Source organism: Paraburkholderia hiiakae (assembly GCF_904848665.1).
Classification (GTDB): domain Bacteria; phylum Pseudomonadota; class Gammaproteobacteria; order Burkholderiales; family Burkholderiaceae; genus Paraburkholderia; species Paraburkholderia hiiakae.
In genome coordinates, this window is record NZ_CAJHCQ010000014.1 from 57,672 (window position 1) to 172,571 (window position 114,900).

Sequence of the window (114,900 nt, forward strand, 5' to 3'; positions counted from 1 at the left end):
CGAACACCTCTCCATCAAGCGGCAGGAGGGTGTCCAGGCTGAAGTCTTTTTTGGTCATACCGGATGTTATCATCGAATCATAACTAAGTACAGACGCCAACGCCTCCTGTCTGCCCCACACGCCCGCTCTTGCACGCCTGTACCGATGGCGCAGGGATGCGGATACCGCCGCGAGGCGCGGCCTGGAGAGAGGATGCGCAGACCGTTAGTCGCGTTTTTATCGCGTGACCGAAGAAGCTGTGGCCCGATCATCGAGGGACGGCCAACAAAAATGGGGACGACCGGCGCTACAACGACAAGTTTTGACGGATGCTCTTGCCCCCGGGCCAAGCGCCCCAATATTCAGACCCGAAATCCATTCGTCCATTCGTCAGCTGTCGAACATGTCAAGCAAAAACTATCGATCCTCGCGTCGGCCGTCTGCGGGTGCACATGCAAGGTCGCTCTTTCTCCCCATGCCCCGCAGGGAAGCCTCGGATCTCGCGTTGCGTGCACGGATCGCACTTGAGCGCCTACGCACCGGTGAAGCAGACCGACCACTGATCAATCTCGTCTCGCAGGTCGTCATCGTCGCGAGCTTCATCACCCGGGCGGGACACGGGAAGCTCGATATCGGAGAGATTGAGTGTGTCGAGCGTGGACTCGGAGAAGTGCTCGCCGAGGCAGACCGCACCGGAGTGTGGAATGTGCCCGAATCGTTGATCGAGGGCCTCACCGCCGTAATAAATGAGTACGATCGCCAGCTCTGCGTGACGAGGATGGAGATCGTCGTCCGCGCGAGTGATCACCTTGGGAAACTCGTTGATCTGGCCGCGCGTGATACCCGCGCCGACGACAGCCACCTTCAGGTCGCACGGTAGCTCATCAAGTTTTCCATGCCGGCATCACTCATCAGTCAACGCGGCTTGCATTAAAGCTTGCAGGCAGTGGAAGACACGCGGCATGAGAAAACCGCAAGCAAACGTCATACGGTTAGTTCTCGCCAACCCGACGGTAACCAGTTCCCATAGATGGCGACCAAACCACAGTGCGTACGCCGCGAAGAAAGAGGCATCGAGAGTGGCGCGCCCTGTTATTGCTCGCGAACGCGCGCAAGCGCTCACAACAGGCAATTCAGCAACGCCCAGCGGAACGAAGTCAAAGGTATCCCGCGCTACACTGCGTCCACAACCCACGCTCGGACAATGCGCTGCTGGCAACCACGTCCCCGAACGGTAGGGTCGAGAACTGGCGCGCGCACGTTAGGCTCCGGTGGCAATTCCACTGCTTTCGCAGTGCGCCTCAGTCCGGCTGCCATAGCCACGTTTCCAGCTCCCGCCTCGTCGAACGCAGCGGGCCGTTTTCCGGCACTACGCTCTCCTGTTTGCTTCATGCCAACGCTTATGGGACCTGTCGTGCTGAGGACGCTTTCGGCGCTGTCTGGTAGCGAACCTTGTAGCCGTTGAACAGCTTCAGTTCGTCGTACATCCAGCGTCTATAGGACCTACCTTGCTCCGACGATTTCGCGCCGGGGCGAGGAGGGCTTCTCCAGTTGCTTAGCGTGTCCTTGTCATCGTGCCATCGCTTCCACCCCGCCGAAGTGAAGTTTCCGTACCAGTCAGATTTCGGCTACTCATGCTGCCTTCGCCCTTATGTTGGGGGCTCGGCCTTCGGTGTTATCATTTTCGAGGCCACATCGCGTTCACTTTTGTTACGGCCCGATGACTCGCACTCCCCCAAGAGGGAGCTAGTTGATAGGCTTCAGAGTCTTGGTTTCCCGCCACCCTGCTATCCAAGCTACGGGGCGCCTGACTGTTACCCCGGCAGGACTGACTCCTGCTGAACACGCCAGCCTTAGCTGGACGCACAACAGAACATGGAAATTCGCGTCGCTTACGAACACAGTCTCGCCACTGCGCCTGAGGAATTCATCGTTCAGGTGCCTTCGCAGCTCGTGATCGATATTCCAGCGAACGTGCCGCGCGCCCTGTTGCCGGAGTTCATCGCAAACCTGATCGTCGAACGCTCACCAACAATCGGAAAGATTCGCAATCTCAGGATTCTCTAGCAGGCTTCTTTTGATCGTTGATATCTGGGTTATTGCCCAGCCTCAGCAAAACTCAGAAGAGGCTCTGTTGCCTGATATCGCGTGCTGGAGGCAATGACGGTTTCTGGCGTCGCGCGCCCGTGCGTCGGCGAATGACACGACGTACATGAGCGATCAGCTCGAAGCTCCCGTTCGCAAAACTGAGCGTGAGCCTGAACTGCGTCAGTCCATCCGGTCCGATACCGGGCTGCACCCGCAGCGACGCACGCATGTCGAGCCGACGGGCACGGTCCACGAGCTGCGCGCGGCTCATCCCATTCCATGCGACCGAGATCAGCCGACCAACCGCCGGAGGAACCGCTTCAGGTGGACAGTCAACTGGCAATGCGAGAGATACAAGTTCAAAACGGTAAGCCATTGGCTTGACGGCGCGCGGCCCTAAGTCCGCACTTCCTCACCTACAAACATGGCGCCGCTCTCATGTGAGGTGACGCGCGAAGGGACCTGAGTAATCAGTCGTAGCGGGCCGCGAATGCGGCGTGGCCAGCATGTCACCCCGCCAGCTACGACTGGATCGCCCGTTACCGGTTACGCTGCTGCGACTTCAGGCGTGGCAGCAGCTGCGGCCGGTGCCTTTTTAGCTGCAACCTTGCGCGGCGCCGAAGCCTTTTTCGCGGGTGCTGCGGCCTTGCGTCCACGCGCGCCCTTTGCCGGAGCCGCCGCTGCACGGCCAGCCTTTTTCGTGGCCACTGCCGTCGTCGCCGCCTTTTTGGCCGCGACACGCTTTACGCTTGCCTTCTTCGCAGCAGCCTTTTTCGCGGCAGCCTTCTTTGCAGGCGCTGCCTTTGCGTCGGCAGTCTTCGCCGTTGCCCCAGCTTCAATCAGGAATTTCGAACGATCCTTGACATCGCGAATCCAGAGCGGTGCGAGGCCACGGCCCGACCACGTCGCACCCGTTTTCGGATCCGCGTATTTCGGCGCAACGTGATGCACGACCGCGCCCGGGGCTTTTGCTGCTGCCTTCGCCAGCGTGGTCCCAGGTTTACGACCGCGTCGTTTTGCAACAAAGCCTTCGATGTCAGCGACAGTCAGTCCGTGCTTGTGCATCAGGTCACGGATTTTCGTCAGACCCACCGACGACTGCTTTTCGGCAATCGCCACTGCCTGCTTCTGGAGTTTGGCAATTTTCGAGTTGATTGCGTCCAGGGTAACCATTTCTATTCCTCGCTGTAGGGTTTACCGTTCATGCGATCCTGGAACTTCCCTGGCTAATTTCCCAGGCACTTCGAAGTTCGGTCTGCCCGTCAGAATTGACGCCATCGTCGCGGTCGTGATTATGACTTTATCAGTACGCTCGTGCAAATTGAAAGCACAGCGCGCAACGGTTTGAATGTCTCTGGAGTTCAGGAATAGATGCACGCCCGATGTTGCCTGTGCGTCCCGCAACGCTGCCTTTTCTTTATTTGAATGCTAATGCGCCGCAAAATGGCTTTCTCTCTATAACCAGACATGTACCCGGTATCGTTGGTCGGGGAAGTATGGGTCTTGAGTCAGCGATGGGCCTGTTCATCCCGCACGATGAATCGCGAACGCAACAAAAGAAGACTCAACGTGCGCAAGCAAACCTGGTGTCGCGCATAGGTTGTTTTATACTGCTTTCATGACGGTCGCCAGCCGCGGCGCCTCCCGCGCGCCGCTCCCAGCAAAACATGATTTAACCATGCTCCACCCTCTTCGCTGCCTCGGCATGGGCAGCGTTGGGTCGCGTGGTGTCCTGGCGGCACGCGATTTGCAATCACCTGCCAAACGACAGATTGTTGCGCGGAGAATACACCAGATGGATGAGAGAAAACGCGAAAGCATCGTGGCCTGGCTGCGACGACGGATGGCCGAATTTGGAATCGAACCGGAAGACATTGCTACTTCAATTGCAGCCGATCAGGAGCGTTTGCAGGCAGTGCGTTTCCGCGACGCTTCGGGCAACGCATGGGACGGCAAAGGCGTTCCGCCACAATGGGTGGTTCAGGCAATCAGTGCCGGCCAATCTCTTGAGCATTTCGCAATTGACGGCGCGTCGAATCGCGACCCGGGCAAACGCACCGGCGCCGACTGGCGCAATGACCCGTTTGCCGGCACCAGACTGGCAACTGTCAGTGCGGAGAGCGTTGGGACGGCCTGAGAGCGCAATGAAAGCAGCACCCCCCGCCGTCGAACGCAGGCTTTCAGGTTCAGGTCGTGAAGCGACGCCTGGCATCCAGTCGACGCAACAGACCCTGACGGCCGCCGCGCCACTCAGGCAGGATCTCCAGATTGTAGTGAGCGCGCGATCGGCCTCGCACCACGCAACGTTCGTCGCTTTGTTCAGCGTCGTTAATCCGGCCAGATCTCCACGGGCACCGGCCTGCCCCCAAGGTTTGAAGTCATCCGCGGAAATCCGGCAGGTCACGATTATGCCGACTGCTAGAATGGCTGCCTTTTTCAGGGGAGTTAAATGTCCTGGTTCATCTACGAAGTGCCCGAATACAACGAAGACGGGGCGCGCATCGAACCCTTCACCGACCTGCGTAGCCGTGTCCTGAAAGTAAGTGGGCAGGCTATGGCTGACGAACTGGAAAGCGTCCGCGAGAACGCCGCATCGACGGCGGACACGCCCTCGCGCCCGCTACGCGCCGCAGAGAATCCCCACGTATTCCCGATTCCTTATACCGACTCAATGATCCTGGTCGGGTTTATCTTCGAACTGAAGCGCGAGTCCCGGCAACTGGTGGTGTCACCCGTGGAAATGCCCTGGCTCAAAGACGCGTAGAAAGCGGGACGACCGAATCCACTCCAAAGCTGCGAGGCAGACTACCCTCCAGGCGGCGACCTCGTGCTTAAGCGCGCCTTCGATGAAGACCGCCATCTGCAGATGTGTCCGGTTCAATTCTCTGCGCAGTGCGGAGACATTTTCTTCATCCCTGGAAACCTCGACCGCATGCACGCAGTCACGCAACTGCCGGACGAAGAAGCCACACTGGGCATTTGCGCCGTCCGTCCGGTTGCGATGCGTCCTGCGCCGGGATAGCCGGGACGAGGGTCACTCGCGTCAGACGATCGAGATTACCTGTCGCCCAGGATAGCCCGGATCCTCGGATCGTATGGCACTCTCAGTGCCTCCGCGATAGTCGCTGAGGCAGCGCCGGGATGAAGAGAATTGAAAAGATAGTTGTACGAACGAGGAAGTATTGCACTCGGAACCTTGAGGAGCAGCTCCTGCCCTCCCGCCAGCCATTCGCTGCCGGCGGCCTGTGTCCAGTCCGCGTTCTCGCGCCAGTCGTCGGGGATGACGTTCGCCGTGAGTTCTGCCATCGCAACGTCCCCGGTAATCTCCACGCGCAGCAGTTGATAGTTATCTGGCAACGCCTGCGGAGACCCGAATTCGTGGTGCACCATCGTCTCAAGCAGCGCGAGCGCGGGGTTTTCCGCCAGATAGACGACCGGCTGCCCCCGATGATGCCACCGGCCGGGCGCCCTCAATCCGCCGATTCCCCGAAGGTCCGCGTAGTTGCTTATCCTCCAGAACTCCATCAGGCGAAGTATCCCTCGTCGATCTGAACCAGGGTGTCCTCAACAAGCCGTGCACCGTGCTCAGTCGATGCCATCTCGAGCGGCGTTTTCCCGGCGAATCGCTCCTTCTTTCCTCGAAGCCAGTTCATGGCCTTTTCCGGGTTTCCAAACACCGTCTCCGCCTGTGCAACGATCCTGGCGAGGCGGATGGCCTTGTCCGACTCGTCGGTCGAGAGCCGCTCGCCATTCTGACGACGATGCGAGAGCGTCCGGCGAGGAATGATGAAGAGCAGCTCGTCGGCCTTGAGTCCATGCTCGCCGAGACGGTCGATCACGTCCACGCCGACGCGCTCGGTCGCCAGCGCGGCAAGATCGCTCCCGGACCGGATGTGGGCCTGGAGCAGATCGCCCAGCAGCGAGAATTCGGTATGGCGCGGGTTGACGCGCCCAGTGGGTCGGTATTCAACAGTGGCCATGGTCTCTCCGAGCAAAATGCCCAAACAATGAAGGCATTTTGCCACAGATTGGGATATCCCGCTGAGCCGCGGCTACAAGCGGGTCTCGCAGACTCTGCCGGGGGCCGATCGGGCGCCACCGAACAGCCCCGGACGCCATCAACGCCAGGATAGGCGCAAGACACGGTAGTGCGCAAAGTACACCAATGGCCATCAGGCTATGCGACGGTGGTGAGCCCCTGGCGCGCGGTTGCCCGGGGTGGAGTGGTCATGGTCGCTCGCGGCGACCACGATCAGCCCCGTGCTTCAGATGCGCAGCGCAGAGACAATTCAGCATGATTTGAATAAAAAGCAGTCACACACCGACTGACCGCGTGACTTTTGCGAGCAGACCCGATACGATCACTGTATATATATACAGGTATTTATTGGGGGCACCATGGCGCTGCCGCTACTGAACGTCGAGGCGATACACCCGGATTTGTGGCGAGCCTCGCAGTTGGGCTCCGCCCACGGCCGCACGGTGACGAGCGGACATGAGGCGCTCGACGCGGAGTTGCCGGGCCACGGCTGGCCGACGGGGGCCCTGACCGAGGTGATCGTCCCGCAGCCGGGTTGCGGCGAACTGCGCCTGCTTAAAGCTGCGCTTGAAGCCGTCGCGACCCGGCCTGTCTTCGTTCTCCAGCCTCCGCACAGACTTCAGCCGGCAGCGTTCACCTGGTGGGGTGTGGGCGCCGAAAACATCCACGTGCTCAAGGCAGCCACGACCGCAGACAGCCTTTGGGCAGCGGAACAGATCCTTCGTGCCGGAACCGCAGGGGCGCTGCTTTTCTGGCAGCAGCAGGTACGCCCGGAGGCGCTACGTCGCCTGCACCTCGCCGCGCAGCACGCGGATACGTTGCTGTTCCTCTTTCGTCCTACGGCTGCGGCGAACTCGACGTCCCCCGCTCCGTTGCGTATCTCGATCGACGCGGCGCCCGACGGCGTGAATGTCTCATTCATCAAACGCCGTGGGCCGCATCGCGACAAGCCCGTATTCGTTGCGCTCTCCCCTTCGCCTGTTCTCCTGAATCGTCATGCACCACTGGATCGGCGTTCATCTGCCACGCCTGCCCATCGAGAGCTTCTGCCCAACCTGGTACATGCCGGTGTCTGACAACGGTTTCGTTGTTCTGGAAAAAGGCCGCGTGCTCGATGCCGACGCAGCCGCGCGGACGCAGGGGGTTGTCGATGGCATGCGTCGGGGCGGCGTGCTCACGCTCGCGCCGGACGCCGATCTCAGGGAGCGTGAGCTCACGCGTGAAGAGCAGACGGTACGGGGTGTCGCGTTCGCCCTGCTCCAGTTCACGCCAAACGTCGTGATCGCCGACGAGAACGTCGTTCTCGCAGATGTGACCGCCAGCCTGCGGCTTTTCGGTGGACTGCGCGCGCTTCGCCGACGCGTGCGTCGCACGGTTGCAGACTTCGGCGTGACGTGCACAGCTTCGATCGCACCGACCGCCGAGGCAACCTGGCTCATTGCGCGCGCCGGCGGTGGCGTCGCGCTCACACAGCGGTCCCTTTCGCGCGCACTCAGGCGCATCCCACTGGGCGTGCTGCCGGCTGCGAGACGTTTCGCCGACTGGTTTGATGGTCTTGGATGCACAACGATCGATGACGTGACACGCCTGCCGCGCGCCGGACTGAAAAAGCGCTGTGGCACCGCGCTGCTCGATGCGCTTGACCGCGCGAAGGGCGAGGCCCCCGAAGTCCACGAATGGCTCACGATGCCGCCCGCGTTCGATGCCCGTCTCGAGTTGCCGGACCGCATCGAGCATGTAGAAGCAGCGCTCTTCGCAGCGCGCCGGCTCACGCTGCAGATGACGGGCTGGCTTGCCGCCCGCCAGCTGGCCGTTGCGCGTTTCGTTGTCTCGCTCGAGCACGAGCGCGGCCGCGATGCGATTCCCCCAACGGACGTGGAAGTCGCGCTTGGCGAGCCGACGTGGCACGAGGAGCACCTCGTGCGGCTGCTGAAAGAGCGACTCTCGCGGATCGAACTCGCGGCCCCGGTCATTGCATTGAGGCTCGAAGCAAAGGATGTACGGGAAGCTGAGACACCGAGTGAGTCGCTGTTTCCCGAACCGGGAGGATCGCCGCAGGATCACGCGCGCCTTATGGAGCTGCTTACGGCAAGGCTTGGCACAGCCAATGTGATGAAAGCAGCGCCGGTCGCCGACTTCCGCCCGGAAGTCGCCGCGCAATGGGTGCCAGTCAGCAGCGAGACCAGACCCTCACGCACGAATCTGCCGCGCGACCTCCCGCGCCCGTCGTGGCTTCTTGAGGTGCCCATCCAGCTCATCGTGCGCGGCCATCGTCCTTTCTACGGTACGCCGCTGCGGATGGTGTCGCCCGGAGAGCGGATCGAGTGTGGCTGGCAGGACGGTCACATCGTGACGCGCGACTACTTCGTTGCCGAAGCCGAAAACCATCTGCACTACTGGGTATTTCGTGAGCGCGTCGGCAGTCGTGATGAGCGCGAACCACGCTGGTTTCTTCACGGCCTGTTTGGCTGAGATGCGGGCGTTGCTGCAGGGGCGCTATTGTTGTGATCCGTTGACCCGTCGGGCGTGCGCTTTTGCGCAGAACCGCCCTCAGGCATCCTGTGGCCGGATCGTCATGCCGCCGCCCGGCGAACGCTCCGGATACCGTCTGCCCGACTCAGGTGAGCGGGTTGTGAGGAACGGATGACGGCTTCGAGTGGAGCGACATGCAACTGCTCCTCGTGTAACGTCAGCAGTTCTGCGAACAGTTCGAAGGTTGCCGGATCGATACCCCAGATGCCAGACGCCAGCGCCGCGCGCAGGCTGCGCTCGAGCGCGTCGTGCGCTTCGGTCAAGCCCTCAATGCGCGCCCGGCCATACCCCGCATCGAAGAGGTGTGACGTACTGACGATGATCTGTGCCATCGTCACGAAATGAGCAAGATCGCCGCGCTGCAGCCGGAGGCTGGAAAGTGTGAGGTGATACGCGATCATCCGCTGACGGACGGCGCTCTCCGGCAGGGGAAGCAAACGAACAGCCAATGGAATGCCGCAGCGGCGCTTCGAAGCGCCTTGCCTGGTTCGGGCCATGACAGGAAAGGATCAAGGATGCTTTCCTTCGATAACGGCAAGATTGTTGTCGCGCTTCAATCCGGTCGCTGACCCACAAAGGCAATCCACGACAGAAGCTGCCTCAGGACGTCGATCTCCCGGTCACAATGGCAGCCGCCTGCTCCTGTACCGCAGGCGTCCCGGAACCAGAGCGCTTCCATGTCGTCAGCAACGCTTTCCTGCTATTCGTTATCCGGAAATCCGCCATCGGAAATCTGGTGCCTGCGGGACTGCGTCGACAGAAGCCGGGGCGGCTCAAGAACGATGCCCCACGCGGTCAGCAAACCATCAAAAGACAGTTGACCCGACTGCGCCCGGGGCGCGGGCAACGCGACTCCGGTCGCCCGATAGTGAACGCGATCCTTCGCGCTTGCACCTGAACGCACGATGCGCTCAAGCGCCCCATTGCGCAGCGCGTACTGCACAGCATCGGAAGCCGTGCGGGACTTCATCAGTCCGGACGCCACAATCTCGCTCACCGTCGCGCTTGCGCGTTCGCGAAACCACGCGAGGAGTACCTCAGCGTTTTCGTGCATGCTCATGTTCGGCCCTCCCTGCGCGCGGGGCTTTGCCGCGCCATATGTGTAGTGGTTGTCAATCCCGTGTCTGGCCCGTCAGCCCGGACCATGCAATGCCATGCTCATGCGCCTGCAAACCGTCATGCGTCTTTTTGTTCATCGAAGGGTACGTGTTCGCCCGTCGACGATTGCTTGCCAAGCTTGCTTTCATTTTCCATGGCGTCCTGCCACGCGAGCATGGCGTTCGCGACAGCGTCCTTCTCGCCGCTGAAGGACAGCACCGTCTCTCCGCACGACGGACAGATCCCGCCGAATGCAGCCTGGATACCCGCCATGTTTCGCGTGTCGAGCGCGTCGAAATCGCTGAATGCGGTCTTGCATGCACCACACACCAGCTTTTCCGGGCGCAACGCATCTATCTTCGCCTTTGCCTGCGCGATGCGTTGTTCCTGCGTCCCGCGCTGTTTTGCCTGTCCCATCGTTTGTGCTCCATTTGCTGTGAACCGGTTGTGGCCGGATTTTCCGCGATGTTAGCCCGCCGGAGTCCGGTTCATTCCGGAGAAAAGCCGATATTTTGGCCTTCCAGCCGGGTTGCGCTAGAATAATACTGTATAAATATACAGTATTGAGGGCGGAAAGACGGAATCAGGGCGTCCGGGTCCAATGGATCGGGTGCCGGCTGGGCCGCGCGCGCAATCTATGCCTGCACCTGGCTTTGGCGGACTGCCGGCGTATGCCGAACTCCAGTGCGCGTCGAATTTCTCCTTCCTCCGCGGTGCCTCGCACGCCGACGACATCGCCGCGCGTGCGGCGCAACTGGGCTATGCAGCAATCGCCGTCACGGACGAGTGCTCGCTGGCCGGGGTCGTGAGAGCGCACGTCGAAGCGAAAACCACAGGTATCCCGTTCATCGTGGGGTCCGAATTTGCGCTGACGAATGCCGACGGCTCGCACGCCCTGCGCTTTACCGCCCTTGCCATGACGCGGGAGGGCTACGGCAATCTCAGCGAACTGATCACGCTTGCGCGCATGCGCGCGGACAAAGGCAGCTACCGGCTCGCCACACGCGACCTGGATCACCCGGAGGCTTCGCACGGACACCTGAAGGGACTGCCGGACTGCATGGCGATCCTCATCCCGGAGTACCCCGCGAATGAGACGCGCCTTGATGCGCAACTCGAATGGTTCGCAGCGACGTTCGGTGAGCGCGCGCGGATCGCACTGACGCTTCATGCCCGCGCGATGGACGACCTTCACCGCGGAGCGATCGAGCGGGCTGCTGCACGCCATGCGGTGCCCGTGGTGGCCACCGGCGCGCCGGTCATGCATGTCCGCTCGCGCAAACCCCTTCAGGACGTGCTGACTGCAATCCGCCTCGGGCGGCCGGTTGCCGGGTGCGGCTATGACCTCGCGCCCAACGCCGAACAGCATCTGCGTTCGAGATTACGTCTGGCCAATCTCTATCCGGCAGGCGCCCTCGCCGAGACCGTCGAGATCGCACGTCGCTGCACGTTCTCTCTCGATGAGCTGCGCTACGAATATCCTGACGACCTTGTGCCCGAAGGCTTCACGCCCGAGGCTTACCTGCGCCAGGAAACCTACACCGGCGCGCACCGGCGCTGGCCATCGGGCATTCCGCACAAGGTCCAGGAACAGATCGAGCACGAACTCGCGTTGATTGCCGACCTGCGATACGAGCCATACTTCCTCACCGTGTATGACATCGTGCGCTTTGCACGCAACGAGGGGATTCTCTGTCAGGGACGCGGCTCGGCTGCCAACTCCGCTGTCTGCTACTGCCTGGGCGTGACAGAGGTCGACCCCGCACGCTCGTCAATGCTGTTCGAGCGCTTCATCAGCAAGGAACGTGGCGAGCCGCCGGACATCGATGTCGACTTCGAGCATCAGCGTCGCGAGGAAGTCGTCCAGTACATCTATCGCAAGTACGGGCGCGATCGCGCGGCGTTGACGGCTGCCGTGACGACCTATCGTCCTCGCAGCGCGCTGCGGGAGTCGGGTAAGGCGCTCGGCGTGGACCCGGCCATCGTCGACCGTGTCGCCAAGGCGCATCACTGGTTCGACTCGAAGGAAGACCTGCTCAGCCGCTTTGCTGAAGCGGGCCTTGACCCACAGGCGCCACTCATTGTGCAGTGGGCGAATTTCGCCGCCCTGCTGCCTGGCTTTCCGCGTCATCTGTCGCAACACAGCGGCGGGTTCGTCATCAGCCGCAGCAAGCTCTCGCGACTCGTGCCCATCGAGAATGCCGCGATGGTTGATCGATCAATCATCCAGTGGGACAAGGACGACATCGAGGCACTAGGACTCCTGAAGATTGACGTGCTCGCGCTCGGCATGCTGTCGGCCGTGCGCCGTGCACTTGACCTGATCTCGGAAAAGCGCGGTGAGGTGTTCGAGTTGCAGGACATCCCGGCCGAGGATTCCACAACGTACGAAATGATCTGCCGTGCGGATACGGTCGGCGTGTTCCAGATCGAGTCCCGTGCGCAGATGAGCATGCTGCCGCGCCTGCAGCCACGGCAGTTCTATGACCTCGTGATTGAAGTCGCAATCGTGCGCCCCGGCCCGGTCCAGGGCGGGATGGTCCATCCGTACCTGCGCAGGCGGCAAGGCATCGAGCCGGTAACCTTCCCGAGTCCACAGATGGAGCAGGCGCTCGCCCGTACGTTGGGCGTGCCGATCTTCCATGAGCAGGTCATGCAGGTTGCGATGCTTGCGGCGGGCTTTTCTGCAGGCGAAGCCGACCAGTTGCGCCGTGCGATGGCGGCGTGGCGTCGCAAGGGCGGACTTGGCGTCTACTACGACCGCATCGTCAACGGCATGCTTGAGCGTGGTTACGAGCGCGAGTTCGCTGAACAGATCTTTGCCCAGATCCAGGGCTTCGGCGAGTACGGCTTTCCGGAAAGCCACGCGGCGAGCTTCGCCCTGATGGTCTATGCAAGCGCGTGGCTGAAGTGCCACGAGCCAACGGTGTTCGCGTGCGCGCTGCTCAACTCCCAGCCGATGGGATTCTATTCGCCGTCGCAGCTTGTCCAGGATGCGAAGCGCCACGGCGTACGAGTACTGCCTGTCGACGTGACCGTGAGCAACTGGGATTGCGCGATCGAAGGCCCAACGACGCGCGATCCGTTGCGGCTCGGTATGTCACTGGTCCGCGGCATGAAAGCAGAGGCCGCAGCGCGCATTGAAATGGCACGCGCGGTGCGACCGTTCCGCGACGTGTCGGATCTCGCACGCCGAGCGCAGCTCGACCGGCGCGATCTTGAGGTACTCGCTTCTGCGAACGCACTGCGCGCCCTTGCGGGAGAACGACGGGAAGCACTCTGGCAGGCGGTCGCGGCTGTGCCCGACCGCGACTTGCTGCGCGGCGCCACCGATGACGACGAGACGCCGGAACTTGCGCCGATGACCGAAGGTCAGGAGATCGTGGGTGACTACCGTGCGACGGGCCTCACCCTCGGTCGCCATCCGCTCGCCCTGCTCCGCCCACAGCTTGCAAAAATGCGGCTCGTGCCTTCGGATGCGCTCATGCGCTATCGTAACGGACAACTTGCGCGCGCCTGCGGCATAGTCACGGTCCGGCAACGGCCGGGCACGGCGAACGGTGTGATGTTCATGACGCTCGAAGACGAGGCCGGCAGCGTGAACGTGATTGTCTGGCAGTCAGTGCTGGAGAAGTTCCGTCGTGAGGCACTCGGCTCGTCGCTGCTCGCAGTCTACGGCGTTTGGCAGCGCGAAGGCGAGGTGCGGCATCTCGTTGCAAACCGGCTCGTTGATGTGACTTCCATGCTTGGCGAGCTTCCAACCGTGAGTCGTGACTTCTGCTAGCGGAGAACCCGATGAACATCCGTGTTGGCACAGCGTCGTGGACCGATCCGACACTCATCAAGAGCAAACGGTTCTATCCGCCCGGGTGTAGCAGCGCGGAAGCTCGTCTGCGCTTCTATGCGACTCGGTTTCCGCTCGTTGAGGTGGACTCCAGCTACTATTCGATGCCCAACGGGAGCAACTCCGTTCTGTGGGTCGAGCGCACACCGTCGGACTTCGTTTTCAACATCAAGGCGTTCCGGCTTTTCACGGGCCACCAGACGCCGCGCGATATGTTTCCGAAGGACATGCAGCCCGCATTGCCGCAGAACGGGAAGAAGAACCTCTACTACAAAGACATGCCAGACGACATTCGTGCCGAGCTTTGGAGACGCTACTTCGAGGCAATAGCACCCTTGAAGGATGCAGGAAAACTTGGGGCAGTGCATTTCCAGTTCGCACCATGGATTACGTCGGCACCTGACGGGCGCGTGCACGTCGAACATTGTGCGGAATGGATGGCCGGTCGTCATCTAATGGCCGTCGAGTTTCGCAACCGCAGCTGGTTCGATACAAAGCATTCTGAAGCGACGCTCGCATTCGCACGTGAACATGGACTCATCAACGTGGTGGCCGATGAGCCTCAAGGATCAGCCAACTCGATTCCTTCCGTGTGGGAAGTCACGAACCCTGCGCTTGCGCTGGTACGCCTGCACGGGCGCAACCACGAGACCTGGAACATCAAGGGCGCAACCGTTGCGAGTGATCGCTTTAACTACGACTACAACGACGATTAGTTATCCGAACTGTCAGAAAAAATAAGGAGCATTGCTGCGTCCGTGGCACAGACGCATGTCGTGTTTAACAACAATCACGAAGATCAGGGGCAGCGTAACGCGCGCGTGCTGATGAGCCTTCTCGGCGACGGCGCGGTGTCGGCCGTGACATGAGCGATACCAGAGTGCGGCCAGTCTCAGCCGTTCGTGAACGCAGCAGTGCGGACATCCGGACATCCAAATGTCTCTTCGAGCCACGAAGCTGTCAGTCAATTCAAGCGAGAAGACTTAGAAGCTGTTGCGAAATTAATTAGACAGCTTTAGTCGACTCCAGCAAATCATGGAACAGGCAAGCGAAAGGAAGGCCTCGTGAATATAGGCATGTCGTTCATAGCGAATCTTCAAGCGTCTGAAGGAATGCAGCCAGGCAATCGACCGCTCGACGACCCAACGCGTTTTGCCCAGACCGCTACCGTGCGGTGCGCGCAGCCTGGCAAGCAAAGGAGTGATGCCACGCTCGCGCAAGCGTCGGCGGTGCGCGTCGGAACTATAGCCTCGGTCGCCTTGCACGATTTTGGGCTTGCGCAACGGGCGTCCGCGCTTGCCGCGCAAGCAGGGAATCGCGTCTACCAGCGCATCCAGCTGGGTGACGTCGTGAACATTCGCACCAGTCAGGATGACCGCGAGCGGGATACCTTGCGCGTCGACGATGATGTGGTGCTTGCTGCCGAGTTTGCGCCGGTCCGTCGGATTGGGGCCTGTTTTTTTCCCGCTGCCATCGCACGAATTGAAGAGCTGTCGACGATGGCGCGCGCCATATCGAGCTGTCCGCGACGACGCAACTCCGCCAACAGCGTCTCGTGGATACGTTTCCAGACACCCGCTTTCTGCCATGCGACCAGTCGTCGCCAGCAAGCGGTGCCCGAACCGCAGCCCATCTCCTGGGGAAGCAGATTCCACGCAATCCCTGAGCGCAGCACAAACACGATGCCGGTCAGTATGGCGCGGTCCGGCGTCGGTTTGCGGCCCGCGTATCGGCGATTGCGCGGCGCTCGCGCAGGCAGCAGTGGTTCGATGAGTGACCACAGTTCGTCGTCTATGAGTTCTTTGGCCATTGCTTCCTGTCGAGCAAAACAAGACAGAAAGTTAACAGCAGTCGGGAAAAGTTAACAGCCCCTATGGGTAATTTCGCAACAGCTTCTTAGCAGTGCAAGCGCGGGCACAGGCGACACGCAATCCAGGAGCGGGGCAACAGACTTCTCTTACGACAGGGAATCATGCCGCTGGTTGCGGTCAGCCTGCTCACAATGTCGGAACCGGGTAGCGAGCTCACCGCCGGTATGCCTCTCTTAGTGGCACTGGTCGTTCCAGGTGTCCATCGCCGAATCCTGGGTAAGACCGTAGTCCTCGACCCAAACACGTCCTTCCACCCCTTGCTGAGGATAGGCAACATCCTTCATCCCGTAGCTGCCGATATTACCCGCGACGACATCCCCCTGATCCGGATCGTGGCCGCCATACCACTCGAGAACATAAAACCCACGCTGTCCGCTGGCGATGAAATAGTCGCACCCCGACTGCGTGTAAACGACGACGGCGGTGTCGGCACGGGCGTAGGCACCGATAAGCGCGAAGGAACAGGCAATCGCCAAACCAAGCTTCTTGAACGTCTTCATATCAGAGTTTGAAAGCACAACCATACGCAATCTAAATACCGACCACTGACCAGTGAGCTGTGAAGCGGAAGCCTTTTAGCGATCTGCCGCTCGAGGATAACTACCCACCCTTCTCTTTCACGGGTCCGATGAACTGCTTGCATCCGTCAGCCGGCCTGTTCATGAGTGAAACGCGCCGTCCTGATGGACGCGTAGCCATGTCGAGGTGAGTAGGGAGTTCTCGGAAAGGCTAGTCACGCGCCTCGAAAACTTCGCGAGATTCGGATCGACGCGGGGCAACAGGACGCCTGAATACTTCACTGAACGCTCGGTCGCAGTGCTTTTCACCACAATCTGTCGCATTCCGCCTGTCGCCTCGGCTAGTCAATGGACATCCGTCTGCGAGCGAGACAGCGGAGTCGCTAACGAGTGTTAGCGAGATAGCCGCGCCTTTCGATGCACCGGCTCTCGCGCGGAAGGTCTCACTGTCGACAAAGCTCCGCTAGTTCAGGAGCATGCTGCCGTCCGATTCGAGGCTCGTTAGCATCTCCACCGGCACACCACGACCGGTTGCACGTAGACCGGCTGCATAACATATACCGGTCGTGACGCTTCCGCTGCTGCGGCTCCTGCTGCCACCGCAGCCGCACCGGCCAGAAGCCCGGCGCCGATAGCGTTCATCGTCTGTGCCCGCCTCGCCGAATCGGTTTCCGCTGCTAACGATGTCGTCTGGTACATCTGCAGCTCACCGTTGCATTTGTCGCCCCAGGTCGTGGGGTTCGCCGCTTTGCATGCCAGAAACGTCTGCCGGTCTTGCTGGGCTGCACTTTCCATTTCGGTTGTGCATCCACCAAGGAGCGAAACGGTCACCGTACCTAAAACTATTTTTTTCATGACTTAGACCCCGCTTATGTAGTTGATTTATCTCCTATATGATTCATTATACGGTGCTGCATAGTCGATAGCAGCCATGGGCCTGCTACCTGATGACGCTCGCGCCCCGATTGCGTCATGCCAGGACAATAGTCAGCAACCGCTAGCGCCACAACACGAAGCGTTTGGAGAGGCTGATACCAGAATCGGGGTTGCAGCGATTAACTTCTCAGATGGCAGTCGGCCAGCAGCGGGCGACCGTCTCGCTGAGTCAAGGGGCCTAAGACTCGCCAAAAGGAGACGCTACAGGCGACGCGCTTTAAACGAGCATTGGCGACATGGTGACGCATACAGATTTCTTACACCACCCTATATAGTTGATTAATCAACCTACTTTTCACGAAGGAAATCTGATGAAGGCCGCCATTCGAATCTTTGCAATCATTTGGCTATGTCTCGCTGGCGTCGCACACGCGCAAATCGGCTATATGCAAATGGGCAACCAGCGAAGCTATACCAATGGTGTTACGGCAACAGAAATCGGAAACACGACGATGTACAGCAACGGGATGTCGGCGACCCGGATTGGAAATCAGACGATGTACTCGAATGGAGCGACTGCTACGCAAATCGGCAACCAAACCATGTATTCCGACGGCGTAACTGGTACACAGATTGGAAACCAGACAATGTATACCAACGGTCGCACATGTACTCGACTCGGGAATCAGGTGATGTGCAACTAGTGCCACATCACACATCAATAGGTCCCGGGACATTGCGGCTCCAGGGAATCCTTATACTGATCTTTGCTCAGTGCTCGCCCAAAGCGAGTGTCGAAAATCATCTCCTACCGGAAAAACAAACTAGATATCTGTGCGGTCGCGGTCAGGGCCGCCCGCACGCATAACCTTGTGAGAGACCGTGGCTTTAACTCTAGTAATTCTCGTCATCCTCGTCGCGGCCCTGCTGTGGCGTTATTCAATCGCCACCAACGCACTATCTGCAAGCAAGAAGGAGTCGGCCGACCTAAGCGTGCGCTTCGAAGCGTTGCGAGCAGCAAAGGAAGAGAACGACGCTGCGAACGCGGCTGCGGCTGCAACTTTGAGGGAGCAACTGGTAGCAACGACAGCGGACAGGGATTCTCTCGCCCAGTTTTCGAGCATACGCGACACGTCGGTCGAGGCCGACCGAATAAGGGCCGAAGCTGCTCAGGTCCTGATCTTTGCTGAGAGCAAATCGGCTGCGTCGCTCGCGGCCGCCGAGAAAGAAGCAGCCCGCCTGGTCGCGGAGGCAACCGCAGAAGGCAAGAAGAAGCGCGGAGAGGCGGAACTGGAGATTTCGCGTGCCAGCGCGCACGCAGCGAAGGTTATCGAGGACGCTCAAACACGAGCAGAGGAAATTGGCGGTGATGCTCTGCGCGCGCTCCATGAAGCCGACCGACTGACGGCCACCGTTGCCGCGCTGAAGAACGTCATCGATGGCTATGGGGATTCGTATGTGATTCCCAGCCACAGTTTGCTGGACGACCTGGCACAGACCTACTCACATACAGAAGCCGGCAGGCAGCTCAAGGTTGCGCGCGATTATTCGAGGTTGATGGCAACGCAGAGGCGGGCGGCTGAATGCGACTATGTCGAGAAAGTCCGTCGAGATACTGCCATCAGATTTGTGGTTGATGCGTTTAACGGAAAGATAGACTCCATCCTTTCGCGAGCCAAGGTGGACAACTTCGGCACGTTGCAACAGGAAATCAGGGATGCCGCTGCTCTCGTGAACAACAATGGCGCCGCATTCCGCAACGCGCGAATTCGGAAGGAGTACATTGACGCGCGCGTTGAGGAACTGGTCTGGGCGGTGCGCGCGCACGAACTTCGCGAACGTGAGAAAGAGGAGCAGCGGCAGATTCGCGAGCAGATGCGTGAGGAGGAGAAGGCTCGCCGCGAGTACGAGCGCGCAATCCGTGATGCTGCAAAGGAAGAGGATCTAATTCGACGCGCCATGGAGAAGGCGCAAGGTCAGATTGCACGCGCCTCGGAAGAGCAGAAGGCTCAGTTCGAGGCCCAGCTCGCCGAGCTTGAGGAAAAGTTGCGTCAGGCGGAAGAAAAGAACCAGCGCGCACTTTCAATGGCGCAACAGACAAAGGCCGGCCATGTTTACATTATTTCCAACATTGGATCGTTCGGCGAACACGTCTACAAGGTTGGCCTGACGCGGCGCCTTGAGCCGTTGGACCGCGTCCGGGAACTCGGTGACGCGAGCGTGCCGTTCTCGTTCGACGTGCATGCAATGATCTGGTCGGAGAACGCCCCTGAGCTCGAGCGTACATTGCATCGCAAGTTTTTCGAGACGCAGGTCAACAAGGTGAACCCGCGCAAGGAATTCTTCCACGTAGGGTTGGCGGATCTGCGCGCTTCCGTTGAGCAGATGGGGCTCAACGTCTCGTGGACGATGACCGCCACCGCTGCGGAGTATCGCGAGAGCCTTGCGATTGCGCGACAGATTGAGGCTGACCCGGAGCGCCGCGACAAATGGTTCAGGCAGCAAGTCGCCTACGAGGCGGCCCTGGACAACGACGAGGAGAGTGCCATGGATGCTGCGGCCGTATAAGCAACTGAACGGGCCAACCTAACGTTGCGGCGATTCTGGCCCACTCATTCATCCATCCAAGGCGCGAAGCTATCCGCGTCGAGCGAGGACGGCGGGCACCACCGATCGTCGCCGTGAGCCTAGTACGGGGCACGCGCGAGCCGCACGCGCCGCGTCTCTAACGACAGGCCTACGACTTCACACATATCTTGGGATCCCTTTGATTTTCACGCGGTTTTCCGATTAGACCGCGCGAGGACTGTAGCGGCATTGCCTTTCGGCCCTCGCTGCGTCTTGCGCGCGTTCGGCCTTTCGGTTCCGCCGCTTCTGCCGCATGCACGCAGCGCGCATGTGCTTGTCCTCGAGCACGGCGACGTCCCCGAAATCATCGATCGTCTCTAAGCGCCCGATTCGCGCATCACATAACCCGCTTAACCAGCATCGCACGCTCTGCGCGGCGCTTGGGCAAACGGGCTGTGGCCGTTCGAGCATCAGGGGGTCGGCTTACTGTCGTCGGAGGGCTTTGGCCAATCCTGTGCCGGTCGATGGGTTTGGGGCTTTGGCGGTGGATCCGTAGGCGAAGAGGCACCAGGCGTGCCGAGCGCGTCCTGCACCTGCTGGTCGACGCGCGCGTGGCGATACTGGTCCATCGCCCGGTTCAGTCGCCCGTCGCTGAACTGCACGCGCAACCCGGCGTCCACGGCCACCCTCGCGGCCGCCAACTGGTACGCGTCGTCGCCAGTCAGTTCGAGCGTATGGCCGAACTTGCCCTGCGCGAGCCGCAGCCCGGTTTCGATGGCGGACCGCTCCGCCTGCAGCACCTGAACACTGGTGCCACGATCACGAACAATGTCGCGGCCGTCATACCGATAGGTGACGTGGCCACGCTCGTTCACCGACCAGGACAGACCAGGCGAGCGGAAAATGATCGCATTGTATTCGTCCTGCGCGTGCTGCCGTGGAGTGTTCGGCCGGATCACATTGAAGGCTTCGCCGCTGATCTCGGCATCGACTTTGACCGCCCCCGATACACGCTCCGGGCCGGCAGTGCGTCGCAACTCCTCGAGCGCGCGCTCATCGCCCTGCTCCGCGCGCGTGCGCAGCCAGCCGGAAAAGCTCGGGCCGCCTGCCGCTCCGAATTTTTCCTTGAGTGCGGCCCGCTCGCGTGCGATCGACTCCCGCAGCGCGTCGTCGCGGCCCAGTTGCCCGGCGCGTGCGAGTGACGTCGCCGCGCGTCGGCCAGCCGGTGTGAGTCGCACATCCCGCCGGATTTCCGCGCGCCTGGTGTCGAACGCGGCGCGGATCTCAGCGCGGCGCCACTGTTCATTTGCGCGCTGTGTGAGCCACGCGTCACTACGGGCCACGACATGCGCTTCGCGCGCGACCGAGTATTCGCGCCAAAGTGCCGCGCGTGGCAGCTCGCGCGGAGCCGGAACCGGCTCACCGGCCTGCTGTCGCTCATACACTGCGCGTAGCAATGGTGCGGCTTCACTCCACGACAGATTCAGTTCCTTAGTAAGGAAGTCCGACACGTTGAGGTTGCGCGAGCCCGCGCGGATGCGATCGGCGCCGTCGCGGCCCGTCGTGACCGCATATTTCGCGGGCCGCACGCCGTGTGTGTACGACAGTTCGGCAAGCAGGCGACTGGCATCGAGACCCTGGCGAATCTCACGAAACTCGGCGTGCTGACTACCTGACTCATCACGCTGCCGAAGCTCGCGCGCGAGTTGCGAGACTACACTGTCCGAGACGCGGCCAGTGTGTCGCGGTGTGGCATACGTGGCGTCGTCGGTGCGAGAGCGGCGCAACCGGTACGGTGGAACATCAACCGCGAATGCGTGCTGTGTCCGCAGGATTGGCCGGCTTGCCTCGAACTCGAACAACGCGTCGATCGAGTCGAACCGGTCTGGAAACGCGTCTCGCCGGTTGCCGGAAAACCAGCCTGGCGGCGACATGCCGGATGGTGTCCGTGCCGGATGCGGCTGCATCATTGGCAGGCTGTCGAACGGATCGCCGAACGCATAGTGCCTCTCAAGCGCACGGTTGTACGCGTCCAGCCCGCTGACTGAGGGGGCTGCGTGCCCTACTCGTTGCGCTGCAGGCTCTCCATCGCGATCTGCAGCCCGTCGCAGGCCGTGCGCGGATACGGCGCCGTCTGGCTCCAGCTGGTGAAACGCATGATGCGGCAATAGCACTGCAGATCGATGTCCGATGCCGTCCACAGGGCGGCCGGGCACGTTTCGCACAGCGTCGAAGGGTTCGGGCGCCGCGTGCGCCCCACCTGGGATAAGGTCAAACTCGGCATCGAGGCCGCCGTATCCATCATCGATGGGTTCGGGCGCGTCGAGTTCTGATTCGCGCGCGCCTGTCCCGTAGACTGCGTCGGGCGACTGGGCGCCGAATTCAAATGCGCGTCCGCTTCTGTGAAGGTGTCCGTCGAGGCCTGGGAGGGAGTCGTCTGCTCGTTCATGATGTGCCTTCAGATGTTGTGCGTAAAAGCCGCGTTCAAGATCCACAAGCATCAGCTCGCGGTCGTGGGGAGAGGATTCCTGATAACGCTGGTACTGACGGCTACCGCTGTTGAGATACTTCACTTCGCGCGCGCGGGTCGCGTACCACTCATCCAGCACGGCCGCTATGTGCGCTGGTGTGCGTCTGGGCGCAACACCCGCCTCATAACGGTCGGCCGCATCTGCCGACAGCGCCTGCAGCTTCTCTGCGGTCGGCAGTGCGATGAATTCAGGCGTGAATACGTATTCCTTGAGGTTCACGCCCTTGTCGGCGCCAGCCGGCTTCACATTCAGGTAGGCGTTGTCGAGACCGGTATTGCGCATGCGCACGGCACCGTGCTCGTGCAGCAGCGCCATGAAATCCGCATGGGTCTCGATCTGGCGATCCAGCACCGCGTCGAGAATCTGTTCCTTCAGCTCACGACCGTTCGCACGGAACAGGTCGCCACGGTAGCGGCTGATCATTTCCGATGCGTCGGTCAGCAACGTGCGCCGGTTGTCCTTCGGACTCGCAAGGCCATACTGCGCGTTGACATGCTCCTGGAACGCGTCGATGAAACTCAGGTTGGCGCGCACGTAGCCGAGCGGTTCCAGGTGCCTTTCAGCCAGCAGGTTCCAGCGCGGAATGACGATGTGGATGTGCGGCTTGCGCTCAACCAGTTCGCCAGTCCGCTGGTCCACATAGCTCTTGATCCGGGGCAGGTGTGCCTCGGCATAGAAGCTGTATTCGTCCGGGCGGTAGGCGTGCAGCGCGAACGCCTCGAACTCCCGGACGATCTGAAACAGCGTTTCCCGGGCGACGTGATCCTCCTTGAAGGAGAGCGTGATGGACAGGTAACGTTCGACACCGGGTGCGGCGTTGATCGACTGGATCACTGCGTCGGTCAGGTCGAGATCACCGGCGAGCACCACGCGCTCATCAAGGTCATCACGATCCAGGTCGCGGCCAACCTTGCGGCCTTCCTCGAGGTACTGCTTCACGCCGTCGTGACGGCCGTCCACTCTAATCAACACGATGAAGATGGGCCTTCAGCAGTTGCGTGATCAACTCCAGTTCGTCGACCAGGGCGACGAACGTGGATTCGGATAGCTGGCCAGCCACGCGCGCCGTATTCGCCACGTGGACCAGCTGGTTGAGGTTGTTGCCGGTCTTGTTGATCACGTACATGATCCGTTGTCGCTCAACGGACGCGGGTGGGCGCGCGACGATCTGCGTGCGGTTCGTCAGGATGCATTCGCGCAAAAAAACAGACGGACTCATGCCGGAACGTTCGACCTTTTCATTGAAGATCTGCCACTGGTCGTCGGTGAGCCGCGTGCTGACCGGCCTGCCAAGGGCCTTCTGCGCTTTTTTTCGTCCACGGCGCTTGGCTTCCGCCACAACATTGAGATCGTCTGCGCTCATCGCATGTTTTCCGTTACCAGAGAGACATCGGGCGGCGAACTGCCGCCACCGGCGTGCAAGAGTCAGGGACCGTACTGGGTTCGCCCGTATTGCGAATTGACAGGCCCCTTCACGTCACTCCCGGCCGACTGGCACTGGTTCAGGAAATCGCCTCGCGCGTTGGCCGTGCCGCCCTCATCGAAGTGACCGTGGTGAAAGCGGACGATGGAAAAGTAGCCCGTCTCGTATTCGGCGCACGTCTTGCCGCCATTGCCACCCATGATCAAGCCGGCAAGACAGAGCACCGCGCCACACGCATCCTGGTTATCAGCGGCGTGCGACGACGGCGTGGCGAGCGCGCAGGCCAGTGCCGCGCTGCACAGCGCGGCCGCAATCGCCCGTCGTTTCATTGCGTTCATGATCTAACGTTCCCCTCGAGGAGATGCGGTGGTTTTCGGCTAGGTGAGCGTGTGTGCCAGACGGGCAACGACCCAGATGAGCGCGGCGCCCGCGCAGAACGCAATGCCCATGAAGGCGACGAGCGAACCGGTTGCTGCAACTGCCGGATTCGTGGGTACGACGCGACCACGCGATTCAACGGCAGCCCGCAGCCGCGCCAGTTCGTCCACGACATCCGCTGTTGCCGCCCGTCGCGCCTGGTCAGCCGCCTTCGCGGCCACCTCGCCGATGAACGCCTGGCGCGATTGCGTGAGCAGCTTCGTCAGTTGCGTGTTCTCCTCGCGCAGCGCCTGCACCGTCGCGGTCAGTTTCTGGTCGGTGGACTCCATCAGCGCGACAACATGGTGTTGTGCATCCACGACCTTCATCTGCTCGATCAGGATCTCCGCGAGCACGGCCAGCTCGTTCGACGCCGGCATCGTGGCGATCACCTGGCCCAGGCGCTCAGACGCTCGCCCGGCGTGATCCGGCTGCGGCGTCGGCTCGTTCATGCATCTACCCCTGCCATCAGTGCGGTAAACGCCCGATCCAGCAACGGCTCGATCGACAGCGCCTTGCGTTTGAGGCCAACCAGCCTCACAAGACGGTCCTTCTCCGAGGCACTCGCAGCGTCGATCAGCTGCACCTTGTAGTCCACCCCGTCTGTCGCAATATCGTGGATCGTACGACCGGCGGCCGCCGCAAGCGTAAACACGTCGTTCTTTGGGATCAGCGCATCCTGATTAAGTTCGAAAGTCCGCTCCCTCTCATGCAGTTCGAACAGTTCCCAGAAGTGCCGGCGCAGCGTTATCTCGCGGTCCTCGCTCCTGACCAGATCGACCTTGTTCAGCAGCACACGGATGCGCGCAGGCTCGACGTCGAGATCCGCGAGCATGTTGATCGTCTTCATGGAGTCCTTCATCTGCTTGCTCTCCGGTTCGACCGGCACAACGAAGCACGCGTAATCCTCCTGTGCCCCTTTGGCACCATTGAGGCGGTTGAGATACTCCTCGACGTTCGACGCACCGATATCGACCAGCAGATCACGGCCGCGCATCAGCTCGTCATGCAGTTCGTCAAAGCGCGCGGCAATCATCACCTCGACCTTCGGGCCGGCCGAGTCATCCGTATTGGTTGACTCAATCTGGCGCACCAACATGGACGGCAGCCTTGGCGCGAGCAGTTCGCGGGTCACGGTAGTCTTGCCGACGTTGCCCGAGCAGTTCACGATAGCCATACTCATTTTGCAATCCTCATCAATAGTTGGAGTGCCGCCACTTACATCACCTTCGGTGCCAGGCCGCCTGTCTGCGCTTGCGCGGATAGCGGGATGTTCGACGGGCCCTGGGCAGGCGCGGCCTTCGGTGCCGTCCACGCCGCATGCAGCTCGGCCGCGCGCCTGTCGATCTCGGCCGGGCCGGCGTCACGACCCAGTTCGCCGCGTGCAATCCGGGCCTCGATCTCCGTGCCCGCCTGCATGCGGGCATCGAACCGGCGAATCACCTCGGCACGCATGCGCGTGGGGGCCCGCTCAAGCGACTTTTCAAGGACTTCGCGCAACTGCGCGACGGTTTTGGGTGCTTCAGGCGTGGGCGGTGCCGCCATGTCCTCTGCAGGCGAGAAACGCGCTGCGCTGGCCGCCGCTTCCGGTTTTGGGTTTGACGGCGCGCCCGCTGGATTCTCCTTCGCCGGGTTCGTCTTCTGCGCGACATCCGGCGCGGGCGACGTTCCGGCCTTGATCGTTAGCGCCGCACGTTCACGCTTCGCGGCCTCGAGCAATGCCTCATCGCTTTCGGCCGGCTTGAAGCCCTTTACATCCACACCCGCGAGGGACGCTTCGATCCACGCGTTGCGGCGGAACGTTTCGCTGCCGCGCACGACGATCGAATCCCAGTTCTTGGCCTTCGCCACCGCCACCATGTCGGCAATCGTTGCGCGATCGTTCTGCCGGGAGTTCAGGCGTGCCCCCACGTCCTCGAAGTGCGGCTGCGTGGTCGCGGTCGGATCCGACTGCACGCCCGGCTTATCTTCCATGCCTTCGAGCTTCCAGAACCGCCCATCCTTCACCATGTATCGCGAGGCGACGTGAGCGGGCACGTCGTAGCCGTATTTCGTCACGACCGGCTTGCGTGAGGCAGGGTCGACGCCGATCTGGTTGTCGCGGCTGTCGGCGATACGCGCAACGCCAGCCTCGTGCGCGTCTGCCGCTGCACGGGCGTCGCCCGCGTGCTGCCCTGGCATCGGCTTGCCCTGTTCGCGCAGCAACCGCTCGGCGGCCGCCCGCTCGCCGTCGCGCACGGTGCGCACGCGCTCCAGATCCTGCGTCGACACGGAATCGAACACCGGACGCTCCGGTTCGTTCGCCGGATTTCTTGCGTCCGCTTCATTCTGCGCAGACGTCTGCGTGCGCTGGATCTGCGTGTCGATCATGCCCGACACGGCTGGTGTGTTCATCGACGTATCGTTCGCTGCGCGGCCGGGCTGAACGACGGGTTCGTTAGCCGCCGCCGCGTTGACAGTCGGGCGAGCGACGTCCTCGTTGCCGGGTACGGCATTTCCCGTGATGCCACGCAGGCGCATTGCGTCGTCGATTGCCGCTGCATCGCCGACGTCGGCAAAGGTCACCGCATCGCCGTCCATCTTGACCTTCGGTTGCGCCTGCGGCGCCGGGGATTGCACCGGAGATGCATCGACCGGCCTCTCGAGTGCTTCACGCACGTGGGTCACGAACGGCTCGCGGGCGGCCGTCGACAGAAACTCAAGCTCCTGATCGAGCGCGGCGGCAACTTCAGGCGCGGTCCTGCCTTTCGCGAACTCCTCGCTGATACGCCCCGTCAGCTCGCGAAAGTCGGCCAGGTCTTTCGCCACCATCGGCCAGTCAGTTCTGTCCTCGTGCTCACGACCGGTCGCAGGCATGGCCTCCACGGGGTCAAACGCTTCCGCCATGTCCGCGAAGGTGGCAATGCCGTCATCGCGCTCTGGCTCGCGATGGCGATGCCGCTGTTGCGGCGCGACGCTTGCCCCGTCAACCTGAGGCGCGTCGTCCACCGGGTCGGAATCCGTCACGTCGCGCGCAGGCGTGCGCTCGTCGATTTCCATCGGACTCAAGCCCGCTTCATCGCGAAGTTTGGCCAGCGCTGCGGCTGCCCGTAGTGGCAGGGTCTCGGCCGCAAAACCCGTGCGGTTGCGGATCTGCTCGCCAATCGCGCGCTCGCCATCAACAGCGTTGCCGGACATGCGCCACGCTTCACGATGGATCGACTCCAGCCGCTGCTCAAGCGCCAGCGTATGGTTGACCTCGTTGCCACGCAGCGTGACCGCCGTCGTAATCGACTGGATCATTTCGCGAAAGCGCCGGCCGAGCGCCGCGTCGTCGAGCTTCGGCAGTGCAGCCTGCTGGCCAACACGTACGCCCTGTAAATACAGATGCTGCCGGTCGGCGAAATACTGGTGCCGCGCGTGGACACCGGCTTCCCGCACTCCGTCAATCATCTCGAACGCAGAGGCACCCTGCGCGCGCAACCGGTCCCGTGCCTCCAGCCCCGCCTTTTCCGCGGCGGCCTGAAGGGAGTCCCGCACGAAGGCGCGGGACTCATCGAGCGGTTGACCCATCAGTTCGCTCAGCCGTACGGCTTCCCGCTCGATGTCGGCTTCACTGCCGAACAGCGTCTGCGGCTGCCCGCGCACTGGTTGGCGTGCCTGCCGGGCGTCCTGCGCTGTCTGCGGCTCATGCGCAGGAATCCACCGCGCAAACGGCCCAACGTCAGTGCCACCCGGCACGTACCATTTTTTCGATCGCCGGTCGAACCTGGCGCCCAGATCGTGCGCCGCGTCCTTCTCCCTGAACGGGACGTCCAGATACGTCCGTTTGCCTTTTGGCCTTTTCGGGTCAGCCATTTGATACCTCCTGTGCTTCGTTGTCCGCCGGCGCGACAGACGCGAGCGCCGGTTCAATGCGGTCCTGGACGGCGTCATCCCCGCCTGCCACGTTGAAATCGATGCGGAGGCCCGCGAGCATTTCGTGCACGTCCTCACGCATCACGACACCGAGCTCGCCCAGGTCAGCCTCGAAGCCTGCGAGCGCCATGCCGGTCGCGAGCGGCCCGGGTGTGCGCTGGTCGAGCACGAGAAGCTCGGCCGCGGTCAACGGCTTTGCACCGGCCTGACGTGCAAGACGGATCTCGCCAGCTGCCCTCGCGGACAGCGCCGCGTGATACGTCTCCGGGTTGTGCGTCGGGATGCCGGTCGCGCGCAGCTCACCGGCACGCCAGGCCGCCTTGATTTCGTCTTCGTTGGGCAGGCGCTTGTTGATTGCACCGAGCATCGGACTGACCGAGCGCATGCGGTCGATAAACAGGTCATCCTCGTAATAGGTCGCCTTCTCGCACAGGATCGGACGCTGGAAGCCAAGCACGATTTCCTGGTCCTGCTCCATGCGCTTCAGTTCCTGATCGAGCATCAACGCGCGGCCCTGATCCGACGTGTTCGTGCCGGTCGAGGTATTACGGCCGTGATTACGGCTTTTCGAGGTTGCCTTTTCGGTGAACGTGCCCAGCGTCTCGGACAGTTCCTTTGCATCCTGCTGGTTGCCAGGCGCATACGCCACCAGCACTGCGTGGTTGGTGATCAGCGTGCGCGCCCCGGCCGGCCCGTACAGATCGTTCGGCTCCAGCTGCGCCTTCGACTGCAGGATCGTAAGCAGGCGAATCCAGTAGCCCGCGATGAACGCGTTGCCCTTGTCGAGGACCGCGATGCGACCGAGCGCGGTAAATTCGTCCCCCACGCCAAGACACTGATATTTGATGGTCGGATCGTCGCCCGGCAGCACGTCGAGGTTGTCCTCGATCCACTGCGTGTAGAACACGTTGCCGAGCAGGCTCGCGACGGCAAGCTCACGCACCGGCAGCACAATGTAGATCGACATCAGCTCGCGCCGCACGCGGTCGAGCTCGAAGTCGCATGCGCTCGTCGCCTGGTCGACGATCGGGTTGCTGAACAGGCGCAGACCGGCGTTAAACGTCGCAACAATGTTCAGCATCGTCTCGTCGGGCGAGGCCAGCACGCGCGAGAGCGCGCCCAGGCAGTCGCCCGACAGCGGCACCCCCTTCTGCGGTTCGTGCTGCATCAGGTCCGACAGGTGCTCACGCACTTTCCTGTCGGGCGTGGTCGCGAGCCGCAACACCTGTCCGAACGTACAGTCACCCGTCATCTCCATCAGGTAGAGCGCGAGGCCCATGAACAGGTCACTCGCCTGCTCATAGAAGAACTTGTTGCGACCGTCGGTCGTGTGATACAGGCGCGCTGCGATCGCCTGCAGCCGACCGACCCGCACGAAGGATGGACTCTTCGCAATCCTGAAAAGCGGATTCCAGCGGTGCGTGTAGCCAGTCTGATCAAATGGCGCCCAGCGAAACACCTGCTGGCCGCAGGCCTGCCGGTAACGCGACGTCAGGTCGTAGTTCTCTCCCTTCACATCGAGTACGACCACCGAATCCGGAAAGGTGAGCAGATTCGGGATCACAATGGCTGCACCTTTGCGTGAACGCGTTCGCGCAGCAACCATCACGAACTCCGTTCCGCGGAAAGTCAGGTACTTGCCCTTGTACCGCCCGACGATGATCGACGGGTCGCGGTGATCGCCCTTGCGGCCGCCCCTGTTTCGCCCGCGCCCGTTGGCCTCATCGAGCAGGCCGTACCGCCGAACCTCGTAGCTGTAGGCGAAGCGGGCATCGCCGTGCAGTTCGCGCTTCGGCTTCATGACCAGCGCCGCGACGATCGCCACTACCGGTACAAGTGGCACGATGACCGATGCCGCTGTCGCCATCTGCAGCGAGCGTTTCACCGCCTTCACATCGCCAAAGGCGCGCCAGTAGTCGTGCAGCGTCCACAGCCCGATTGCGGAGTCCGGCAGCTTTTCCAGCTTCGCAAACAGCATCGCGCCAACGTACTGGCCGGTGGCAGCGAGACCGATCAGAACCACCAGCGCAAGCAGACCGGCCGCGATGATCCGGTCGGCAAGCGTCGCGGTTTTTATCAGCACGGCGCTCGCACACACGCCCCACAACGCGCACGTCACGACGACGAGAGCAATCACGGCCCCCATTTCGACAGGATCGCTGATCGCGTCGAGATGAAGCAGACGGCCGGCGGCGAACACGACTGCGCCGGACACAATGCCAGGCAAGCCGCCAACAAGGAGACGGGCTTTCATGCTGACGCTCCCACTGCCGCCTGCGTCTGCCGCTCCTGGGGTTCCGGGCCGGTTTGCCCGCCACTGTCACCAATGGCGGAATCGTTCGGTCGCGCTCTCATGCATCACCTCGCAGCAGCCTGTTTTTCGTCGCCGGATCGAACCAGATTTCCGTCAGATCGCGGTTCTCCATGAACAGCACCACGTCGACCGTCGTGCGGATCTCGCGCATCAGGTAATCAAACGGGAGCGTCTGGCCGACCGGGCTTTGCTTGACCAGCGTGGCGATGCGCGTGAGCGTCGCGACCGAGTCGTTTGCGTGCACCGTCGTCAACCCGCCCTGGTGCCCGGTGTTGAGCAGCGTCAGGTAGTCCCAGGTTTCGTCGCCGCGCAACTCCGCAAGCAGCACGCGATCGAACTTCATGCGCAACGTCGCCTTCACCAGACGTCGCGCCGGAATCGCCTCGCTGTAGAAGAGGTGAACGTGATTTCGATGCAGTGGCAACGGCAGCTCGTGGGTATCCTCGATCGTCGCCAGACGCGCCTCGCGCGGAATGATCGGGATCAGGTCGGCCAGCGCCTTCATCAGCGTGGTCTTGCCGGAGCCCGTGCCGCCCACGAGCACGATGTTCATCCGGTTCAGTATGGCCAGCTTCAGAAACCGCACGACATCGCGCTGCGCGAGCGCGTCGAGCATCTCATGCTGAAAGCGCGCCAGGCCATAGGCACCCAGCGCCCGGGACGGATTGAATACCGCAGTGGCACGACTGACGTCCATACCCTCTGAGCCTGCCCGTGCCGCCGCAGCGTCGATCTCGCCGTTCGTCATTGCGCCACTACCGCCGGGTTCATCCCGGACCACATCACGGAACGTGGCGAACCGCCCGGCGTCCGACCACTGCTGTACCGAAAGGCGCGTTGAATTCGGTACGCGAATCGTCAGCGACACAGTGCCCGGCTCGCACGCCGGTGGAATCACAATCTGGCCGCGCTCCCCGTCGGGCAGGCGCACCGGCTTTTCCGGTTCGGCCGCCGAAAGCGGCGGCTTCGCCTTGTTGTAGATGGCCAGCGCCGGTGCGAACTGGTTCAGCATTTCCAGCGACGCATTCGGAAGATCATGGCGCTGCCAGCCGTCGCGCGTTTCGGTCCAGCCTTCATAAGGACGGTTAATCGCAAACTCGGTGACGCCGGGCATCGCCAGCATTGCGGCGATGCCGAGTGTCTTGAGGTGACTGCGTACCGTAAGACTGTCGTCGTATTGCATATTCATAAGCATCCCGAATTAACTGAGTCAACGCGTCACCAGTTCGTACACGTCGGAGAAGTCCACATCGCGCGCAACGAAGATTGTCGTCATCGACCCGTACTGCGAATACGCGGTCGGCGGCACGTTGATGGTGTTGCGCAGCGCTTCGGCCGCTACCTCACCACCGGCATTCGTGGTGTTGTTAAACTGGATCCCGCTACTGCCCGAGTTCGCGGCCAGTGTCGACAGCGCCTGACCGGCATCGCTGATCAGGCTGACCATCATGGCGCCGCCAAACCGCGTCCAGAAGTGGTTGTCGACGTAGGCCGGCAGGCCACTGCCGCCGAGCGCATCGGCCGCAGGCGAATCGAGTTGCACCTTTACGCCGTCAGGCGTCGTCAGCCGCGTCCAGATCACGAAGATCCGCGCCTGACCCTGCATCAGCGCCTGCCGCTGCTCGCCCACGACCTCGGAGCCACGCTCGACCAGCAGCACCTTGCCGTTCGCCGAGTACACGTCTTTCGCCACGTGGCAGGTGGTCATGCCCGGGTAGTCGGTCACGATCTCCGCACCCTGCACGCACGGGATCGTGGTGCCCGCGATCAGCAGGTAGTCACGCGACGGCATCAGTTCCGCCTTCACCGTTTCCAGCTTCGATGGCTGCAACTTGCTGTCCAGTCCATCCTTCGCAAATCCGGCATGCGAATTGGTCAACCCGGGCGTGCCATCAGGGGCTGCCGCGTCGGGCGTCTTCTCATCCTTGACGGTGAGCAGCACGTCGCCATCGAGCTTGCGTTGTGCCGGCGTCTCCACCGCGCTGGCCGCCGTCGCTGCAGCAGCGCCGTTTCCATTCGCCGCACTGGCTGCGTTCGCATGCGCAGGTGTAGCAAGCGCCGCGCTAGCCGCGGCCGCTTCCGACGCCATCGCCGCTTCCTCTGCCCGCTGCTTCTCGATCTTTGCCTTGTCGCGCGCAAAGTCGTGCCGGTCATCTGACGGCTTGTCCTTTGCCGCTTCCGCCCTTGCCGCCTCGGACTCGGCGTGATGCTGCGCCGACCACCGCTTGATCGCGACACCCACTGCGATCGCGCCGAACAGCAGGATCAGCACCATCCCAATGACGATCGGTAGCATCCGGAACGGGCTCTGGCGCTTCGTGCGGCCAACACCCGGCACCCCGCGCTCGCCTATGCCGGCGGGCTCGACCGGTGTCGGGTTCGCCAGGTTCGGACCGTTCAGATTGATATCGTCACTCACCGCCCGCCTCCCTTTGCTTCACGAGACGCACCGTGCCCGGAATCGTCGTGCCTGTCGGGTTCAGCTGGCCGTCTGGCCGGTATGCATTGTTGCGAATGCCGAGTACGGCGTCCCCCAGGCGCAGGTTGAAGCGCTGCGCCGTGTCGTGCACCACGAGCACGGGGCCGCGCACGTCATCAGGATTGACGAGCGCTTCCTTGCCGTCCCCGTACACGCGATAGATCTGCGGCAGGTCGCGGCTCGTACTGAACTCGAAGTAGGTAAAGCGGCCGTCATCCCACAACGCCGTTGGCGCGAGTGTCGTGTCACCATGCATCTCGTAATTGAAGTTACCCACGCCAGGCGTGCTGACGGTCTGCGCCAGCAGTGCCCGCGCTTCGGCCGAGCGCACCGCGGCGGCCGCCGACGCCTTTGCACGCGTGTCCGGATAATCGAAGGTCAGCGACCAGACTGCTTCCTCGTGCCTCCTGACCGGGACCAGCTTGAGCACATAGCGACGTCTGTTCGTGAGCAGAATCAGGTTGGTGGCCGCCTGCGGTGCCTTCGGCTTGAAGAAGAAGCCGTTGCCGGCCGGGCCAGCCGTCCATGCCTTACCGTCGCCCATGCCGCCGCCGTCGATTTTTTCGCCTTTCTCGAAGACGAGGACAGTCGCCTCGCCCGGGCGATAGGCGATCCGGTACGTCTCATTCGGGTCATACACGGCGCACGCAATGTGCCGGTCACTGCCGCACGCACCGGGCACGACTTCGGCGACAGCCCGTAGCGACATGCCGAATAGCGCGGCAGCGATCGACGCTGCAGTAAGCGCTTTCGGGAACCGGATGGTCATGGGTTGGCCCCTCCGGCCGGTGCGCTCAAGGACATACTTGACGGTGCCGACTGGGACGATGTGGCCGCGGACGGCATCGGTGTCGCGCCGTCTGCGGTGCTGCGCGTCCAGTCGCGGTCGACCGAGTAGCTGGTGACACGAAAGCCCGTTGGATTGAGCTCCTGTTCGTCGCTGCGGGTCGGCAGATCGCCTATCTCGTAGGTGATCGTCGCGACCCAGTATTCGGTTTTAGGCGGCGGTGGCGTCGAGCCGCCCAGCGACGGCAGCGAAAGCATCGTCTTCGAGAAGAACACCTGTGCGGTGGATCCAACGAACGTAATCGCACCTGGGCGCACGATCACACGATATTTGTCTGTGAGCACGTTTTGCGGCGAGTTCTTGCGGTTGTAGAGCGCCGCGTACAACGCCTGCTCGCGTGGCGAGTTCATCAGCGTCACGGTGTCGTACGCATCCTGGATCGTGTACCAGTCGTACTTCTCGCGCAGCTTGACATACGTGCGCAGTGCTGCCCGCACCTCGAGTTCACCGAACGTCACGGATCCGCTGTGCGCGACATCAATCACCTGCACGTCGCCGGTCGCGGTGTTGTCCTTAATAATCACGGGTGGTGACGGTCTCTTTAGTTCTACTAAAGCCGATGAGCCAAGAATTGAGATAAGTGCGACGAACATGGCCCCGCCCGCAACACGCCATGCAATCTTCGTCATGTTTTCCTGCAGCTGCTGCCGGGACTTCTCGAACGAGAGGGCTTCCCTGAAATACATCCGCGCCATCTCGCGCGGATCGGCGTCGGCGAGTTTCGCCGCAATGTGCTGCAGCGCGGCCGCGCAATTGCCGTCGACGGCAACGGCGACTGGCTCAGGCTGCGCCCGCGCCGGCTTGCATGGCATCCATTTCATGGCCCACTCCCCTGTGTCGCATGGTTGACGGGCATCCACGGCCCCTCCGGTTGCGTCGGCTTTGGTGTCGACGAGCACGCAGCAAGGAGCGCGGCGCTGCAAAGCACGACGATAAATTTCACGTCAATCTCCGATCGGGGTGCATTGTCCGCCGTCGCTGGCTGCTCCGACGGACGGCCCATCATTTACTTCGAGCGTTCAAACTCGGCTCCGGGAACAACAAGATGTCCAGTTGCCTTGTCGATCGTGATGACGTACGGAACCCCACCACTTACAACCATCTTTCCGTCCTGCGCTACGGCTGGCTCTCGCACGATTTTCCATTTATCCGCTTCGCCGTCGGCACCGAGATTGGGAACCTTGTGTGAAACGTAGAAGTCGTCTCCATCACCATTCCGGGCAATGTTCACTTCGAACCAGCCGTTCTGGCTGACGCGTTTCCATGTGCCCACGAATTCGTTGCCGTCATGCTTACCGCAACCGAATTGTGTCAATGACACAATGACCACAACTGCCGCAGTCATAAACCGGATGGCCCTCATCGATTCCTCCTGGTAGTAGTCAAGATCAAGCACGGCCGATCGAGTTAGTGGACGCTGACGATGCGCCACCTCCGGAACCACCCATCAGCTTCATCGCCCTCATGGCTCCACTGGCCGCGTTGCCGATCTTACCGACCATCGATGAGATACCTACGCCACCTGCCAATTGCGATGCAAGTGACGGCATGCTCAGCGACACGACGATGAACACCAGCCCTGCAGCGATAATCTTTCCTTCAATGGTGTAGGTCAGCATGACGTCGCTGACACTGAAGCTCTTCGGCAGCACCGAGGTCATAAAGCTCACCTCGATTGCACCCACCGCACCGAACAACGCAACGAGCAGACCATAGTTCAGGCATTGCCCAACCCAGTTTTGGAAAAATTGCCGTGTCGGGGGAAACAGCGCCGCAACGATGAACGCGGGCCCGAGCGCAAGCAGCAATCCAAGTGCGAACTTCGCAAGGATGATGTAGGCCGCCGCAATAGCAAGAAATGGCACGCCGACTAGGAGGATGCAGAGTGCGAGCACTGAAACCTCGACGAACAGACCAACATCAGTAACGCCTAATCCGTTGTACATGCTCTTGATAGCGGATATGTAGAGATTCAACAACGTATCGAGCCCACTACTCAGACTGTTGCCACCCATCAAGGCACTACTCAGATCGTCCCCGAGGCCATTGAAGAATGGCACCACGTACTCGCTGTAGTAGCTGATATTCATCCCGAGCGTGAGCACAGCCGCCCACCCTGCCATCTTCAGCAGGAAGTCGGATATCGGGCTGTCGTTGTGGCCACGCCAGTACGACACGAGTACGAGCAGGACGTAGAGACTAAAGCAGGCAGCGACCAGCGGACTGATCAGTGAGATCATCCGGGCCGAGCCGGTATTAATCGTGTTCAGCACGTTCTGGTCGAACGAGTTGAACATTTCGGTAAAGATCTGCAGTTGCATGGTCGCACTCCGCGTTATTGGTCGGCGTTGTCGTCGCCGTTCAGCCGTTGCTGCATGTCGCTATGGGCGGCCTGTTGCGCGAAATCCTTCTCCGCATCCTGAAGTCGCGCCGCGAGATCGAGGCGCATCTTTTCCGCGTTGATCGACGAGTTCTCTGCCGCCCACCGGTTTTGCAAATCGGCCTTCGCCGCCGGATCCTGCGTGAGGTTCGACTGCTGCATCAGCTGCTGGATGTTCGTCAGCCGGTCGATCGACGCCTGATACGAGCGCATCGCCATTGCCTTGTTGGCGGCCAGAGTATCGTTCAGACGTTGCTGCCCGGGCGTGTACGCAGTCATCCCCTCCTGGCTCTCGATACTGCTGGCGAGGCCGCTGATTCCGTTCAACTGCCCGCTCTTCACTTCGTCGTAGACCGACTGCCACTGATCCGGCAGGTAGTTGCGCAGCGACGGGTCATTGAAGATGTTTCCGAGACCGCGATTGCCGATTGTCGACTGGTACTGGTCCGAGAGCAGGCTGTATTGCTGCTCCAACTGCTTGACGGTCGAGATCGCCTGCGCGATCGCCTGCAGGTCGATCACCGGGACACCCTGCGCGTGCGCCGCCTGCATCGAGAACGTGGCCGCGATCAATGCGGTGCCCGTCAAATTGCGAATGATTTTCATCGTCATGCTCCCAAGCTGGACTGCTGTTGTCGGCAAACCATCGCAATACAATGCGGCGGCGGCCAGTCCAGCGCAGCCAGTCGAGCAAACCACAAGCAAAACGCGCTCGGCGCCCACTCTCCGGTGCCAGCGCCCGTCGTGCTCGTCCGCCCGCTCCTTGAGCTGTTCGCGCGTCGCTGGCTCGATCGCCGACGAAAGGTGAAGATCGTGTGTCGTCGTCATTCGGTTTCCTCAACAAGTTCGGCCTCGTGCTTGCGATCGCGTTTGCCCTTGCGGCGTGCCTGGAACAGCTGCATTCGCAGGTCCGTGTCGCCATGTGCGTCGCGCGTGCATTCTTCCCAGATCGCAACGTTGTCCAGACTGCTGGAAAGCACCGCGATCTCGTCGTTCATGCCGCCCAGGTCCAGTGTTGCAAACGCCGACTGGTTGCTCTGCTTGATCAGGAACGTACGAGACTCCTTCGACAGCCTCTTGAGCGTGTCGAATTCGCGGTCGGTCAGGTTCAGGAGCTTGTAACCGTCGTGCGTCGCGTCCGGATTCGGCAGATAGATCTTTGTCGCCGTCAGGTCGCGGATCTCAGCGAAAACCGGACACTGGATTGCGTCCTCCGGCGACTGCGAATCTAGGATCAGGAATTCGTCTGCCTTGCGGCCCGTCTTGAGTGACTTGCGGATCAGCTCCTGCGTGGTGGGGTAGCTGGCCGGCAGCCAGAATTCGGCAATCACCGTCGCGAGCAGGCCGCCCCTCTTCTGCATCTGGTCCTTGAGGTACAGCAGGTGTGCAAGCACCGGCTCCGTGGCCGCATAGTCTTTCTTCAGGAAGTCAGTGACGTCGTAACCGATCCGGCGCACGTCGGTAATGTTCGTCAGCGCATCCGGTACGTTGTCCAGCGCCCATGCGAATCGACCGTTGGTTGCGCCACACCACTGGCTCAGACGTACCCACAGGCCGTTCTCGTCGCTCGTATCCGGAATCGACTCCAGCAGGCGGCTGAACGTCCTGTGCTCGATGTTCTCCAGCTTCATGACGGTGTCGACCGCGTGCTTGATCTGCCGCTGGTCATCAGCACTGAGCTTGCCGTTCTCGTCGCGGCAGCAGGCACCCACCAGGTCGTAAAGGTGCGCGAGGTTGCGCTTCGTCTCGGGCAGGCCAAACGGCGCAAGACCGGTCGGCTCGCCTTCGCGCAGCGTGTAGTAAACAGCGCCCATCTCCTCGAGGAAGATCCGCAGACCCTGATCGAGGTCGAGCGCGAAGATCTTCGGGTCGAACCGCTCGAGGAAGGCGAGCAGCATCGTCTCGAGGGTGGTCTTGCCCGTGCCAGTCGAGCCGAGAATGAGCGTGTGGCCGGCAACCTTCTCACCCACGCTATCCTCATCCAGGCGCGAAGCGTGACAGTTCAGGCTGAACAGGCTCTTCGCGACGGTCTGCACCGGCATGAGGGCCGAGCCGTCGCCGAGCGGATTGCCGCGTGCCTTGCCGGCCGAATAGGTATGCATCGAAAACGACGACGCGAGACTGCGGGTGGATTTCGGCATCGGCCGCGGCTTCGTCCTGAATCCCGGCACCTGACTCATGTACGTGAACGGTGCCGATGCCGTCGCCTTCACGAACTTGAAACCGCAATCGTTCAGCGCCCGACTTGTTACGTACGCGCCGTTGCTGATGGCCTTCTCTGGCGTGTCGCCGTACACGACGAGCGCACCGTGATAGTCGCCGAATGCGAGATCCCGACCGGCGATCAGCGCCACCGCATCTCCCAGTTCGTTGATCTGGTGCTTCGCCTTGTCTTCGACCGACCGCAGGTGATTGATCTGGTCTTCGATCGCCTTCATCGCTTCGGCTGTGCTCAGACAGCCCAGGCTCTGCGTGAGGGTGAATTCGACGGGCAGAGACAGCAGCGGATTCGTCTGCCCCCAGCCGGCCTTCGGGAAATCCTTCAGGTCGTAACAGACCGCGAACCGGGTTGAGCGATCGGTGCGAATTTCAACCGTGTCGTAGTGGAAGTGCAGGTGCGACGTCTGGATCAGGTCGCGTCCGGTTGCGTGCGTGACCGGCACACGCTCATCGACGCCATTCACGAGCTCGCCGATGAACTGATACGCCTCCGAGAACAGGATGCCGTTGTGCCCGTATGTTTCGAGCAGTTGAGGATCGTAGGCAACGAGGGCTTTCATCAGCCCCTCGCCCAGCTCCTCGAGCTCGCGCACCGTCTCGTCCAGATCGTCGCCCTGCAGGATCGCGGTGATGTAGAAGCTGTTCTCGAAGTGATCGTGCCTGCGGAAGCGCTGCAGGTATTTGTCGACGGCCTGCTGGATGAACGGATTGTAGAAACGATACTCGTCGCCAAACGAGATGTTGCGCCGGCGAAACGTGGTCCACAGCGACAGGCGGCTGCCTTTCTCGAGCGTCATCGCGGCCAGCTGACGGTTCCAGCTGTCGTAGCGTGCTTCGATCTCTCCACGGCTCACCGATTCGAACGGTACACCGTTCACGCGCATCACCAAGAAGGCGCCGCCGTTGTCGACGCTCGTCGCCGTTTCCGACACCGGACGGCCGATGCGCGGCAGCTTGTCCTCCGCGGACGAAACGAGCCGGTTCAGTTCGTTGGTCACGCGCATGCTTCGTCTCCCGCGTACGGCGTGTCGTCCGCGCCGCGAATGCGGCGGCGCTCCTCCGCGAGCCGGCGAAACACGGCATACATTGTCTTGCCCGAACCGGGAGCAAGAGCCGTCATGGCGAAGCCCACAATAGGCGGGCACGCACTGTCAGCGCCATCTGATGACAACGCAGGATCGTGCGCAGGCTTGCGGTCATTCATCTTCGTCCTCCTCTGCCTGCGTAAGCAGGCGATGACGCAGCGCCTCAAAGCGCTCAAAGTCCCGGCCACGCGCGAACGCGCGGGTGTACACGTCCTGGTCGCGGCCGTAGTGCATCGGTGCGAGCGTGTACGTCTTGCCGAATACCGACACGCGGCGGCGATCCAGCCAGCAGCGAAATTCCAGCCACGTCAGGCGCAGTGCCTGGTCATCTGTCTCGCAGACATGCCGGAAAAACAGGAAGACGGGCACGCCAGCCGAGCCGATCAACAGGCCGCCAGGCCCAAGCACGAAGCCGCCGACCATACTTGTGATCAGCGATGTGCAGCCGATGATCAGCGCCGGAAACATCGGGACACCGCCGATCATCGCGGTACGGTTCAGACCCGCGTAGGAGGGGTACAGCGTGCGTTCGTCTTCCATGGTGATTCAGGCGAAGAGTCCGAACGCCCAGCCGGCGAGCACGAGTGCCGAACCCACGCCGGCCACCTTCGCGATGCCGCCACCGAAGTCATGAATCCAGTCGGCCTTATTGGACCAGCACTGGACCCCAACCCACAGCAGATACGAACCAGCCATCACGCCACAGAATCCGTAAAACCATAGCGTGAAGGTGTTGGCCGCTGACGTGCCCGCTGCTAGGCCACCGCCCGCCCGGGCTCCGCGGGCGGCCATGGACATGACCACGGCGCCGATGCGCCCGGCACTCCTGCCACGCAAACGCACCAAAGCCGCGGCACGGCCGGTCAAGGGTTCGAGAAGAATCGTCTTCATCTGCCTGCTCCGTCAAAAATCGCCCAGGGCGTCCCAGGCTGGATGGTGATTGACCGGTTGGGCGTGGTCGGCCCCGGTGTCGGTGCTCACTGAATCATCGGCCCGCCGCACGCGGGCCGGCTGCACTGCCGCGCGCGATGCCGTGTGCACAACGGGTGTCTTGCCCTCCGGTACGACGGCGATCGGCGGCACGACCGCAGCGCTGGCTTCGCTATCGGGCACGTTCGCAGCCACGCGCTGGACATAACTCGTGCCACCCACATCCGGTTTGAAGCCGCGCGTGAAATTGCCGCTGTAGTAGCAGCTAAGCGCCGCACGCACGGCATCCTGCGGCACGCGTCCGCCGGCGGCCGCGCGGGTGTAGCAGTCGGTGAGGATGGCGCCGCCCGCGCGCAGGTTCGCGCACGGATCGAACGCGGTTTCAGGGGTAAGGCCATAGACCCGCAGGTTCGCGCGATTGACCTGGGCCAAGCCCATGCTGTAGTTCCAGCCAGCCGCCTCAAGCGCACGCACGGTCGCCACCGCCTCGTCGCGGTTGCGCGGTTGGCGCACCAGGTGGCCGCCGACCACGCCGATGGCGAAGGGATTGAAGCCGGATTCGGCCTTGACGAGCGCCTGCAGGGTGGTCGGATAGACGGCCGGGGCGCATTGCTGTGCGAGCATCGCGAAGTCGACTGGCATCATGACCGCTCCGTTGCGGGCCCAAACGCGAGGTGGGTTTTCATGCGGCGTCTCGGTCGCGCCTGAGCCGATGCGCTACGCCTTCGGCGATGGCAACCGCGACCGCAGGCAACTGGGGCGTCACTCGCATTGCGGCCGTACCGCCCACGCCCAGGTCGAGAGCGTCCGGCACAATGGCCGATAGTGACGGCCCCTGCATCCGCTGGACGACCCAGCGTACGTAGTGTTCGAGAAGCCAGCCCAGACCGCCGCAGCCCCAATCGGCGAGCACGCCCAGCTGCAACAGGCCAATTGCGGCCCGTTTTGCAAGACGAAATCCAAAGAGGTCTTGCATGGCTCACCCTCCCCGCTTCTCGCGCGGCCAACCGCGCCTATAGGCCACGCAGCCGATCGCGGCCCAACCCAAACCCACGATCGCCACCGCAAACAGCTCGCGCGACGATGAATGCCGCTCAACCAACCAGTACGCGAAGCCAAGGAACGACGTCACCACCACGAACAGCAGCAGTGCGCACACGCCCTTTTGAACCAACCAAAAAACTGTGCCCATTTCCGTGCCCTCCGATGTGGTCAGTTCCCACTGGCACGCCATCGGCCCGGGGAGCCCTTCCTGCTATCTCTCCTGCCCAGCGTCACACGCACGAACGAAGCCGCGACAGGCCAACTCGTGCATTGGCTGGTCGAAGAAGCGGCGAGTTGCGATTTCGACGTGTGATACGCATACGGATGGGCTGCGCACAGCATCGCGATTGGCGCATCGGACTCACTCAGGTGTCCATATCATACAATTAGGAATGCTTTATATATAAAGCGACTGAAGATTTGCACTGCACGCTCCTTCGATAGAGATCACTCAATGGCAACAGCTAAGGTCGTGCGCGTTTGCCGCGATGCGCAGACCGTAGCTTGTGCCGTCAACTTCAGCAACGAAGCCCGCTTGAAGTCGCCGCTTTAGTCGCTCACCGTCGCCTACCCCTCCCTTTCCGGTGGTACTGCGTCAGATACGGGCGGCCGCACAATGAGCATGTCCTCATTTGCCTTTGAGCGTTCCTGCAACACTCCGCTTACGATAGATTGGGCGGCGTCTGCGTTGATTCCCTCAGCTTGATACCGGGACGCCGCATCGATCGAATTCATCCCGAACCTCTTCCAGGATTTTGAGTGCCATTCAAGCGCCTCTATACTGAGCAAGTTTGATCACATCTGCAGAATATAGGCACGTTTGTGCCACTTGTCAATTTTAAGAACATTTATGCCAGAAACCTTTGGCTCGCGACTTCTTGCGGAACGCGAACGGCTCGGACTCTCCCAAGGCGAGATGCATGCAATTTCCGGTGCCAGTCGTCGTGCGCAATTCAACTACGAACAGGGCGTGCGTCTGCCCGATGTCGGGTATCTGGCGGCTCTCGCTCAGCGCGGCTTTGACGTCCTCTACCTGGTGACGGGGACCCGTGTGATGCGCCGCGGTGCTGTCGATGAACATATGCTGTGCCGCGTCCTCGTCTCGGTCGATACCGCACTTGAAAAGCGTCCAATCGACGCAGAGAAAAAATCCAAACTGGTCGCCCTCATTTACCAAAGTGCGGCCGACTCCGGTCAGGTCGATCAGTTGCTCGTCAAGAAAGCAATCGATCTCGCCTTTTAGACGGCCTCGATTCTCAAGCGTGCTCCGAAACCTGCGGCGTAGTCTGCGGCGCCCTGACAGCGATGCCGGCGTCGCGTAAGGCATCGCCGATCTGGTTCGCAAACGCCACAGCATGGGCACCGTCGCCGTGAAGGCACAGTGTCCCTGGCTGAATTTTGATGCAGCGGCCATCAATTGCCTTGATCCGGCCATCACGCACCATGCCCAGCGCCTGCTGACACGCCGCTACATCGCTTTCCAACACGGCATTCGCCTGCGATCGCGGTACAAGCTTGCCTTCCGGGGTGTATGCGCGATCAGCAAAGCCTTCGTCAACTGCAAGCAATCCCTCTTCACGGGCCAGGCGGACGAGCAGACCACCAGCGAGTCCGTAGATAAGCAGCCCCGGGTCGTAGTCTTTTATCGCCTGCACGATCGCGAAGGCGAGCTCGTCATTTACTTCAGCCATGTTGTAGAGTGCCCCATGGGGCTTCACATGCACCAGGCGGCCGTTGAGGCCCGCCACGACAGCCGCCAACGCACCCACTTGATACTGCACGCCGGCATAAACTTCGTCAGCCGGTAGGTACATCGGTGCACGGCCGAAGTTCTCGCGATCAGGAAAACTCGGGTGCGCTCCAATTGCGACGCCTTGTCGAATCGCCTCTGTCGTGACCCGTCGCATCGTCAGCGGGTCGCCAGCATGCCAGCCGCAGGCGATGTTGACCGAACTCGCGATCTTAATCAGCTCGAAGTCATGCACAAACCCTTCGCCGAGATCGACGTTCAGATCGATTGACTTTTCATTCATTTGCACCTCCACATCAACAGGCACAGTAAGTTCGAAGTGCGTATCAATTGAAGTCGCATCATCACCAAGCACCCCATTCCTCGAGGGGCACACTTCGTTTCCCTTCATATAACGCCCTCGTAGATGTAGGAGCCCCACTGATCCTTGAAAACGTCGAATGCGCTCCGGCGTCGCGGACCGTTCCGATTACGACGGCCAGTGCATATGTCTCCGCTGCGGCGACAACGAAAGCAATCCTGGATCGTTTAATCATCCCAGGCCGCCGCGTCGAGGGATTCCACCAATCCCGATCGGCACCTAGTGTCGGCCGGAGCAGTCTGATGATTAATGTAGGCATCAAGAATGGCCTGACCAGCTGGCCCCACCCTACCTAGCCACTCGCGCGCCCTAGCCCGACCTTCGTTCTGCAGCGTCGCGCGCAGATCTGCCGAAATCGGATCCTCGATGACCACGCCGTTATTCTTCATGTGCGCATAGTCGGTCACCATCCGTTCAGGAAGTGCCTGCCATTCCGCACTCTGCACACCACGAGCAGCAGCTGTGATTTGCCGCTGCCGCTGAGCCGACAGCACTTTGAAGCGACTCTCGCTCATCACAAGAAACGAAACCGGGAAGGCGTATCGAACTGCAGCGAAATTCGGAAGTATGCCGGCGAGGGTGTCACCGACCGATCCATCCCCGGAAGACAGCACTGCATTGATACCACCCTCGCCGACTAACGACTTGACCTGCTCCATAGGCAAACTGGCCGCCTGTGCACCCACGTTGCCCAGCACGGTCGCCGACGTCTCGTCATAGGTACGAACTTTCAGATGCGTGATATCGCTCGCGCTCTTGAGAGGCGTGAGCGACCAGAGACCCGTGGGCGGCCAGGGCGACACCACCAGCAAATGCAAACCGGCTTTCGCAAGCGCGCGACGATAGGCTGGCTCCGCAATGCACGTCAATGTTTTCGCGTCCGCTTCGCTACGCGCCAGAAATGGCAACGTTGACAGTTCGAACAGCGGATCGAGCGTGGCCAGATTGCCACCGAAGATGTCCGCTGCGTCGACACCGCCCGCTCGTACGTCGTCGACCAGCTGTGCCGCGCGCCTGCTCGTCCGATACTGGATCTGCGGCGCTATGTAACCTTGCGTTTCCTTTGCGACGTGTTCGGCGAACGAGCGAAGACCGTGGCCTGATACGGTGTCCTCAGGGTATGACGTGACCATCGACCAGTACACGTGCTTATCTCCGAGAGCTGCGCGTGACTCACCAGCGACCAGCAGGCACGCTACCGTGAAGCAAACGGATCGAGCGAGAATCGTAGCTTTCATCGTCAGGAATAGAAGGAGCGGCTCGCAAACTTGAAGTCAATTTAGCCGACAAGCCTGCGTAAATTCCACTTTCTATTTTCTATTCCCAACGTCTGAAAAATATGATAGCCCTATATGCGCGACCAATTGTTTAGTTAATCAATCCGCATTTAAAGGCAAGTGCTACGGCTTCCTTGATGTGAGAGACACCCATTTTTCGAGTAATTCTTGGGTATACGACCTGCCTGACGTGGCGCGCACGCATATCCAGTGCGGTAGCGATCGTCTCTGCAGAGCTGTCCTTCCAATGCAATAGGGCACGCAAAACGGTCAACTCCTCACCAACGAGCTGAAACTGTGCTGCAAACTCGCGCAGCTGATTCAGCCGCCAGTCCGACAGGGCACCAGCGGCGCTACGCCACCTGTTCTGATTACGCGAAAGGATCCCATCGCCATCCGCGCTGTTCGCCCCGACAGCTGCCTGCAGAATTGTTAATGTCGATCTCGCGGGCTCGTGCACTGGACACGTGAGCATGCTGTACAAACCATGGCCCTGCGCTTCCTGAAGTAACCAGTGTTCTGTCACTCCGTTTTGAAGATCAGATGTCGTTACCGGAGATGCGTTTCGCTTCGCATATTCGAGCAGTGGGTCATTCATGTAGCCCGATCGATAGATGTACTTCTGCATCCAGGCAGGATCGCATCCGACGAGATACCGATGCTCCGCCCTGTCGCCACGACTATCGAAATCGATCCAGGTGATGCAGTATTGTTCGGCACCAAGCGAACTGGAAAGGTCATCCAGCAGCGCTGCCAGATCGTATTCATTGGTGCAGGCAGAAATGCTTTCCAGCACATCGTCGACGCTCACGGATCGAATGCGCCGTGTCGGGCGCTTCCTCCCATTGAGCGTCTGTAGGCACGCACTCTTGATCGCATCGTAGGCCGGCGCGAGAATGTCGCCCCACGGGTCAGCGCCCGAAAATTCCTGTAGCGCCCGCTCGCCGCGCAGCGGTAGAAGTAGCGTAAGACTCACATCATCCGGACGGGAGATCACCCGCTCGAGGATCAAGCGTCCCTCGCCATAATCCCGCAGTCGCAAAATGACGCTATCCGACCCGCCCCTCTCACGTCGTTGATACACGACGTTCGCGCGAGCATTGGGCAACTTTTCGACCACCGAGCCGAACATTACTGACCTACCTTAAGTTCAGTGATCGGCGCCGGACGACCACAAAGGTATCCCTGAAGTGACACGTCCTTGAAGCGCGATAACCATGCCGCCTGCTCCCGGGTCTCGACACCTTCAACCACCAGTGATAGCCCGACGTCCCGTGCAAGCCGAACAAGATTTTCAACCAGGGCTGTGGCCATCTTCTGATCCGGCGCTGCCTCGGTGAATTGCCGGTCGACCTTGATACCGTCGACAGTTTGCGAGGTCAAATGCGAAAGCGATGATTGACCGGTGCCAAAATCATCCAGCACAACCTTCACGCCCAGTCGGCGAATATCTTGAAGCCGTGATCGCAGTTCGCGGCTTCCGGAAAGCACCGCCGTTTCGGTTATCTCGAGCTGCAGTAGATCGGGATCCATCAGATTTTCGTTAAGGCATTCCTTGATGGTATGCGCCAACCCTCCCCTGGCGAGTTGCACTGGCGACACATTGACTGACAGAAAGAGCCGGTTGACGCTCGCTTCCTGCCAGGCCTGGAACTCGCGGCACGCCTGCCGCAAGACGTATTCACCAAGCTGCACTATCAGACTGGAGGACTCCGCGAGCGGGATGAACTGGTCAGGCTTCAATACGCCCTTCTGCGGATGCCTCCATCGGACAAGCGCCTCGACGCCGCGTAGCGTACCTTCGACGCTAACAATCGGTTGATAGAGCACAAAAAATTCACGATTGATGATTGCGTATTGCAACGCTTGCTGTCGCTCGATCAGCGATAGCGCGCGATCAGAAAGGTCACGGGTATAGATATGAAACCGACTTTCCTCGCCCGGGCGACCACGTTCTTTGGCCGCATACATCGCCAAGTCTGCTTTCGACAGTAGTCCAAACTCGCTGTCATCCGGATCGGTATGCAAGGCAATGCCGATGCTGACGTTGACGGTGTAGTCCTGCCCACGCATGACGAATACACGTTTGAACGCTTGAATGATATCGACAGCTGTCCGTTCGGCGTGCACGAGTGCGTGCTCACCTCGCAGGACGTACGCGAACTCGTCGCCACCTATCCGCGCCAGCAAATCTTCTGAAGCCGCACACTCTTGAAGACGAAAGGCAACGTTACGCAACAGGTCGTCCCCACCCTTATGTCCCAACGTATCGTTGATGGCCTTGAAGTTATCCAGGTCGACGTACAGGAGCCCTACCATGCCTGGTTCTTCATTGCGCATCCATCGGCGCGCCGTTTGCAGCATGAGGTGCCGATTCGGCAGCCCAGTTAGTGAGTCCGTCTCGGCCAGTTTCCGAAATCGACGGGTCACTACCACCTGCCAAGCAGCAGCAGCCAAAAGCGACAGGCTCAAAAAGGAGGCGATCACACAGTAGAGCACCTTGGCTCGGCGATACGGAGCCAGTGCGTCTTCGGCCGAAACGCCCGCGACTACTGAGACGGGATACCCAGACAGATGGCGATATGAAACTACACGCTGAACGCCATCCACGGGATCCTTAACAACCTTTCCCTTCGCTCCGGTCATTGCCGAATAGACCGAGGCGGGCGGCCCATTGGGCGACGCGGGCTCCCCACCGGCCAGTCGCGATAGCAAATAGCCGTTGTCGGACAGCACAGCCAGCATCCCGTGGAGGCCAAGGCCATCAAGGTTGTAGAACCCGTCAGTCAGAAAATTTGGATCTTCTGAGACAACGACCACCCCTGCGAATGAACCGTCAAGATGATTGAGTCGGCGGGTGAACTGAAGGGTCCAGTGTGACGAAACGCGTCCGAGCACTGGCTGGCTGATGTACAGCCCGATGTTCCCTTTCTCATGAACCCGGAAGTGCAGCCGATCTGATAGGTTCACGGCGCGCGCGTCCGGCGTCGTTGTTTGCACAACCTGTCCGGCCGCGTCGACGATCGTTACCTGTAACGCCGTATCGGCAGAGACAAGCCCTCGCTGCTTGTAGTCGGAGAGCGAAAATGTCGCCGGCGAGCGCTCGTACTCATACTTGACCCACTGCACGACTACGTCGGCGTCGTGAACAGTTTTTGCAATGTGCGCCGCGAAGGCGCTGGCCAGCTGTGAACTCGCGACGGCCGCGGCAATACGGGCCTGCTCACCTTCGTCGTGAATACGTTGAACCGTAACTGCCCAGATCGTCGCAATTAACACCAGCGCGACAAGTGGGAACGTGAGAGTGCGGTCCGCGTAGGCGCTCAACACTTCGGCCATACGACCAGGAGCCAAGGCAGCTCTCTGCGATTTCGACAAGGCCATCGCTGGTTCCCCCAAGACTTCAACGACACGAATAGTCTGAGGAAGAACCTGTTCAAATCGTGGAACGGTTACAAACTGTTTCTCATTATGTGAAATGGATATCAAGTGCTCCCGCGGTCTTCCACTCCGCCGGCAAGCCGGCTGGACCGTTGACGACGGAGCGCGCTGGCCAATGTTCCGCTGCCGAAGTGGGTCATGTGATGGCCGCGGCAAGTTCGGCCGTCCCGTCGGCAGTTCCCGCAGACCGACAGCCAGTGATCATGCACCACACACATGGTCTCGCGGAAACGCTACAAATTACGTTCTTTTTGCTACAACGCGCAGGTGAATGGGGACAAAAGCGCTGTCACTCACCAGGCAGGGGGCGAAATGGCGATCGGGCCACACGCCGACACCCTGTTTTCGTGAAACATTCCGCGAGGATCACTGCGCAAGCCTTGCCAGGCAACGAGTTTCGCCGACACAGCATGCGCCATGAAATGTTTCACGGCGACGACAGATTGGGCCTATTATCGCCTGAAGGTTCCCTAGTTTTCTTGAGCCCTCATCGCGATCGGGTTTCGCAAGGTGCCGCCTAGCGCGGAGCTCAACAACCGCTTTTTGCGGTTCATCGCGGATTACCGGCGAACGCAGCCCAAGTTGGAAGGAGTCCTGAATGATGCTTGATGCGAACAGGACGATCCTGACGGTGCGAAACAACCGGATATCAATCGAGGGCCCCTCTATACGAACCACCCTAGATATAGATGACGACTTGCTCGCCCTCGCGCGCGTCAACCGCGAGCACGTGTCGATCGGCCGCGTCATCTCGCAGCTCGCCCGAACGGCGCTGCAGCGCCCCTCAGTCGCAACCACCACGTGCAACGGCCTGCCGGTAGTGCGAAATGCGCACACCACCGGTACCGTCCCCGAACTCAGCAACCAGATGCGCGACAAGGCGCCCGGGTGACGTATCTGCTTGATATCAACGTACTGATCGCGCCGCTCGACGCCGGTCACGTACAGCACGAGGCTGCCCACGAATGGTTCGGTCGGGTCGGCCACTCGGCGTGGGCAACCTGCCCGTTGACCGAAAACGGCGTGGTGCGCGTCATCAGGCAACCCGCACTACCCGAACACAATGGAGACGCCGGCCCCGGTCGCCCCACCCGTCGGAAAGCTGCGCGCATCCTGGCCACATCTTTTTGTCCGACGACCTAAGCCTGCTCGATCGGGGACACGTCGACGCGAGCCGCCTCGCGACCGACCAGGTGACCGACACGTATCTGCTCGCGCTCGCGCGCCTGAATGGGGTGCCCTGGCCAGCTTCGGTCGCCGGCTGATGGTCGATACGTGCCGGACGGTGCGCGCCACCTCGAAGTCATTAGCTGATGCCGGCGCGGAGGCTTGATGAAACGATATGTCCTGCTTCACGCCAAACAATCACTTCCCGGCCGACACAACGATTCGCACCCGCACCCGCACGCCGCGGGCACGACAGTACTGCGGCATCTCGGCCGCACGGACCGCTGGCTGCGCGCAGCCGTCCCCGCGCAAAACAGGTTGCTAACGACTTGCAGATCGCCCCCACGGCTCACGGTAAATGCCGGCACCTCCTTCTCCGGTCAGTTTCAACGACATCATGCAAAGTTGCCGGTGCGCTGACCCGGCAGGTCTCTGATATGCAAGCCAGACGCTCGACGGGCCCGCATGGCGTCGCGGACGACGTGCCGGCGAGGGCAGCAGCGGCGCTTTGTATTAGCTTTTGGCGGACGGCGATGTACTAGGCGGGCGCCTACCGACCGACCTCAAGTGCGGCATCAAGTCAGGATGACGGGATTAACTGGAGGCCATGGATATTGGCGTTTCGAGTTACTTGGCGGGTTCTTCCGCCACACGGTCCATTCGACGGAATATCTCCCAGACCGTCAGGCCTGGTTTCAGCCTGTTCTCACTCAGGCAACACCTAACCTGCAGGCGCCGTATGCACAGGTCGCCATAGTGTCGGTACTACTGACACATCACGACGTCGCCCGAGCCGTGGCGCTATTCGGAGGTTCAGCGCGTCAGTAATACTGACACCTCGGCGTCCACTCGAGGCATAACGTGCAATGCGGGGCAAGCCGCAACGAAGGGTCGAAGTGTCGGTACTACTGACACAGCACGACGTCGCCCAAGTCGTGGCGCTATATGGGGGGTGCAGCGCATCGAAGCCTCGCGGCGCGGGCACGCGCTCTCCGAGCGCTGCCTGCAACTTCCCGTATTGCGGACACTTTAGTTCTAGTGTTACGGGCGCCCCGCTTTGGGGACGAAAAATCTATGGTCAGCCTGATTTTTGCAAGCAAGGTGGTGTGGGCATAAATTGGACGTGCGCAAATCTATCCGGGGTCGTTGTCGGAACAGATTCCCGCCCCATGATGAGAGCCGCGCCGGGCAACCCTCAAAAAAACCTCAGCGTCTAACGCTCTTTTACGTCTCAGGATGTTTGCCCGGCCGTTGAGTCGTTTATGTCTTCACGTATCTCGCGTCGCAAAACCAGGAGGTGACTGGGTAAAACCGGAACTAGGCGGCGCAGAGCGTCAGGCTGCGGCAACAGCCTGTTCGCCTTGGTAGCGCGTCCCTCTGGCGAGGATGGCCCAGGCGATCCTCGCCAATTTATTGGCCAGTGCGCAGGCCACGACGTTGCCATGCCGCCGGCTCAACAGGCTGCGGACCCACACCCCCAACCGGTCGCTGCGCCGCTCGACGTGTTGCATGATGGTACGCGCGCACTGCACCAGCAAACGTCTCAGATTCTTGTCTCCCCGCTTGCTGATTCCCAGTAACGTTGGCTTGCCGCCGGTACTGTATTGGCGTGGAACCAACCCGATCGACGCCGCAAACTGGCGCGCTGACGCGAACTGCCGGGTATCGCCCAATTCAGTTGTGAGTACGCTGGCCGTGATTGGGCCGATGCCCGGAATCTCCAGCAGTCGCTGGCTGCGCTCGTCCTCCCGGAGTTGCAGCTGCAACTCGCGTTCCAGCTGATCAATCTGTTCATCCAGGTACTTGAAGTGGGCATGCAGCCGCTCGAGCAGCGCGACCAGCCGTGGCGGCAACTCGTGTTTGGCGAGCACCGCCGGCAGCCGGCGGATGACGGCAGCCCCTTTGGGAAGGCTCACGCCGAACTCCAGCAGAAACGCATGGATCTGGTTGACCGTGCCGGTGCGGTCGCGCACCAACCCCTCGCGCACGCGGTGCAGCGCCGAGAGGGTCTGCTGTGTCTCGTTGTGCGCACTGACGAAACGCATGCTCGGACGCGATGCCGCCTCGCAGATCGCCTGGGCATCGGCGAAGTCGTTCTTGTTGCCGGTCAGGAAGGGTTTGACGAACTGGGGAGAAATCAGCTTGGCTTCATGCCCGAAAGACTGAATCCGTCGTGCAACCCAGTGTGCTCCGGCGCACGCCTCCATCACGACCGTGCAGCGGGGGCTGTTACCCAGCAACGTCAGCATCTGGCCGCGCGTGAGCTTCTTGCGGAACACCAATCGGCCCGACGCATCCTGCGCGTGCAGATGGAAGCAATGCTTGCCAAGATCGATTCCGATCAATGACACAGTGTCCATGACGATCTCCCAAAAAGGAAACAGCCCGATCAGCGTAAGCTGATCGGGCTGTTTCGGTCAGGCTGACCATCCCATTAAAACCCGCAAAATTGCGGGCTTCTGTCCAATAAGTTCGATTACTGCTGCGCGCTTGGTTCTTCCCTGTACAGCTCGCTGATAAGTTGCCGGATTCGAGCCTCTTGAGCTTCGCTAAGCGACCCGGTCTTGATTTTGACGGTGAACGAGTTCACGTCCTTCGTAATGCTCCCGGCCTGCTCCTTTCCCGAAAAGAACTTCGCGATGCTCCGCTCGCGGGCCGCCGCTCTCGAACCCTGACGGGTGGCCTGCGCTACGATCGCGGCAGCATATCGTCCCTGGAGAATTTCTCCTTTGACAACGTCCGACCACAAATCCTTTGCCGCAGCCAAACCGGCAGCGCCATGCTTCTTGATAGCCGACACAATTTCTTCTGCAGCGTTGCACCCAAGCAGCGCGGGCTGCAAGTCCAATTGCTCCTTAATGAAATCAGGCAGCTTGTCGAACGCCAAAAACTGATAAAGCCCAGTGCGAGACATACCGAGGGACTCAGCGAGCCGCTTTCGATTCGGAAACTCTGCTTCCGCACGACGCAGCGAAATCGCAATTTCATAGTCGGCTAGGTTGGATCGCCCGATGTTCTCTACCAACGCGAGAACAACCATATCCTCATCGGAGCACTCGACTATGACGGCCTTGATTTGCTCCATGCCCAAGATTTTGTGCGCACGCAATCGCCGCTCACCAGCAACCAGCTGATAGCCGGACTCAACGCGCCGCACCGCCACCGGCTGAACCAACCCCTTTTCGCGAATAGACTCGGCAAGATCCGAAAGCTCGGCCTCGACGAAAATCCGCCGCGGTTGCCATGGATTCGGCACAACCTCCGCAACGGGAATCGTTGCCTGCCCACCACTCGCTTCCAACTCTTGAATTTTGAGTTGTGCGGCTGCCAAGGCCCCTGCCATCCCTGGTCCTGTCTTCGGCTTCTCAACCACGGGCTTAGTCGCGTCCATCTCATCATCAGAGATTGAGGACGTCTTCCGTAGGTTGGCGGTTTGTAGCGCCATACGGTCACGAATACTGCTCATTGCGCGAGACTCCATTCGTCGACGTACATGTTGTCAATCCACCTGCAGTATTCAACCAGCGGTTGGCGCACACGCTGCACCGTCTTTGAGACCCCGTCGGATTTGCTGAGGTCAAACACTGTCGAAAGCGCAAGCGCGCCGTTGCTCATCACCGAACTCGCCGGAATCTCGGTCGTGGTCAGCCAGTCTTCATAGGCGCGTTGTGTCCACGAGCGAACGATGGGTGCTGACGACGTCGGGCTTGTATCGACCTTCGACAAAATGACGGAGATGAAATCGTAGACCTTGTCTGACTCCTTCTCCATGAAGTTCGCGGCAATATCTGAAAACAGCCCCCAGAACGATACCGAGCTGATGAAGTCCAGGCTCTCCGGCACCAAAGGCATCACCATCGAATCAGCCGCCATCAACGCGTTCAATGTGAGGTAGGAGAGGGAGGGCGCTGTGTCCAGAATGATGTAGTCGTACTTCTTCCGCAGCGGCTCTAGGCCTTTCCGCAGGATTGCCCAAAACTGATAGCTCGGCCGAGTCTTAAGCATCGAGGGGATGAAGAACTCAGCACTGAACAGCGATGGATGCGCGGGAATTACATCCAAGCCGTCCCAATAAGTTTCCTTGATGGCAGATTCCAGTCCGCCTTCCATCTCCTCGTTATAGATAAAAGGCAGAACGGTCGAGTCCTCGTCGACCTCGTTCTCGGCATAGAGTCCACAGAGTTCGGACAGGGAGGCCTGCGGGTCCAAGTCAACCACGAGCACTTTCCGTCCGCGCAACGACAACCCTTGCGAGATGCACATCGTCGTCGTGGTCTTCGTCGACCCACCCTTGAAGTTGGCAACCAGAAGAATCTTGCCGTCGGCATCGCGACCAGTCACGAGCGGCGACTGATAGATTTCCGACAACTGTTGTACGTAGGTACGCGCCTCGGCCAAGGTGAACAGGCGGCTACGGCCCGTGCCGTGCGCAACGCCCGGCGGCAACGCGCTTCCTTCCCGTGTCGCTTGGTAGTGAAGCTTAGTTCGGTCCAGGCCGCACAGGTCTGCCACTTCGGCAGTCGTAAAGTTTGGCGGCGCCTTTCGCGGCCTCGGCGTGAGAATCTGCTCGCGCAGCTCAGCCGTCAGCCCGTCCAGTTTTTTCGCAAATTTGGCGATCCTCGCGAGGGGAACCTTGCGTGTGATAGCGGGAAATTCGGCTTTAGACATAGTTTTTACACTTTCACCGGAAATCGGGACGAAGCGTAGAATACTCGAAAACTTTAAAAAAATCGCTCTCAAATAAGCCAGTTTCTTAAATTTTCCTCCTAACCCCTTGGAAAACAACACAAAACGATCGAACGACACAGGGAAAGGGCCAGAGCTAGAGGCTCGTCCGAAAGCATTTCGCAATTTCATGGTGAGAGAAATTGTTGAAATGCGCTGAAGGAGGCGGTGGCGGAGGCGGTGAACGAAGGTGAGAAGAATTGTTGAAATCTGCCTATTGATGTGCCTTTCCTCGTACTTTCAACAATTTCTCTCACCGTCCAATCGCAGGCACATCGCCTTGGCGCACAACGCGAAGCACCTTTGCCCCGGAGAGTTCCTGCGCAGCCTGGTCGCAAGTCTCCCGGCAGCCGATAACACAAGCGTTGCACCGGCTTTGACCGCGGGGACGACTGCAACTTGCCTACAAAAATGCTCACCATCATCAACCGACTATCGACTTATGCACAGATGCCCTGACCGCAACCTGCCGCGCGGCGAGCCTTGGTACTGTTCATGCCGGTAAACCGAGCAGCCCAACTGCGCCGCGCCACAAAAGCACTCACCATGCTTCAACAAAACGACTCACCCATTTAGAGCGATTTCCCGCGCAGGACCCCGCCTGGTAAGGCTTTCTGCAATCGTGTGCAACATTCAACAAAAATGCTCACCGTCAATCCGAGGCCACAGAATCGCTCACCTGGCGCTGGTAAACTTCTCACGCACGCAATGGATTTCTCCTCACTTTCGGCCCACAAAAGTTCTCACCTCAAGCACAAAATTGCTCACCTACATGGGAATAACCCATTGTTTTTACGAATCTTTGTTTTTCCCTGTTGTTAGTCCGTTGGTTTTTGCTTTTTAAAAGATTTTGAAAAACATACAACCGTCTCCCCGCACCCTCCGCCTCTCGAAAGCACAAAGGTGAGCAAATTTGTTGAACGGACATATGCCTACAGGAAGGTGATCGAAATTGTTGAAATGAACCCCGTCATGGTGAGTCTTTTTGTTTTGACATCTCACCTACGCGTGCTACAGTCTGCGCGACCGGCAACTAGGGACAGGGACCTCAATGGCAAACAACATCATGACGCGCGCAACCTCGCGCCAGCTGTCGTTTGAGCTGTTCGAGGAGATGCTCGCCACCGACACGCCAATCAATGAATCAACGAAGGAGATTGGCTATCAGCGCAATAACGTTTTTATCGACATTACCGATGTGGGCATTACAGCCAGGCGACTCCTGGATGCAGCCCACTTCATCGTGGCGCAGGAGCCGACCACCCCGAAGGTCTATGACGTCGAACTGAGCTACTTCCGATGGCTCATGCGTTATGACAGCTACAACTACAAGCACCTGCGAACAGTGGTGTCCGAGGCTCAAAAAGCCCTGATTCAAGTTTCGGCATCGCCCCCTGGCAGCACGTCCGCGGAGGACGAGAAGTGGGTGTCCGTACAGCTCATCGGTATCGTCGGTATCGACAAAGGGCGCATCACTTTTGCGGTTCCTGAACCGCTCATTCCGCACATCAAGGACCCGGTGAAGTCGCACTGGTTGAGCCTGAGAATCACCTCTGCCTTCACGCTTACCTATGCTCGAGCCATTTACGACCACGTCATCGGTTACGTGGCAGAAGGCATAACCGAGTGGATCGAAGTCGATGTGGTACGTGGTTGGCCTGGGAAGGCTGCGTCGACTGCAACCGAATTCAAGTATTTCAAACGCGACAACCTCGACAAGGCGGTTAAGCAGATAAACGCAGTCTCCGACATCGACCTGAGCTACGAGACTCGCACCGTGAGCCCGAAGTCGAAAAAGATTGACCGGATTCGTTTCAGGCTGACGCGAAAGGAAACCGCTGGAGCCATTCGAGCGAGCCTGCTTGGCGCGCAAGAGATTTACACGACGCTGAAGAACGAATTCGGGTTCACAGAAAAGCAGTTCAACACCATCTCGCAAAACCGCGCCGTGTGGTCGGATGAGCGTATTCTCCAGGCAATCGAATACACCCGCGCCAAGGTCGACTCCGGCCAAGTCAAGAAGAGTCCGGGCGCATACCTGCTAAAAGCTATCACTGATGGCTACAAGCTATCGGACGCTGACCGCAAAATGCTAACGGTACAGCAACAGCAGCAGGAGCAGGAGAGGGCGGAGTCCAGCGCGAAGCAACTGGCGACTGCGGCCGTCGCCGCAAGTACCGAGGCGGCAGAGGAGCGCAGCAAAACACAGACCGTCGAGAATGCTGACCTCGGTCGTGAGGCGTATCACAAGGCAGACGGGAAGGCGCAAAAGGACTTCATGCGCGCCTTTATCGCCTCCGCGGCCGGTAAACTGGCGATCAAGCGGGTGAAGCTCAACCCGGCGACGATTCATGAGTCGGAAGTGCTGGCGCATAAGGATCTTTCCTTTGCGCTCTACTCGTTCGTGTTTCTGCGCACCAAAGCGAAGACCGCCTCTAAGGCTTAACGGTACGCGAGCTCTCGGCTTTACACCGTGTAGACCTGCTCAAGCATCTCCCTCTAGCTCGCATACACGGTCGTTGCGGAAACCGAGACCGTTTCATCACAATGCTTCTCGTGCGGCCGCTGAAGGTGGCCGCGTCGCGGATGCGCGCTTTGCCTTTTGATTTGGAGACCGACCGGTTGATGGGTAGCGAGCATATCGATCTTCCACTCGATCTCGCTTCATGACGGGTATTCGCCTTCCACAACAATTCGTCCGTATTGCCGAGTTATAGGTCGGGTGCGTGAGAGAGCTGATCGAATGGCATTGAAAATAGAATGGCGATTTTTTCTTGGCCAAGATTTCGCATCGCGTGCGCGCGAAATTCCGCATCAGTATAGTTGGCATCACAAGGGATCGATTCGATAGCTGTTAGAACGCACCGTGTTGCGATCGCCGCTATGCGTTGCCGAACCCGCGCGTCGTGAAGTAGGTGGCACGACATGCCCAGGCAAGGAAGAATGCTGCCGACCTGCTTGTTTCAAGCGCGATGGATCACATGCCGCAAATCTTGTGGTTCGTCACCCGCAGGTGAGTGATTTCCGCCTCGCAATCCGCCGACGCGCGGCGGGTGTTGACGAGATCGTGCATCACCCGCCCGCTTTCCAGTTCCCGCTTCCCGAGTGCCAACTGCATCTAGAAAGCATCCCCTCGAGTCGGTGCGTGCGAAAGGTGCACGGTCATGGGAGTAGATCCGGCCCGGCGCGGTCTGCTGCCGGGCGCCAGATACATCCGAGCCCGGCCCGGTCGCATAACAAGGCCCAAGCCGAGTAAGGGATTGCGGCGTCTTCGCTGATCCAGCGGCGTACCTGCCGACCGCCGTATTCCGACAAGCCGAGATAACGCGCAACCGCGCGTCCAGGCAAGCCGGTGCGGCGGATAACCTCCTGAATTTCGGCTCCGTTCGGCTGTTCCCAGCCGTCCTCCGCCGATCGCAGGCAGGCGGCCCGGATTTCAATTTGATAGCTCATCCTTACCTCGAACCGCTTATTTTTCCATGTACTTCGTGACGATCCAGTCCCGACGGCTTACGCCGCGGGGGAAAATTGCGCCCTGTGGCGCTTGACGACGCCGGCTTGTGGTCGCCTTGGGCTATACCGCATCGTCCCGCCGCTTACGCAGCGCTCCGGTGCTCTTCCCATGTTCGACGATGCGGTCATGAGGACACCGTGCGCCTCGATCCGGGAGCACGGCGCGCGCGGTACTCCCGTGATTATCCAGCCCCCACGGCTCGCGCCGCGGGGGAAATACGCGCCCTGCGGGCGCTTGACGACCCCGGCTGGTGGTCAGCCTAGGCTATACCGGATCGTCCTGCCGCTGATGCGGCGCGCCGGCGCTCTCCCCATGTCCGACGATGCGGCCATGGGGGACCCCGTGCGCCTCGATCCGGGCGCGCGGCGCGCGCGATGCTCCCGTGATTATCCAGCCCCCACGGCTCGCGCCGCGGGGGATACACGCGCCCTGTGGGCGCTTGACGACCCGGTTGGTGGTCAGCCTGGCCTATACCGGATCGTCCCGCCGCTGACGCGGCGCGCCGGCGCTCTCCCCATGTCCGACGATGCGGCCATGGGGGACCCCGTGCGCCTCGATCCGGGCGCGCGGCGCGCGCGACACTCCCGTGATTATCCAACCTCCTGGCATGCAAGGGGAGGGGCGCCAGCGCGCGGCCGTCCGGTTAGCGTCGCGACAGATCGCGAGGCTAACGCGGTGGCGGTTGCTGGTTTCCAAGCGCCGAGCGGACGGCGTCGACCTGTTCGGGCGTTAGCCGCGACACCGCTACAGACGTGGCGCGCTCGTAGATCATCAGGCCGTACACGTCAGCCAGGGGGCGCGCTTTCGCACACAGCGCCCCGCCCTGGCCACGCGATTCCTGCGCGCACCAGTAGTTGATTGCCTGCTCGATTTCAGCAATGGTTAAGACGGCAGTCATGGTTGCCTCACGGGCCCGCGCGATTTCTACGCGGGCGTTGAATATTGCTAAGGATGCCGAAGTTTAATGCAGATTCCCGTTGTGCTCCATGAGCATGGCAACAGGTGCACAGGGCGGCACGCGCTCGAAACCAGCGAGGGCGACGCGGGCGATGGCGCGCAACTCCTCGCGATGTATCTCTACCGGATTGCCTTTGTGATCGAGCATGCTGGCAATGCGCCGGAGCGCATCGGCGGATTGTGCCGCCGCGTCAGCCGACAGGGCCATGCGATACAGTTCGCCGCGAACGATGCCACGGTCTCCGTACTGCCAGACAGCCAGGAGCGGCAGCAGGGCGGACAGCCACGTAGGACGGGTATTGAGCGGATCCATGTGAATTCCCCTTTATGGGTGCGCCCCGACCGGGAGGCCGGGGCGGTCCGGTTAGCCGCGCAGGCGGCGCAGTTCGTCAGCCAGCACCCACAAGGCACGATTCAGACGGATGTTTTGATCGATGCCCGCGACGGCTCGGGTCGTGGTCGCCTTGCCCTTCGCGTTCCGACCGTGCAGCCCACCGCGAATCATGTTTTCTTGCACACGGTTGAAGGTGGTCCAGATATCGGAGCCCTGGTCCTCGACACGACGCGGCGCGAGAATCTGCCGTTCCGTCACTGGCACAGGCGCGCCCTCGTCGTAGCGCAACGCGAGCGCTGCGCGGGCGAAGGCGACCTGTTCGCCCTCATCGAGCACCGTTGCCGCCATCCCTTCGCGTTGCTCTGCCGTCTCATCAAAGCTTTTCACCACCTTGAATGCGCCTTCGATGACCTCGCCAATCACATCACCCTTGTGCGGGATGCGGATATCGCTCGTCACGTTGCCGCATACGATGCCGTTCTGGCAGGCCCAGCGAATCATTCCGGCGATCATTTGGTAGCTCGATGCGCCATTGTGCGAGTTGACCAGGATAACCTCGTTGGCTTCGCGACCGCCGATCTGGTCGGCGTGGCGCAGGCGGATCATGTGCTTGGTGAAATCGCGCATGTCCTCATTGCGTACACGGGTCTGGCAGACCATGAAAGGCTGAAACCCCTCCTTGCGCAGGGCGTCGAGTACATCGACTGTCGGAATGTAGCTGTAGCGCGCCGAGCGGCTTTCGTGCGCGGTGTGGGCAAGAATGGAAGGCGCGACTTCTGCAATCTGGTCATTTGTCAAAGGATGCTGCGAACGCAGTGCGATGGCATTTCCGCTAAAACGGGTTGCAAGCTTGTTCATTTGATTCCCCAATGAGGGAGCCAACCCGGCCCGGGGGCCGAGGCCGGTCAGTTAGTCGATGGCGCGCAGGATGTTGGCCGCTTCCACGTGCTGCGCGGCGAACTCACGCAACTGGTGGTAACGCTCGATGATCGTGTCATCAAGCGTCTTTTCCGCGAGGTGGCAGAGGGCGAAGAGGGTGACGGTAATGCCGAAGGCATCCGCGCCCATCATGTCGCTGTAGCCGTTCATATGCCAGCGCACATGCACGCGGCCCATATCGACCGGAGCCATGTAAAAGCCGTCATTGGAGAGTGCGAAGAAATGGAAGAAACCTCCCTCGTATCTGCTGCACAGCCGCGCGGCCCAGTCATACACCATGGACTCCCCGGTGAGGTAGTGACGACCGAGGTAGCGCGGTAACACGTTCAGGCGCAACTCGTCGGGAACGACAGAAGAAGTAACGCGGTTTTGAACTTCAGTGGTCATCGGATTTCTCCGGTTCGGCCATCGCTTCATTGCGAGGCACACACTTATATTAGGACTAAAAGCCCTAACTATCAATGAATTAACTACGGTTTCCGATCGGATTTGTATACTGAAATAGATAATCAATCAGTTTTTTCAATTACCATTATAGGGGCTAAAAGCCCTATATAATTGAGTTGTGCCTCGCAATGAAGCGATGGCCGAACCGGAGAAATCTGATGACCGAACCCACCTCGAACGCAGCCGGTGGAATTCAGTACGTTCCATACAACCGCCTTTGCCTGTCATCCCTGAACGTTCGCAAGAAAGCGCCGACCGGCATCGAAGCCCTGGCCGAAACCATTGGCGAAAAAGGCTTGATGCAGAACCTCGTCGTGCATGAAATGAAGGGCCGCGCGAAGTTGCCGAAACTTGGCGTATGCGCGGGCCAGCGCCGCCTGGCAGCACTCGACCTTCTGGTTGAGCAGGGGCGGATTACTAAAGACTACGAAGTACCTGTCCTGATCGTCAGCCAGGGCGAAGCCGTCGCCGCGTCGCTAATCGAAAACCGCGAACGTGAGGCGATGCATCTGGCGGATGAGTGCGTGGCGTTCAGGCTGCTGACGGAGGAAGGAAAGAGCGTGGCACATATCGCGGCCCTGTTTGCGGTGCCGGATATCGCGGTACGCCGTGCGCTGAAAATCGCGAACCTTGCGCCCTCACTGCTCGACCTGTTGCGTGATGACAGGCTCGACTACGACCAGGCGAAGGTATTGGCGCTGTCCGATGACCACGCGACGCAGGAGCGCGTATGGGGCGATGCCATCAATAAATGGCAGCGCCGACCGGCCGAGTTGCGCGCGGCGCTCACGCATGCTGAAGTCAATGCGAGCGAAAACGCCCTCGCGCGGTTCGTTGGCTTGGACGCGTACGAGACAGCGGGCGGACGTGTTCGACGCGACCTGTTTAGCGACGACGCAAACGCGGGATATCTAGAAGACGCCGAACTGCTGCACCGACTTGCAACGCAGCGGCTGATCGAGCTATCCCAGGCCGTTGGAAACGAGGGTTGGGGCTGGATCGAGACCAGGACCCGTTATGAGGCAACGGAGATCCTGCGGCTTGGCCGCATCGGCTCGAACACTCGCAAGCCCACGAAGGCCGAGGAGGCGGAGCTTGCGACGCTTAACGCGACGCGCGACGCCGCTCAGGCCGAACTGGACGCGTATTACGACGAGGACTGCGAGCCGGACGAGGAGCGAGGCGAGCGGCTGGAAGCGGCGGCCACGGCTGCGACGATTTCGGTGGACCAGTACGCGGAGCGCTTCGAGACGTATGATCCGGAAGACATGAAGCAGGCGGGCGCGTATGTCTATCTCGATGACGAGGGGCGGGTGTGCATTGAGCGCGGTCTGGTTCGACGCGAGACGGCATCGACTACGCAGGCGGGCGCGGCGCACACGTGCAGCGCAAACGCCACGCGGGTCCCGAAGGAGCGCCCCCTGCATAGCGAAAAGCTGTGTAAACGGTTGACTGCGCACCGCACTGCCGCCGTTCAGATCGAGCTTGTGCAGCAGCCGACCGTGGCACTGGCCGTGCTGATGCAGCGCATGATTCCGGTTGTTTTCGCTGAAGTGTACGGGCGCTCGAATATCGATTCCGCAGTCAAGATCGATGTGCACACGACGCGAGATGCGCTGGTATCGAATGCCGACGACATGGCCGGGAGCGTGGCCTGGCTGGCGCTGGAAGGCGAGCGCGAGAAGTGGTCGCGCATGCTGCCCAGGCGCGTGGCAGACCTGCTGCCCTGGCTGCTGGAACAGGGCGAGGACGTGCTGTCGAATCTCTTCGCGTTCTGCGTGGCGGCGACGGTGGACGGTATCAGCAGCGCAGACCGCCCGCACGCGGTGAACGAGATCTCGAACACGCTTGCGGTGGATCTTTCGCGCTACTGGAAGCCGACGCGCTCCGGGTATTTCGAACACGTGGCGAAAGACCTGATTGCTGCCGTTGTGGGCGAAAGCGTATCGCCCCAGGCGGCAAGCGAAGTGCGCGGCATGAAGAAAGACGCCGCAGCGGAGGCGGCAGAGCTTCGCATGACGGACTCGGGCTGGCTGCCGGAAGTGCTGCGTAACCGGGAGGTTCCGGAGCGCGTCACGTACGGCTACCACGAGGACGACGAGGGGGGAGATGACGAAAACGGCGACGCCGCCGCCGAAGCGGACCAAGTTTCCGAAGCGCAGGCCTCGCCTGGGGAGGAGGAAGTCGAGCCGTACTGAGCGCGCGTCGTGCGCATCCGAGTAGTCCACACGAAGCCGTCCGGATGGAAGTCCGGGCGGCTTTTCATTGCACGCGCGAATGCAGGGTCAAATTACCGGCGCTTATGCCGGTTTGTCTTTTTCGGGGGGCACCGGGTCGAACGGGTTGGGCCAGTATTGTTTGACCTTGGCGTCTGCACGCGCTACGCGCTGTTCGTGCGTCAACAGGTGTTTCTGCTCGCGCGTCAGTTCTGCGGTGAGCCAGTCGTCGGGCAGCTTTTCGCCGACAGGCGCAATCGGGCGACGCTCACGCACGGCGGGGCGCGCAGCCGCCACAGCCGGGGCCGCGCCAGTGTCACGGTCGGGCAAACCGCGTTCGGTTGCTACCGGGTTAGCCGCCTGCCCTGGCACATCTGCGGGAGCACGGCTGACTGCCGGGCCGGTTTCCGCCTGTGACGCGCGCGCGAGGCGGGACACGATGCCCCGTTCGCGCCGGATTCTTTTGAGTGTCAGAGCGAAGGTCTGATAGGTGAAGACGAGTCCGGTTGCGGCGAGTTCCTGGATGATCGCGGCGTACCGGACGCCCGAGCGAATGGCACGTTCGACGCTCTCGAACACGTCGCGAAGCTGGGCGGTCTTGGACCGGCCATCGGACGAAGCCGCGAGGGCGTCGAGGCGTTGCGCGCGTTGTACGGCAATCAGGGCGTCCATTTTGAGCGCTCACGTCAGGGGGAACGGGCACAGTATGGCGCGAATGATCGAAAGCTGCATCCTATCTGTTAGGTATGCGATCTTTTCTGATCCGCAGGCTATCGAGAAATGGTTGAGATTCGATTCATCGTGATCCATAGGTGATCTATCGATCGGCGCTCGGCGGCAGGTCGAGGCACGACGTATATGTAGACGGAAATGCTGACGCATTTCCGTCTACATATACCGTGCTCCAAGGGGATACCCCTTGGAGAACCCGGCAGCCGCCGCCAACGAGCGTGCTCGGAGACCGGTGGCACGTGCGGCTAGGCACACCAGCAGTTTTACACCGAAGGAGTTGCATGCGCATCTCCGCAAAAGCGTCAGCGTCGGTGATCTGATTCGTACGTTTGACCTCGTCGCCGTGCGTGGTTCGGGTTTGGACCGAAGTTCCCAGCCAGAGCGCCAGTGCCGCAGATCGACGTTGAGCACTGGTGGTTGCCGGAGAGATGCAGGGCGGCAATGGCGGACCAGACTAGATAACTACGAGACGGACTACTTTTCCATCGTGCGTTATCACCGTGGCCATTTCGATCTGAGCGGCACGTCGAGCGCGCGCGGCGCTTACCTCAATCAGTGCCGTTTGGTTGGAGGCGGTCAGAAGATCTCGGTGAATTCGAAGTACGGAGGTGTCGAGAACGGTCCGTGAATCGGGTCTCTCAGGGCCCGGCGAATATCCGGGCTCGGGGCAGTCGGGCTTTTTATGTGCCGGCGGCGACGGGACCTCGGCGACGGTAAGATACTCTCAGCATTGTTCCTAGGACATCCGATAATACTCACATCTGCAAAAATTTTTTGGGATCATGGAGTCGAGCCGCGAGTACCTAGGGGGCGAGCTGGCCAGGCGATTCGATACTTCGATGGCGCAGATCAATGACATGCTTTGCACTCTTGCCGAAGAAGGTCTTGTGCGCATGTGCAGTCATTCATCACGCATCGCCCGCCTTGAACGGCTGTCGTTCGCGCCCCAGCCACCGAAACCGCTTGTATCCGACACGGCTTCACGTGCAGCTGTATCCTCCCCACCGTTCGCCCGCCAGACGAATGGCTTGTTGTGGGACTACGAGGCGTCGCTCCTGAGCGTGCACAGCCTCGCGATGTTCGTCCGACCTTCACACTGAGCGCAACATGGAACTTGTCGAGCGGGATCACCCCGGGACGGTGAGGCGACATCTGAGTGCTGAAGAAGCTGCAGCTGTGCGGCGGTTCTGCGCCGACGGACAGCAAGTCCGGCCTGAGGACGTCAGACTCGTGGAAGCCGTGCTCGAAGAGATGCACGACGGACGACATGTGCGTCTGTGGCTCGAGTGCGACTGCGTCAGAGCACCCGGTGGCCGGCCGCGGTTGACTGCTCGGATGCGTGAAGACGGCCCGCGTCATTTCGTGCGCATGCATCAATACGGCGAGCACCACTGCGCCTTGGCGTCGTTCCGGCAGACGCCGGAGCCGGAAGACGTTGAGACGGACGATGATCGCGCGCGCCCCGGCCAGCACAATCCGCTCAGACCAGTGGGCGACGCGCTTGACTATCTGGATAATCTGCATGAAGGCGCGGCACGGCCGGGTGGCTCGACTGGATCAGAGGGCGACGTGGGAGAGCGGGGGCGCCGCCTGCCGCGCCTCGGACGCATCTTGCACACGCTTCTTGAGGACGCCGACTTCGCACGGCTGCACGTCGAAGCGCTGAATGAAAAGTTCAGATCGTGGGAGCGACTCGAGGCATTTGCAGCCGGCCAGGCGCTGAGCCCGCAGCTATCGCTCTCGCAGATACTCTACTTCAAGCCATGGACTCCTCTGAACAGGAAGATGGCGGAGATCGACGCTCTGGTATGGCCGGAAAGGAAGGCGCGCAGCGCGCTCCTGCTGTTCGTCGCAGACGAGATTCGCGCGGGCGTTGCGATCAAGAAAACAAGCATGGGCGACTGTGTTGTGCGCCCTGAAAAGGGTATCCGCGCCGGTGGCCGCGATCAGCGACTGACGCAGCCGCCCTACTGGGTGCTCAGCGTTGTTGACCGCGATCGCGATGGCAACGCGCGCGTCCGGGAAGCGTTCGCGCAGTGTGCGTATTCTTTCGCTCAACCAGTACCGATGGAGAGCCGGTATGAGCGCGTCACGTTGAAAATGCTGTTTGGCGTCATGGAATGGGTAAGAAAGCACGGCGTTGAGGTGACGCTCTGGAAACCGTTGTTTGACCGGGAGGTGAGGCAGACCGACAAGCCGAGCCTGTGGTGCCGGCCCGACTTTGAACTGACGTTCCGTTCGACGGCAGCCAGCGGAGTCGCCCTCCGTTTGCACCGCCTCGTCATCGAAACAATGGGCGGTGATGATCCTGACTACCTTGAGCGCAAGTCGCGTACTCAGGAAATCATGCAACGACGCGGCATCCTGATCGAGCATCGCGTTGCCGACGATGCTGGCCAGAAGGAGCGGGACGACGTATTTTTCCGCAGGGTTGCTGCAAAGATCCTGCATCTCGCCGGAGTGCCACAGGCAAGGCCAGTCTGAACGTTTCACTGCGCTTCGTTATCCACCAGCCTTCTTGATTGATACCCCCCCGCTTCCGGGCGCTTGCCGGCAACATCCGCGCCCTCGCCAGAGCGACGCCGAGCATGACGACCGGAGTAGCGGGCCATGGTTCATTGTGTTGAAGCTGGCCGCGCAGGTTGACGGCTGGGTGGCTCAACTCCGGCCGCGCGTTTGACATTACCGGTTGAATGTCAAACCGCTATCCACCATCGCATGCTGCGGCAGTGCAGTCTCGATATGCGACTAACGGTCTTTCGGCTTTTCGACCGGACACGGAACGGCAGGATGCGCAAAGCTGGTCTTCAGGCAAAGGGGCTCTTTCATTGCGCGCTGCTGGGGCTCCGCCGCACGGGTGCAGAGCAGTGAGCTCGGCACCGTGAGCGACCGGCTCTTCGCACACGCTACGCCAGTTCAAGCCGGATTTCCGTTAACGCGTCGCGCATCGAGAGTGAACCGCTTGCAACGCAGAACTTCGCTAATTTCTTATACGTTAAATCTGGCTCGTAAGATAGTCTGCATGAGAGTCGCAACTAACGGTCGATTCAAAGGCAATCAGGCAGCAGCTTTCGCGGCGCCTAGGAGGGGGAAACATAGCGATCAGGGTCTGCAATCACTATTGACACCTTCGGTGGCACATGAAAATACCTTCGTTACCTCGGTCATTCGATTGCAGCTGATTTTGCAGTTAACATCGGATAACTAATCAATTTAGTCGGGCTGACAAGCTGATGGTGGTCGGGCGGCTTTACTCTTTTGCGAAACCCCAGTCTTCGTGAACGATACTCTCGGCCCATCATATCAGGGAGAACTTCCATCGGATTGTGGGCATTGCGCAAGCGAGGATATATGCAGGTACAGCGTCGCCTGTCGTGGCGCGCCATTCCCATTTCTGGTTAGCACTCAAATGCTCAAGGCCTGTTCGCGGCGGGGCGCGAAACGTCCGCAGGGCTTCGGTGGCGCTGTATTGTTCGGCGAAGTAGAGCCATCGCGCAGCACGCCGCCTGCCGAGTGCTTGGGGGAGCGTGAACGTCGAACCGCTGTCCGACGACGCACCGATACGGCTGTACGCGGAAGCAAACGTCGCATGCTCGGCCGCGATGACCACATCGCACGCGGCGGTGAGGGAGAGGCCAAAACCGGCAGCAACGCCGTTCACGCACGACATGACGGGCTTGCGCGAACCAACGATGGTTCGCACGCAGAGTTGAGCGTGGCGCACGAGCTTGCCGATCTGCCGTTTGCGTTCCGTGGGCTGCTCGCTGAGTGCGTCGTGCATCGCGTGCACGTCGCCGCCTGCCATGAACGCACGGCCGAGACCCGTCAAGACGATAACGTGGACGGCGGCGCGTTTCGTCGCCAGCCCCAGTTTCCCAACATGCCACGGGCACGCGAAGCCTGCGCACAGTGTGGTCGGTACGTTCTTTGGCGGCAATCATTCAGGGCTGGGTAGTGCTTGACATCGGCTTTTTTTCCGGCAAAAGTGTAGACACATGTGTGGTCTGTATTGCCGAAAAAAGAGGACTGATATCGTGAAGCTCTCTCAATGCAGTGTGACCGACGCGTCAGACAAGGCATCTTCTCCAGAAGCCCGCGGAATGTGGTCGGTCTTCAAATTGAACTCCACCGTCAACGGATGCTCCCGTATCACCTCTAGAATCCACGCTACGCGCCGCGGTCGCGAAACCGCTCGAACCTTCGTTTTTGACCCGCAGCAAATGGTCAGTCCGTTCCCAGGCGCGTACGGGACGGGCAGCAGCACGGAAAGCAGTCCTGGTACCCGTCTCATCGTCGTTCTGCTCGGATTCGCGGGAGTGTTGATGGGCGCGTTTGTTTTGATGCTTGCACGTGGCGTCCACTAGCCCAAACGATGAACAGACGATGGGCACAACACGAATGCTCATATTGGCCGGAAGACGATGCATACAGTGAGTTCGGGATGACACCTCGCTTGCAATAACCGAGGAAACAGTAGCTCAAGCCCCGGTTTGTCGTTGGCGAGCGAATCGCGTGGGCGCGAGTTCTGTTTCCCATTGGCGACCTGGTTCGCGCCGCACTTTCTGTGTCGCAAGCCCAGGCCGCTCGCGGCGTGTAATCCCGTTCCTCTGAACGCCTGGCGCGCTGCGAACGTGCGGCAGAAGCTGTGGGCCAGCTTTGTGTTTTGTCCGAGGGAGCCCACCAAAACCCCAGTTAAATGCATCCTTAAAAGTGCGCCGGAGAGGTCATCGGAGCACCAGACTGGGGAAAACTAGAATACAAAAGTGTAGACAATTCGATAGTCTGGAGGCGTCATGGGCGAGTGGGCTCTCCCTCTTTTGCATGCTCTGCATAGGGTTAGCAGCGCTGCTAAACGCGGAGTAGGCCTTGTTTGCTGGCAAGTCGGGAAGCCGGGGAAGCTGTGTTGGCCGGCCCCTCTGTCCCGTTTCTGCGAGTCGATGTTTTTATTGATTTCATTTTTTTCCGTTAAATTGTCGACACTTGTGTAGTCTAACGTTCCCATCAGATGAAGGGGTCTCACCATGAAGTTTGCGAAAGAGCTATGCATCAGCGTTGCTGCCGGCGCGTTGTTCTCCATGGCAGGCGTTGCGTCAGCACAGACGGTGTCGCTTGGCGCCGTGTTGCCCCTGACGGGAGCAAGCGCATCGGTCGGAGACGACCAGCGGCGTGGCGTCGAACTGGCCGTGGAGCAGGTCAACGCGCACAACGGCGTGCTCGGGCAAAAGCTTCAGGTCATTGTCGAAGACTCGGGAGGCGCCGCGGCAACGGCATTGAGTTCGGCCCGCAAGCTGGTGTCGGTGAACAAAGTGCCTGTCGTGATCGGGGAGTTTTCTTCAGGCATCACGATTCCCGTTGGGGAGTATGTGGTCCAGCAGGGCGACGTCCATATCAACATCGGCTCGTCGAGCCCGCAGGTGCGCAAGATCGGCAGCGGCTCATTTAGCGTGATTGGTCTCGACGACCTGTCGGCACGTTTCGCTGCAGGTGATGTTTTCGGGCAGAGCCTGAAAGACGTTGCGTTCATCGCCCCGAATAACTCGTACGGCCAGGGCGTCGCGAACGAATTCAAGAAGCGTTTCGAAGCGTTGGGCGGCAAGGTCTCGTCGGTGATTCTTTACAGCGAAGGGCAATCGACGTATCGCCGTGAGCTTCAGCAAATGTCGCGCTCGGCGCCGCAAGCGTATGTGTATAGCGCCTATGGGCAGGAAGCGGCAACCATCAATCGCGAGGCTTTCGAGCTCGGGCTGAACAAGAAGAAGTGGTATGGCATTTACCTGACAATGTGCACGAGCGACACGACGCCACAAGCCGCACAGGGGCAGGAAGGCCTCGAAGTCGCGTCGATAGGCGATGGTGGCAAGTCGTATGAGCAGGCGTATCGCGCCAAATACAAGGAAGCGCCCAAGTCGTCGTTTGGCAGCTATGCATACGACGGCGTGATGGTCGCGGTTGCCGCAATCAATAAGGCCGGCTCTGCCGACCCCGCGAAGATTCGCACCGCCATGAAGGCATTGGGGCCGTATAACGGCGCGACGGGGACGATTGCGTTTGATGACGCTGGCCAGCGTAAGGACCAGCCGTACGACAAGGTGAAGTTCGATTCGAAGGTCGTCAGCCGATAAAGCCAGCCGCGCTGCCAGGCAGCGCGGCTGGTCGAGGAGAGCCCAATGCTGCAATTCATCATTGACACTTTGATACGCACCTCAGACATCATGCTGGTCGCCGTTGGCCTGAGCGTCGTTTATTCGCTGGTCAAGTTCCCCAACATCGCTCACGTGCAGTACGCCATGCTTGGCGCCTTTGTTACCCTCGCGCTGACTCGCATCGGCATGCCGTTCGCACTGGCGCTGTTCGGCTCCTGCGTCGGGATGGGCGTACTCGCCGTGCTGCTGAATATTCTCGTATTCAAGCGGCTTTTGCGCTCAGGCAGCTCGATCGCGATGATCGGCTCCCTCGCCGTCTCGATGATCTTTATCGCAGTGATATTGGGCGTTGCTGGCTCTCGTCCTTTCCAGTACTCGTCGGGACTGTCGAATCCCATTCCCATCGGTTCGACGACGGTCTCGGTAGATCAGCTTACGTCGATCGCGTGTGGATTCGGGTGCGTCGGTCTGCTGGCCTTGCTGCTCTTCAAGACAAACGTTGGCCGTTCCATGCGGGCCATGTCGTCCAACTCAGCACTTGCGGCGGCCACCGGAGTTGACGGCGCGCGGATCGTGAACGGCATCACATTCTTGAGCGGAGCGCTGGCGGCGCTCGGTGGCACGATGCTTGGCCTGACCGAGTCCGTTCATATCGGGCTCGGGACGAACTTGTTGCTGCCAGTCTTCGCTGCGGCGATCCTGGGCGGTCTGGGCAACCCGCTCGGCGCGGCCGCAGGGGCGCTGCTCATATCGATTGCGGAAACCCTGGTTACGAATCTGGATTTTGGATGGATGTTTGGAAGAACAGATGTCTATGTTCCGATTACCTACATCAGCGCAGCGTCCTTCCTGATATTGCTTGTTGCACTTCTCTTCAAGCCGTACGGGATCTTCGACCGGGAGGTTCGCCGTGTATAGCTTTCTTTTGCACGTCGCGACGCTCAGCTGCATCTATGCCTTGCTCGCGCTCGGACTCAATCTTCAGGCAGGGTTCGCGGGCCTTCTGAACTTCGGGTTCGTTGCGTTCGTCGGCGTCGGTGCGTATGTGTCTGCCATCGCGTCATCGCATGGATATCCTGTTCCGTTCGGCATGCTCGCCGGGATCGTCGTCGCGATGATTGTCGGCTACGTCATGGCCCGGCTCGGACGAAACCTCGCCTCCGACTACTGGGCCATTGCGACCCTTGCCGTGGCGGAGCTTATCCGGACAGTCGCGCTCAACGAAAACTGGCTCACGGGTGGCGCGCAGGGCATCAGCGGAGTCCCCGCAATTTTCGGCAGCGCCGCGGGCGTCCAGTACGACCTCTCGTTCTTCCTGCTGGCACTCGCCATGGTTGTCATTGCGTTCTCTGTCTGCACGCGCCTGACGCGCGGCAGATTCGGCCGCGCAATTCGATTGATGCGCGAGGAACCCGCCCTGGCGACCAGCCTCGGCTACCAGCTCGTGCCACTCAAGGTCAAGGCCACGGTCACGAGTGCCGCGATTGCGTCCGTTGGAGGTTCGCTGCTTGCGCACTACATGAGCTTCGTCGGTCCCGACTACATGCTCTCGTCCGAAACCTTCCTTGTCTGGACGATGGTCATGATAGGCGGGTTGGGTAACAACGTGGGCGTCGTACTGGGTGCGTTGCTCGTCGAAGCGGTCTATAGCGCGGTTCCGTTTGTCAAAGACTACCTCGACATCAGCAGCGATATCGCAGGCGCGGTACGGCTGGGCACGATCGGCGTCGTCCTGCTCGTATGCCTGCTGGCCCGGCCCGGTGGTCTGCTTCCCGAAAAAATCCGGAGTGCGACATGAGCACGATGCTTCGCTTGCATGACGTCTATAAAGCCTTCGGCGGCAACCAGGTGCTCACCGGCCTGAACTTCAATGTGCGTCAAGGCGAAATCGTGGGTCTGCTCGGGCCGAATGGGTGTGGCAAGAGCACGGTCCTGAACGTCATCACGGGCTATTGTTCCGTTGATCGTGGAGAGGTGGAGGTTCGGGGCGAGCGCGTGAGCGGCATGGCCGCGCATCAGATCGCCGCGAGGAGCGTGCGGCGAACGTTCCAGCTACCATCCATGCCCGCGCGGATGACGGTCGAGGAGGTCGTGATGGCGGCGTCGACGGCCAGTCACGGTCTCTTGAGCACGCTGTGGCGCCCGGCGGCGGTCAGGCGGTTGGAGCAGGACACGCGCGAGCGCGCGCACCATCTTCTCGATGAACTGCTGCTCACGAAAGTCGCGCATCTTCCGGCCGCTTCTCTCTCTGGCGGCCAGAAGAAGCTCCTCGGAATTGCCTGTGCAATGATGGAGCAGCCGGCATTGCTCCTGCTCGACGAGCCGATGGCCGGCGTGCACCCCAACTTGCGCTCGGAACTCGTCACTACGCTCAAACGCATCAACGGACAGGGCATTACGCTGGTCATCATCGAGCACGACATGCACTTCATTTCCGAAACATGCAGCCGCTGCATTGTGCTGGACAAGGGCAGGACGGTCGCCGACTGTCTTCCATCAGAGCTGGAGAATCATGAGAGCGTTGTCGAGGCGTATCTCGGCAAGAAGCCGGGTGGGCAGTTTCAGGTTGCGGGAGCCGTCGCATGATATCGGTAAATAACGTCATAGCGGGCTATACGCGAGAGGTCGATATCCTGCGTGGCATCTCCATCAACGCGCGGCAACTGGAGATTGTGACCATCCTTGGCCCGAACGGGTGTGGCAAGTCGACCTTGCTCAAGACGGTGGCCGGCTTCGTCCTGCCCCGCGAAGGTACCGTCACGCTGGACGACGCCGACATCGGGCAAGTGCCTGTGCACCGGAAGGTCCGCAAGCACGAAATCGGTTTTGTGCCGCAGACTGACAATGTGTTCGGCGCGCTGTCAGTATGGGAGAACCTCGTGCTTGGCGGCCAGTTCATGCAGGAGAGGGACAGGAAAGCGAGGGTCGATGAACTCTGCGAAGCTTACCCTGTGCTCAAGCGGAAAATCCGCGCCCGCGCCGCGAGTTTGTCGGGCGGTGAACGGCAGATCCTGTCCCTCGCGCGTGCCCTCATGCCGCGCCCGCGCTTTCTCTTGCTCGATGAACCGTCCGCCGGGCTCTCGCCCAAAATGCTCGGCGAGGTCTTCAACGCGATCGTCGAGCTGCGCAATACCGAGCGAATTGGCGTATTGATGGTAGAGCAGAACGCGACCGAGGCTCTGCGCATTTCCGACCGTACCTATGTACTGTCGATGGGTCAGGTCGCACTGGAGGGGAAAGCGTCGGACCTTCTCGCCAGCGATGAAATGCGGCGCCTCTATCTCGGCGGCCGGGCGCACTGAGTTCGGGCCGGGCAGCGGCTTTTTACGGGCGCTGTCTGTCCGCCGTTGGCGACTCGCGTCGCTCCTCGAAACCAGGAGCGAGATGTGGAACTGGAAGACGCAACCAGGCGAACATACTGCCTCGAAGGAATGACCGTGACTTTGCGAACAGTGACTCTCGATGACAAGTACACCCTCGACAGCGGGCGCATATTTCTGACCGGTGTCCAGGCGCTTGTTCGTCTGCCATTGATGCAGCATCGCCGTGACAAGGCCAATGGCCTGAACACTGCAGGCTACATTTCCGGCTACCGTGGCTCGCCGTTGGGCACGTACGACGCCGAGCTAGGAAAGGCCAGCAAGTTTCTGGGCGAAGCCAATGTTGTCTTCGTGCCGGGTGTCAACGAAGACCTCGCCGCGACGGCGGTCTGGGGCGCGCAACAGGCCGAGGCAAGCGCAGAGGGCAAGTACGATGGGGTGTTTTCCATCTGGTACGGCAAGGGCCCTGGTGTTGACCGCAGCGGCGACGCTTTGCGCCACGCGAATCTCGCGGGTAGCTCGAAGCATGGCGGCGTGCTGCTGTTGATGGGCGATGACCACACGTGCGAGTCGTCGACGACCTGCCATCAATCGGAATTTGCCTTGGTCGACGCGTCGATACCCATCCTGAGCCCGAGTGGCGTACAGGAAATTCTCGACTACGGTCTGTACGGTTGGGCCATGTCGCGGTACTCGGGCTGCTGGGTCGGCCTCAAGTGCGTGAAAGATACCGCCGACGCCTCAGCGGCAATCGATGTCGACCTCGATCGCATCAGACCGCAGATTCCCACCGGCGTGGAAATGCCGCTGGGCGGCCTGAACCTCCGCTTGCCCGACACGCCCCAGGAGCAGGAATTCCGGCTTCACAACTACAAGCTCGATGCCGTTCGTGCCTTTGTTCGAACCAACAAACTTGACCGGGTCACGCTGGGCAAGCCCGGTGCGCGAATTGGCATCGTTACGCACGGCAAGAGCTATCTGGACCTCCTGCAGGCTATCGACGACCTGAACGTGACCGAGGCGGACCTGGAAGCCATGGGCGTTGCGATCTATAAGGTCGCGTGCACCTGGCCTCTCGAGCCTCAAGGCATTCAGGCGTTCGCTGCCGGGCTTGATCTGCTCTTGGTCGTTGAAGAGAAGCGCAGCCTGCTCGAGTCGCAGATCAAGGACATCCTGTATCGCGCACCGCACGCGCCGATCGTTATCGGCAAGCATGACGAGAATGGCAAGAAGCTCTTTCCGGTCGAAATGTCGCTGAGTTCGCTCCAGGTGGCTATCGCATTGGGCCAGCGGCTGGCGCAACACACAGGCGACACAGCCATCGCGGAGCGAGTTGCGTTCCTGACGGCGTTGAGCAAGGTCGAGTTCGCTCCCGAAGCCATGCTGCGCAGCTTCTACTTTTGCAGTGGCTGCCCGCATAACTCGTCGACGGTTCTACCCGAAGGAAGCAAGGCCTACGCTGGAATCGGCTGCAGCTGGATGGCGCAGACCATGGAGCGCAATACGCTGGGCTACACGCAGATGGGCGCCGAGGGGATGGCGTGGGTTGGCGAGGCGCCGTTCTCCACGCGCGCGCATATGTTCCAGAACATGGGCGATGGCACCTATTTCCATTCGGGTCTGCTCGCCATTCGCGCGGCGGTCGCGGCCGGGACCAATATCACGTTCAAGATCCTGTACAACGACGCGGTGGCGATGACAGGGGGGCAGCGGCACGACGGCCAGCTCAGTCCGGCGACCATCACGACGCAGGTGCGATCCGAAGGTGTGAGCCGCATCGCGGTCGTGTCGGACGACCCGTCGAAGTACCCTGCCGATGCCGGCTGGGCGCAGGGCGTGACGATCCACCACCGCTCCGAACTGCAAAAGGTTCAGGAGGAGCTTCGCGATATTGCCGGCGTGACGGTGCTGGTGTATGACCAGACCTGCGCCGCAGAGAAGCGTCGTCGTCGCAAGCGCAAACAGTTTCCCGACCCTGCCAGGCGGCTGGTCATCAATGACCTCGTCTGCGAAGGCTGCGGCGACTGTGGCGTCAAATCCAACTGCGTTTCGCTGGTTCCGCTCGAAACGGAGCACGGTCGCAAGCGCGCCATCGACCAGTCGTCATGCAACAAGGACTATTCGTGCAACAACGGCTTTTGCCCGAGTTTCGTGACCGTGCATGGTGGCAGTCTGCGAAAGGCGGGCACCGTCAAGCCGAACGTCGAACTGTTCCCGGCGCTGGTCGAACCTGAATTGCCGTCGGTCGAGAAGGGGGTGTATTCCATCATCGTGACGGGTGTTGGCGGCACGGGCGTTGTCACCATCGGCGCGATTCTTGGCATGGCAGCGCACCTCGAAGGCAAGGGGTGCGGCATTCTTGACATGGCAGGACTTGCGCAAAAGGGCGGCTCGGTATGGTCGCATCTGCGATTCGGCAAGAATCCGGCTGCGATCAAGGCCATTCGCATTGCCGCCGGTGGTGCCGATGCGGTCCTGGGTTGCGACATGGTCGTGGCCGCGAGCCGCAAGACGCTTGCCGCGACGCGAAAGGGCACAACGCGCATGCTCGTCAACACGCATGAAGTCATGACAGGCGAATTCACGCGCCATCCTGATTTCAAGTTCCCCGCGCTGGAACTGCGCAAGGGCATCATCGACGCAGTGGGCAGCGAGGGAGTCGAGTTTGTCAATGCAACGAAGTACGCCCTCAACATCTTCGGCGACACCATTGCGGGCAATATGTTCATGCTCGGCTATGCCTGGCAGCGCGGTCTCATCCCGATTGGCTCGGAGGCAATCAACGCCGCCATCGAACTCAACGGCTCGGGCGTCAAGATGAACAAGGAGGCATTCCTGTGGGGACGTCGCGCCGCACTGTCGCCCAGTTCTGCCGAGCGTGCGCTCGTCGCGGCAAAGCCGGTGAGCGAGTCGCTGCGCATCTCGTCGTCGCTCGATGAGTTCATCGAGCGCAAGGTCGAATTCTTGACCGGCTATCAGAATGCGGCGTATGGCGAGCGCTTTCGCAAGCTCGTGAGCAAGGTCCGCGACTGGGAGCGCGCGGTGATGCCACGTCAGGAAGCTGTTACGCGCGCGGTGGCGAGCGGCTATTTCAAGGTTCTCGCGTACAAGGACGAGTATGAGGTCGCAAGGCTTCATTCCTCACCGGAGTTTGTCGAGAGCATCAGGCAGCAGTTCGAGGGCGATTTCCGTATCGCATTCAATCTCGCGCCGCCGCTTTTCGCGCGCAAGGACGAACTGAGCGGCGAACCGCGTAAAAAGGAATTCGGCGCCTGGATTGTTCCCGCGTTCCGGATGCTCGCGAAACTGAAGGCGCTGCGGGGCAGCGCGCTCGACGTGTTCGGGTATACGGCGGAGCGTCGGATGGAGCGTGGCCTGATCACGCGCTATGAGCAAACGGTCGACGAAATTCTTCGTCATGGCACCGCGCGCAATTATCAGGCTGTGCTGGGTGCAGCGAGCCTGGTGGAGAAAGTGCGTGGGTACGGCCACGTCAAAGCGCGGAATTTGAGGTCCGTCGACGCCGAATGGACGAATGCCGTCGCTCAATTGTCGAAGCCGTCCGTGATTGAACTCAAGCAGGTCGCCTGAATATCGTAAAGACCCGGAGAACATGCGTGACGTTCGACTGTGACCTGGCACGCACGACCGTACTGGCAACAGGCGCATTCAGCGGACTGGGTCTTCACTTCTAGAAGCCGCAGGCGGCGCAGGGATGTCGAGTGGCAATGTGAGGGCGGCGCCTGCAATTCGGTCAGACGCTGGCTCAAGTGCTCTCAACTGAAGGCCATGCGGCTCATGCTTTCGAACTCGATGTCACCGACGCGAGTTCCGTTGCGCAGTGCATCGAGGAAGTCAGCTCGAAGCTCTGCCGGCCGACCGGCCGTGCTCGCGAACAATGCGGGCGTGATCCAGATGACCAAGGCGCTTGCACTCGAACTGGCGCGTTATCGAATTCGTGTGAATGCGATCGCGCCAGGCTATTTCGCAACGGACCTGAATCGGGACTGCTTCGTGACCGTTGACGGCGGCCGCCTCGTCAACTCGCTCTGAACCTCAGCGTTTGACCGGAAAGGCGGCGCTCATTGCGAGTAGAGCTTCACGACGCCAGCATCTACGACCTTGGTAATTTCTTCCATACGCCAGGTGATATGCGTTTCCGTCAGCTCCCGGCAACGCTTTGGATCACGCGCTTCAATCGCATCGAGAATGTCGAGGTGTTCCGAGAATGCGTCATGGCCGCGCTGTTCGAGGTCGACCCAGCGAACGAAATGAATGCGTGCGTTGATGGCGTAGAGCGCGCGCACCATTTCGTTGTTGCCGGAAAGGGCGACGAGGCGCACATGAAACTCTTCGTCCCGCGCAACCAGTTGCGTTGCAGGTGCATGCGCGGCCTTGTTCTTCATCACGTCCTTCCAGAACTTGCGCAATGCTCGCACGTCCTTGTCATCGGCGCGCTCGACGGCGAGCTGGACGGCTGATGCCTCAATACTGCGCCGAAGTTCGAACAGGTCGAAAATGTCCTGACGATTCAGCTCGCGGATAAAGAATCCCCGGTTCGGAACAAATGTCAGGAGATTTTCGGCGACCAGGCGATTGAGCGCTTCGCGCAAAGGCGTGCGGCTTACGTCGAACTTCTCTGCAAGCTCAAGTTCGTTCACACGTTCACCAGGGCGGATCGTATAGAGTACCGCCATCTCCTTTAACTGCTCGTACAGGTCGTTGACCGTGAGACCAGCCCGCTTTGGCGCGTTGGTCTCGCGGACTCGCGGTTTGGATTCCCGCAGGAGTGAGTTGTAGCCTGCCATTGTCTGTTTCCTTCCCGGTGCGGATGGCACCCTGCTTCCTGCTTTGGGGGCGTGCCCCTCCCGGCGGATCCTCGATCGAACGACCATCGCTTGAAAGGCGTAAGTGCCGCCGTGCTGATGCTGGCACTAACCGCGGGCCTCAACTTCGGGGTCGAGGGACCGCGGAGGTTGGAAAGTGTCGGCAACACTGTATTCTACAACAGCCGATGTCGTGCGCAGGCTTGCTGGATTGCGCGGCGACATTCTCAGCGTCTGGCAATCGTCGTCTCGACCTTGTCCACGAATCGATGCCAGGGGTGAACGAGGCTGGCGACACGCACGGCAACACCATGTCCGTGAATTTGTCTGAGCGAAGTAACGGGGACGGGCATGTCAGCGTCTGTGGCCGTGCCTGATAACAGGCGAGCAGCGCTTGCGCCCCAAACCGTGCTCATCGCAACGCCGCGCCCGGAGTACACGCCGGCAAAGAGAAGATTGGGCGCCAGCCTCATCAGCCTCGGTATGCGGTCGGGCACGACAGCCAGGGTTCCTTCCCAGTATTCAGTGGATTTGAGCCCGTCAAGCTGCGGAAAAACGGTCCGAAATTTTGCCATTACGGCGGCCTGGCCTCGCGCTGCTGCCTTGTGCCACAGCGTGTGGGTTCCGATGGCTTCCAGTCGGTTTTCACTATCGTAGCGGCAGGCGAAGAGATCTCTGCGTGTGTCCGAGACGCCTTCGTTGCCCGGCAGCACGGTGCGCCGTTGCTGTTCGTTTAAAGGCTCGGTCGCGACCTGATAAATGCGCACAGGTATGAGGGAGCGGCGCAGGCCTGGCCAGATGTCGCCGGTGAGTGCGTTGGTTGTGACGAGCACACCCTTCGCCGAAACCTCGCCAGCGGGTGTGCGCACGCTCCATTTGCTCGCGTCACGAACGATGGCAATTGCTGGTGACTTCTCGTACAGCCGCACCCCATCCCTGGCAGCGCCCCGAGCAAGCCCTCGGCAAAGGGCGTATGGGTTGAGATGGCCGGCGTGGGTTGCCTTCCAGCCACCCGCATAATTGACGCTTCCCATGCGTTCGGACAATGCGTCACGGTCGAGCCATTCGACGGAAGCACCGAAGGCCTTCCATTCTTCGTAGAAGGTTCGCCCTCTATCAAGCGCCTGCCTGGAATGGCAGGCCTGCATCCAGCCTTTGCGTACCGAATCGCAACGGATCTCATAGCGGTCAATCAGCTCGAACAGCTTTGTCGGGGCGGATGCCACGAGGCTGTTGTACCGACGGCCGCGTACGGAGCCGAGCAATTGTTCCATTTCGCTGGGGCTTGCCCTGGAGTGGTGGGGAATCACTTGACCGTTGTTCCGCCCCGAGGCTGCTTGCCCGATGGTGTCTTGTTCAAGCACGACCACGGAAGCACCAAGACGCGCAAGCTCGATGGCTGCATTCAGCCCCGACAATCCTCCACCCACGACGACATAGTCGGCCGTTTGCCCTCCAGAGAGAACTGGATAGTCGGCGGTGATCTCCTTCGAGATTTTGAGCCAGTGATGGGCTGCCTCGTTCATTTTCCATCTCCCGGCGTCATCCGTTTTGCGACCCGTCGGTTGACGCAAGGGCAAAGGTCGGCCACGGCGCACGCTGTCATGAAGTCAGACCTTCCATTGGGATCTCCGGCGTACGCCCCGCGATGAGGTCCGCGGTGATGCGAGCCGAGCCGTGAGACATCGTCCATCCGATGTGACCATGACCCGTGTTCAGGAAGAGGTTTCCGTATTTTCTCTTTCCGAAGCACGGCAGGTTGTTCGGCGTCATGGGCCGCAGACCAGCCCACATTTCCGCGCGATCGTAGTTGCCGCCGTCCGGATACAGCTCTTGCGTGACACGTTTCATGAACTCGAAGTCCGATGGCTTGTGCGCAGTGTCATACCCGGCGAACTCGGCGGTGGCGGTGACGCGAATCCTGTCGCCGAATCGGGAAATGGCGACCAGATTGTGCTCGTCGACGACAGCGACGTTGGGTGGCTGAATATGGCCTTCGATCGGGATAGTGAGCGAATACCCCTTCACCGGATAGATTGGCAAGTTGATGCCAATTTGCCCCGCGATTATCGGGCTATAGCTGCCGAGCGCGAGGACATAGGCATCGCCCTTCAGGCTACCCTTGTCCGTCCGGACTCCGGCGATCTGGCCACCGGCGACTTCAAGACCCTGAATATTCGTATTGTTCAGAATAGTCGCGCCGCGAGAAACGATGATGTCGGCCAGCCCTCTGGTGAACTTCGCCGGGTCCCCGGTCTCATCCGTTGGGCAATAAATGGCGCCTGCAATCTCGTCTTTCGCAGAGGTGAGCGAAGGATCGAGCGAGACAACCTCGCTTCGGCTGAGTACCTTGATGAGCTGCCCATCCGACTCCAGTAATTTCATCTGCGCAACGCCGCGATCCAGGGCCTCCTGGCTGCGATGGAAGTAGATGATGCCGCGGTCGTTACGATCGTAGCTAACGGATTCGGTCTTGATGACGTCTTGAAGGACTGACTGCGAATAGGCGGCGAGCCGATGCTTGAGCAGCGTATTGCGCCTTGCTTTTTCCGATGTGCACTCCCGCAGGAAAAGCCACGACCAACCGTACAGTTTCGGGTCAGACGAGAACTTGAAGCGCAGCGCCTGGTCCTTTAGCACCAGCGACTTGAGCAGCACCATGGGCGCTTTCGGCGAAGACCAGACGAATGAGTGTCCTGGCGCAACCATGCCAGCATTTCCCCAGCTCGTTTCGCCAGCGACCACGGGCTGCCTGTCAACGACCGTTACATCATGCCCATCCTTCTGCAACTGATAAGCGGTCGTCACGCCAACGACGCCGCCGCCAAGCACGATTACCTTCATGATGCCCTCGATCTCGAACGTTGAATGACTTCGCGTAAGGCGGTCAGGGCTTCGGCTCAAGGGCCCTTGCTCGCAAAGTGTCTACACAAATGTATATTACGAATAAAAAAAGAACGCAATGCGCGCTATCGATTACCCGGGAGTTTGCCTGGATTTGTCGATAAAAGTGTCGACAATTGTGTGTGACATGGGCTAGTCTGTGAACACTTTCACGTGAACTGATGGAGGGAGTTATGCAGATCAAGCGCTACGAGAGTGGCAAGCGAATGAGTCAGACCGTCGTGTACGGTGGTTTTGCGTTTCTTGCAGGGCAGGTGGCCAGCGACCCGAGTCAAGACGTGAAGGGGCAGACCGAGCAGATCCTCAAGAAGATCGACGCACTGCTGGAGCAAGCGGGCTCGGACAAGACGAAGATTCTTTCAGCAAGCATCTGGCTCGCTGATTACAAGACATTCAACGAGATGAACGAGGTGTGGGACGCATGGGTGCCCGAGGGCGATGCGCCGGCGCGTGCGTGCGTCGAGTCAAAGCTGGCGTTCCCGCAATACACCGTCGAAATCGCAGTCATCGCCGCAGTCTGATTCGTGGACCATGAACGGAGCGCTGGCGAGCGCAACTTAACCTGGCGGCAGTACGAGCCGACAACGTTGAAGGGGCAGGCACAGTATGGAAACCCTCGAGGCAGCGGAACGCTATGTGAAGCTCGGCTTCACGCTCGATAAGGGCATTTCGCATCGCGCTGCGATTGGGCTGGTCGTATTGGCGACCGACCACACGATCGAATACGAGTGGCGCAAGCTGCTCGCCGTCGACGGTGTCGGCTTCTACGAGAGTCGAATATCAAATTCCGCAGAAATCACGCCGGCTACGCTCAGAGAGATGGATAGCCTGATTGCTCCGGGCGTTGCTGTCATTCGGCCTGGAGAGCGGCTCGACGTTGTTGCGTTTGGTTGCACGTCGGCATCCATGGTGCTCGGCGAAGGCCACGTGATGGAGCGCATCAGGGAGGCCCGGCCCAAGGCTGCGTGCACGACGCCCATCACTGCTGCGAGAGTCGCTCTGAACGCGTTGGGCGCCCGACGCGTCGCGCTTCTGACGCCGTATCTGCGCGAGATTACGGAGTCCATGAAAGATTATTTGAGCGCCCGCGGGATGAACATCGTGCGAATGGGCTCGTTTGAGCATTCGGACGATAACGAGGTGGCGCGCATCGACGCACAGTCTGTTCGCAATGCAGTTCTTGAGCTTGGCCGGCACGACGACGTCGATGCGGTGTTCGTCTCGTGCACCTCGGTGCGGCTGGTCGACCAGGTTGCCGCAATCGAGCGCGAGCTGGGCAAGCCCGTGACGTCCAGCAATCATGCAATGGCGTGGCATGCCTTGCGGCTGGGCGGAGTGAAAGACGAACTGCCTCAGTTTGGACGACTATTCACCGTGCAGAACATCGAGCAGTAGCCAACGCCTTGTTGGTGAGTTTCGGGTCTCGCGGCCAATACTGTCGACGCGACTTTATCAGGGCCGCCGCGGAGCCGGCTAGCTGGCCGGACTTCGCAGCTCGCGCTTTTGATGCGCAGGCTGCCTTGCAGGCAACGCGACCTTTTGCCGATGCACCCTTCGCAAGAGCAGCTCTCATTTCTTTCGTGTGCATCGAAGATGTCGCGATCGGTCCTCTGTACGCCGGCAGTCTGTCATCGCACGCGTCGTCAACACATTGCATCGCCACTTTGGCGACACGTTCGCGGCGCTCGCGAGCCGTCTGCTCATGATGCTGGGCGAATGCACGCCCATAAGGCTAGCGGGCAAGATTTGTATCGCTGATCTCTTTCGGGGCGAGATAAGAAGGATTATCTCGATAGCTACATTACGATCTGATTTCCGGTGGAAATGTCAACACGTTGGCCAACCTGGAGACCGTTCTCGTACCTCTAACAGCGTCGTCTTGGCCCGCAGTCGCCCGATTTGCTTACCTCTGTCAGCTTTTGCAGTCGCTCAACGGAACGGTGGGCATACTTTTTCGCTAAGCGCGTCTGTATTACGTACGCCGCTAACTCAAGGCAACCGTTGCGCTTAAAAAGCTGGCTTTGAGCGATAAACGCCCTTGAACTAACCCGCTGACGCGGGAGTAGTTGGTTGGCCAGCGACATCGGCTCCGAGGTCATCTGCAGGGCGGCTCCGTTCCGAGTGGGATCATGGCGGCGCAGTTTGCTGCCGTGACCATTTCGAGCGGAGTCCATCATGACACCCCTACGTCGACGCATGATCGAGGATATGCGTGTGCGCAGCCTCGCCGCCAACACACAACGTGCGTATCTCCAGCAGGTGAGCAACTTTGCCAGACACTTCGGGCGGTCCCCTGAACTGCTCAGCCCGGAGGAGATACGCGCTTGACAAGGGCACCTGATTGAAGTTCAGCGACGCTCATCCAGCACCCACGTGGTGGCCACCGCGGCGTCCGGCGCGCTACCTGAAGGTCGCGACCAGCACGATCTGCGCGACGACCAGCCCGTTCGACCGGCTACCGTCAAGATCCCCACAGGCTTCATCCGAACCGCCGGTCGACCACGTCTGAACCGCGATGAGGGCCCCGGTGGAGTTGGCAGACATCCTACTCCACCACGGTCCGGCACGATTGCGGCGAATCTCATTGGTTCGATCGAAGCCGTGCACTTCCAGGTGGGCAACACGATACGCCAGGCGGGCGGCCACAATGCCGTCTACGCCGGTATCGAACTCAAGTATGGCTGGTAGGGCACGCGCGGGGTTGGCCGTGATGGCGACGCTCGCGGGCGCGATTGGGGTCTAGACACGTTACCTACGCTCCCTGCTTTCGGAGGCCGGCCCGTCATATCGAGACCGTCTGCATATACCGCGGCCGAACGTTGTGCAGCAGCGATATCCGATGCGCCCTTCAAGACGAGGACAATCGCCGAGACCACACGCGTGAATGGCTTTGGATAGTCCCGCGTATTTCAGCCGAGCATTCACCCGAATCGAAATACAGGGTTCAATGGTGGGGTGGCCTGCTCCGACGAGCCTCGTAGCTTTGCGCCTTTTCCAGGACGAGCGCGCGAATAGCAGCACGCGTTTGCGTGTCGAGATCAGGACAGACTTCAATACGTTTTCTCAACAATCTCTTGTCGCTGCGTGCAACTTTACACGCAAGACACGCGGATATACTCGTATTCAGATAAAGCTTGGGCAGTGAGATTTGCGAGAAAGAGAACCTGGTCCCTTCGGACCAGACAACAGTATTGGAGCATAGGTATGAGCAGTGAAGTCACCATTGTTGAAACGCGGTTTGAGGGGGTACGTGTCGAGGTCAGGACGCCCGCGCCTTTTGACAAAGTCGTGGACCGCCTTGGCAAGCTTTGCGGAAAGTCGTCAATTCCTGAACTGGTGAAGCTCGCAAGGGAAGACATTTCGGAAGCGACCTATGTGAGCGAGGTAGAGCGGCGTTTTGTTGGCGAGAGTGGCTTCATGCTCTTTAGCGAGATCGATCATGGGGGCTGGATAGGAAAATTTGGCATCAAACGCCGAACGGTACGCTGGATTCTGGGAAATCCGCTCATCGCGATTACGATGCTTCGTCACGATATTTCCGCTGGTCTGTTCGCACCCGTCGAAGTGCTGCTGACCGAGGCGGAGGATGGTGAGGGTACTGTTGTGACTTACGTTCGTCCCTCATCGCTCATCGTGCTCGGCGATAGTCCGGAACTCAAGAGTGCTGCGCAGGCGCTCGACCGGAAGTTCGAAGCATTGATCGATCGGATGACTGCACTGCGTTGATCTTCGCGCTGGCGCGCAGGAAGGCCTAATGGAATATATCGAGAGTTTGCGTGTGTTTTGTGCCGTCGTCGAGACAAAGGGTATCAGGCGAGCCGCCGCTACGCTGGGCACGACGCCCCCGACAATCTCCAGGGCCATCGCCTCGCTGGAGGCACGTCTCGGGATCCGGTTGTTCAATCGCACTACGCGGCAATTCTCCACGACTGAATCGGCCGACCGAATCTATGGAAAATGCCGCCGCATTCTGGACGACCTCACGAATCTCGAGGCGAGAATAACGAGCGCAACACAAGTTCCGACCGGTGTTTTGCGCGTGGCTGCTCACACCACGGCGACAATCAGCAGACTCGTTCCGCTCATATCGACGTTCAGGTCGAAGTATCCGGAAGTCACCCTGGATATTACATTGACCGAGCGCCCGGTCGATCTCGTTGTCGACGGGTTTGATCTGGGCATCGTGTTGCCTTGTATGCTGGCCTCAGACCAGGTTGTGAGCACTCTGCTGGAGCGCATGCCGCTCGGCATTTTCGCAACAGAGGGATACCTGAGAAATCGCTGTCGCCCCACGACGCCGGTCGGCCTTGGCAGGCACACATTCGTTGCCATGCCCCCTTCTTTGCGCAAGCCCGCGCTCACGTTTCGTGGTACAGGGCAACAGGACGTGACGGTTCAGATCAAATACGACATTGCTTCGAATAGTCCAATCTTCAATCGCGAGATGGTTCTGAGCGGGCTTGGAATCGGCGCATTGCCAATCCCTCTTGTCCAGGAAGACATCAAGTGCGGCCACCTTGTGAGGCTATTGGATCAGTTCGAGATAAAAGAGGGAGAGGTCGAGATCAGGCTGGCCTACGCCACGCGCACACTGTTGCCAGCGAAAGTAAAAGCGTTCATCGATCACGCCAACGCATTTTTTGGTCAAGCGACGCTTTCTTGAATTATTCGTAATTCAGGTGAACGCGGCGAAGCAAACCTTCCAGGAGGTCCGCTTCTGCGGGAGTCAGGCCAGTTTGAGCGTGTTGAAAGATGGAATCAATGATGGGCGGCACGCGCATTGCCAGCGACTTGCCGCATTCGGTCAGCTCTAGCCGAACCATGCGCCGGTCACTCGTGCTGCGGAATCGCTGGAGTAGGTCTAGCTTCTCTACGCGATCGAGAAGCCTCGTTACGGCGCCAAGATCGATGCCGCATTCATGAGCGATGGCCGACGCGCTGCTGCAGCGCCCGCTGGCTATCAAGTGAAGGGCCCACGCTTGTGGGCCGGTGATACCCAGTTCCGCTCGCGTTTGCCGATTGACCAGATGGGTGAGCCGCGTATGAACGCGCGAGACCCAGTATGCGAGAGCGTTGTCGAGCGCCGGGCCGTGTGTCGGATGGATAGACATGCCGCGATGGTACTTGCGCAGCGAGCGGTCAATCAACGCTGGCCAGTGCATCAATCTGTTCTGGATTCCGTCAACTGAGAGCGCTGCTTCACTGGCGGCAGCGCATTCATGACAGCCTCGAGTTGCGCTGGCCCGGCAGCGATGGCGCTCAGGAAAACGGAAATCGAGAAGTCGATCATCTGATCGAGCCGAATGGGATAGTCGGAACGTGGCACACGGTCGGAAAGTATCAAGGTTGCGAGCCCGTGCTCGACGCTCCAGGCAGCGTGCGTGACCAAAGTCAGCGAACGCTTTGGCCAGCCGTTTTCGAGCGCGACGTTCTCAACTACCGTTGCAAATAGCCGGAACGACTTCGCGCCTTCCTCGGTGAGCTCCGGATACGAATTCTGCGCGACGATCCGAGGCCCGATCATCAAGTCGAAAAGCCCTTTGTGTGCTCGCGCGAAATCGACATATGCGCGCATCATCTGATGGGCCTTCGTCATCGCGGAGCTATCGGACTGTATTATCCCGCTGCGCATTCGCGCAAGATCACGGAATCCATCGGCTGCGATCGCCGCGAGTAGCCCTTCCTTTCCTGCGAAATGCCGCGACGGCGCGGCCTCGGACACGCCGACCGCGCGCGCCAGGTACCTCAGACTTAGCTCCCGTGCGCCAATATCTTCGAGCGCACGGCGGCCCTCAGCGATGAGCGCATTGCGCAAATTTCCGTGGTGATAGGGCGTAGGGGCGGCGGTGGGCGGTTTCGAACTCACAGCATGAGTAGTGGCGTTCCAAGGGGAAATCATTATAGGCGGGCGTCTCCGGCGCGCGCAACGACCTCTGGCCGGCGCTCGAGAAAATGGGGCGTAATGGAGTTGGGGGTGTAGTTCGGACGCACGGGAATACCCTGGTTTGCTTCCAAGTTAACACTGTTATCATCAACTCACAACGAACTGTGTTCTGGGTTTGAACAGGTGTTTCTGGAAACATCGAAAGACGGTTCACAAGGTCCACAGTTCGCTTCGGTATCCTGAAGGTATTCCGATCGTTTAAACCTTATGTCCGACATTCCGTCGGGCTACGACGCAGGACGAGAAATGAGCACAGTCGTGTTTGAGAAGGACGGCGCAGTGGGCGTCGTCACGATGTCGAAGCCGCCTCACAACCTCATCGAGGATACGTTCCTCAAGGATCTTCTCGCTGCGTACAGCAAGGCCGTCGAAGAGGGATGCCGGTCCATCCTGCTGCGCAGCGCCATGCGCCATTTTTGCGCGGGCGCCGACGTTGCGGGCTTCGCCGGCGGCGGCCGGCGCCGTGACCAGGCCGGCCTCGACGCGTTGCTCGACGCGCTTGAAAACGTGCCGCTGCCTTCGGTCGCAGCGGTCCACGGTGGCGCGCTCGGCGGGGGATTCGAATTAGCGCTGACCTGCGACATGATCGTTGCGGCCGACACAGCCTTCTTCGCTGCAGCCGAGGCGAGTCTGGGTCTGCTTCCGCTTCTTGGCGGCGTGCAACGCGTGGTTCAACGCGCAGGATCGGCGCGAGCCAAGGAGATTGCGATGTTCGGCCGGCGTCACGATCCCGCGGCCCTGGAGCGGTGGGGGGTGATCAATCTCGTTACGGCCGAATCTGAACTGCCGGCTGTGTCGATGTCATGGGCGCGTCAACTGGCAGCGGGTCCAACCGTCGCACTTAAAGGGATCAAGATGCTTGCCAATCTGTCTGCGCGGCACGGCATCGCCGGCGCAGATGCCCGGCAGACCGAGATCAGCAACATGATGTGGGCGAGTGCGGATCAAAAGCGCGGTCTCGAGTCGTTTGCCAAGTCGGGCCCGGGTTCGGCCATTTTCGAGGGGAACTGATCATGGGTGCGCCTCTCGAGGGACTGAAGGTTATCGACTTCACGCGCGTGCTGGCGGGGCCGCTGTGTACGAAGACGCTGCGCGATCTTGGCGCCGAAGTGATCAAGATCGAGCCGCCCAGCGGCGATACGGGCCGTGGCGGCGTTCCCCATATCGGAACGATGTCCGTCTACTACGCCCAGCAGAACGCGGGGAAACGCAATCTCAGTCTGGATTTGAACTGGCCCGAGGCGCGAGCCATCGTCGCCGACCTGTGCCGCGAGGCCGACATCATTGTCGAAAACTTCCGGCCGGGCACCCTGGCGCGATTTGGTCTCGGTTACGAGCAGGTGCGTGATTTCAACCCTGCCGTTGTCTATGTTTCGATGAGCGGCTATGGTCAGACCGGGCCGTGGCGCAACCGACCGGCATTTGCGCCGACTGTCCAGGCGGAGACGGGGCTGACCGATATTTTGCGTGAGCACTATGACTTCGGTCCGGAGGAGATGAAGAACGACGCCTGCAGCCACGCCGACGTCTATACGGGTCTCCATGGCGTCATCGCCGTGCTCTCCGCACTCCAGCAGCGAAACCGGACAGGCGAAGGCCAGCACGTGGACGTTTCAATGGCGGCGACCATGCTGGCTGTCAACGAACGCGCAGGCGCGCAGTTGTCCGGCGTGGACACCAACGGTGAACCGCCAGCGCTGAGCGCCACGGAATCGCACATTTTCCGCATGCCGGATGGCCGTCATGTCACCATCGCCGCCAGTCCGATCTATACGCCGATGTTCATCCGGTTCTGTTCGATGATGCGGCGCACCGATCTGCTGCTCGATCCCCGGTTCGCCACTGCCCATCTTCGGCGACAGAACCTCGATGCGTTGCTTGCCGAGGTGCGGGCATGGATTCTGACGTTCACGGACCTGGACGAACTGCAGGCGCAGGTAAGCGAACAGGGCCTTGCCATCGGCGTCGTGCGTACAACGAATGAATTGGCGGATTCCGAATGGGCCGCGGAATGGGGGGCGATCGTCGAGATCGACGACCGGACCGGCGGGACGATGCGCATGCCAGGGCCGCCGTGGCGCTTTAGCGGTGCGACGCTGCCCCTACCCGGCATTCCTGCATTTCAGGGCGAACACAACGTTGAGCTGCTGACCGAGCGCGACGTCGACCCGGCACTGATTCAGGAGCTTCGCGAACGGCGGATCCTGTTGAGCCGCCGCAGCCTGCGCGGGGATTTCGATGCGCCTTGACCATACCCACGACGCCGCCGCGAAAAGTTGGGTCGAATCGGCAAACCAGCCTGAAAGCGCATTTCCGCTCCAAAACTTGCCGTTCAGTGTATTCCGGCGTGCGGGGACATCGGAGGCGTTTCGCGGCGGCGTCGCCTTGGGCGACTACGTCATCGACCTGAAGGCGATTGCGGCGCTCGGCGGTCTTTCGGGAAGCGCGGGCCAAGCTGTCCTGGCCTGTACTGAGCCAACGCTGAATGCTTTCCTGGCACTGGGGCCGAACGCGTGGCGCGCCCTGCGCCACGCAGTCTTCGCCTGGTTCAGCAAAGGGGAATCGCTGGCACCGAGTGCCCCTTCGGTTGATGAACTCGAAGGGTGCCTCATGCCACAAGCGGATGCCGAATACGCGCTGCCGGTTCAGATCGGTGACTACACGGACTTTTATACGTCGATCGATCACGCGCGAAATATCGTCAAGTTGTTGCGGCCGGATGGCTCGATTTCGCCGAATTTCCAGTGGATGCCGATCGCTTACCACGGGAGAGTGTCGAGCATCGGGTTGTCGGGGCAGGCCGTGCGACGGCCCGTCGGGCAACGTTTTGCTGCCGGAAAGCGTGAGCCTGAGCTTGGACCGTGTGCCCGGCTGGACTACGAACTGGAACTGGGCATTTTCATTGGCGTTGGCAATGAACAAGGCGCCCGCATTCCTGTTGAGTCGGCCGAGGAGCATGTGTTTGGGCTTTGTCTGCTCAATGACTGGTCGGCGCGCGATATTCAATCGTGGGAGTCAACCCCGCTCGGGCCATTTCTCGCCAAGAATTTCGCTACCACGATATCACCGTGGATCGTCACCATGGATGCGCTTGCGCCGTTTCGCACGGCGTGGGTCCGTCCGGAAGGAGATCCCCAGCCACTGGAATACCTGTCCATGCCGGAAGCGGATGATCAGGCGTTCGATATTCAGCTGGAGGTGGCTATCGAGACCGCTGACGCGCGGCGAAGTGGGAGGCGTCCCAGCCGGGTTTCGCGTACGAGCTTTCGCCACCAGTACTGGAGCGTCGCGCAAATGGTTGCACACCACACGATCGGTGGCTGCAATCTGCGCCCCGGTGATCTGCTAGGTAGCGGGACGATTTCCGGCCCGACTGCTTTGGAAGCCGGTGCGTTGATCGAGTTGTCGCGTGCCGGAGAGTCTCCTGTCGAACTTGCTGGAGGCGAGACGCGCGCGTTTCTCGAAGACGCAGACGTCGTTGTCATGAAGGGGTGGTGTGAGCAGCCTGGCTTCGTGAGCATCGGCTTTGGCGAAAACCGCGGCGAGATCTTCCCTGCAAAATGGGAATGAAAGCGTGACCATCTGCGGGCTAAACCCGGACGGTCAAAACTTCAGATGATCCTGGCAGAAGATCGGGACGTTTGTGCCTGGAGACGAATCAATGAGCGTGTTGTTCGAAGCAGACACAGTGAAACCGGTCAGTGAATCGGACCGTGAACTAAGCAAGGCATTTCGGTCGTCGGAGTGGCGCATTATCCCGCTCCTCTTTTGCCTGTGGATGTTGGCGTGGGTGGACCGCGCCAACGTGGCCTTTGCGAAGCTTCAGATGCTGTCCGATCTGCACTTTAGCGAAACGGTGTACGGTCTCGGCGCGGGGCTGTTCTTTCTAGGCTACGTCGTCATGGGGATGCCATCGACTGCGCTTCAACAACGCTGGGGCGCGCGGACCCTCATCTCTGCAATAGCAATTGGCTGGGGACTGACGAGCATCGCGATGATGTTCGTCAGTTCGCCAACGATGTTCTACGCACTTCGATTCCTTCTCGGCGCTTTCGAAGCGGGCTTCTATCCCGGTGTGATTCTCTACTTCAACGAATGGTTTCCGACAAAGCGTCGTACGCGCAATTTCAGCATCTTCCATTCTGCGGCTATCTGCTCGACCATTGCGGTTGGCGTGAGCGGCGGTTTCGTGCTCGAACATATGAGCGGGATTCTGGGGTTTGCCGGTTGGCGGTGGATGTTCGTGCTGCAGGCCGTCCCCACGGTGTTGCTCGGATGCGTCGCTGCATTTGTGCTTCCGGACGGACCGGCTACCGCCAGGTGGTTATCGGCGCGCGAACGCGAGATGATATCGCGCAGTGTCGCGGAAGCTCGCCTGAGCGTCACCCCAACGTCCGGAAAATCATCGGCGCTTTTCGCCAACCCGATGATCTGGATGTTGGCTGCGATTTACTTTTGCATTCTGACTGCGAATTCGGCCTTGGGCTTCTTCATGCCGACTATTCTGCGCGAAGCGGGCTTTGGTGGATACCGGGAGATCGGCAACGCAATTGCGGCAATCTGCCTGATCGGTGCGGGAGGGAACATTGCATTCTCGACCTTCGCGAGTCGTTATCGGGACGTTCGTTGGCATTGCGCGATTGCATCACTCGTTAGCGTTGTGAGCTTGATCGTGCTGGTTTTTTCGTGGCACAGCGATCAGACGACGACGTTTTTCACGCTCGCGGTTGCGATCGCGGGAACCGGTGCCGGCGTGTCGCTATTCTGGCAAATCCCGATGCGGTTCATGAAAGCCGGTGAAACGATCTTGGCCGTTCCGCTCATCAGTTCAGTAGCGAACGTCGCGGGTTTCCTCACGCCGTGGTTGACCGGTTATGTGCGGGATGTCTCTGGAAGTTACGCGAGCGGATTCATGACGGCGGGAGCCGTTCAAGCGCTTGCAGCCTTTCTGCTGGTTGCCGGGATTCCGCTCGTTGCCCGGCGACTGTCTGTCCAATAGATCGATCGTTTCCGTTCGCCCCAGCATTCATACAATCGCGCGATGCGGTGCCCGCAAAGGTGCGGGCATTGAGTGCCACTTCGTGAGTGTGTCTTGAATAATCTAATTTCGAAGAATCAATAATGATCAATTTTCGTTAAATCATTTAATTATTAAAAGAATAATCTGTGTAAGTTCGGAGAGGAGATTTATGGAAAAGGTTGCGAGAGATCATATTCTGGTTCTGTCTATTGCTATTACCGGGGCGACACCCACTCTCGCGCTTGCGCAGAGTAGCGTGACGCTCTACGGAATCGTGGACGCCGGGGTGAGCTATGTAAACAACGTTGCGGTGAAGCCGGGCAGTGTAGGGGCCAGCAAGTTTCAGGAAACGACGGGAGTTGGATTACCCTCGCGTTGGGGCATTCGCGGTATCGAGGATCTCGGAGGGGGGAATTCCGCTGTCTTCGTGCTGGAGAACGGCTTTAGCGTGGCAAACGGCACGATGCTGCAAGGCTCGCGCTTGTTCGGACGGCAGGCCTATGTGGGGCTGCAGAACAACGCAATCGGGACGTTCTCAATGGGGCGCCAGTACGAACCCCTCGTGGATTTCGTCGGACCGTTCGTGTCGTCGCGGCAATGGGGAACGCAGTACGGCGCGCACGTTGGCGACGTCGATAACCTCTACACCACATTTCGGCTGAACAACACTGTCAAGTTCGAGAGCAAAAATTTCGCTGGATTCACACTCGGCGGACTCTACGCGTTTAGCAATCAGGCAGCTGGATCAGACGGAGAAGGATTTGCGAACAACAGGGCGTGGAGTGTGGGCGGCAGCTACGCGCGCAATTCGCTTTCGTTGGGCGTCGCACATTTTCACCTCAGCGAACCGTCGGCAGGAGCCACAGGCGGGAGCAATACTTCTGGCGCTGTTGTGGGTGACTATTCGAGCACGACATCGATATTTTATGCGCGACCGGTAAGCACACAGGACATCACGGGCGGCGGAATTGCCTACGAGATGAGTCAGTTCACGATCGGGGGTGCCTATACCTTTGTCAAGCTGCGGTATGCGGATCACACCAATTTCTCGATCTCCAATTACGAAGTGAACGGCAGGTATCGATTCACGCCCGCCTTGCAAGCCGGCGTGGCTGTCATCTACAGCGTCGGCAACGTAGGAGGTGCATCGTCCATGGCCAACGTCAGCGATGGTCCTCATCCACACTGGCTTCAGTTCAACAGCGGGTTGGTTTACTCGCTGAGCAAGCTCACCGATCTATACGGTGCTGTGGTATATCAAAAGGCTTTGAACGGGGCACTGACGACGGCCATCAATAACATTGGCGGCTCAAGCGGCACGAATTCCCGTTATCAGATCGCTGCGACGGCCGGCGTGAGGCACCGATTCTAGCGAGCTTCGACAGGCTTCCTGCGCCGACGACTGGCGCAAGCGCCAACCCTCACCACGAAGGCACGAAGCCACCCACGGGCGGCAAATGGGGCACTATTCGCGTTGTCGATTTGTACAACACTTTCCTGCCTAAACCGAGGTTCATTGCGAAAGCGCGCCGACTTAGAATCGATCGTCGAATGATTCGAGTGGGAGCATCAGATGCGTACTGTTATCGCGTACGTTTTGCTTGCAGCGGTTGCTGTCGCGTATTTCACGCCATCCTTGATTGCTCGCCGGCGCATGAAGCAGGAAGCCGCGAGAATATTTCTGTTCAATCTGCTTCTTGGCTGGACGGTGGCGGGCTGGCTGGGCGTGATGAGTTGGGCCACAGGTTCACGAGAAGCCGATTCGCGAAGCGCGAAGAACGCGCTCCTGTGGCAGCGGTCAATCAGAGATTTGCGGCGGGGACGCGGACCTCGCTGTTGACCCAGTCAGCGATTCGCTGCGCCTCTTCGACAGCATTGAAGCGTCTTGCTAATACCTGAGCCTTGGCCATCGCGTCAACGCCATGCGGAAGCCGCGCGGTATTGCTGGCGAGTAAGCTCATGGCGAGCGGCGAGCCTTGTTCGTCAGACGCTTTTAGTTACGAAATGCTTTCTAAAGAGGCAGGCGATCATGGATTACGTTGAATCATTGCGGGTATTTCGTACGGTGGTCGAGGCGCGCAGTTTCACGCGAGCAGCTGACACGCTGGGCGTTACGACGCCTGTTGTTTCTCGCGCGATTGCGTCCCTGGAGCAGCGGTTGGGAAACCGGCTGTTTCACCGAACCACCCGCCAAATCTCGTTGACCGAGACCGCTGAGCGATTCTATGAACGTTGCGTCAGGATTCTCGATGATATCGACGCGCTCGAGGCGGAGACGTTCAACGAGGCCAGAGAGGCCACGGGAGTGCTACGCCTCGTTGCACATACCACAGCTACCGTGAACCTTCTGGTGCCGCTTCTCGCGAGCTTCAAGTTGCAAAACCCCAAGGTCAGCCTCGAAGTCACGCTTATCGAGCGCCCCGTTGATCTGGTTGCCGATGGCTACGACCTCGGGATCGTTGTGCCTTATATGCTCACGAGTGACACGACGGTAACCAAACTGCTGGAACGCATCCCGCAGGTGATTGTTGCCTCGCCAGAGTATTTAAAGAAACATCGCCACCCGGGTGAACCTGCTGATCTCGCCGAGCATGACTTTGTGGCAGTGTCTCCGTCGATCAAGAAGCCGGCGCTCGCATTCAAGGTAGGGCAGGAAGACGTTTCGATCCCGTTGAAGTTCGATGTCGCTTCCAATAACCCCATGTTCAATCGGGAGATGGTCCTGCGGGGCTTCGGCTTGGGCGTATTGCCGGAAGCGTTGATACGTGACGACCTGGCTTGCGGGCGCCTTGTGAGGTTGCTCGAAGGCTTTGATCTAGCCGATAGCGCAATTGAAATCCGGCTGGCGTATTTGACTAGAACCCTCATGCCCGCAAAAGTGCGGGCGTTTATCGATCACGCGACTGCATTCGCGCAATCTCATCTCTAGAGCCGATGGGATCGACGTCTTTTGTCACACTTTCGGGCTGGTCACTGTAACTCATTCGGCAAGAATCTGTTCGCTTCCAGTCATTTGTCGTTTGCCCAGCCTGACGTAGGCTACCTCGGAGCCGCAAGCACACGAAACGGTGCGGCGATTGTTCAGTTCAGATCCGAAGGGGTAGCGATGAAGCGGGTAGCAAGACTGGTCATTCTGGCGGGCGTTCTCACCGCGCCCAACCTCGCGAGCGCGCAATCGCCTTCGGCAGTGGACGGCCAACAGGTGCAGGCGCAATACGCGCAATCGCTCCAGGCCAGCAACAAGTCCATGAGCCCGGACGAGGTGCGTTCCGGACTCGATGGTCGCGTTCGTGAGAAAGCGGCGATTTCAACCAGCGATAGCGGGGCGGGTATCAACGGCTACAAGGGTGAGCGCTACCCGGCTGAAGTGAGATACAGCTCATATTCGCCTCCGATCTACGTCGCGCGTTAACCTGCGGGATGATACTCCGGCGCTGTACAAGCCAGCGCCGAGCGATGCATCGCGCACTACGATTTCGCTTCGTACGGGACATCAATGCGCGGCCGCGACGCCACAGCCTTTTCCATAGCGGCGATGCGTGCGTTCTCGAGTTTCAGCGTTTGCGCGGTGAAGACTGTGGTCCATGTTTTCCCGTCGATGCTCCACGACCCGCTTGGAATCTCTTCGATAATGCAGAAGACGCGCGGTCCGCTGCCGTCGCCTTTTGTTCCGTCGGCTTCAAGGACCAACTCGGTCAACTCGCGGGCGAGATTGTCGATGCGGGCCTGGTCCATGAACCCCGTCATGACCCGCACGTTGAGCCGGTAGATGTTTTGACCGGGTACGTGGCCGCCCACGGTGACATGATCGCGTGGGCGTTCGTCGAAGTAGACCCATGCAACGGAGCCCGAGGTTTCGTTGACTTCGATTCCCTCCCAACGCAGCGCAGTGGACCACATCTTGTCCGCAAGACGGCTGCGGGCGTCTGGGCTCAACGAACCCACTGCATAACTGAAATCGATAAGCGGCATGATTGCTCCTTGCGTTTAGGGGAGTAGTAATCCTGGTGCGTTTGACGATGGAGAACGCGCGCTGACGACTGCATTGCTGTTGCAGCGCAGCGACCGGTCGTTCGTTCGGCTATCCGTGATTTGGCGTTGCCGACGCAAGTGAAATTAGCAGTTGGGACGAGTGCGCGATTGCCTCTCCGTGCAGGGGGAGTTGCCGGAAAGTGCAGTCGAGGTGTTCCGCGCGGCAGCATGCTTGCGCTACAAGGCAAGTGCGCTTGCGCTGCGGAGCAACTCCGGCGTGGGCGAGTGATCTATCGTTGTCTCATCGGCGCGTGATTGTTATCCCCTGGTTGGGGGCCGACTTAACTACCAAGGAGACGACGATGGAAATCAAGGCGAAGATCCAGGAAGAGGCTGTACAGATCGACGAAATCCCCTGGAAGCCTTTTCCCGATGCACTGTCGCAAGGCGGTATTCGCTGGAAGATGTTGCACGCGTCACCCGAAATGGGTGCGTGGACCGCCATGTTCGACTGTCCCGCAGGATCGTCCTTCAACGCGCATTTTCACGTGGGCCCCGGCGAGTATCTGCTAACGAAGGGGCGGATGGATGTGCGCGGCGGGAAGGAGCATGGCGGCGACACTGTTGTCGCTCCGGCGTATGGCTATGAATCGGCCAACGCGCGGCACGATAAAACGTACTTCCCGGTGGACAGCGCGTTCTACATGACCTTTCTCGGTCCGCTGTCGTTTATCCGCGAGGACGGGACGCCGATCATCGTCGTGACGTGGGACGAGGCGCAGCGGGCGTACGCCGGTTGATCGTATTCGGGGCGCGCGCCCACTGGGTGCGCGTGCGACCCAATCCATTTGAGGAGCAGTTCGCTATGACTGAAACACCCGTAGAAGTCGAGGCGTCAACACAGCGAGTGTTCGAACACCATCTCGGTGCCTTTGCAGTAGGGATCGACGAGATCCTGAGCGATTACGACGAAAACGCTGTATTGATGACGCCCGGGAAGGTCTATCGCGGGCTTGATGAAATCAGGCAATTCTTTAAGGCGTTCGTCGATAGCGCCGAACCGGCGTTCTGGTCGGCATTCAAGATCACGAGCCAATGCGTTGCTCGCGAAGTCGCTTACTTCGCATGGGAAGCGAAGCCCTCGGTCACGCTTGCGACCGATACGCTCTTCGTGAAGAGCGGGAAGATTTCCATCCAGACCTTCACCTCGCTCGGCGCATAGTGGGTGCCGCTGCGCCATGCAATTCTGAAAAGGTTGAATAAATTAGCCAAGCTGATTCATACCATGATCCGGGTTCGGGAACTCGAGCGGTCGCTCGAGTTCTACCGGCTCGCCTTCGGGCTGATAGAAGGCCACCGGCTCGACTTCCCTGATTTCGCATTGGTCTACCTGCGCAATGCAGAGAACGATTTTGAAGTCGAACTCACGTGGAATAAGGGCCGCGAATTGGCTTACACTCACGGTGATGGGTATGGGCACGTGGCAGTGGCGGTTTCCGGACTTGAGGTAGAGCGGGCCCGTTTTGCAGAACTCGGATTCGGTCCAACGCCAGTGAAGGAGTTCAAGGACGGGGACACACTGCTTGCACGATACTTCTTCGTGCAGGACCCGGACGGATACAAGATCGAGGTGCTAGAGAAATCGGGGCACTACGTTTGATCATCGTGGCTTGATAGCCTGGAGTAAATCGATCGGGTCAGCTCGTCGCACGGCGCCCATTTCGACTTCGTTCGCGCGGCGCTCGAACAGTCGCAACGCCCAATCGTGTGATTAATAAAAATAGGGGACAGGCGTACGTGCACGGTGTTGCGCCGCATCACCGTCGCGTGATCGGGCGGCGCAATGCTGGCACAACACCCACGCGTGACCGTTGACTTGACGGTGATAGTTTGATGCCTTCGACGGGATGGATCGTTGGACTTGGCCCAGATACTCTGTCGGCATGAACACACTCCCACTCTACGTCGACGACTGCTTCGCTATTCGGCAAGCAGCCCGGCATATTTCGAAGCTGTACGAGCGTCACCTTTCCGAAGTGGACATGACACCGACCCAGTTCAGTATTCTGAGCACGTTGGCTCGTGCCCCGGGGCTCACCATGCTGGAGATGGCGGAGGCGATGGTGATGGATAGAACCACACTCATTCGAACGCTCAAGCCTCTGGAGCGAAACGGGCTCGTTGGCGAATCCTCGGAGCTCGGGAACAAGCGCCGGTTGAGATTGAATATCACAGCAGCCGGCCGAGCGAAGCTGGATGAGGCCATCGGTCATTGGCGCACCGCGCAGGCAAGTTTCGAAACCAGTTTTGGCGAACGTGAGGCCGCACGGCTGAGGCTGGAACTCTTCCGGCTGACGAGCGATAACAGCCAGCGGTAGTCGATCCGAGCGTCGAAACACCTGTCGACTGGATTGTTGTCGATCGGGTGAGAAATTGATACGCCTGGCGCGGTTGAAGATCGCGCAGGGGACGCGTACCATCCGCAGCACGTAACACCGCACCTCCAACTCGGCCGTACGTGCCGATACCCACCAGTCCTCATGCCGCTTTCGGGTAAGCAAAGAGCTTTCCGGAAAGCCGGTGCTCCAGCAAGTCGAATCCCCGTTACTCAAATAGTAAATCAGGATAACTGATAAATCGAGTGTTGCATCAAATCGAGTGGCTGCCAACTTACTGGATCTACAGCTCGCAACAATCTTGTGCCCCGTTGATTGTTGATGCTACCCAGGTCAATCACTAATCTGTGCACATACACCGATCGCCATGCGAATGCATGCAAGCGATATGTCTACCGGAAAAAGGAAGCCACGATGAAAGCGCATCGCCCGTTGAGAACCATCAGTGCCTGGATGTCTCCGCTAGCAGCCGCAGCCGCAGCCGCAGCAGCGCTGTGCCTCGCAGGTTGTGTCAACTACGCTGGTATCAAGAGCAATCACCAGATTGAAGAACCGGCGAAATATGAAACTCAACAGAGTTTGCCCGCTGAAGGCGGGAAATGGCCTTCGCTGGATTGGTCGGAGCAGTTCGGCGATCCGCAACTACCGAAATTGATTGACGAAGCGCTGAAGGGTAATCCGAGCATCGATGAAGCGCGAGCACGCATCGACAAGGCGACGGCTTATGCAGGCAGCGCGAAATCGGCACTCTATCCGAACGTAAGCGGCTCCTATTCCTTTTCGCGCAATCTCTACTCGGAGAATACGGTCTATCCGGCGCCGATCGGCGGAAACTGGGCCAGCGAGAACACAGTGCTGGCGGGTGCATCATGGGATCTGGACTTCTGGGGAAAGAATCACCAGCGGTTGAAGGAGGCTATTTCCGACCAGAACGTCGCCGAGGCCGAAATGGAAGCCGTGCGCGTTTCGCTCGCCACGTCGGTTGCCAGCACTTATAACGAGCTCGCGCGTCTGTACGAATTGCGCGACATTGCGGCGAATGAACTAAAGAACCGCGAAGAGATCGAGCACATTACCAACGGGCGCGTCAATGCTGGCCTCGACACGAACGTAGAACGGCAAACGGCCAATGGCGATACAGCGACCATTCGCTCGACGCTCACCAACCTGGACGGGCAGATCACGACGGTGCGCTGCCAGCTTGGTGCACTACTGGGTGCGGGACCCGATCGCGGACTCGCCATCGCAGTGCCCACGCTCGGGAACGGAGCTGCAGTTTCCTTACCGGATAACTTGCCGGCAGACCTTATTTCCCGCCGCCCCGACCTCGTCGCGGCTTACTGGCAAGTCGATGCCGCAGCGCATGGCGTCAAGGAAGCGAAGGCGGAATTCTTTCCCGACATCAATCTGTCTGCTTCGCTGGGGCTGGACGCTTTCGGCTGGGGGCGCTTTCTGAATTCTTCCAGCCGGCAGATCCAGGCCGGTTCGGCCGTTCACCTGCCGATTTTCGATGCCGGAGCGCTGCGTTCGCAATTGAAAGGCCGTTATGCCGACTTCGACTATGGCGTCGCGAACTACAACAAGACACTGATCAACGCGCTGTCTGAGGTTGCCACCCGGGTGACGCTGATCCACTCGACCGACAAGCAGCTCGTGGACGCGCAGGCAGCGCTGGACGCACAGGCGAAAGCGTACCAGCTTGCGGTCGTGCGCTACCGGTCCGGTTTGAATGAGCAGCTTCAGGTGCTTAATGCCGACGACAACCGACTCTCCGCCGAACAGGTCGTTGCGAATCTGAAGATGGATCGACGCAACATGCAGGTCGCGTTGATCAAGGCGCTCGGTGGCGGCTTTGATGCTGAAAAAACTGAGCTCGCAACGCAATCGGGTACACCGGATACGTCGCTGTCGGTCCTGCATCCAAACAAGTGAATTTCCCATCTTTAAACCGTTACGCGTCAATTGATGACGTTGGCCAAGCATTTTCGGAGTGAATCCATGAATCAGCCTCAACCCGCCGTGAAGATCGAGACCAGCGAGCAAGAAAAGAAGGGCGGCAAGCGCAAGTTCCTGCTTGGTGCGCTTGTCTCGGCGCTGGCAGGCGCTGGTGTTGCCTACGGCGCTTACTACTCGCTCGTTGCCCGCTATCACGTCGAGACCGATGACGCGTATGTGAATGGCAATGTCGTCCAGATAACGCCCCAGGTCACGGGTACCGTAGTGGCCGTGAATGCCGACAACACACAGATCGTCAAGATGGGCGCACCCGTTGTCCAACTGGATCCCGCCGATACGCGGATCGCACTCCAGCAGGCGGAAGCCAACCTTGGGCAGACGGTGCGCCGGGTGCATGGCCTGTATGCCGACGACGACCAATATCGGGCGGAGATCGCAGAGCGGCAATCCGATCTCACCAAGGCACAAGACGACCTGCGCCGCCGGCTCGCGACGGGGGGCACGGGCGCGGTTTCGGCAGAGGACATCTCGCACGCCCGCGACGCCGTCAACAATGCGAAGGCCGCGCTCGACGCCGCGGTCCACAAGCTCGGCGCCAATCGCGCGCTCACGGCGAACACGACGGTCGAGCAGCACCCGGATGTCCTTGCAGACGCGGCAAAGGTTCGCGACGCCTACCTGGCGTATTCGCGCACGACATTGCCGGTGCCGGTGACCGGCTATATCGCCCAGCGCTCGGTGCAGGTCGGGCAGCGCGTCTCTCCGGGTACGCCGCTGATGTCGGTCGTGCCGCTGAATCAGGTGTGGGTAGACGCGAACTTCAAGGAATGGCAACTCCGACATATCCGGGTGGGGCAGCCGGTGGAGCTGACGGCGGATGTCTATGGTTCGTCGGCCGTTTATCACGGCAAGGTGGCCGGGTTCACGCCGGGCACCGGCTCGGCACTCGCGCTGCTGCCGGCCCAGAACGCAACGGGAAACTGGATCAAGGTCGTTCAGCGCCTGCCGGTTCGCATCGAAATTCCTGTTGAAGAACTGGAAAAGCACCCGCTACGTGTGGGTTTGTCGATGAACGTCGATGTGAACGTCAAGAACGCGAACGCGGCACAGGCCGGCGCAGATCCCACATCTTCCTATCAGACGAAGGTGTTCGTGCACGACGGCGACGAAGCGAATGCCGCGATTGACCGAATCATCAAGGATAACGAATAACCCGGCCTGACGGTTCACGCGGCCATTTCGACAGTCAACCTTATCCGGATTGCCATGACTACCAGTCATCAGGAACACCCGCCCCTCAGTGGGGCGACCCTTGCCCTCGGCTCGCTGTGCGTGGGACTTGCAGGCTTCATGACCGTACTCGATTCTTCGATCGCGAATGTCGCCATTCCAACCATCTCAGGTAACCTGGGCGTTTCCGGCGACGAGGGAACGTGGGTCATCACGGTATTCGCCGCCGCGAACTCCGTATCGATCCCGTTGACTGGATGGCTGACACAGCGATTGGGGCAGGTGCGCCTGTTCGTGGGATCGATTCTGCTCTTCGTTATCGCTTCGTGGTTGTGCGGTGTGGCGCCAACGCTTCCCATCCTGCTGACGGCGCGAGTGCTTCAGGGCGCGGTGGCGGGGCCGCTGATCCCGATGTCGCAGGCTTTGCTGCTCAGTTCGTGGCCGAAGAGCAAGTCGGCGCTTGCGCTGTCGTTGTTCTCGATGATTGTCGTCACGGGGCCGATCGTGGGGCCCGCACTGGGCGGGTGGGTGACCGACAGTTATAGCTGGTCGTGGATCTTCTACATCAATATTCCTGTTGGGCTGTTATCGGCAGGGGGCGTTTGGGCGCTCTACCGCCATCGGGACACCGCGCGCAAGAAGATCCCGGTCGACATTGTGGGCTTGCTGCTGCTGATCGTCTGGGTGGCATCGCTTCAGGTGATGCTGGACAAGGGCAAGGATCTCGACTGGTTTTCGTCGACCACCATTATTGTTCTCGCGATCACCGCAGCGGTGGGGCTTGCGCTGTTTATCATCTGGGAACTCACGGACAAGAATCCGGTTGTGGATCTCACATTATTCAAAGAGCGAAACTTTCTGGGCGGAACGGTTTCGATTGCGGTTGCTTACGGGATCTTCTTCGGGACGCTCGTGCTGCTTCCCCAGTGGATGCAGGAATACCTGGGGTACCGGGCTGTGGACGCGGGCCTGGCAACGGCGCCACTGGGCATTTTCGCAGTGATCGGTGCGCCGATCATGGGTAAGATCCTGCCGCGCTCGGATGCACGAATCATCGGCACATGTGCATTTATCGGCTTCGCGATCGTGTACTACATGCGTTCGTTCTTTTACACCGATATCAACGAAGGCTTCATCATCCTGCCGACCCTGTTGCAGGGCATTCCGATGGCACTGTTCTTTGCTCCGCTGACGGTGATCATCCTGTCGGGCCAACCGCCAGCCAAGGTCCCTGCAGCAGCCGGACTTTCGACTTTCGCACGGATGTTCTTCGGCGGCATCGGCACCTCGATCGCGAATGTGATCTGGAATAACAGAACGATTCTGCATCACGAGATTCTCACGAATCAGTCGAGCCCGACCAACCCGATGTTCAACCAGCAGATCGATGCCTATCATTCGTTGCTTCACCTGGGCCAGGGTGCCTCATATGCACTCTTTGATCAAGTGGTGCAGAAGCAGGCAGCAATGATGGGACTGAACGACGTCTTCTACGGTTCGGCGCTCGTGATGATAGTCATTATTCCGCTGATCTGGATTACGAAGAAGCCGCGCAAGTCGGCTGCAGGAAGCGACGCCGCAGCTGCAGCGCATTGAGAGCCGAAGCGGCCAGACTCGCGGGAGGAACGCTGGGGGCTCTGAGTGCCGGTTTAGCTTGCGCGGTTCGCAACGATACTGCCCAGGGCTGCACGGCGGGCATCGCTCGGCGAGATCCCGTAGCGTTCCTTGAATGTCCGGCAGAAGTGACTGACTGAATTGAAGCCCCAGCGGAATGCAATCTCGGAGATCTGGAGCCTCTGGAAAGCCGGATCCGTCAGCGCCTGTTTGCATGCATGAAGGCGACTGTTGAGGATATATCCGGACACGGTCATATCGCTGCGCTGGAAAAGCATGTGGAGATATCGCAGCGAAATATGATTCGCTTCGGCAATGCGCGTCGGATTCAGATCGTCTTCATGAAGGTGCAGGAGAATAAAGTCCTGAACGCGTCTGAGCATCGCTGCGCTTGCATCGAAAACCGCAGAGGGTTGCAGGCCGGAGAGCGCGATGCCAAGCAGTTCCAGCGTGGATCGGCTCACGGATTCCTGAACGTTCTGATCCAGTGCGCCGATCTGATTGGATAGCGCAAGAAGATGAACCGCCAATAGCGAACCAACGCCGCTGCGGCTCTCTATCTTGCCTCCAGAAGGCGGTCGCTTGCGCTCCGGCAGGCGCTCCCGCATCAACGACCAGGGAATCATCAGCGTCACCTTGTGGAGACGCTCGATAACCTCGAACTGAACCACCTGATCGGATGTCCAGACCACCAGGTCGCCCGAAGTCACTTCCACTCCCGCATCCCCGATCTGGAATCGTTCACGGCCCGCCGTCGTCAACTGAACCCCCACGTACAAGTCGTCGTCGTGTCCTAGCTGGCGCCGTGTCCTTTGCCCTATGCAGGGATCGCAGACCGTTTCGACAATGCCGGAGCCTGCGAAATCATGCTGCTTTACCCGTGCATAGAAGGTTGCAGGAAGACGCTGAGGCACCTGCCACTCGCGGTAGCTTCGGCTTAGCGCGTCCTGCCATGCGTCTGTGCGATCGCTCGTGGGAACCTGCTCGATCGACCATTCGGTGAAAGCATTTCGCAAGTTCGTCTCCTGTCTCGAGTTGCGCGTCTCTTCTACTGGATGCGCTTGCTCAATCTTTAGATTACACCCTGTGGCCGCGTACGGCAGGCGGCATATTGCCGATCGGTGAATGCATCCGAGGGCTGAAGGCCAAGGTTACCGGAACGGCAACAAATTGATGTGCAGCATGGCGTTGTCAGGATAGGTCACTGTCATTAGCCTGCATGTTCGCTCAGTCGATTTCGGACGAGCCCGCGGTGCCTGGTCACACCACCAGTACGCGCTGCAAACATCAGGAGATTAACTTGTCAGAAATCGTAGTAGCTGCATTTGCGCGCTCGCCGTTTCACTTCGCCCGCAAGGGTGCGCTGATCGATGTCCGCCCCGACGATCTTGCTGCCCAGGTCGTTTCGGCATTGTTGTCCCGCACGGGCATTGAGCCTGCAATGATTGAGGACATCGTAGTCGGATGCTCTTACCCAGAAGCAGAGCAAGGCTTGAACATCGCGCGAATCATTGGGTTCCTGGCCGGATTTGGTGACACCGTCCCGGGCGTGACGATCAATCGTTTCTGTGGCTCTTCGATGTCTTCTGTGCACTACGCCGCCGGTCAGATCGCGCTCGGGCTTGGTGAAGCGTTCATTTGCGCTGGGGTAGAGTCGATGACGCGAGTGCCGCAGGGTGGTTTCAATCGCTCGCCCAATCCGAAATTGCAGGAAGACTATCCGCAAGCCTACGTTTCGATGGGCATGACGGCGGAGAACGTCGCGAAGGAGTTTGGTGTCGATCGCGCGGCCCAGGATGAACTCGCCATGATTTCGCACGCAAAGGCTGCGGCTGCGCGTGAAGACGGCAGGCTCGACGCGGAAATCGTCCCGATTGAGACCCCCCAAGGTCTGGTGTCGAAAGATAGCTGTATCCGCCCCGGTACGAATCTGGAGGCACTGCGCTCTCTCAAGCCCGCCTTCATCGAGGGAGGCAGTGTGACCGCTGGCACGTCCTCGCCGTTGACCGATGGAGCATCGGCGATCCTGCTCTGTACTGCAGAATTTGCCCGACGCAATGGATTGCATCCTCTCGCGAAACTTCGTAGTGCGGCGGTCGCGTCCTGCAAGCCGGAATTGATGGGAATCGGGCCGATTCCGGCGACTCGCAAGGCGTTGGCACGCGCAGGGATTTCCGCGCGTGATCTCGACGTGGTGGAGATCAACGAGGCTTTTGCCAGTCAGGCTATCGCTTGTGTCAGAGATCTGGAGCTGGATCCTGATCGCACGAATATCGACGGGGGCGCCCTCGCCATCGGTCATCCGCTCGGCGCGACGGGAGCGCGCCTGGTCGGCAAAGCCGCTGCGCTGCTTGCCCGGGAGGGCGGCCAGTTTGCTTTGGCTACCCAATGCATTGGCGGTGGGCAGGGTATTGCGACGATTCTCGAAGCGGTTTAGGTCGTCTGCGCCCGAGCGTCTTGCCGTGCGGGCCGGATCGGATCCAGCTTACCCCAGGTTTCTCAACGTATCGAGGATTTCCTGGGAGAGGGCGTTGGAGCGGACCGAGCGCGCCAATACCATGCCGCCCACCAGGGTCGCAAGAGTCGCGATGGCCTCCGCGCGCGACGCTGCGCCTTCCTCCTGTGCGGCAATCAGTTCGATCAGGCTATTGATGCCCGTTGCGAAAGCACGCCTTGCGTCGGCGTTCAGACGCGAAACATCCGCGCCGAGTGAGGGAATCGCGCAGCCCGCTTCCGGGTGATCGCGATGCGCCTGTGTCATGTAGGTGTCGAACATGGCGCGCCGGCGTTGAGCGGGCGGCGCTTCGGACACCGCGGTTTCGAGGCGTGCGGTCATCTGGGTAAAGGCCGCCTCGATGGCTTCGACGATCAGGGCGTCTTTTGATTCGAAGTGCGCATAAAAGCCGCCATGCGTGAGCTTTGCGCCCTTCATAAGTTGTGCGACGCCTATGCCGTCGACCCCGTGCTTTCGGAACGCCTTCGCAGCGGCGTTGACGATCCTGAAGTGGGTTTCTTCCTTGTGCTCGGCGGGGTAACGCATTGACTGGCTCCGGTTAGGCGGGTGCTGAAAAGTATGGTCAATATATAAGATGATGAACGTCATTGCATAGCGTTTCCCGTACGCGGGAAGGCGCACTAGGCGCTGCGCTGGGGTAAACACCTGCCGGGATTCGTCCGGCCAGCACTTGACCGCGACGATACAGCTCCATAGCATGTTATCGGTGCGTACATTGAAGGCTAAAGGAGGGTAGTTTGGAATTCAAAGGATCACAGCGCATCAACGCATCCCGTGCCGCCGTGTGGCAGTGGCTCAACGACCCTCAGACCTTGCAGCGATGCCTGCCTGGTTGCGAACACTATGAGCGCGCAGCAGATGGCAGCTATGACGCTGTCATCGTGGCGGCCGTCGGGCCGATCAAGGCGCGATTCAAAGGCAGCGCACGCTTCTTGGATCTGCGCGAGGACACCGGTTATCGAATTGAAGGGAACGGCAGTGGCGGGATCGCTGGCTTTGGCAAGCTAAGCGCCGACGTTCACCTGGAGGACATCGAAGGCGGAACCGCCTTGCACTATACGGCCACCGCGCAGCTTAGCGGCAAGCTCGCGCAAATCGGTTCCAGACTGGTTGGTTCGATCGCAAGCAAATTTCTTGCGGACTTCTTTTTGCAGTTTGAAAAGCAGGTGAGCGAGTGTGAGGATGCAGCCTCGCCCTGAAGTATGACGATTATCATTCAATAGATTGTCAAGGCTCCGAGAACCTCGATTTGTCTGGCTAGACGTGCGGACAGCGCGATAGGGTGATACCCATGCAAATACAAAATTCCGTCAATGATGTGCTGCGCACCATTGAGGCAGAACCAAGACAACTTCTTGTTCATGTTCTGCGAGATTTCCTGCGTCTGACGGGCGTGCATATCGGTTGCGACACCTCGCAATGCGGTGCCTGTACGGTTTTGATCGACGGAAAGTCTGCCAAATCGTGCACCGTCCTGGCGGTGCAAAGCGCAGGCTGCAACGTGCATACCATCGAAGGCATGGAGCAGGATTCCATCACTACGGTGCTGAAAAGCGCCTTCAACGAGTGTCATGGACTGCAGTGCGGATTCTGTACGCCAGGCATGCTGATAGCCGCGCGCGCGCTCCTGCTTTCTACTTCCGATCCCTCTGAAGAAGCGGTTCGCGAGGCGCTGCACGGCAACCTGTGCCGCTGTACCGGATACCAGAATATCGTGGACGCAGTCCTGCTTGCTGCGGCTCAACTGAGGGAACTTGCGGTTCAACCGGTAGCGGAGGTGAGCCATGAGTGAAGGGCATAACGACGTGGGCAATCGTTATATCGGCAAGTCCATCAAGCGGCGAGAAGACCAGCGCCTGATGAGCGGCAAGGGCCGGTTTACCGACGATCACCAATTCCCCGGGATGACATTCGCCGCATTCGTGCGGTCGCCTTTTGCGCATGCGCGGATCCGGGATATCGACACGGCGGCGGCGTTGGCGCTGCCCGGCGTAGTCGGCGTGCTGACCCATACCGACATCGCAGGCAAGATCGGCGAAATCCGTCCGAACTGGGTGGTGGGCAATTCCATTGTGCCGCCACACCCGGTACTGCCGGCGGAGTGCGTGCGCTACGCCGGAGAGGCGGTAGCCTTGGTGGTGGCAGAGACGCGCGAGGCGGCAGCCGACGCCGCCGAACTCGTGCAGGTGGACTACGACGAACTGCCCGTGGTCGTGGCGGCAGAAGCTGCGCTTCAGGACGGCGCACCGCAACTTCACGACAATGTGCCCGGCAACCTGATCGGCATATTCAAGGTGAAAGGCGGCGATTACGAAGAGGCTGTGAAGGCGGCCGACCGCGTCGTGTCCATTCGCCTCGTGAATCAGCGCCTGATTCCGAGTCCGCTGGAACCTCGTGCGCTCTGCGCGAGCTACGATGCCCTGGACGAACGGCTCACCTTCATTCTGCCCAGCCAGGTCCCGCACATGTCGCGCCGCTGGCTCGCCGAGACGCTGCGGTGGCCAGAGCATCGGATTCGCGTCGTTGCCCCGGATATCGGCGGTGGTTTCGGGTGCAAGATGCATTTCTACGTCGAGGAAGTGCTGGTGGCCTTTGCGTCCCGCAAATTTGGACGGCCGGTCAGCTGGACTGAAACGCGCAGCGAGAACCATGTGGCCACGACGCACGGGCGCGACCACGTGGAATATGTGGACGCTGCCGTCACGAATGCAGGGAAGGTATTGGGGATCAAGGTCCGCTCGTACGCCAACCTGGGCGCTTACCTCTCCAACATGGGAACCGGCATCCCAACCATCAACACGGCGAGCTACGTCACCGGCAACTACCAGATCAGCAATGTGGATGTACAGGTCGACCTCGTGACGACCAACACCACGCCTGTCGATGCCTATCGCGGCGCGGGGCGGCCCGAGGCCGCCTATATCATCGAGCGGACGATGGATGCGGTAGCCAGCGCGCTCGACATCGATCCCGTTGCGCTGCGCCGCCTGAATCTCGTGCAGGCGCACCAGTTTCCCTATCAGCCGCATAACAACGCGCGTGCCAAATGGGACAGTGGCGACTATGAAGCCTGCCTCGCGCGAGCCACGGAAATGATCGACTACGAAGGCTGGCGCGAACGACAGAAGACGCTGCGCAAGCAAGGCCGGTATATCGGCATTGGCGTGATCTGCTATCTCGAACTCGTAGGCATGGGGAATTCCCAGCTGTTGCGCCGGGTCGGCTTCGACCGTGGCGGCTGGGAAAGCGCACACCTGCGCGTGCATTCGGATGGCAAGGTGACGTTGTTCAGCGGGTCGATGCCCCAGGGCCATGGCCACGCCACCAGCTACGCCCAGATCGTGGGCGAGGCGCTGCAATTGCCGATGGAAGATATCGACGTCGTGCAGGGTGATACGGATCGCGTGCTGGCTGGCCATGGCACGTTCAACTCGCGCTCCATGCCGGTAGGCGGCTCAGCGGCTTACGTAGCGGCGGGCAAGATTCTGGCCAAAGCCCGAAAGATTGCCGCAATCATGCTTGAGGCGCAGGAAGAGGGCGTGCATTACGCAAGTGGGACGTTTTCCGGGGAGGCTGGCGCCACCGTGTCCTTTGCCGAGGTCGCCAGGATGGCTTATGTCGCAAGCAAATTACCGCGCGACATGGAGGCGGGACTGGATGAACGCGTGTTCTATGAGCCCGTCGCAATGGGTGCGCCGAACGGATGTCACGCTGTTGTAGTGGAGGTCGATCCGGAAACGGGCGTAGTGAGCATGCTCGACTACGTCGCGGTTGACGACGTCGGCACGCTCATCAATCCCATGTTGTGTCACGGGCAGATGCGCGGGGGCATCGCGCAGGGCATCGGCCAGGCGCTCTACGAAGAAGCCCGCTATGACGAGAGCGGCCAGCTTCTTTCCGGGTCCCTGCTCGATTACGGGTTCCCGCGCATCGAGCAGATCCCGCGTATGCGCACCGCCTTCCATGTGTCGCCGTCGCCGACCAATCCTCTCGGTGCAAAGGGTATTGGCGAGGCTGGCTGCGTTGGCGCGCCGCCGGCTGTCGTCTCTGCCGTCTGCGACGCGCTGAGGCCGTTTGGCATCTCACACCTCGATATGCCGCTCACGCCGCCGAAAATCTGGCGCGCGATCCAAACCGCCACCAGGAGTGCGGCATGATTCCCTTTGCAGTTGACTATGTTAGGGCCACCAGCGTGGCGCATGCACTCGACGTCCTCTCCAGCGACAGCGACGCCAGGTTGCTGGCCGGTGGCCATTCGTTGATACCTTTGATGAAACTGCGCCTCGCCGGTGTCTCCCGGTTGATCGATGTTGGCAGGTTGCCGGATCTGCGCGGCGTCGAGATCCATCACGATCACGTTGCAATTGGCGCCGCGACCACGCATGCCGAGCTTGGCAATGATGCGCGGCTGGCGGAGGTGCTGCCGCTGATCCGCATGGCGGCCAGCGTCATTGCCGATCCGGCCGTGCGCAATCGTGGAACGATCGGCGGCTCGCTCGTGCACGCCGATCCTTCTGCTGACTGGCCGGCGGTGATGCTGGCGCTCGATGCCCGAATGGAAATCGCCAGCGTTGCGGGTTCGCGCGTGGTCCCGGCGGATGCGTTCTTCACAGGCTTCATGTCGGCAGCGGTGCAGCAGAACGAGATGCTGACGCGTATTCTCGTCCCGTTGCCCGGCGCCGATCGCGTGGCATACCGGAAGTTCCGTCACCCTGCCTCAGGGTATGCAGTCGCGGCGGCCGCTGTCGCGTTGCGCTATGCAGGCGATCGCTGCACGGGCGGCATGATTGGTGTGACCGGCGTGGCCGAGACGGCATTCCGTGCGCGTGCGGTTGAAGCCGCGCTCGCTAGCGAGTTCAACGGGTCTTCAGAAGAGATCAATCGTCTCGCCGAGATCGCTTTCGTCGACGTGACGCCGCTCGAGGACGGTTTTGCCGACGGCGCGTACCGTAAGCAGTTGGCCAAGGTCATGCTCAGACGGGCACTTACAGATGCCGTGCGAAATACTTAGGATGACAGAATTATGAGGAGACACGGTTTTGCGCTCGTTGCCATCTTGATTGGCTTGGGCGCTTCCTCTATCACGACATACTGCGAGCCGCTAACCAAAATGGACACCAACACTGCAATTCAAACGTCAGCCACAGAGATTCAGGTTACCCACATCTGTCTGGACATCAAGGTCGATTTCGATCCGTTCACTCGACACCTGGAAGCCTTGCTGGGCCGCTTCGATCCCGCTTCACTGAAGGCGTTGCTTCAGACGGACCCAGCCGAGGCGGACACACGGTTGAAGCAGATGGAGGGGGACCAAGGCTTGATGATCTTTTCGATGCAGAACCACGGGATGCTCTTCAGCCTCGCTGGAATACAACGACACGCCATCCGCTATATCTTGGGAAATCCACGCATCGCGTTCCAGATGACGCGACACGATATTCGCGCAGGCCTCTATGCGCCGCTCTCTGTGCTCGTCTATGAAGTCGCACCTGGAATCGTGCGCGTGGAGTACGACCAGCCCTCCTCGCTGTTCGGGCAGTTTGGCAATGCCGATGTCGCGGCGGTGGGGCGCGAGTTGGATGGCAAGCTTGCCAATGTCATCGAGCATGCGGCTCAGTTGGCAACGCGGTCTTGAGAAGACCCGGTGCGTAGCGCAGGGTGCAGTGAAGGGGAAGAGATGGATAGTGTGGACATGGACGTCGTGAGGACCGCAACCCGCTGGCTCAGCGAAGGGCGCCGTGCATTGCTCGTCACCGTCGTCAGGACCTGGGGGTCCTCGCCGCGCGCGCCAGGCTCAATGCTTGTGATCCGCGAAGACGGTCTGGCGGTGGGCTCGGTTTCTGGTGGCTGCATCGAAGACGATTTGATTGCCAAGGTGCGTCATCGCGGCATCGAGCAGCGTCTTCCGGACACGCTGCGCTACGGCATCAGCGCGGACGAAGCCCATCGTTTTGGCCTGCCGTGTGGCGGCACCGTCGAACTTGTACTCGAACCGCTCAGCACCATGAGCGCAATGCCACAACTGCTGAACGCACTGGAGTCGGGGCGTCTCGTCACGCGCACCCTGGAGTTGTCGACAGGGGAGGTGAGCCTTTCACCCGCTTCCTTGATCGATGGCCTGCGCTTCGACGGCGCTACGCTTCAAACCGAATTGGGACCGCGTTATCGTTTGCTCGTGATTGGGGGCGGCCAGCTTTCACAGTATCTTGCGCGAATGGCTATTGGCCTCGACTACCAGGTGACCGTGTGCGATCCACGAGAGGAGTACGCCGACGTATGGGACGTGCAGGATGCAGCGCTCGTGCGCGACATGCCCGATGACGTCGTAGCGGCGATGCGGCTCGACGCGCGCAGCGCGGTCGTGGCGCTCACGCATGATCCGAAGCTGGACGACCTCGCCTTGATGGAAGCGCTCAGAACGCCTGCCTTCTACATTGGCGCGTTGGGATCGCGGCGAAACAACGATGCGCGGCGGCTGCGTCTGCGTGAGTTCGATCTGGATGACGAACAAATCGCGCGCATGAAAGGTCCCGCGGGTCTGCACATCGGGAGCCGCACACCGCCCGAGATCGCCATTTCGATTCTTGCGGAACTCACTGCCGCGAAGAACGGCGTTGCCGTTCCGGTGCACATGGAAGTGCGATTCGCAAAAGCGGGGCAACGCGAGCGCTTGAGCCGTGGCTGCGTGGTGGCGTGACCACATCATCTTGCTGCGTGGCCCTGAAATTCTGAACTGGAATACATCATGCCTACTTTGTTCGATCCCATCAAACTTGGCTCGCTGGAACTGCGCAATCGTATCGTCATGGCGCCATTGACGCGTATGCGGGCGGTTGACCAGCGAGCACCGGGTCCCTTGAACGAGGAGTACTACGTTCAGCGCGCCAGCGCCGGACTTATCCTCACTGAGGCAACGTCGGTGACGCGGCAAGGCGTTGGCTATCCGAACACGCCAGGGATCTGGGCGGAGCATCAGGTACAGGCCTGGTCGCATGTCACCGAAGCCGTGCATCGGGCCGGCGGCAAAATCGTGATCCAGCTCTGGCACGTGGGTCGCGTTTCCGACCCGGTGTACCTTGATGGCGAGCAGCCAGTGGCCCCGAGCGCCGTTGCACCGGAAGGCCACGTCACCCTGAGCAATCCCCGCAAGGCATACGACGTGCCGCGCGCGCTGCAGACAGACGAAATACCCGGCATCGTCGAAGACTTCCGGCGAGCTGCACAAAACGCAAAACGTGCGGGCTTCGACGGCGTAGAGTTGCACGCAGCGAACGGTTACCTGTTCGATCAGTTCCTCCATGACGGCTCGAACAAGCGCACCGACCGCTATGGCGGTTCGATCGAAAACCGGGCCCGCTTCCTCCTGGAAGCGGTCGACGCCGTATTGACGGTCTGGCCTGCGGATAGAGTCGGCATTCACCTGAACCTGATGTCGAGTTCGTATTCGATGTCCGATTCCGATCCGGTTTCGCTCTTCGGCTACGTGGCCGAGGAATTGAACCAACGGCGCCTCGCATTCATTTTCGGGCGCGAATCACTCAATACGCCGCGCCGGATTGCGCCGCTCGTCAGAGAGCGCTTCAAAGGCGCGTTTATCGCAAATGACGGCCTCACGCGGGAATCGGCGCGGCGCCTTGTCGAAGAGGGTGAGGCCGACGCGGTGGCGTTCGGGAAGCTTTACATCGCGAATCCCGATCTTGTCGAACGCCTGCGCCTCGAGGCTCCGTTCAATCAATTGGATGCCAGTACCATTTATGGAGCCGGCAGCGCAGGCTACACCGACTATCCGTCAATCACCGCCTGAACGCGCACATGGCAGGCAGGGAAACCTTTTCAAGGAGCATCGATCGTGAACAATCTGTTTGACCTCACAGGCAAAGTTGCCGTCATTACTGCATCGACAAAGGGCATGGGCTTTGAGATTGCGCGAGCACTCGGCTTGTCGGGCGCGAAACTCGTCGTTTCCGGACGCAGTCAGGAAACGGCCGATGCAGCCGCGGTCCGTTTGCGCGAGGAATGTGGATGCGAAGTCGCGGCATTCGCGTGCGACATCACCGAACCGGAGAGCGTGCAACGCTTCGCGGCCGATGCGCTTGCGGCGTTCGGGCGCGTGGATGCGCTCGTGCTCAATGCAGCGGGCAATCCGCCTGCCGGTTCGCTGCTGGGTCAGACGTCGGAGCAACTGGACAAGGCCATGGCCGACGGCGTACGCGGCAGCTTCGAACTCGTCGTGGCACTCGCTCCGCAGATGATCGAGCGTAAGTATGGTTCTATCGTCTTCATGTCGAGCCGCGCAGCGAAGCGGGGCACTGGGGTGCTCGGTTTGTACGGCATGTCGAAGGCAGCGATCGATCAACTGGTACGCAACCTGGCTGTCGAACTTGGGCCGTCGAACATCAACGTCAATTCGATCAACCCGGGCGCAGTGCGCACGGACTTCTCCCGCATGCTTTGGGAGAATCCCGAGCGCGAGAAGATGACCGTCGCGACGATTCCCATGGGGCGCATCGCGAGGCCCGAGGATGTGGCGGGGCTGGCCCTTCTGCTCGTCTCAGGGGCTGGCCACTATATCAACGGCCAGAATATCAGCGTAGACGGAGGCGCTACGGCTTAGCGTCGCGTCTCGTGATCGATGAGTACACGTTTCAAGCCCGACACGGCACGATACGCAAAGCCGGTCTTCAGGCAAAGGGGTATCGCGCGCGGCTGACGCGCCGACGCCGCACTGCTCTGACGTCCTGATGCCGCGCAGCGAACTGAGTATCGGGGGCGTTTGGCGCCTCGCACACCTTGCGCCGGCGTGAGTCTCTATACTCGTTTCAAACCCTGCTATCGGCGAGTGCCGCATTGAGGATGAAGCTTTCGCTGGAGGGATTGCGGGCGAACGATGTCAGCCACGCAGAACTAATGAATTCAACAAGGAATTATCGAACTATTCGCGATCCTATGTAATTGCGCAGAGAGGGACTGAAAATGAGAGCCCGAAGGACCGCTTCCAGCGGCAACGTTTTATTCCCGAATGGCGTAGCGATGCAAAATCATTCGTGCCGCGGTAGAAGTCGGGATGCCGGGTTGGGGGCGCAGCGACGAAGGAGAGTGCCCGATCACGGTCCACAAAATTGTCATACCATGGCGTCCGTTGGCACATCGCGAGACGACGCCCGGTTCACATGGTCACCACTTCGAATTCGAGGTTTATGACATTTATTTCAAATGTTGGCAAACCCACGCCTGGCTTGGGTGCATCTAACCGGAAAATTGTATGGAAATCAAAGTCATCCCTTCAATGGGCAACTCCATGTCCCCGGCACATTGTTCAGTCGGCAAGCATTCGCGGGCCTGTCGAACAAAACGTGGGGCTCGCTGACCTTTGGCAGGCAATATGCGCCGGCCTACGACACCCTGGGCGATATCTTCGACCCGCTGACCGTTGGAAACTATTGGCAAAACAGCTGGATGTATAACGGCATCGGCCCTTACCTCGAAGTCAACAACTCGGTGAAGTACAAGGGCAGCTTCGAAGGTTTGGATATCAATGCCCTTTACGGTTTTGGCAACCAGCCTGGCGCGCTCGGTCTCGGCGCCACCTATGCCGTGGAACTGACGTACACGTACGGCCCTGCCATGCTCAACGCGGGTTTCCAGCAGGTCTCCGTTCCGACATCTGCGACTGGGTCTTCGGTTGGCACCAGTGTCGGCAGTTCGATCAACGGCGCCAAGAGCAACTTCCTGCACATCAGCGGCGCGTTTCAGGTCACCCACGAAATCCGCCTCCTGGCCGGCTGGCTGCGAGGGCAGGACCAGACTGGTTTGACTGACATCTACATGCAGCAATCTGGCGCGCCGACTCTGAAGGGGAGTGGCAGCCCGAACCGTATCGACGACACCTGGTACATCGGTGCGAACTGGCACGCCATGCCAGCGCTGCTGTTCACGTTCGCCTACTACTACGGGCAGACGCGCAATGCCGAACTGCTCGATGGCACGCTCGGCAAAGGGGTGAACCAATCGGCTACCGTTCTCGCCGAATACTCGTTCACGAAGCGCACGGAAGTCTACGGAATCACGGACTTCGCGCGCGGCACAGGCGCCTTCTCCGCCGATTATCCGGGCGGGGTCAACGGCGAGGGCGTTCCGACGAACACGATTGGCCGGACCAATCAGGTGGGCGTCGCGGTCGGACTGCGCACGATGTTCTAAAGACGCGTTCATACCCTAC

General features: G+C 60.2%; 108 protein-coding genes and 1 pseudogene (1 of these 109 cut by a window edge). 53 read left to right on the forward strand and 56 right to left on the reverse strand.

Annotation, left to right across the window (positions count from 1 at the left end; genetic code table 11):
• Positions 1-58, reverse strand: partial view of a toxin-antitoxin system TumE family protein gene (locus tag JMY28_RS24585; RefSeq protein WP_236597016.1) — the beginning only. 305 nt of this gene lie to the left of the window's left edge; 58 of the gene's 363 nt are visible here — the first part of the coding sequence; it begins with the start codon at positions 56-58; its stop codon lies beyond the left edge, outside the window.
• 454 nt (positions 59-512) lie between these two features.
• A complete protein-coding gene (locus JMY28_RS24590) occupies positions 513-842 on the reverse strand; it encodes a hypothetical protein (protein ID WP_201698500.1) in 330 nt (109 codons plus the stop codon).
• A gap of 1,013 nt (positions 843-1,855) precedes the next feature.
• Here JMY28_RS24590 and JMY28_RS24595 point away from each other — a divergent pair.
• Positions 1,856-2,047, forward strand: coding sequence for a hypothetical protein (locus JMY28_RS24595; RefSeq protein ID WP_201698501.1), 192 nt, complete (start codon positions 1,856-1,858; stop codon positions 2,045-2,047).
• A 52-nt stretch (positions 2,048-2,099) separates the two neighbouring features.
• On the opposite strand, the gene JMY28_RS24600 is transcribed toward JMY28_RS24595, so the two are convergent.
• Both JMY28_RS24600 and JMY28_RS24605 read right to left on the reverse strand, forming a co-directional pair.
• The gene (locus JMY28_RS24600; protein ID WP_236597017.1) at positions 2,100-2,339 is read right to left on the reverse strand and encodes a hypothetical protein; all 240 of its coding nucleotides are present in this window, start codon (positions 2,337-2,339) and stop codon (positions 2,100-2,102) included.
• A gap of 275 nt (positions 2,340-2,614) precedes the next feature.
• On the reverse strand, positions 2,615-3,241 hold the full coding sequence (locus tag JMY28_RS24605) for an H-NS histone family protein (protein ID WP_201698503.1): 627 nt from the start codon (positions 3,239-3,241) through the stop codon (positions 2,615-2,617).
• Between the two features lie 622 nt (positions 3,242-3,863).
• On the opposite strand from JMY28_RS24605, the gene JMY28_RS24610 reads away from it, so the two are divergent.
• On the forward strand, positions 3,864-4,205 hold the full coding sequence (locus JMY28_RS24610) for an H-NS family nucleoid-associated regulatory protein (protein WP_236597018.1): 342 nt from the start codon (positions 3,864-3,866) through the stop codon (positions 4,203-4,205).
• Positions 4,206-4,517: 312 nt separating this feature from the next.
• Positions 4,518-4,832, forward strand: coding sequence for a helicase (locus tag JMY28_RS24615; protein WP_201698504.1), 315 nt, complete (start codon positions 4,518-4,520; stop codon positions 4,830-4,832).
• Between the two features lie 293 nt (positions 4,833-5,125).
• On the opposite strand, the gene JMY28_RS24620 is transcribed toward JMY28_RS24615, so the two are convergent.
• Both JMY28_RS24620 and parS read right to left on the reverse strand, forming a co-directional pair.
• On the reverse strand, positions 5,126-5,596 hold the full coding sequence (locus JMY28_RS24620) for an RES family NAD+ phosphorylase (protein WP_201698647.1): 471 nt from the start codon (positions 5,594-5,596) through the stop codon (positions 5,126-5,128).
• Positions 5,593-6,048, reverse strand: a complete 456-nt coding sequence (parS, locus tag JMY28_RS24625; protein WP_110388253.1) for a type II RES/Xre toxin-antitoxin system antitoxin — start codon at positions 6,046-6,048, stop codon at positions 5,593-5,595. The genes JMY28_RS24620 and parS overlap by 4 nt, the downstream gene beginning before the upstream one ends.
• Positions 6,049-6,466: 418 nt before the next feature.
• On the opposite strand from parS, the gene imuA reads away from it, so the two are divergent.
• Entirely contained in the window at positions 6,467-7,183 is a 717-nt protein-coding gene (gene imuA, locus JMY28_RS24630; protein WP_201698505.1) for a translesion DNA synthesis-associated protein ImuA, read from the forward strand.
• The gene (locus JMY28_RS24635; protein WP_201698506.1) at positions 7,104-8,579 is read left to right on the forward strand and encodes a Y-family DNA polymerase; all 1,476 of its coding nucleotides are present in this window, start codon (positions 7,104-7,106) and stop codon (positions 8,577-8,579) included. The genes imuA and JMY28_RS24635 overlap by 80 nt, the downstream gene beginning before the upstream one ends.
• A gap of 101 nt (positions 8,580-8,680) precedes the next feature.
• Here JMY28_RS24635 and JMY28_RS24640 read toward each other — a convergent pair whose 3' ends face one another.
• The 3 genes from JMY28_RS24640 to JMY28_RS24650 all read right to left on the reverse strand — a co-directional run bounded on the left by JMY28_RS24640 (position 8,681) and on the right by JMY28_RS24650 (position 10,154).
• Positions 8,681-9,136: a hypothetical protein gene (locus tag JMY28_RS24640; RefSeq protein WP_201698507.1), complete on the reverse strand. Its 456-nt coding sequence runs from the start codon at positions 9,134-9,136 to the stop codon at positions 8,681-8,683.
• Between the two features lie 203 nt (positions 9,137-9,339).
• Positions 9,340-9,699 (reverse strand): hypothetical protein, encoded by a 360-nt coding sequence (locus JMY28_RS24645; RefSeq protein WP_201698508.1) that lies wholly within the window; start codon positions 9,697-9,699, stop codon positions 9,340-9,342.
• A 116-nt stretch (positions 9,700-9,815) separates the two neighbouring features.
• The gene (locus JMY28_RS24650) at positions 9,816-10,154 is read right to left on the reverse strand and encodes a hypothetical protein (RefSeq protein WP_201698509.1); all 339 of its coding nucleotides are present in this window, start codon (positions 10,152-10,154) and stop codon (positions 9,816-9,818) included.
• Positions 10,155-10,374: 220 nt separating this feature from the next.
• On the opposite strand from JMY28_RS24650, the gene JMY28_RS24655 reads away from it, so the two are divergent.
• Positions 10,375-13,521, forward strand: a complete 3,147-nt coding sequence (locus JMY28_RS24655) for an error-prone DNA polymerase (RefSeq protein ID WP_201698510.1) — start codon at positions 10,375-10,377, stop codon at positions 13,519-13,521.
• Positions 13,522-13,532: 11 nt separating this feature from the next.
• Positions 13,533-14,450, forward strand: a pseudogene (locus JMY28_RS24660) (DUF72 domain-containing protein).
• 132 nt (positions 14,451-14,582) lie between these two features.
• Here JMY28_RS24660 and JMY28_RS24665 read toward each other — a convergent pair.
• Both JMY28_RS24665 and JMY28_RS24670 read right to left on the reverse strand, forming a co-directional pair.
• Positions 14,583-15,391 (reverse strand): IS5 family transposase gene (locus JMY28_RS24665; RefSeq protein ID WP_201698511.1). Its coding sequence is split into 2 segments (ribosomal slippage): positions 14,583-15,055 and positions 15,055-15,391, totalling 810 coding nucleotides; the frame shifts between segments, so codons are not numbered across the junction.
• Positions 15,392-15,625: 234 nt separating this feature from the next.
• Positions 15,626-15,952, reverse strand: coding sequence for a hypothetical protein (locus tag JMY28_RS24670; RefSeq protein WP_201698512.1), 327 nt, complete (start codon positions 15,950-15,952; stop codon positions 15,626-15,628).
• Positions 15,953-17,217: 1,265 nt separating this feature from the next.
• Between JMY28_RS24670 and JMY28_RS24675 the strand changes: the two genes are divergently transcribed.
• A complete protein-coding gene (locus JMY28_RS24675) occupies positions 17,218-17,550 on the forward strand; it encodes a hypothetical protein (RefSeq protein ID WP_201698513.1) in 333 nt (110 codons plus the stop codon).
• A 178-nt stretch (positions 17,551-17,728) separates the two neighbouring features.
• Entirely contained in the window at positions 17,729-19,414 is a 1,686-nt protein-coding gene (locus JMY28_RS24680; protein ID WP_236597019.1) for a DUF4041 domain-containing protein, read from the forward strand.
• A gap of 470 nt (positions 19,415-19,884) precedes the next feature.
• Here the strand turns inward: JMY28_RS24680 and JMY28_RS24685 are convergent, their stop codons facing one another.
• From JMY28_RS24685 to JMY28_RS24785, 21 genes are all read right to left on the reverse strand, one after another.
• Positions 19,885-22,917 carry an LPD7 domain-containing protein gene (locus tag JMY28_RS24685; protein WP_201698514.1) on the reverse strand — a complete coding sequence of 1,011 codons (3,033 nt, stop codon included), beginning with the start codon at positions 22,915-22,917 and terminating at the stop codon, positions 19,885-19,887.
• Complete coding sequence (locus tag JMY28_RS24690; protein ID WP_201698515.1) at positions 22,907-23,308, reverse strand: plasmid mobilization protein; 402 nt, start codon at positions 23,306-23,308, stop codon at positions 22,907-22,909. Before JMY28_RS24690 ends, JMY28_RS24685 begins: the two co-directional genes overlap by 11 nt.
• 62 nt (positions 23,309-23,370) lie before the next feature.
• On the reverse strand, positions 23,371-23,706 hold the full coding sequence (locus JMY28_RS24695) for a killer protein (RefSeq protein WP_236597020.1): 336 nt from the start codon (positions 23,704-23,706) through the stop codon (positions 23,371-23,373).
• 39 nt (positions 23,707-23,745) lie between these two features.
• Entirely contained in the window at positions 23,746-24,237 is a 492-nt protein-coding gene (locus JMY28_RS24700) for a hypothetical protein (protein ID WP_133189209.1), read from the reverse strand.
• Complete coding sequence (gene stbB, locus JMY28_RS24705; RefSeq protein WP_236597021.1) at positions 24,234-24,968, reverse strand: StbB family protein; 735 nt, start codon at positions 24,966-24,968, stop codon at positions 24,234-24,236. The genes JMY28_RS24700 and stbB overlap by 4 nt, the downstream gene beginning before the upstream one ends.
• 35 nt (positions 24,969-25,003) lie before the next feature.
• Positions 25,004-27,622: a DUF5710 domain-containing protein gene (locus JMY28_RS24710; protein ID WP_201698516.1), complete on the reverse strand. Its 2,619-nt coding sequence runs from the start codon at positions 27,620-27,622 to the stop codon at positions 25,004-25,006.
• Positions 27,615-29,936 (reverse strand): type IV secretory system conjugative DNA transfer family protein, encoded by a 2,322-nt coding sequence (locus tag JMY28_RS24715; protein WP_201698517.1) that lies wholly within the window; start codon positions 29,934-29,936, stop codon positions 27,615-27,617. The genes JMY28_RS24710 and JMY28_RS24715 overlap by 8 nt, the downstream gene beginning before the upstream one ends.
• A 97-nt stretch (positions 29,937-30,033) precedes the next feature.
• Entirely contained in the window at positions 30,034-31,185 is a 1,152-nt protein-coding gene (locus tag JMY28_RS24720) for an ATPase, T2SS/T4P/T4SS family (protein ID WP_201698518.1), read from the reverse strand.
• 21 nt (positions 31,186-31,206) lie between these two features.
• Complete coding sequence (gene virB10 / locus JMY28_RS24725) at positions 31,207-32,271, reverse strand: type IV secretion system protein VirB10 (RefSeq protein WP_236597022.1); 1,065 nt, start codon at positions 32,269-32,271, stop codon at positions 31,207-31,209.
• A 136-nt stretch (positions 32,272-32,407) separates the two neighbouring features.
• On the reverse strand, positions 32,408-33,244 hold the full coding sequence (locus tag JMY28_RS24730; protein WP_201698520.1) for a TrbG/VirB9 family P-type conjugative transfer protein: 837 nt from the start codon (positions 33,242-33,244) through the stop codon (positions 32,408-32,410).
• Positions 33,241-34,143 (reverse strand): virB8 family protein, encoded by a 903-nt coding sequence (locus tag JMY28_RS24735; protein WP_201698521.1) that lies wholly within the window; start codon positions 34,141-34,143, stop codon positions 33,241-33,243. Before JMY28_RS24735 ends, JMY28_RS24730 begins: the two co-directional genes overlap by 4 nt.
• Positions 34,144-34,328: 185 nt before the next feature.
• On the reverse strand, positions 34,329-34,718 hold the full coding sequence (locus tag JMY28_RS24740) for a hypothetical protein (protein ID WP_236597023.1): 390 nt from the start codon (positions 34,716-34,718) through the stop codon (positions 34,329-34,331).
• The gene (locus JMY28_RS24745) at positions 34,711-35,643 is read right to left on the reverse strand and encodes a type IV secretion system protein (RefSeq protein WP_201698522.1); all 933 of its coding nucleotides are present in this window, start codon (positions 35,641-35,643) and stop codon (positions 34,711-34,713) included. Before JMY28_RS24745 ends, JMY28_RS24740 begins: the two co-directional genes overlap by 8 nt.
• 14 nt (positions 35,644-35,657) lie before the next feature.
• Entirely contained in the window at positions 35,658-36,425 is a 768-nt protein-coding gene (locus JMY28_RS24750; RefSeq protein WP_236597024.1) for a type IV secretion system protein, read from the reverse strand.
• A 101-nt stretch (positions 36,426-36,526) separates the two neighbouring features.
• The gene (locus tag JMY28_RS24755; RefSeq protein ID WP_201698523.1) at positions 36,527-38,926 is read right to left on the reverse strand and encodes a VirB4 family type IV secretion/conjugal transfer ATPase; all 2,400 of its coding nucleotides are present in this window, start codon (positions 38,924-38,926) and stop codon (positions 36,527-36,529) included.
• On the reverse strand, positions 38,917-39,126 hold the full coding sequence (locus tag JMY28_RS24760) for a hypothetical protein (RefSeq protein ID WP_201698524.1): 210 nt from the start codon (positions 39,124-39,126) through the stop codon (positions 38,917-38,919). Before JMY28_RS24760 ends, JMY28_RS24755 begins: the two co-directional genes overlap by 10 nt.
• Positions 39,119-39,547 (reverse strand): VirB3 family type IV secretion system protein, encoded by a 429-nt coding sequence (locus JMY28_RS24765; protein WP_201698525.1) that lies wholly within the window; start codon positions 39,545-39,547, stop codon positions 39,119-39,121. The genes JMY28_RS24760 and JMY28_RS24765 overlap by 8 nt, the downstream gene beginning before the upstream one ends.
• Before the next feature lie 6 nt (positions 39,548-39,553).
• Positions 39,554-39,898 carry a hypothetical protein gene (locus tag JMY28_RS24770; RefSeq protein ID WP_236597025.1) on the reverse strand — a complete coding sequence of 115 codons (345 nt, stop codon included), beginning with the start codon at positions 39,896-39,898 and terminating at the stop codon, positions 39,554-39,556.
• 12 nt (positions 39,899-39,910) lie between these two features.
• Positions 39,911-40,582, reverse strand: coding sequence for a lytic transglycosylase domain-containing protein (locus JMY28_RS24775; protein ID WP_201698526.1), 672 nt, complete (start codon positions 40,580-40,582; stop codon positions 39,911-39,913).
• 37 nt (positions 40,583-40,619) lie between these two features.
• Positions 40,620-40,913 carry a hypothetical protein gene (locus tag JMY28_RS24780; protein ID WP_201698527.1) on the reverse strand — a complete coding sequence of 98 codons (294 nt, stop codon included), beginning with the start codon at positions 40,911-40,913 and terminating at the stop codon, positions 40,620-40,622.
• 3 nt (positions 40,914-40,916) lie between these two features.
• The gene (locus tag JMY28_RS24785; RefSeq protein WP_201698528.1) at positions 40,917-41,129 is read right to left on the reverse strand and encodes a hypothetical protein; all 213 of its coding nucleotides are present in this window, start codon (positions 41,127-41,129) and stop codon (positions 40,917-40,919) included.
• Between the two features lie 702 nt (positions 41,130-41,831).
• On the opposite strand from JMY28_RS24785, the gene JMY28_RS24790 reads away from it, so the two are divergent.
• Positions 41,832-42,224 carry a helix-turn-helix domain-containing protein gene (locus JMY28_RS24790; RefSeq protein WP_201698529.1) on the forward strand — a complete coding sequence of 131 codons (393 nt, stop codon included), beginning with the start codon at positions 41,832-41,834 and terminating at the stop codon, positions 42,222-42,224.
• Between the two features lie 13 nt (positions 42,225-42,237).
• On the opposite strand, the gene pxpA is transcribed toward JMY28_RS24790, so the two are convergent.
• The 4 genes from pxpA to JMY28_RS24810 form a co-directional block, all read right to left on the reverse strand.
• On the reverse strand, positions 42,238-43,014 hold the full coding sequence (gene pxpA, locus JMY28_RS24795; RefSeq protein WP_201698652.1) for a 5-oxoprolinase subunit PxpA: 777 nt from the start codon (positions 43,012-43,014) through the stop codon (positions 42,238-42,240).
• 245 nt (positions 43,015-43,259) lie between these two features.
• Positions 43,260-44,237, reverse strand: coding sequence for a TRAP transporter substrate-binding protein DctP (dctP, locus tag JMY28_RS24800; RefSeq protein WP_201698530.1), 978 nt, complete (start codon positions 44,235-44,237; stop codon positions 43,260-43,262).
• A 223-nt stretch (positions 44,238-44,460) separates the two neighbouring features.
• Complete coding sequence (locus JMY28_RS24805) at positions 44,461-45,501, reverse strand: helix-turn-helix transcriptional regulator (protein WP_201698531.1); 1,041 nt, start codon at positions 45,499-45,501, stop codon at positions 44,461-44,463.
• Positions 45,501-47,753, reverse strand: coding sequence for a bifunctional diguanylate cyclase/phosphodiesterase (locus JMY28_RS24810; RefSeq protein ID WP_201698532.1), 2,253 nt, complete (start codon positions 47,751-47,753; stop codon positions 45,501-45,503). The genes JMY28_RS24805 and JMY28_RS24810 overlap by 1 nt, the downstream gene beginning before the upstream one ends.
• A gap of 655 nt (positions 47,754-48,408) precedes the next feature.
• Between JMY28_RS24810 and JMY28_RS24815 the strand changes: the two genes are divergently transcribed.
• Both JMY28_RS24815 and JMY28_RS39020 read left to right on the forward strand, forming a co-directional pair.
• Positions 48,409-48,702 (forward strand): CopG family transcriptional regulator, encoded by a 294-nt coding sequence (locus JMY28_RS24815; RefSeq protein WP_236597026.1) that lies wholly within the window; start codon positions 48,409-48,411, stop codon positions 48,700-48,702.
• Between the two features lie 235 nt (positions 48,703-48,937).
• The gene (locus JMY28_RS39020; RefSeq protein ID WP_236597027.1) at positions 48,938-49,075 is read left to right on the forward strand and encodes a hypothetical protein; all 138 of its coding nucleotides are present in this window, start codon (positions 48,938-48,940) and stop codon (positions 49,073-49,075) included.
• Between the two features lie 1,236 nt (positions 49,076-50,311).
• On the opposite strand, the gene JMY28_RS24825 is transcribed toward JMY28_RS39020, so the two are convergent.
• The 3 genes from JMY28_RS24825 to JMY28_RS24835 form a co-directional block, all read right to left on the reverse strand.
• Positions 50,312-51,337, reverse strand: a complete 1,026-nt coding sequence (locus JMY28_RS24825; RefSeq protein WP_201698533.1) for an IS110 family RNA-guided transposase — start codon at positions 51,335-51,337, stop codon at positions 50,312-50,314.
• A gap of 116 nt (positions 51,338-51,453) precedes the next feature.
• Positions 51,454-52,443 (reverse strand): ParB/RepB/Spo0J family partition protein, encoded by a 990-nt coding sequence (locus JMY28_RS24830; RefSeq protein WP_201698534.1) that lies wholly within the window; start codon positions 52,441-52,443, stop codon positions 51,454-51,456.
• Positions 52,440-53,645, reverse strand: coding sequence for a ParA family protein (locus JMY28_RS24835; protein WP_201698535.1), 1,206 nt, complete (start codon positions 53,643-53,645; stop codon positions 52,440-52,442). Before JMY28_RS24835 ends, JMY28_RS24830 begins: the two co-directional genes overlap by 4 nt.
• 1,108 nt (positions 53,646-54,753) lie before the next feature.
• Between JMY28_RS24835 and JMY28_RS24840 the strand changes: the two genes are divergently transcribed.
• Positions 54,754-56,148 (forward strand): replication initiation protein, encoded by a 1,395-nt coding sequence (locus tag JMY28_RS24840; RefSeq protein ID WP_201698536.1) that lies wholly within the window; start codon positions 54,754-54,756, stop codon positions 56,146-56,148.
• Positions 56,149-56,679: 531 nt separating this feature from the next.
• On the opposite strand, the gene JMY28_RS24845 is transcribed toward JMY28_RS24840, so the two are convergent.
• From JMY28_RS24845 to JMY28_RS24870, 6 genes are all read right to left on the reverse strand, one after another.
• Positions 56,680-56,820, reverse strand: a complete 141-nt coding sequence (locus tag JMY28_RS24845; protein ID WP_201698537.1) for a hypothetical protein — start codon at positions 56,818-56,820, stop codon at positions 56,680-56,682.
• Between the two features lie 44 nt (positions 56,821-56,864).
• Complete coding sequence (locus tag JMY28_RS24850; RefSeq protein WP_201698538.1) at positions 56,865-57,155, reverse strand: XRE family transcriptional regulator; 291 nt, start codon at positions 57,153-57,155, stop codon at positions 56,865-56,867.
• Positions 57,156-57,883: 728 nt separating this feature from the next.
• Complete coding sequence (locus tag JMY28_RS24855; RefSeq protein WP_201698539.1) at positions 57,884-58,114, reverse strand: DUF3717 domain-containing protein; 231 nt, start codon at positions 58,112-58,114, stop codon at positions 57,884-57,886.
• A gap of 63 nt (positions 58,115-58,177) precedes the next feature.
• Positions 58,178-58,486: a hypothetical protein gene (locus JMY28_RS24860; RefSeq protein ID WP_201698540.1), complete on the reverse strand. Its 309-nt coding sequence runs from the start codon at positions 58,484-58,486 to the stop codon at positions 58,178-58,180.
• A gap of 51 nt (positions 58,487-58,537) precedes the next feature.
• Positions 58,538-59,365 carry a DUF932 domain-containing protein gene (locus JMY28_RS24865; RefSeq protein ID WP_201698541.1) on the reverse strand — a complete coding sequence of 276 codons (828 nt, stop codon included), beginning with the start codon at positions 59,363-59,365 and terminating at the stop codon, positions 58,538-58,540.
• 51 nt (positions 59,366-59,416) lie between these two features.
• Positions 59,417-59,833 (reverse strand): antirestriction protein, encoded by a 417-nt coding sequence (locus tag JMY28_RS24870; RefSeq protein WP_201698542.1) that lies wholly within the window; start codon positions 59,831-59,833, stop codon positions 59,417-59,419.
• A gap of 218 nt (positions 59,834-60,051) precedes the next feature.
• Between JMY28_RS24870 and JMY28_RS24875 the strand changes: the two genes are divergently transcribed.
• A complete protein-coding gene (locus JMY28_RS24875) occupies positions 60,052-62,091 on the forward strand; it encodes a ParB/RepB/Spo0J family partition protein (RefSeq protein WP_201698543.1) in 2,040 nt (679 codons plus the stop codon).
• Between the two features lie 102 nt (positions 62,092-62,193).
• On the opposite strand, the gene JMY28_RS24880 is transcribed toward JMY28_RS24875, so the two are convergent.
• Positions 62,194-62,781: a hypothetical protein gene (locus JMY28_RS24880; protein ID WP_201698544.1), complete on the reverse strand. Its 588-nt coding sequence runs from the start codon at positions 62,779-62,781 to the stop codon at positions 62,194-62,196.
• An 899-nt stretch (positions 62,782-63,680) separates the two neighbouring features.
• On the opposite strand from JMY28_RS24880, the gene JMY28_RS24885 reads away from it, so the two are divergent.
• Positions 63,681-63,941 (forward strand): hypothetical protein, encoded by a 261-nt coding sequence (locus JMY28_RS24885; RefSeq protein WP_201698545.1) that lies wholly within the window; start codon positions 63,681-63,683, stop codon positions 63,939-63,941.
• 7 nt (positions 63,942-63,948) lie between these two features.
• Entirely contained in the window at positions 63,949-65,325 is a 1,377-nt protein-coding gene (locus JMY28_RS24890; protein ID WP_201698546.1) for a hypothetical protein, read from the forward strand.
• Between the two features lie 814 nt (positions 65,326-66,139).
• Here the strand turns inward: JMY28_RS24890 and JMY28_RS24895 are convergent.
• On the reverse strand, positions 66,140-66,778 hold the full coding sequence (locus tag JMY28_RS24895) for an enoyl-CoA hydratase/isomerase family protein (protein ID WP_268960659.1): 639 nt from the start codon (positions 66,776-66,778) through the stop codon (positions 66,140-66,142).
• Positions 66,779-67,862: 1,084 nt separating this feature from the next.
• Here JMY28_RS24895 and JMY28_RS24900 point away from each other — a divergent pair.
• The 7 genes from JMY28_RS24900 (at position 67,863) to JMY28_RS39025 (ending at position 76,357) form a co-directional block, all read left to right on the forward strand.
• Complete coding sequence (locus JMY28_RS24900; RefSeq protein WP_201698548.1) at positions 67,863-68,963, forward strand: ABC transporter substrate-binding protein; 1,101 nt, start codon at positions 67,863-67,865, stop codon at positions 68,961-68,963.
• A 45-nt stretch (positions 68,964-69,008) separates the two neighbouring features.
• On the forward strand, positions 69,009-69,902 hold the full coding sequence (locus JMY28_RS24905; RefSeq protein ID WP_201698549.1) for a branched-chain amino acid ABC transporter permease: 894 nt from the start codon (positions 69,009-69,011) through the stop codon (positions 69,900-69,902).
• Positions 69,895-70,782, forward strand: coding sequence for a branched-chain amino acid ABC transporter permease (locus JMY28_RS24910; protein WP_201698550.1), 888 nt, complete (start codon positions 69,895-69,897; stop codon positions 70,780-70,782). The genes JMY28_RS24905 and JMY28_RS24910 overlap by 8 nt, the downstream gene beginning before the upstream one ends.
• On the forward strand, positions 70,779-71,570 hold the full coding sequence (locus JMY28_RS24915) for an ABC transporter ATP-binding protein (protein WP_201698551.1): 792 nt from the start codon (positions 70,779-70,781) through the stop codon (positions 71,568-71,570). Before JMY28_RS24910 ends, JMY28_RS24915 begins: the two co-directional genes overlap by 4 nt.
• Positions 71,567-72,286, forward strand: a complete 720-nt coding sequence (locus JMY28_RS24920) for an ABC transporter ATP-binding protein (protein WP_201698552.1) — start codon at positions 71,567-71,569, stop codon at positions 72,284-72,286. The genes JMY28_RS24915 and JMY28_RS24920 overlap by 4 nt, the downstream gene beginning before the upstream one ends.
• A gap of 129 nt (positions 72,287-72,415) precedes the next feature.
• Entirely contained in the window at positions 72,416-75,895 is a 3,480-nt protein-coding gene (locus tag JMY28_RS24925; protein ID WP_201698553.1) for an indolepyruvate ferredoxin oxidoreductase family protein, read from the forward strand.
• Positions 75,896-76,189: 294 nt separating this feature from the next.
• A complete protein-coding gene (locus JMY28_RS39025) occupies positions 76,190-76,357 on the forward strand; it encodes an SDR family oxidoreductase (RefSeq protein ID WP_236597029.1) in 168 nt (55 codons plus the stop codon).
• Between the two features lie 29 nt (positions 76,358-76,386).
• Here the strand turns inward: JMY28_RS39025 and JMY28_RS24935 are convergent, their stop codons facing one another.
• The 3 genes from JMY28_RS24935 to JMY28_RS24945 all read right to left on the reverse strand — a co-directional run bounded on the left by JMY28_RS24935 (position 76,387) and on the right by JMY28_RS24945 (position 79,974).
• Positions 76,387-77,112 carry a GntR family transcriptional regulator gene (locus JMY28_RS24935; protein WP_201698555.1) on the reverse strand — a complete coding sequence of 242 codons (726 nt, stop codon included), beginning with the start codon at positions 77,110-77,112 and terminating at the stop codon, positions 76,387-76,389.
• Positions 77,113-77,357: 245 nt separating this feature from the next.
• A complete protein-coding gene (locus JMY28_RS24940; protein WP_201698556.1) occupies positions 77,358-78,656 on the reverse strand; it encodes an NAD(P)/FAD-dependent oxidoreductase in 1,299 nt (432 codons plus the stop codon).
• A gap of 76 nt (positions 78,657-78,732) precedes the next feature.
• Positions 78,733-79,974 (reverse strand): D-amino acid dehydrogenase, encoded by a 1,242-nt coding sequence (locus JMY28_RS24945; RefSeq protein ID WP_201698557.1) that lies wholly within the window; start codon positions 79,972-79,974, stop codon positions 78,733-78,735.
• Positions 79,975-80,207: 233 nt separating this feature from the next.
• Between JMY28_RS24945 and JMY28_RS24950 the strand changes: the two genes are divergently transcribed.
• From JMY28_RS24950 to JMY28_RS24970, 5 genes are all read left to right on the forward strand, one after another.
• Complete coding sequence (locus tag JMY28_RS24950) at positions 80,208-80,555, forward strand: RidA family protein (RefSeq protein WP_201698558.1); 348 nt, start codon at positions 80,208-80,210, stop codon at positions 80,553-80,555.
• A gap of 85 nt (positions 80,556-80,640) precedes the next feature.
• Positions 80,641-81,429, forward strand: a complete 789-nt coding sequence (locus JMY28_RS24955) for a maleate cis-trans isomerase family protein (protein WP_201698559.1) — start codon at positions 80,641-80,643, stop codon at positions 81,427-81,429.
• A 780-nt stretch (positions 81,430-82,209) separates the two neighbouring features.
• A complete protein-coding gene (locus tag JMY28_RS24960; protein WP_201698560.1) occupies positions 82,210-82,362 on the forward strand; it encodes a phage integrase N-terminal SAM-like domain-containing protein in 153 nt (50 codons plus the stop codon).
• Positions 82,363-83,238: 876 nt separating this feature from the next.
• The gene (locus tag JMY28_RS24965) at positions 83,239-83,760 is read left to right on the forward strand and encodes a DUF302 domain-containing protein (RefSeq protein WP_201698561.1); all 522 of its coding nucleotides are present in this window, start codon (positions 83,239-83,241) and stop codon (positions 83,758-83,760) included.
• Positions 83,761-83,788: 28 nt separating this feature from the next.
• Positions 83,789-84,697: a LysR family transcriptional regulator gene (locus tag JMY28_RS24970; protein ID WP_201698562.1), complete on the forward strand. Its 909-nt coding sequence runs from the start codon at positions 83,789-83,791 to the stop codon at positions 84,695-84,697.
• 1 nt (position 84,698) lies between these two features.
• Here the strand turns inward: JMY28_RS24970 and JMY28_RS24975 are convergent, their stop codons facing one another.
• Together JMY28_RS24975 and JMY28_RS24980 are read right to left on the reverse strand one after the other, a co-directional pair.
• A complete protein-coding gene (locus tag JMY28_RS24975) occupies positions 84,699-85,196 on the reverse strand; it encodes a MarR family winged helix-turn-helix transcriptional regulator (protein ID WP_236597037.1) in 498 nt (165 codons plus the stop codon).
• Positions 85,196-85,849 carry a TetR/AcrR family transcriptional regulator gene (locus JMY28_RS24980; protein WP_236597030.1) on the reverse strand — a complete coding sequence of 218 codons (654 nt, stop codon included), beginning with the start codon at positions 85,847-85,849 and terminating at the stop codon, positions 85,196-85,198. The genes JMY28_RS24975 and JMY28_RS24980 overlap by 1 nt, the downstream gene beginning before the upstream one ends.
• Before the next feature lie 375 nt (positions 85,850-86,224).
• On the opposite strand from JMY28_RS24980, the gene JMY28_RS24985 reads away from it, so the two are divergent.
• From JMY28_RS24985 to JMY28_RS25010, 6 genes are all read left to right on the forward strand, one after another.
• Entirely contained in the window at positions 86,225-86,989 is a 765-nt protein-coding gene (locus tag JMY28_RS24985) for an enoyl-CoA hydratase/isomerase family protein (RefSeq protein WP_201698565.1), read from the forward strand.
• A gap of 2 nt (positions 86,990-86,991) precedes the next feature.
• Positions 86,992-88,227 carry a CaiB/BaiF CoA transferase family protein gene (locus JMY28_RS24990; RefSeq protein ID WP_201698566.1) on the forward strand — a complete coding sequence of 412 codons (1,236 nt, stop codon included), beginning with the start codon at positions 86,992-86,994 and terminating at the stop codon, positions 88,225-88,227.
• Positions 88,217-89,548, forward strand: coding sequence for a fumarylacetoacetase (gene fahA / locus JMY28_RS24995; protein WP_201698567.1), 1,332 nt, complete (start codon positions 88,217-88,219; stop codon positions 89,546-89,548). Before JMY28_RS24990 ends, fahA begins: the two co-directional genes overlap by 11 nt.
• Before the next feature lie 91 nt (positions 89,549-89,639).
• The gene (locus JMY28_RS25000; RefSeq protein WP_201698568.1) at positions 89,640-90,977 is read left to right on the forward strand and encodes an MFS transporter; all 1,338 of its coding nucleotides are present in this window, start codon (positions 89,640-89,642) and stop codon (positions 90,975-90,977) included.
• 190 nt (positions 90,978-91,167) lie between these two features.
• Positions 91,168-92,370 (forward strand): porin, encoded by a 1,203-nt coding sequence (locus tag JMY28_RS25005; RefSeq protein WP_201698569.1) that lies wholly within the window; start codon positions 91,168-91,170, stop codon positions 92,368-92,370.
• Positions 92,371-92,571: 201 nt separating this feature from the next.
• Positions 92,572-92,838 carry a superinfection immunity protein gene (locus JMY28_RS25010; RefSeq protein WP_201698570.1) on the forward strand — a complete coding sequence of 89 codons (267 nt, stop codon included), beginning with the start codon at positions 92,572-92,574 and terminating at the stop codon, positions 92,836-92,838.
• Here JMY28_RS25010 and JMY28_RS25015 read toward each other — a convergent pair.
• Positions 92,801-92,959 (reverse strand): hypothetical protein, encoded by a 159-nt coding sequence (locus JMY28_RS25015; RefSeq protein WP_201698661.1) that lies wholly within the window; start codon positions 92,957-92,959, stop codon positions 92,801-92,803. The genes JMY28_RS25010 and JMY28_RS25015 overlap by 38 nt on opposite strands.
• Before the next feature lie 68 nt (positions 92,960-93,027).
• Here JMY28_RS25015 and JMY28_RS25020 point away from each other — a divergent pair, with 68 nt between their 5' ends.
• A complete protein-coding gene (locus JMY28_RS25020) occupies positions 93,028-93,927 on the forward strand; it encodes a LysR family transcriptional regulator (RefSeq protein WP_201698571.1) in 900 nt (299 codons plus the stop codon).
• Between the two features lie 177 nt (positions 93,928-94,104).
• The gene (locus tag JMY28_RS25025; RefSeq protein WP_201698572.1) at positions 94,105-94,410 is read left to right on the forward strand and encodes a hypothetical protein; all 306 of its coding nucleotides are present in this window, start codon (positions 94,105-94,107) and stop codon (positions 94,408-94,410) included.
• 56 nt (positions 94,411-94,466) lie between these two features.
• On the opposite strand, the gene JMY28_RS25030 is transcribed toward JMY28_RS25025, so the two are convergent.
• On the reverse strand, positions 94,467-94,970 hold the full coding sequence (locus JMY28_RS25030) for a tautomerase family protein (protein ID WP_201698573.1): 504 nt from the start codon (positions 94,968-94,970) through the stop codon (positions 94,467-94,469).
• Between the two features lie 362 nt (positions 94,971-95,332).
• Here JMY28_RS25030 and JMY28_RS25035 point away from each other — a divergent pair, with 362 nt between their 5' ends.
• The 7 genes from JMY28_RS25035 to JMY28_RS25065 all read left to right on the forward strand — a co-directional run bounded on the left by JMY28_RS25035 (position 95,333) and on the right by JMY28_RS25065 (position 102,148).
• Positions 95,333-95,770: a cupin domain-containing protein gene (locus tag JMY28_RS25035; protein WP_201698574.1), complete on the forward strand. Its 438-nt coding sequence runs from the start codon at positions 95,333-95,335 to the stop codon at positions 95,768-95,770.
• A gap of 65 nt (positions 95,771-95,835) precedes the next feature.
• Positions 95,836-96,192, forward strand: a complete 357-nt coding sequence (locus tag JMY28_RS25040) for a nuclear transport factor 2-like protein (protein WP_201698575.1) — start codon at positions 95,836-95,838, stop codon at positions 96,190-96,192.
• A gap of 63 nt (positions 96,193-96,255) precedes the next feature.
• Complete coding sequence (locus tag JMY28_RS25045) at positions 96,256-96,630, forward strand: VOC family protein (protein WP_201698654.1); 375 nt, start codon at positions 96,256-96,258, stop codon at positions 96,628-96,630.
• A 283-nt stretch (positions 96,631-96,913) separates the two neighbouring features.
• Positions 96,914-97,348, forward strand: a complete 435-nt coding sequence (locus JMY28_RS25050; RefSeq protein ID WP_201698576.1) for a MarR family winged helix-turn-helix transcriptional regulator — start codon at positions 96,914-96,916, stop codon at positions 97,346-97,348.
• 432 nt (positions 97,349-97,780) lie between these two features.
• Complete coding sequence (locus tag JMY28_RS25055) at positions 97,781-99,298, forward strand: efflux transporter outer membrane subunit (RefSeq protein ID WP_201698577.1); 1,518 nt, start codon at positions 97,781-97,783, stop codon at positions 99,296-99,298.
• 66 nt (positions 99,299-99,364) lie between these two features.
• Positions 99,365-100,534 carry an HlyD family efflux transporter periplasmic adaptor subunit gene (locus JMY28_RS25060; protein WP_201698578.1) on the forward strand — a complete coding sequence of 390 codons (1,170 nt, stop codon included), beginning with the start codon at positions 99,365-99,367 and terminating at the stop codon, positions 100,532-100,534.
• Positions 100,535-100,588: 54 nt separating this feature from the next.
• Positions 100,589-102,148: a DHA2 family efflux MFS transporter permease subunit gene (locus JMY28_RS25065; RefSeq protein WP_201698579.1), complete on the forward strand. Its 1,560-nt coding sequence runs from the start codon at positions 100,589-100,591 to the stop codon at positions 102,146-102,148.
• Between the two features lie 53 nt (positions 102,149-102,201).
• On the opposite strand, the gene JMY28_RS25070 is transcribed toward JMY28_RS25065, so the two are convergent.
• Positions 102,202-103,182, reverse strand: a complete 981-nt coding sequence (locus JMY28_RS25070) for a helix-turn-helix domain-containing protein (RefSeq protein WP_201698580.1) — start codon at positions 103,180-103,182, stop codon at positions 102,202-102,204.
• 284 nt (positions 103,183-103,466) lie between these two features.
• On the opposite strand from JMY28_RS25070, the gene JMY28_RS25075 reads away from it, so the two are divergent.
• Positions 103,467-104,603, forward strand: coding sequence for a thiolase family protein (locus JMY28_RS25075; protein ID WP_236597031.1), 1,137 nt, complete (start codon positions 103,467-103,469; stop codon positions 104,601-104,603).
• Positions 104,604-104,651: 48 nt separating this feature from the next.
• On the opposite strand, the gene JMY28_RS25080 is transcribed toward JMY28_RS25075, so the two are convergent.
• Positions 104,652-105,206, reverse strand: a complete 555-nt coding sequence (locus JMY28_RS25080) for a TetR/AcrR family transcriptional regulator (RefSeq protein ID WP_201698582.1) — start codon at positions 105,204-105,206, stop codon at positions 104,652-104,654.
• 212 nt (positions 105,207-105,418) lie between these two features.
• Between JMY28_RS25080 and JMY28_RS25085 the strand changes: the two genes are divergently transcribed.
• From JMY28_RS25085 to JMY28_RS25125, 9 genes are all read left to right on the forward strand, one after another.
• Entirely contained in the window at positions 105,419-105,880 is a 462-nt protein-coding gene (locus JMY28_RS25085; RefSeq protein WP_201698583.1) for an SRPBCC family protein, read from the forward strand.
• A gap of 86 nt (positions 105,881-105,966) precedes the next feature.
• Positions 105,967-106,473 (forward strand): (2Fe-2S)-binding protein, encoded by a 507-nt coding sequence (locus JMY28_RS25090; RefSeq protein ID WP_407945536.1) that lies wholly within the window; start codon positions 105,967-105,969, stop codon positions 106,471-106,473.
• Positions 106,466-108,838, forward strand: coding sequence for a xanthine dehydrogenase family protein molybdopterin-binding subunit (locus tag JMY28_RS25095; protein WP_201698585.1), 2,373 nt, complete (start codon positions 106,466-106,468; stop codon positions 108,836-108,838). The genes JMY28_RS25090 and JMY28_RS25095 overlap by 8 nt, the downstream gene beginning before the upstream one ends.
• The gene (locus JMY28_RS25100; RefSeq protein ID WP_201698586.1) at positions 108,835-109,692 is read left to right on the forward strand and encodes an FAD binding domain-containing protein; all 858 of its coding nucleotides are present in this window, start codon (positions 108,835-108,837) and stop codon (positions 109,690-109,692) included. Before JMY28_RS25095 ends, JMY28_RS25100 begins: the two co-directional genes overlap by 4 nt.
• A gap of 99 nt (positions 109,693-109,791) precedes the next feature.
• Entirely contained in the window at positions 109,792-110,316 is a 525-nt protein-coding gene (locus tag JMY28_RS25105) for a DUF302 domain-containing protein (RefSeq protein WP_201698587.1), read from the forward strand.
• 42 nt (positions 110,317-110,358) lie between these two features.
• On the forward strand, positions 110,359-111,378 hold the full coding sequence (locus JMY28_RS25110; protein WP_201698588.1) for an XdhC family protein: 1,020 nt from the start codon (positions 110,359-110,361) through the stop codon (positions 111,376-111,378).
• A 48-nt stretch (positions 111,379-111,426) separates the two neighbouring features.
• Positions 111,427-112,485 (forward strand): alkene reductase, encoded by a 1,059-nt coding sequence (locus tag JMY28_RS25115; protein WP_201698589.1) that lies wholly within the window; start codon positions 111,427-111,429, stop codon positions 112,483-112,485.
• A 45-nt stretch (positions 112,486-112,530) separates the two neighbouring features.
• On the forward strand, positions 112,531-113,295 hold the full coding sequence (locus JMY28_RS25120; protein ID WP_201698590.1) for an SDR family NAD(P)-dependent oxidoreductase: 765 nt from the start codon (positions 112,531-112,533) through the stop codon (positions 113,293-113,295).
• Positions 113,296-113,894: 599 nt separating this feature from the next.
• On the forward strand, positions 113,895-114,881 hold the full coding sequence (locus JMY28_RS25125) for a porin (RefSeq protein ID WP_236597032.1): 987 nt from the start codon (positions 113,895-113,897) through the stop codon (positions 114,879-114,881).
• Positions 114,882-114,900 lie beyond the last annotated feature (19 nt).

Coding starts and splice junctions, on each gene's coding strand:
- JMY28_RS24595 (WP_201698501.1), top strand. CDS start 1,856: ATGGAAATTCGCGTCGCTTACGAACACAGTCTCGCCACTGCGCCTGAG.
- JMY28_RS24600 (WP_236597017.1), bottom strand. CDS start 2,339: ATGAGCCGCGCGCAGCTCGTGGACCGTGCCCGTCGGCTCGACATGCGT.
- JMY28_RS24605 (WP_201698503.1), bottom strand. CDS start 3,241: ATGGTTACCCTGGACGCAATCAACTCGAAAATTGCCAAACTCCAGAAG.
- JMY28_RS24610 (WP_236597018.1), top strand. CDS start 3,864: ATGGATGAGAGAAAACGCGAAAGCATCGTGGCCTGGCTGCGACGACGG.
- JMY28_RS24615 (WP_201698504.1), top strand. CDS start 4,518: ATGTCCTGGTTCATCTACGAAGTGCCCGAATACAACGAAGACGGGGCG.
- parS (WP_110388253.1), bottom strand. CDS start 6,048: ATGGCCACTGTTGAATACCGACCCACTGGGCGCGTCAACCCGCGCCAT.
- imuA (WP_201698505.1), top strand. CDS start 6,467: ATGGCGCTGCCGCTACTGAACGTCGAGGCGATACACCCGGATTTGTGG.
- JMY28_RS24635 (WP_201698506.1), top strand. CDS start 7,104: ATGCACCACTGGATCGGCGTTCATCTGCCACGCCTGCCCATCGAGAGC.
- JMY28_RS24640 (WP_201698507.1), bottom strand. CDS start 9,136: ATGGCCCGAACCAGGCAAGGCGCTTCGAAGCGCCGCTGCGGCATTCCA.
- JMY28_RS24645 (WP_201698508.1), bottom strand. CDS start 9,699: ATGAGCATGCACGAAAACGCTGAGGTACTCCTCGCGTGGTTTCGCGAA.
- JMY28_RS24650 (WP_201698509.1), bottom strand. CDS start 10,154: ATGGGACAGGCAAAACAGCGCGGGACGCAGGAACAACGCATCGCGCAG.
- JMY28_RS24655 (WP_201698510.1), top strand. CDS start 10,375: ATGCCTGCACCTGGCTTTGGCGGACTGCCGGCGTATGCCGAACTCCAG.
- JMY28_RS24670 (WP_201698512.1), bottom strand. CDS start 15,952: ATGAAGACGTTCAAGAAGCTTGGTTTGGCGATTGCCTGTTCCTTCGCG.
- JMY28_RS24675 (WP_201698513.1), top strand. CDS start 17,218: ATGAAGGCCGCCATTCGAATCTTTGCAATCATTTGGCTATGTCTCGCT.
- JMY28_RS24690 (WP_201698515.1), bottom strand. CDS start 23,308: ATGAGCGCAGACGATCTCAATGTTGTGGCGGAAGCCAAGCGCCGTGGA.
- JMY28_RS24695 (WP_236597020.1), bottom strand. CDS start 23,706: ATGAACGCAATGAAACGACGGGCGATTGCGGCCGCGCTGTGCAGCGCG.
- JMY28_RS24700 (WP_133189209.1), bottom strand. CDS start 24,237: ATGAACGAGCCGACGCCGCAGCCGGATCACGCCGGGCGAGCGTCTGAG.
- stbB (WP_236597021.1), bottom strand. CDS start 24,968: ATGAGTATGGCTATCGTGAACTGCTCGGGCAACGTCGGCAAGACTACC.
- JMY28_RS24710 (WP_201698516.1), bottom strand. CDS start 27,622: ATGGCTGACCCGAAAAGGCCAAAAGGCAAACGGACGTATCTGGACGTC.
- JMY28_RS24715 (WP_201698517.1), bottom strand. CDS start 29,936: ATGAAAGCCCGTCTCCTTGTTGGCGGCTTGCCTGGCATTGTGTCCGGC.
- JMY28_RS24720 (WP_201698518.1), bottom strand. CDS start 31,185: ATGAATATGCAATACGACGACAGTCTTACGGTACGCAGTCACCTCAAG.
- virB10 (WP_236597022.1), bottom strand. CDS start 32,271: ATGGTGCTGATCCTGCTGTTCGGCGCGATCGCAGTGGGTGTCGCGATC.
- JMY28_RS24730 (WP_201698520.1), bottom strand. CDS start 33,244: ATGACCATCCGGTTCCCGAAAGCGCTTACTGCAGCGTCGATCGCTGCC.
- JMY28_RS24735 (WP_201698521.1), bottom strand. CDS start 34,143: ATGAAATGGATGCCATGCAAGCCGGCGCGGGCGCAGCCTGAGCCAGTC.
- JMY28_RS24745 (WP_201698522.1), bottom strand. CDS start 35,643: ATGCAACTGCAGATCTTTACCGAAATGTTCAACTCGTTCGACCAGAAC.
- JMY28_RS24755 (WP_201698523.1), bottom strand. CDS start 38,926: ATGCGCGTGACCAACGAACTGAACCGGCTCGTTTCGTCCGCGGAGGAC.
- JMY28_RS24760 (WP_201698524.1), bottom strand. CDS start 39,126: ATGAATGACCGCAAGCCTGCGCACGATCCTGCGTTGTCATCAGATGGC.
- JMY28_RS24765 (WP_201698525.1), bottom strand. CDS start 39,547: ATGGAAGACGAACGCACGCTGTACCCCTCCTACGCGGGTCTGAACCGT.
- JMY28_RS24770 (WP_236597025.1), bottom strand. CDS start 39,898: ATGAAGACGATTCTTCTCGAACCCTTGACCGGCCGTGCCGCGGCTTTG.
- JMY28_RS24775 (WP_201698526.1), bottom strand. CDS start 40,582: ATGATGCCAGTCGACTTCGCGATGCTCGCACAGCAATGCGCCCCGGCC.
- JMY28_RS24780 (WP_201698527.1), bottom strand. CDS start 40,913: ATGCAAGACCTCTTTGGATTTCGTCTTGCAAAACGGGCCGCAATTGGC.
- JMY28_RS24785 (WP_201698528.1), bottom strand. CDS start 41,129: ATGGGCACAGTTTTTTGGTTGGTTCAAAAGGGCGTGTGCGCACTGCTG.
- JMY28_RS24790 (WP_201698529.1), top strand. CDS start 41,832: ATGCCAGAAACCTTTGGCTCGCGACTTCTTGCGGAACGCGAACGGCTC.
- pxpA (WP_201698652.1), bottom strand. CDS start 43,014: ATGAATGAAAAGTCAATCGATCTGAACGTCGATCTCGGCGAAGGGTTT.
- JMY28_RS24805 (WP_201698531.1), bottom strand. CDS start 45,501: ATGTTCGGCTCGGTGGTCGAAAAGTTGCCCAATGCTCGCGCGAACGTC.
- JMY28_RS24810 (WP_201698532.1), bottom strand. CDS start 47,753: ATGGCCTTGTCGAAATCGCAGAGAGCTGCCTTGGCTCCTGGTCGTATG.
- JMY28_RS24815 (WP_236597026.1), top strand. CDS start 48,409: ATGATGCTTGATGCGAACAGGACGATCCTGACGGTGCGAAACAACCGG.
- JMY28_RS24825 (WP_201698533.1), bottom strand. CDS start 51,337: ATGGACACTGTGTCATTGATCGGAATCGATCTTGGCAAGCATTGCTTC.
- JMY28_RS24830 (WP_201698534.1), bottom strand. CDS start 52,443: ATGAGCAGTATTCGTGACCGTATGGCGCTACAAACCGCCAACCTACGG.
- JMY28_RS24835 (WP_201698535.1), bottom strand. CDS start 53,645: ATGTCTAAAGCCGAATTTCCCGCTATCACACGCAAGGTTCCCCTCGCG.
- JMY28_RS24840 (WP_201698536.1), top strand. CDS start 54,754: ATGGCAAACAACATCATGACGCGCGCAACCTCGCGCCAGCTGTCGTTT.
- JMY28_RS24845 (WP_201698537.1), bottom strand. CDS start 56,820: ATGCAGTTGGCACTCGGGAAGCGGGAACTGGAAAGCGGGCGGGTGATG.
- JMY28_RS24850 (WP_201698538.1), bottom strand. CDS start 57,155: ATGAGCTATCAAATTGAAATCCGGGCCGCCTGCCTGCGATCGGCGGAG.
- JMY28_RS24855 (WP_201698539.1), bottom strand. CDS start 58,114: ATGACTGCCGTCTTAACCATTGCTGAAATCGAGCAGGCAATCAACTAC.
- JMY28_RS24860 (WP_201698540.1), bottom strand. CDS start 58,486: ATGGATCCGCTCAATACCCGTCCTACGTGGCTGTCCGCCCTGCTGCCG.
- JMY28_RS24865 (WP_201698541.1), bottom strand. CDS start 59,365: ATGAACAAGCTTGCAACCCGTTTTAGCGGAAATGCCATCGCACTGCGT.
- JMY28_RS24870 (WP_201698542.1), bottom strand. CDS start 59,833: ATGACCACTGAAGTTCAAAACCGCGTTACTTCTTCTGTCGTTCCCGAC.
- JMY28_RS24875 (WP_201698543.1), top strand. CDS start 60,052: ATGACCGAACCCACCTCGAACGCAGCCGGTGGAATTCAGTACGTTCCA.
- JMY28_RS24880 (WP_201698544.1), bottom strand. CDS start 62,781: ATGGACGCCCTGATTGCCGTACAACGCGCGCAACGCCTCGACGCCCTC.
- JMY28_RS24885 (WP_201698545.1), top strand. CDS start 63,681: ATGGCGCAGATCAATGACATGCTTTGCACTCTTGCCGAAGAAGGTCTT.
- JMY28_RS24890 (WP_201698546.1), top strand. CDS start 63,949: ATGGAACTTGTCGAGCGGGATCACCCCGGGACGGTGAGGCGACATCTG.
- JMY28_RS24900 (WP_201698548.1), top strand. CDS start 67,863: ATGAAGTTTGCGAAAGAGCTATGCATCAGCGTTGCTGCCGGCGCGTTG.
- JMY28_RS24905 (WP_201698549.1), top strand. CDS start 69,009: ATGCTGCAATTCATCATTGACACTTTGATACGCACCTCAGACATCATG.
- JMY28_RS24915 (WP_201698551.1), top strand. CDS start 70,779: ATGAGCACGATGCTTCGCTTGCATGACGTCTATAAAGCCTTCGGCGGC.
- JMY28_RS24920 (WP_201698552.1), top strand. CDS start 71,567: ATGATATCGGTAAATAACGTCATAGCGGGCTATACGCGAGAGGTCGAT.
- JMY28_RS24925 (WP_201698553.1), top strand. CDS start 72,416: ATGACCGTGACTTTGCGAACAGTGACTCTCGATGACAAGTACACCCTC.
- JMY28_RS24935 (WP_201698555.1), bottom strand. CDS start 77,112: ATGGCAGGCTACAACTCACTCCTGCGGGAATCCAAACCGCGAGTCCGC.
- JMY28_RS24940 (WP_201698556.1), bottom strand. CDS start 78,656: ATGAACGAGGCAGCCCATCACTGGCTCAAAATCTCGAAGGAGATCACC.
- JMY28_RS24945 (WP_201698557.1), bottom strand. CDS start 79,974: ATGAAGGTAATCGTGCTTGGCGGCGGCGTCGTTGGCGTGACGACCGCT.
- JMY28_RS24950 (WP_201698558.1), top strand. CDS start 80,208: ATGCAGATCAAGCGCTACGAGAGTGGCAAGCGAATGAGTCAGACCGTC.
- JMY28_RS24955 (WP_201698559.1), top strand. CDS start 80,641: ATGGAAACCCTCGAGGCAGCGGAACGCTATGTGAAGCTCGGCTTCACG.
- JMY28_RS24960 (WP_201698560.1), top strand. CDS start 82,210: ATGACACCCCTACGTCGACGCATGATCGAGGATATGCGTGTGCGCAGC.
- JMY28_RS24965 (WP_201698561.1), top strand. CDS start 83,239: ATGAGCAGTGAAGTCACCATTGTTGAAACGCGGTTTGAGGGGGTACGT.
- JMY28_RS24970 (WP_201698562.1), top strand. CDS start 83,789: ATGGAATATATCGAGAGTTTGCGTGTGTTTTGTGCCGTCGTCGAGACA.
- JMY28_RS24975 (WP_236597037.1), bottom strand. CDS start 85,196: ATGCACTGGCCAGCGTTGATTGACCGCTCGCTGCGCAAGTACCATCGC.
- JMY28_RS24985 (WP_201698565.1), top strand. CDS start 86,225: ATGAGCACAGTCGTGTTTGAGAAGGACGGCGCAGTGGGCGTCGTCACG.
- JMY28_RS24990 (WP_201698566.1), top strand. CDS start 86,992: ATGGGTGCGCCTCTCGAGGGACTGAAGGTTATCGACTTCACGCGCGTG.
- fahA (WP_201698567.1), top strand. CDS start 88,217: ATGCGCCTTGACCATACCCACGACGCCGCCGCGAAAAGTTGGGTCGAA.
- JMY28_RS25000 (WP_201698568.1), top strand. CDS start 89,640: ATGAGCGTGTTGTTCGAAGCAGACACAGTGAAACCGGTCAGTGAATCG.
- JMY28_RS25005 (WP_201698569.1), top strand. CDS start 91,168: ATGGAAAAGGTTGCGAGAGATCATATTCTGGTTCTGTCTATTGCTATT.
- JMY28_RS25010 (WP_201698570.1), top strand. CDS start 92,572: ATGCGTACTGTTATCGCGTACGTTTTGCTTGCAGCGGTTGCTGTCGCG.
- JMY28_RS25015 (WP_201698661.1), bottom strand. CDS start 92,959: ATGAGCTTACTCGCCAGCAATACCGCGCGGCTTCCGCATGGCGTTGAC.
- JMY28_RS25020 (WP_201698571.1), top strand. CDS start 93,028: ATGGATTACGTTGAATCATTGCGGGTATTTCGTACGGTGGTCGAGGCG.
- JMY28_RS25025 (WP_201698572.1), top strand. CDS start 94,105: ATGAAGCGGGTAGCAAGACTGGTCATTCTGGCGGGCGTTCTCACCGCG.
- JMY28_RS25030 (WP_201698573.1), bottom strand. CDS start 94,970: ATGCCGCTTATCGATTTCAGTTATGCAGTGGGTTCGTTGAGCCCAGAC.
- JMY28_RS25035 (WP_201698574.1), top strand. CDS start 95,333: ATGGAAATCAAGGCGAAGATCCAGGAAGAGGCTGTACAGATCGACGAA.
- JMY28_RS25040 (WP_201698575.1), top strand. CDS start 95,836: ATGACTGAAACACCCGTAGAAGTCGAGGCGTCAACACAGCGAGTGTTC.
- JMY28_RS25045 (WP_201698654.1), top strand. CDS start 96,256: ATGATCCGGGTTCGGGAACTCGAGCGGTCGCTCGAGTTCTACCGGCTC.
- JMY28_RS25050 (WP_201698576.1), top strand. CDS start 96,914: ATGAACACACTCCCACTCTACGTCGACGACTGCTTCGCTATTCGGCAA.
- JMY28_RS25055 (WP_201698577.1), top strand. CDS start 97,781: ATGAAAGCGCATCGCCCGTTGAGAACCATCAGTGCCTGGATGTCTCCG.
- JMY28_RS25060 (WP_201698578.1), top strand. CDS start 99,365: ATGAATCAGCCTCAACCCGCCGTGAAGATCGAGACCAGCGAGCAAGAA.
- JMY28_RS25065 (WP_201698579.1), top strand. CDS start 100,589: ATGACTACCAGTCATCAGGAACACCCGCCCCTCAGTGGGGCGACCCTT.
- JMY28_RS25080 (WP_201698582.1), bottom strand. CDS start 105,206: ATGCGTTACCCCGCCGAGCACAAGGAAGAAACCCACTTCAGGATCGTC.
- JMY28_RS25095 (WP_201698585.1), top strand. CDS start 106,466: ATGAGTGAAGGGCATAACGACGTGGGCAATCGTTATATCGGCAAGTCC.
- JMY28_RS25100 (WP_201698586.1), top strand. CDS start 108,835: ATGATTCCCTTTGCAGTTGACTATGTTAGGGCCACCAGCGTGGCGCAT.
- JMY28_RS25105 (WP_201698587.1), top strand. CDS start 109,792: ATGGACACCAACACTGCAATTCAAACGTCAGCCACAGAGATTCAGGTT.
- JMY28_RS25110 (WP_201698588.1), top strand. CDS start 110,359: ATGGATAGTGTGGACATGGACGTCGTGAGGACCGCAACCCGCTGGCTC.
- JMY28_RS25115 (WP_201698589.1), top strand. CDS start 111,427: ATGCCTACTTTGTTCGATCCCATCAAACTTGGCTCGCTGGAACTGCGC.
- JMY28_RS25125 (WP_236597032.1), top strand. CDS start 113,895: ATGTTGGCAAACCCACGCCTGGCTTGGGTGCATCTAACCGGAAAATTG.